This window comes from Streptomyces sp. G7(2002) (assembly GCF_028870195.1).
In the GTDB taxonomy this organism is placed as follows: domain Bacteria; phylum Actinomycetota; class Actinomycetes; order Streptomycetales; family Streptomycetaceae; genus Streptomyces; species Streptomyces nigrescens.
The window spans coordinates 5,609,010-5,721,921 of record NZ_CP102609.1 but is presented as its reverse complement, the minus strand read 5'-3'; the positions used below and the strand labels follow the sequence as shown (position 1 = coordinate 5,721,921).

The following is a 112,912-nucleotide window of genomic DNA, read 5'->3' as shown; positions in this document are numbered from 1 at the left end:
GTCCAGGACGTGGGCTTCCCGACGGCGTTTGACGCTTCCCGTCAATTGAGTGGCGACCGGAGCCGGTCCCTCAGTAGGGTGCGACAGTCGCTCGCGCCACTTACACACGCATCTCTTCCGCGTCCCGTCGCCCACCCTTACGGCGCCCGGGGCGCGGCCGCACCGCCCGCCTCCCTGACTGCCCGCCTCCCTGCCACGCACCGCCTGACCATTCGACGGGGGAAATGTCATGTCCGCATCCACATCCGGGCCCACCAGGCGGGCCGGTCTCCGGCAAGCCGTCGTGGAGAGCGTCTCCGGCCTCCCCCGGCAGTTCTGGTGGCTGTGGACCAGCACCCTGATCAACCGGCTGGGCGCCTTCGTCGCGACCTTCCTCGCCCTCTATCTGACCGTCGAGCGTGGCTATTCGGCCTCGTACGCGGGCCTGGTGGCCGCGCTCTACGGCCTGGGCGGAGTGATCTCGTCCGTGGGCGCCGGGGTCATGGCCGACCGTCTCGGCCGCCGGCCCACGATGCTGATCGCGCAACTGTCGACGGCGGCGTCCGTGGCGCTGCTCGGCTTCATGACGGACCCGGTCGCCATCGCGGCGGTGGCGGGCCTGGTCGGCCTGGCGACCAACGCCTCCCGCCCCGCCGTCCAGGCGATGATGGCGGACATCGTCGCCCCCGAGGACCGCGTCCGCGCCTTCTCCCTCAACTACTGGGCGATCAACCTCGGCTTCGCCATCTCCTCCACCGCCGCCGGACTCATCGCCGAGCACGGCTACTTGACCCTCTTCCTGGGCGAGGCCGCGCTCGTCCTGGCCTGTGCGCTGGTCGTCTTCTGGAAGCTCCCGGAATCACGCCCCACCCCGGGCACACCGGGCGGGCCGGACGACGCCGACGGCGGCGGCCCGGCCCCCGCACCGGTCTCCATGCTGACCGTCCTGCGCGACGGCCGGTTCATGACCGTCGTCGGCCTCAACCTGCTGCTCGCCCTGCTCTTCCAGCAGGCCTATGTCTCGATGCCCGTGTCGATGGGTCAGGACGGCTTCTCCAGCACCGACTTCGGCATGGTCATCGCGGTCAACGGCGTCCTCGTCGTGCTGTTGCAGATCCCGGTGACGCGCTTCATCGAACAGCGCAGCCCGGCCATGCTCCTCATCGGCTCCGCCCTGCTCGCCGGCTACGGCTTCGGGCTGACCGCGCTGGCCGGCTCGGTCGCCATGTACGCGGTCGCCGTCACCGTCTGGACCCTCGGCGAGATCATCAACTCCCCCACCCAGATGGGCCTGGTGGTGCGCCTGTCCCCGCTGCACGGCCGCGGCCGCTACCAGGGCATGTACTCCCTGTCGTGGTCCGTCGCCTCCCTGACGGCCCCTCTGCTGGGCGGTCTGGTGATCGACCACTACGGCGCCGATGCCCTGTGGGCGGGCTGCGCGGCTATCGGCACGCTGGCCGCGCTGGGATATGGGCTCCTGCTCCGGGGTCTGCCGGCGCAGACGGGCGCGGGGGCTGGGGCGGTGGCCGGGAGTCAGGCGGTCACGGCAGCGGGGCAGTCGGCCACGGCACCGGTGCAGTCGGCCACGGCCAAGGGGCAAGCGGCCTCGGCCACGGCCGCGCAGGAGCCGTCGGAGCCGGTGGCGTGACGGGGCAGTCGAGGCGCCCGGGCCCTGGTGTGGTCGCGGAATTCGCTCCGCTCCCCCGCCCGGCCCGGCCCTGACCGCACCGCCGGCCCTGACCGCACCGCCGGCCCGCCCACCGTACGGCTGGACCTCGCCCGTCGTACGGCTAGACGGAAGGCCGCTGGGTCAGATGCGCGAAGGCGTCGAGGTTGCGGGTGGACTCACCGCGGGACACCCGCCAGGCGTACTCCTTGCGGATCGCCGTGGCGAAGCCCATCTCCAGCAGGGTGTTGAAGCTGCCGTCGGCGTTCTCCAGGACCGTGCCGAGGATGCGGTCGAGTTCGTCGGGGGTGACGGCGGCCAGCGGGAGCTTGCCCACGAGGTAGATGTCGCCGAGCTTGTCGATCGCGTAACTGACGCCGTAGAGGCGGGTGTTGCGTTCGAGGAGCCAGCGGTGCACGGCCTCGTGGTTCTCGTCGGGGTGGCGGACGACGAAGGCGTTGATGGAGAGGGAGTGCCTGCCGACGATGAGCGAGCAGGTCGTGGAGAGCTTGCGGGTGCCGGGGAGCTTGATGACGTAGGTGCCGTCGGAGGGGGTTTCCCATTCGAGGCCGGCGTCCTTCAGCGTCTGCTCGATCACGGTCTGCGCGGTCGCACCGGCGGCCACGGCCGTCCCGGCCCTCCCCTTGCCCGTCTCGCTCACACCGTGCTCCTCGCCCGTGTCACCCATGGAGCGATCGTAGGTGACGGCGGTGCTCCTGCATGGCGTCGGTGTAGACGTCGCCGGTCGCCGCGGCGGCGGTGTCCCAGCCGAAGGACTGGGCGTGGCGGGCGGCGTCGGTGCCCATCCGGGCGGGCAGGGCCGGGTCCGCGACGAAGCGGGCGAGGGCACGGGCGTAGTCGGCCGGGTCATGGCCGGCGACGAGGAAACCGCTGACGCCGTCGCGCACCGCCACCGGCAGACCGCCGACCGCGGCCGCGATGACAGGCGTGCCACAGGCTTGGGCCTCGATGGCGACCAGACCGAAGGATTCGCTGTACGAGGGCATGACCAGCACGGATGCGGCGCGGTACCAGTCGGCGAGCTGTTCCTGGCCGACCGGCGGGCGGAACTGCACCAGATCCGCGATACCGAGCCGGGCGGCCAGCTTCTGCAGGCCCTCGGGCTTGGCCAGCCCGCTGCCGCTGGGCCCGCCGACCACGGGCACCACCAGACGGGAGCGCAGCGAGGGGTCCTCGGCCAGCAGCGCGGCGGCCGCACGCAGCAGGATGTCGGGGGCCTTCAGCGGCTGTATGCGGCCGGCGAAGAGCGGAATGACCGCGTCCTGCGGCAGGCCGAGGCGGGCGCGGGCGGCGGCCCGGCTCTCGGCGACCTCACCGCCGGTGGGCCGGAAGCGGTCGAGGTTGACGCCGGGGTGCACGACGGCGACCTTGCCGCGCTCGGCCTCGTAATGCCGTACGAGCTCGTCCGCCTCCTCGGCGGTGTTGGCTATCAGCCGGTCCGCGGCCCGGACGATCTGGGTCTCGCCGATCACCCGGGCGGCCGGCTCGGGGGTGTCACCTACGGCCAGCGCGGCATTCTTGACCTTCGCCATGGTGTGCATGGCGTGCACCAGCGGGACGCCCCAGCGCTCGCCGGCCAGCCAGCCGACATGGCCGGAGAGCCAGTAGTGGGAGTGCACCAGGTCGTAGTAGCCGGGGCGGTGGCCGGCCCAGGCCTGCATCACGCCATGGGTGAAGGCACACAGCTGGGCGGGCAGCTCCTCCTTCGCCAGGCCCTCGTACGGACCGGCGTCCACATGCCGTACGAGAACGCCGGGGGCGAGCTCGACGGCGGGCGGGAGGGTGCCGGTGGTGGCGCGGGTGAAGATCTCCACCTCGATGTTGATCGAGGCGAGCTTCTTGGCCAGCTCGACGATGTAGACGTTCATGCCGCCGGCGTCGCCGGTGCCGGGCTGGTGCAGCGGGGAGGTGTGGACGCTGAGCATCGCCACCCGGCGCGGGCGGCGCGCGCTGCCGGGCAGCCGCAGCCGGGCCTGGCCCGGGAACTGGCCATGGGAACGACTGCGGAGCCGGGACACGTATTGGCTCACGTCGAACTACCTCCTAGGCGGGGCGGGCGGCGCGCCTCCGAACCCGTCCAACAACGGACCCCGGCGATCCATTTCCGTCCGGCACGCGCTCCGCGTACTTTGCCAAAGCGTGACCAAGCGGGGTCCGGCGGGACCTCTGGGGCGGCGTACCCGCGGCCACCCCATACTCTCGATGGCATGGCCCGCCGCCCCTCCGCCCTTGCCGCCGCCCCGGCCACCGCACCGTCCCGACCCGTCGGAAACGCCACCCGCGGGACCACCAACCCCAACCGGCTGCGCCGTATGGACCGCTGGATCGCCGCGGAACACGGCGCCGTGCTGCGCCGCGCCGCCGACCCCGTCGCGGTCGACCTCGGCTACGGCGCCGCGCCCTGGACCGCGGTGGAACTGCTGGGCCGGCTGCGTACGGTCCGGCCGGACGCCCGGGTCGTCGGCATCGAGATCGACCCGGCGCGGGTCGCGGCCGCGCGGGCCTATGAGCAGCCGGGGCTGGACTTCGTCCACGGCGGCTTCGAGGTGCCGCTGCCGGGTCAGCGGACGCGGGCGCCCATCCTCATCCGGGCCGCGAATGTGCTGCGGCAATACGACGAGGACGAGGTGGCCGCCGTGTGGCGGCGGCTGTGCGCCCGGCTGGCGCCCGGCGGGCTGCTGGTCGAGGGCACCTGCGACGAGATCGGGCGGCGGCACGTCTGGGTGGCGCTGGGCCCCGAGGGGCCGCGCACGGTCACCTTCGCCGCCCGCCTCAGCGCCCTCCACACGCCCTCCGACCTGGCAGAACGCCTCCCGAAGGCGCTGATCCACCGCAATGTGCCGGGCGAACCGGTGCATGCCTTCCTCCGGGACTTCGACCGCGCCTGGGCCACCGCCGCCCCGCTGGGCGCGCTGGGCGCCCGCCAGCGCTGGCGGGCCGCCGTGGCGGCGCTCGCCACCGACTGGCCGCTGACCGGCGACCCGCGGCGCCGCCGCCAGGGAGAGGTCACCGTGCGGTGGGAGGCACTGGCCCCCAGGAGCTGAGCGCGCCGTCGTGGGACTTCACGGACACGCCCTACGCGTCAGCCACGCCCTACGCGTCGGCCACGCCCTACGCGTCGGCCACGGCTTACGCGGTCCGCACCGGGTCCGTCGCCTTACGCGGTCAGCACCGGGCCGTCGCCTTACGCGGTCAGCACCGGGTCCGTCAGCGCCCCCAGCTCCCGGATGCGCCGCTCCGTCTCCGAGCCGCGCGGGGCCGTGTACGTCACCAGCGCCTGATCCGGGTCGGTGCTCAGCCGGAAGCTCTCGAAGGTCACATCGAGCTCGCCCACGCGCGGATGCAGGATCCGCTTGGTGCCGCGCAGACACTCGTGCACCGACTGCGTCTCCCAGATCCGCCGGAAGTCCGGGCTGTGGGCGAGGAGTTCATTGACCACCTCGCAGATCCGCGGGTCGTCGGGGTGCCGGCCGCTGTCGGCGCGCAGATTGCCGACCACCTCCTCGGCCTTCGCCTCCCAGTCCGGGTGCAGGGCGCGCGCCGCCGGGTCGAGGAAGACCAGCAGTGCGGTGTTGCGCCGGTCCGGGGCGAGCGCCTCCAGGTCGAAGGCGATCCGGGCGCCCAGCGTGTTCCAGGCCAGGATGTCCAGTCCGCGGCCGACCACCATGGCCGGGACGGTGGCCCCCATCGCGTCCAGGACCTGCCGGATCTCGGGGCGTACGGTCCGTCCGGGCGCGGCACCGGCGGCGCAGTCCGCTCCCGGGCGCCGGGGCACGGCGATATTGCGCAGATACGTCACCTCGCCGCCGGACAGCCGCAGCGCCCGCGCGATGGCGTCCAGGACGGAGTCGGAGATGGCGGGCGCCCGGCCCTGCTCGATCCGGGTGTAGTAGTCGACGCTGATGCCGGCGAGCTGGGCGACCTCCTCGCGCCGCAGTCCGCGCACCCGGCGCCGGTTCACCCCGCCGGGCAGGCCGAGGTCGGCCGGGTCGAGCGCCGCGCGGCGCGCCTTGAGGAACGAGCTGATCTCGATTTCCGCGTACAGCATCGGTCCAGTATGCGACGCACGGCCGGTTGGGTGGTTCCCGCCGGCCCAGGATGCGACGGGCCTGGTCCGCTCCCCGTACGGACAGCAAGGTGGTGCCCGGACGCCTCCGGGGCGCCCCGGAGTCCGCTCCGGCACGCCCCCGGGGACGCCGTGCGGGACGACCCCGAGACCTCGACACCTCGCAGAAGGAGCACCTCATGCAGCGCAGAATCCTCGGCGGTACCGGCATCTCGGTCAGCGAGTACGCGCTCGGCGCGATGATGCTCGGCGCCTGGGGCAACACCGATCATGACGACTGCGTACGGATCGTGCACCGCGCGCTGGACGCCGGTATCAACTTCGTGGACACCGCGGACGTGTACGCCGCGGGCGAGTCCGAGGAGATCGTCGGCAAGGCTCTCAAGGGACGCCGCGAGGACGTCGTACTGGCCACGAAGGCCGTCAGCTCCATGGGCCCGGACGCCAACCACAGTGGCAGTTCACGGCGTTGGATCGTGCGGGCGGTGGAGGACAGCCTGCGCCGTCTGGGCACCGACTACATCGACCTCTACCAGATGCACCGCCCCGACCCGACGACCGATATCGACGAGACGCTCTCCGCCCTCTCCGACCTGGTACGCGCCGGAAAGGTGCGGGCGATCGGCTCCTCGACCTTCCCCGCCGAGCAGATCGTCGAGGCGCAGTGGACCGCCGAGCGCCGCGGTCACCTCCGCTTCCGCACCGAACAGCCGCCGTACTCGATGCTGGCGCGCGGGGTGGAGAACGCGGTGCTGCCGACCGCCCAGCGCTACGGCATGGGCGTGCTGACCTGGGGCCCGCTCAGCGCCGGCTGGCTGTCCGGCCGCGATCTCTCGGCCAGTTCACGGGCCGGCCTGGAGACCCAGAAGTTCGACCTCTCGATCCCCGAGAACGCCCGGAAGGCCGAGGCGGTCCGCGCCCTGTCCAAGGTCGCCGCGGAGGCCGGCCTGCCCCTGCCCCACCTGGCGACCGCCTTCGTCCGCTCCCACCCCGCCGTGACGTCCGTGATCATCGGCCCGCGCACCCTCGACCAGCTCGACAGCATGCTGGACGGCTCCGAGGTCACCCTCGGCGCGGACATCCTGGACCGCATCGACACCATCGTGCCCCCGGGCACCGACCTCAACCGGGCCGACGCCTACTACCTGCCGCCGGCGATCACGGATGCTTCGTTGCGGAGGCGGTGACCTGCTCCCGGAGGGTAGTGCGCCAATGAGAGTGATTTCTGTGATGTGGAGTTGTACCGCGGCAAATGCCGGGGCCTACGCGGCCTTGAGCCGCGCCACCTCCTGTGCCCGTTCGGACAGTTGGCGCACGGCGGGAAGCTGACGATACGGGCGCAGTCCGTCCCGCAGGGTGGCGAAGTGCTCGTCGCCGCGGGCTCCGGAGGTTCCGGTGTAGTCGTCCAGGAAGCGGTCCCATGCCTCGCACGACTCCTCCACATGGCGCATGGCAAGGAGGCGCCTGGCCAGAAGTCCGTTGGTGTGCAGGCGTCCTTGGCGCTCCGCCGACGGCCGGAAGCGGTTCGAACGGCGTAGCGCCCGGACCGACTCCGAGCGGTCGCCCAGTTCCCACAGCACGTGCGCGACGTGGAACTCGTAGGCGGCACGGTCGTAGCCGCCGATGTGGTCGTTACGGCCATCCGCCTGCGACAGGGCCTCTTCGGTCTCCCGTAGCCGGGTGAATGCCTGGCGGCGGTCCTGCACCATCGCGGCGCCGTGCGCCTGTTGCCCCCGGAGGAACGCGGTCAGGCGAGGGCCCGCGACGGGTGCGGCTTCGGCGGCGGAGTCGGCCAGTTCGAGGGATTTCGCGCCGTGGCCGAGGTGGGAGGCCTGCAACGCCATGCCTCGCAGGGTGCGGCAGTAGGTGAGGTGGTCCTCGGCGGCGCCGGCGAGCTTGAGTGCCTTGACGTAGTACCGCTGTCCGATGCGGTGTTCCCGTTCGTACATGGCCATCCAGCCCGTGAGGTAGACCAGATCGGCGGCGGCCGACCGCATCGCTTTCCGGGCTTCCTCCGTGCCGTCGGCCTTCAGGTAGGGGCCGACGGTGTTGACGAGGAAGGCGGCGGCCATCGGCCGGGCGTGCGCTCCGCCGAGATCATCGAGGATGTCCGCGATGTTCTCCGTCATCTTCCGGACGGTCTCGATGTCGCCCATGCCGATCCGCACCGTACGGCCGGCGGGCGTCGCTTCGGCCCTCCCGGCGACGGCATCGAAGCCCGGTACGACCAGCGCTGCCGAGTACAGTCCGGCGCCGAGTACCGCGCGCCGGGAGGGGTCCATGTCGGCCCTGCCCAAATCCATCACTCCCGCCGCGATGTCCGCCGGTTCGTCCGGGTCGGTGCCGGCACCGAGTCCGGCGTCGACCGGGCTCACGGGGCGCTTCAGAAGTCGTGAGAGCGCCTCGGCGACCGCGTCGCGCGCCTCCTTCTTCGGCACGGAGCCCTTCAGCCAGTGGGACACCGACGATTTGTCGTAGTGCAGCGTCACCCCGAGTTCTGCGGCCGCCCGGTTCACTGCCCGCGCGAGCTGCGCGTTTCCGATTCCGCCCTCCCGCATGAGGCCGGCGAGCGCGAGGTTCGGCGTTCTTGATCGTGGTGCCATCTCGTGGACCCCCGAGCGTTCAACCAGTTCAACCGTCTCTCCACTCTGCTCCCTTACCCAGTGCGCGGTAAGGGAGTTGAGTGAATACCAGCCGTCGGGAGGTTTCCTCCGCCGGCTGCTTGACGGCCCCGTTCGCACCCGCCCCCGGGCAGGGGCGACGGGGTTCCCACTCGACCCCATCGAGGAGACACACCGTGAGCTCACACGTCACCATCGATCAGCGGGACCTCAGCTACGACGCCCGCGCACAGCAGGCTGCGCTGCCGGTGACCATCCACTACCGCGACGGCGGGACGGAACCCTCCGTCCTCGTCATGACCCCGGGGCAGATGGAGCTGTACGCGATCCAGTTGGAGCGGGCGATTGCCCTGCGGAAGACCGCGCAGGAGGCGACATACCGGTGAATGCCCGGCCCGGCACGGCGCCCGGTGGCCTCACGCCAAATGCAACGCCGCCAGCAACGCATCCACCAGAGGCCGGTCGCGTTCCTGGGTGAGGCGGTGGCGGGCCTCCGTGGGGGAGAGCCATTCCAGGCGGTCGACCTCGGTGTTGGGGGTGAAGGCGCCGGCCAAGGCTTCGGCGGCCCAGTAACGGACGGTCTTGGGGCGGCCGTTGGCGTTGTAGTAGGAGGTGGGCAGGGGGGCGCCGGGGCGGCAGTCCATGCCGGTTTCCTCCGCGACCTCGCGCACCGCTCCGGCCAGCGCGTCCTCGCCGCGCTTCAGCTTGCCTTTGGGGTGCGACCAGTCGTCGTACTTCGGGCGGTGGACGAGGGCGATCTCCAGCCCGTCCTCGGTCGTGGCGCGGCGCCACAGAACGCAGCCCGCGGCCCGTACCGGCCTCTGCGGGGACGTCACCTCGGCACCCCTTTCCGTGTGGTCATGGGGCCACTCTCCCAGCCCGGCCGCGCCCCGTCCGCGCGTTCATGTCCCTCCGCCTCCTCAGCCCTTGCGGTCCGGTGTCCGCGGCAGCCAGACGCGGCCGAAGGCGAAGCGGGCCGCCTCCACCTCGTGCCGCTGGTCGGCGTGCAGCACGCCCAGGGCGTAGGCGGTGGCCGGGGCGATGCGGGGGGTGCGGGCCGCCGCGGCGGCGGCTGCGGCGGCCTCGGCGGCGTCCCGGTGCCACTCCAGTGCCCGGCCGGCCTCCGCGAGCAGGAGGTCGCCGGCCTCCGGCGCGATCAGCTCCCGGGCGTAGCGGCTGAGCCGCACCAGCATCCGGACCTGGTGCCAGGGCGCGTCCTGGCGCTGGTCGGCGGCGAGCGCCGCGGCGTTGTACGGGTAGCCCGCGCGGGACAGCGGCAGCGCGGCGACCGCCTCCGTGAGCCGCCGGTGCGCCTGCTCGACGAGCGGCGGGAGCGCCTCGTCGGCCGGGAGCTCGGCGGCCGTACGGGCCAGCGGCGCCTCGGAGGCGAGCACCGCCACGGAGTCGGCGACGGCGTGGAAGCGGGAGGAGCCCAGGGCCTGCAGGGCGGCGGAGTGGGCGCGGGTGCGGGCGAGGGTGAGCTGGCGGTCCAGCAGCGCCCCGGCGCGCGCCGCACCGGCCGACAGGGCGCCGTCGGGGTCCGGGTCGGTGGAGGGAGCGGAGGAAGCGGAGGGGGTGGCCGGGCCGGTGGACGAGCCCGTGGTCGTACGGTCCCCCCGTTTGCCCCGCTCCCCCCGGCCCGTCCGGTCCCCGCGGTCGCCGCGTTCGGGTCCGCGGCCGGTCAGTCGCTGCAGGGCCGCCATCAGCCGTTCGCGGCGGGCCGCGCAGGCCTGTTCGCGGGCCAGGGTGCCGGACAGCCAGCCCAGCTCGGAGCGGAGCTGGTCGGCCCAGGCCTCCTCGGTCAGTGGCCGGAAGGTGTGCAGGGTGGCGCTGATCCGGCGGGCGGCGCGGCGCAGCTGCCGGGCGGCCTCACCGGCGCCCTCGGCGTCCGAACCGCTCTCCCGGTGCAGCCGCAGACTGCGCAGGAAGTCCGCGGACTGCTGGTGCAGATAGTCGGCGAGCACCTCGTCGGCCATATGGGAGGCGAGGTCGGCCCCGATGTCGGGGGCGGCGCCGCGGTCGGTGCCGTCGTCGCCGCTGCGGGAGGCCGTCATCGGTGCGTACGGGGCGTCGTCCGGCCCGTACATGCCGTCGTTCCCCCCGTACGGCCCGTCCACCACCGCGGAACGGGCTCCGGGCGCCCCGCCGGGCTCGTATCCGATTCCGGTGCGACCCGCCGGCCCTCCGGTCGGCTGGTCATGTCGCTGGGCCACGCCGGCGCCTCCGGGCGTCAATGAGCATTTCCTGTACGTTGCGCAGCGGCGCGCCGTCCGCGTCCACCGCGTGCCGGGTCCAGTCGCCGTCCGGGCCGAGGTGCCAGGACGAGGTGGAATCCGACATCCCCCGCTCCAGCAGCCGGTTGAGGGAGGCGCGGTGCGCCGGGTCGGCGACCCGCACCAGTGCCTCGATCCGGCGGTCCAGATTCCGGTGCATCATGTCGGCGCTGCCCAGCCACACCTCGGGCTCCCCGCCGTTGCCGAAGATGAACACCCGGGAGTGTTCGAGGAAGCGGCCGAGGATGCTGCGGACCCGGATGGTCTCGCTCAGGCCCGTGACGCCCGGCCGGAGCGCGCAGATGCCGCGGACCCAGACGTCGACCGGCACACCGGCCTGGGAGGCGCGGTAGAGCGCGTCGACGACGGCCTCGTCGACCATCGAGTTGACCTTCATACGGACGTAGGCGGGCCGGCCAGCGCGCTGGTTCGCGATCTCCTTGTCGATCCGCTGGATCAGGCCGTCCCGCAGGGACTTGGGGGCGACCAGGAGACGGCGGTAGGTCTCGCGGCGCGAGTAGCCGGAGAGCCGGTTGAAGAGGTCGGAGAGGTCGGCGCCGACCTGGGGGTCGGCGGTCAGCAGCCCGAGGTCCTCGTACAGCCGCGCCGTCTTGGGGTGGTAGTTGCCGGTCCCCACATGGGAGTAGCGGCGCAGCATCTCGCCTTCCTGGCGGACGACGAGCGAGAGCTTGCAGTGCGTCTTGAGCCCGACCAGGCCGTAGACGACATGGCAGCCGGCCTCCTCCAGCTTCCGCGCCCATTTGATGTTGGCCTGCTCGTCGAAGCGGGCCTTGATCTCGACGAGGACGAGGACCTGCTTGCCGGATTCCGCGGCGTCTATCAGGGCGTCCACGATCGGCGAGTCACCGGAGGTGCGGTAGAGCGTCTGCTTGATCGCGAGCACGTCCGGGTCGGCGGCGGCCTGCTCCAGGAACGCCTGGACGGAGGTGGAGAAGGAGTCGTAGGGGTGGTGGAGGAGGACATCCCGGGAGCGCAGGGCGGCGAAGATGTCGGGAGCGGAGGCGGACTCCACCTCGGCGAGGTCGCGGTGGGTGCCGGCGACGAACTTCGGGTACTTCAGCTCGGGCCGGTCCAGGGCGCCGATCCCGAAGAGGCCGGTCAGGTCCAGCGGGCCGGGCAGCGGGTAGACCTCGGCGTCGGAGATCTTCAGTTCCTGGACGAGCAGGTCGAGCACGGCGGGGTCGATGGACTCCTCGACCTCCAGGCGGACCGGCGGTCCGAAGCGCCGCCGCATCAGCTCCTTCTCCAGTGCCTGGAGGAGGTTCTCCGCGTCGTCCTCCTCGACCTCCAGGTCTTCGTTGCGGGTCACCCGGAACATGTGGTGCGCGCGCACCTCCATGCCCGGGAACAGCTCCTCCAGGTGGGCGGCGATGACGTCCTCGATGGGGACGTAGCGCTGCGGGGAGGCCTCCAGGAAGCGGGAGAGCAGCGGCGGCACCTTGACCCGCGCGAAGTGGTCATGGCCGCTGACCGGGTTGCGTACGACGACGGCCAGATTCAGCGAAAGGCCGGAGATGTACGGGAAGGGGTGCGCGGGGTCCACGGCCAGGGGCGTGAGCACCGGGAAGATCTGCTGGCGGAAGAGGGTGAACAGGCGGGCCTGCTCCTTCTCGGTCAGCTCGGGCCAGCGGATCAGATGAATGCCCTGGTCAGCGAGCTCGGGGGCGATGTCCTGCTGGAAGCAGGCGGCATGCCGGGCCATGAGCTCGCGCGAGCGCGTCCAGATGAGGTCCAGCACCTCACGGGGCTGCAGCCCGGACGCGGAGCGGGTGGCGACGCCGGTGGCTATCCGTCGCTTCAGTCCCGCGACCCGGACCATGAAGAACTCGTCCAGGTTGCTGGCGAAAATCGCCAGGAAGTTCGCCCGTTCGAGGAGGGGCGTGGCCGGGTCCTCGGCCAGTTCCAGCACCCGCTCGTTGAAGGCCAGCCAGCTCCGCTCGCGGTCCAGGAACCGGCCACTGGGCAGCTCCTCGCCGTCCGCGCCCACCACGCCCTCGTCCTCGTACGCATCGGGATCGGCGTCCAGGTCGGGCTCCAGGCCGGGCACCGTGCCCCGGACCGCCTGCGGGCGGTGCGCGGCGATGGAGCCCACGGAAGGCTGGGCCGAGGGGGCCGGGGCCTGCGGGGGCTTCGTGGTGGGCATCTCGGGCTGGATCTGTGCCTGAGCGCTGGGCTGCTGGTTCATGGCCTTATTCTTCCGCGTTCCGGGGCATCCAGGCGCGTCAGGAGGTGGCGGCGCGAGACGGAGCCTCGGGTTCGGGACGTTCGGCACAGCGGGCTGCATTCAGCGATGCTCGCAAGCGACTTTGAATCGCCGGTAACGCGGATATGGCGGACAGGCAAGCGGGGTGCTACTCCCAGGGGTTTTCGGGTCGGCCGGGGCCGGTCACCACGCCGGGGCGGCGGGGCTCGGAGGCCGGGGCCGGAGGCCGATCGGCGGGCCGCGTCCCAGGTACTTCCCCCTGGGCTGCCTTTGTAACACGTCCGGTGAGCCGGGAGAAATGCGCCGGATTTCTTGATCAAGGCGTGGTGGACGGTGAGCTTGTGGAATGCGGGCGGGGGGTGGCGGGGAATGCGAACGGGGGACGGCAGGGAATGCGGTCGGGGGATCTTGGGGGAATGCGGCCAGGGACGTCCGGGTTCTGCATTCCCCGGCATTCCGGCGGGGGGGGCCGGCGGGGGGCGAGCTGACGGGGAATACCTGGGGTGCCGTGGTTGGGGTGCCGTGGCCGGTGCTGCCGGCGTCGCGCCGTGCTGCGCCCTCCCGGGTCTGCCGGGGGGCGGCGGTCGGTGGTCGGCGGGCAGCGGTCGGCGGTCGGTGCCTCTCCCGGGAGCGGACCCCGGCGGCGCCGCTGCCGTTTCCCCTTCCAGGAGCGGCCCCCGGCGCCACCGCCGATTCCCCTCCCGGCCTTTCCGTGGCGGAGCCGGAATTCCCGGGGAGCGGAATGACCATGACCACGGCTAAGGGGGGCGGGAGGGGAAATCACGGAATGGGCCGGGAAGGGCAGGCGGCCGCCGGGATATAGGGCGGAGTTTCAGCCGTGCCGGCGGCGCATCACCCGGAAAGCGAGCACGGTCAGTACCGCCGTCAGTGCGAGGACGATTCCGCTCTCGATCCATGCCAGCGGCCAGTGGTGCGATGCCGGGTGGTGGTCCATGTACTGGCCCACCACATCGTGGCTGCGCAGACAGGACTCCTGGTCGCCGGCGGAGTCACAGACCTCCATGGGCAGATGGTCGCCGGAGCGGGTGTAGTACCCCTGCCCCACGAGCCAGGCGTTGTCCGGCAGCTGGGCCGACTCCTTGGGCCCGAACTCGGTGCTCCCGGACGGCATCAGATACGGCCTGAGCTGCTTGAGCGCCACCTGGAGCAGGACCATCGCGCCCAGCGTCACGCCCATCGTCAGCACCGTACGGCGCAGCAGCAGACCGGCCAGCACCCCGACCGCCAGGGCCAGCAGGGAGTAGGCGACCGGCACCGGGCCGAGCGCGGCGAAGTCGAGGGTGGAGTACCAGTAGGAGCCGGAGACCTCGTCGCCGACGACCTGCCAGAGCCAGGCGAACACCGCCGAGAGCGCCGTGGTGACGGCCAGCACCACCAGCGCGGGCAGTGCGGTCTTCGCCGCCAGCCAGCGCAGCGGGCCGACCGACTGGGTCAGTACGAGCTTGTGGGTGCCGGCCTCCAGCTCGCGGGCGATCAGCGGTGCGCCGAGGAACAGGCCGATCAGTACGGGCAGCAACAGCAGCCCCGCCTCGGCGAGTTGCAGGGCCGGTCCGTAGGTGTTGCGGAATTCGACGACCGCATCCTGGGTGCCGTCGCAGCGCGCGACGAGCGAGATCATCGAGCAGCCGTCGATGTGATGGGCGTCGATGAACGCGGCCGCCCGGCCGCGCAGCACCGCGCACCAGACCGCACCGCCGGCCGCGGCGGCGAGCAGCAGGCCGAAGAACAGCCGGTGCTGCCGCCGGACCAGCCAGACGAGACCGCCCAGCGGGCCGTGGACGCCCGGCTCCCGGGCCCCGCCCGGGTCGCCCGCGGTGGGGCCGGTCCCGTTCGCCCCGAGGTGTGCTGTGGTGCTCATGCCGCCGCTCCCTTGCCGCTGTATTGGATGTGCCGTGTGCGTGGTGCGCTGTCCGGCGGGCTCTTCCAGGCGCCCCGCAGGCCTGCCGGGCCGGGCGGCCCGTTGCGCGGCATACCGGGGATGCCGGGCTTGTTGCCGGGCCGGCGGCGCAACGGCGCCGAGGCCACTTCCGCGCTCGGCGCGATCAGGTCGGGTGCGTCGGGCGCGCGCAGATAGGCGAGCAGAAGCTCCTCCAGGGACGGCTCCGCGACCTCCCAGGGCCCGGCGGCGACCGGGCCCTTCCGCCGTACGACCGCGGTGAAGTGACGCCCCGACAGCTGCGCCTCGACGACCGGATGCGCGGCGATCTCGGGCGGCAGCGCCCCGCCCCGTCGCTGCCCCATCACCAGGGCGTGCGCCCCGATGACGTCATCGACCTCACCCGCGAGCCGCACCCGGCCGCCGCCCAGCACCAGCAGATAGTCACAGACCCCGTCGAGCTCGGCGAGCAGGTCCGACGACAGCACGACGGTGGTGCCGTGCTCGGCGGCCTGGGCCAGCAGCAGTGCGGTCATCCGGTGCCGTACGAGCGGGTCGAGGCCGGCCAGCGGCTCGTCGAGCAGCAGGAGTTCGGGGCTCCTGGCGAAGACGAGGGCGAGCGCGAGGCGGGTGCGCTGCCCGCCGGAGAGGGTGCCGACCCGGGCGTCGAGGGAGAGGTGGCCGTCCCGGACGATCCGCTCGGCGCACCGCCCGTTCCAGCGGCCGGGGTTGAGCTCACGGCCCAGCCGCAGGGTCTCGGCGACCGTCAGCCGGGGGTAGAGCGGCTTGTCCTGGGTGAGGTGGGCGACCCGGGCGCGCGCCGAGGCGCCTGCCGGGGCCTCGCCCCAGACCCGTACGGCTCCTTCGCGGGGGCGGATCAGCCCGGAGGCGAGCGAGAGCAGGGTGCTCTTGCCCGCGCCGTTGGGCCCGACCAGCGCGCAGATACGGCCGGCCGGAAGCCGGAAGGTGCAGTCGCGCAGCGCCCAGCGGCGGCGGTACCGCTTGCCGAGGCCCACCGCCTCGATGGCGGTACGCCCCGAGGCCCGGCCGGTCACCTGGTCCTTGGTCATCGGCCGCATCCCACCCCCCGAGTCATTCCACTAATTAAGTAGTGAAAGGGTGGGGGAAATGGGCTGCACCTGTCAACCTCCGCTGCCTACGCTGCGCGGGTGGCCACCTCTTCCGCACCCACGAACCCACCATTGCCGTACACCCCCGCCTATCCGATACGCACCGAACGCCTGGATCTGCGCCCGGTCACCGACGACGACTTCGCGGCGATCCACGCCTACCAGCACCTCCCCGAGGTCTGCCGCTACCTCTACTGGGGCCCGCACGACGAGGCCGCATCCCGGGCCTCCGTCGCCGACAAGGCCACGCGTACGACGCTGCGCGCGTCCGGCGACTTCCTCCAGCTCGCCGTCGTCGTCCGTGAGACAGGCACCCTGGTCGGCGATGTCACCTTCGTCTGGAACAGCCGCGAGCACCGCCAGGGCGGCATCGGCTATGTCTTCCACCCCGCCCACACCGGCCACGGCTACGCCACCGAGGCGAGCCGGGCACTGCTGAAGCTGGGCTTCGAGGAGCTGCAACTCCACCGCATTCAGGCCGAGTTGGACGGGCGCAACACCGCCTCGGCCCGGCTGCTCGAACGGCTGGGGATGCGCCGGGAGGGCCATCTGCGGGAGAACGAGTTCCTCGACGGGGAGTGGAGCGACGAGGTCATCTACGCGATGCTGGCGCGCGAGTGGCGGGACCGGCGGGAGGAGCGGCGGTCGGGCCGGCAGGAGGACCGGCAGGAGTAGGGCGCGGCCGCGGGAGCCGGCCCGGCCACAGGAGCAGGTCGGACCGCAGGGGCAGGGCCAGCCGCCGGGGCAAAGCCGAAGGGGCGGACCCTCAAAAGGTCCGCCCCGCCGTATGCTCAGCCGCCGCCCGGCCTCAGGCCCCCGAGCGGCAACTCAGAGCCGCAGATCTCAGGCCTCAGGCCTCAGGTCCCAGATCTCAGGTCTCCGAGCGGTACATCAGATCCGTCTCGTGCGTCGCGAACCCCATCCGCTCGTACACGGTCACCGCCGCCTTGTTGTCCGCGTCCACGTACAGCATCGCCGTCGGCAGCCCCTGCCCGGCCAGGTGGCGCAGCCCGAGCGAGGTCAGCGCCTTGCCCAGACCGCCGCCCTGGGCGCCCGGCCGCACCCCGAGCACATAGACCTCCCCGAGGCCCTCGTCGGCGTGCACCTTGGTCCAGTGGAAGCCGACCAGCCGCCCTTCCTTCTCCGCCAGGAAGAAGCCCTTGGGGTCGAACCACGCCTCGGCCTTGCGGTCGTCCAGATCGCGCTGGATCAGCGAACCCTGCTCCGGGTGGTGCGCGAACGCCTCCGCATTCACCTCCAGCCAGGCCGCGTCATCGGTGCCCGGCTGGAAGGTCCGTACGGACACCCCCTCCGGGAGCACCGGCTCCGGCAGCTCCAGATCCGTCAGCGAGCGCCGCATCTGCCGCAGCTCCCGGAACATCGTCAGCCCCAGGGTCTGGGCGAGGTGCCGGGCGGCCGGATGCCCGCCGTGCGCCCAGACGCGCAGCCGGCGCCCGGACTGCTCCAGCAGCTCGCCGCCCAGCGCCCGGCCGTGGCCGCGGCCCCGGTGTCCCGGGTGGACCACCAGTTCGGCGGCCGGCGCCTCCACCGGGTCGGTGTCCTCCAGCTGCCCGTACGCGACCAGCTCCTCGCCCTCGTCGCCGCGCGCGTACACCAGCACATGGCGCACGCCCTCGCGTTCGCCCCCGCGCAGCTGCAGCCGCCCCTGCTCGGACACGGCGGGCTGCCCGTCCGTACGTGCGGCCCGCTCGATCAGTTCGAGGACGGCCGCGCCCGCTTCCGGCGCCAGCTCGTCGACCACCTGGATCCTGCGCCCGGCCCGGCCCATCTCCTGTGCAGCGTCATTCATGTGTGAAGCGTACGACTCCCCCGGGCCCCCGGAGGGGTACCACCCGCACTCCGTCCCCTCCCCCGCAACCAGCTCGTCACCCTTACACCTCTGTTGCGCTACGCGCGTGGACCATAAGCTGCCGTCCGCTCAGGTACATCCAGGAGGGGAACCCATGCCAGCGACACCGCAACGGCGCCGCACCGTACGCAGATTGACGATCGGCGCCGCCGTACTGGCCGCCGCAGGACTTGCCGCCGGCGCCCTGCCGGCCGGCGCCGACACCGGCCACGCCGCCCGGACCGGCCGCACCGTCGATGTCCAGCTGCTCTCCTTCAACGACTTCCACGGCAATCTGGAACCGCCGCAGGGCTCCTCCGGCACGGTCGAGGAGGTCCAGCCGGACGGCAGCAAGAAGAGCGTGCCGGCGGGCGGTGCCGAGTACCTCGCGCAGTCGCTGCGCACGGCCCGTAAGGGACACCCCTACTCGGTGACCGCCGCGGCCGGTGACCTGGTCGGCGCCAGCCCCCTGCTCTCCGGTCTGTTCCACGACGAGCCGACCGTCGAGGCGATGAACAAGCTGGGCCTCGACGTCACCTCGGTCGGCAACCATGAATTCGACGAGGGCCGGAAGGAACTGACACGCCTTCAGAAGGGCGGCTGTCACCCGAAGGACGGCTGCTACGAGGACGGCAAGAAGTTCCGGGGCGCCGGCTTCCCCTACCTCACCGCGAACGTCACCGACGACAAGACCGGCAAGCCGCTGCTCAAGCCGTACACCGTCTGGAAGCACAAGGGCGTCAAGATCGGCTTCATCGGGGTGACGCTGGAGGGGACCCCGGACATCGTCAATGCCGAGGGCATCAAGGGCCTGAAGTTCCATGACGAGGTCGAGACGATCAACAAGTACGCCAAGGTGCTCAACCGGCAGGGCGTGAAGTCGGTCGTGGCCCTCATCCACGAGGGCGGGCTGCCCGCCTCCACCTCGTACAACTACAACTGCGACAGCCCCGGCCCCGGCGACGGCATCTCCGGGCCGATCACCGAGATCGCCAAGCACGTCACACCCCGGGTCGACGCGCTGGTCACCGGCCACACCCACCAGGCCTACGCCTGCACCATCCCGGACCCGTCCGGCAAGCCGCGCACCATCACCTCCGCCGCGTCGTACGGCAAGCTCTACACCGACACCACGCTCACCTACGACCGCCGCACCCACGACATCGTGCGGACCGCCGTCAAGGCGCCCGGCGCGGCCAACCACGTCGTCGACCGGACCCAGCCCAAGGCCGCGGACATGACGTCGCTGATCACCCGCTGGAACAAGCTGGCCGCGCCGGTCGCGGGCCGCCCCGTCGGCCACATCTCCGCCGATATCGCGGGCCGCGGCGCCAACGCCCCCGAGTCACCGCTCGGCGACGTCATCTCCGACGCCCAGCTGGAGGCCACCAAGGCCGACGGCAAGGGCGGCGCCCAGCTCGCGCTGATGAACCCGGGCGGGGTGCGTTCCGACCTCGCCTTCAAGGCGTCCGGCTCGGAGGGCGACGGTGTGGTCACCTACGGCGAGGCGTTCACCGTCCAGCCGTTCACCAACATGATGAACGTCGTCGACCTCACCGGCGCCCAGCTGCTGACCGCCCTCCAGCAGCAGGTCAGCGGCCCCAACGCGGCCTCCCCGAAGATCCTCCAGGTCTCCCAGGGCCTGACCTACACCCTGGACATGACCAAGTCGGGCGCCGACCGCATCGTCAAGGACTCGGTGAAGCTGAACGGCGCGGCCCTCGACCCGGCCAAGACCTACCGCGTCGCGATGAACGAGTTCCTGGCCGGCGGCGGCGACGGCTTCCCCGCCTTCAAGGACGGCAAGAACAAGTACGTCGGCCCCTCCGACCTGGACGCCTTCACCGCCTACCTGACCGCCCACTCCTCAGCGGACAAGCCCCTGACGCCGCCGAAGGCTGATCGGATCACGGTGGTGAAGTAGTACGCGGCAGCCGGTCGGCGCTCCACAACACCCGCGGGCGCCGACCCGGCCCGCCGTCCCCCTCGAACACCGTCCCCGCTCCGGCACCAGCCGGAGCGGGGACGTTTGCGTCGGCGGGGCGTGCACACGGCGTGGAGCTGGTCCTCTTCCAGAAGGGGCGGCAAGCGACTGGTCCTCGACCGCCGTGGTGCCGAGGTCTGCCGAGGTCTGCCAAGAGCTGCGCGAGGGTCGCTGATCCCGGCCCGCCCTCACTCCGTCCCGAACCACGTCTCCGCGAGGGACTCCAGGGTGGGCTCGGGTGGGGCGGGGAGTTCGCGGAGGTAGCGGGGCAGGTTGCTGTAGAGGTGCAGGAGGGTGTGGGTGAGGAGTTCGGTGGGGGTGAAGGTCTCGCCGTAGGCGCGGAAGATGCGCGAGAGGAGGCGGGGGTCGCCGCGGGAGACGAAGAGGCCGACGGCGACGAAGTCGTAGGCGCGCTGCCCGATCATCGCGGGTTCGAAGTCGAGGAGTCCGGTCAGCCGCCAGTCGTCGTGCTCGTCGACGGTCAGATGCTGGCGCATGAACTCGGTGTGGAGGAGGACGCCGGGCCCGGCGGCGGAGGGGGTTGCCGAGGCGAGGAAGGCGGGGATCTGTTCCAGCCAGGGTTCGGGGAGGCCGCGGTCGCGCTGCCGGGCGACCGCCGTGGTGCGCTGCCGGTCGAGGAAGGCGCCCCAGTCGCCGGGGCCGAGGAACCCGGTGAGCGGTGACGGGTCCAGGGCGTGCAGGGCGGCCAGGGTCTCACCGGCTTCGGTGGCGATCCGGTCCTGGTCGGCGCGGGGGACGCGGGGCCAGGTGACGGCCAGGTCGGTGCCGCGCAGCCGGGACATCAGGACGTAGCGCCAGCCGTTCTCGTATTCGCCGGCGTCGTGGACGTACGGGGTGGGGAGGGGCAGTTGCCCCTGGAGATGGGTGAGGACCCGGGCCTCGGTCACCCCGTCGTCAGCAGCGGCGGCGGGGAAGAGCTTGAGGACAAAGCGCTGCCCGACGGCGTAGACGGGCTGGGAGCCCGCCGGATAGCGGGTGAGGGGATCGGGGCGGATGCCGAGCCGGGTGCAGAGGGCGGCGGCGCCCGGCCGCATCACCGCTTCGTCGGGGACGATCGCGTCCCACTCGTCGTCCGTGTCCACGCGAGGCAGCATGCGCGGACGGTATGGCGGCGGGCGAGACGGCGGCAAAGGGTTTTCGGCGGGGCCCCGGAAGCCATCGGGGTTGCCCTTAGGGGGAGTTGGGGATCCGCCGTGCGGGGGAAGGGGCCGCGCCCGCAGGAGGACGCCGCCGCGCCGGGCCCTTCGTAGCGTGCTGGGCATGGCTTCTGTGCGTGGTTCTGGGCGGGGCACGGTCGCGGTGCGGACGCTGTGGCGGCGGGCGCTGTGGCGGCGGACGGCGTTCTGGGCGTATGCGGGGTTCGGCTGGCTGGTGGTGTCGTTCGGCTGGCATCTGTGGATGGGGATCGACTACCGGGCGGCGATGGGTGGCGGGGACCGCGTCCCCGTGTGGGGGTTCCTCGTCTATGACGGGCTGATCACCGCGATGTCGGCGATCGGTGCGGTTCTCGCGCTCGCGGTCGTCCGGCCGTGGGGCCGCCGGCTGCCGCCGTGGACGGTGCGGCTGCCGCTCTGGTTCGGGGCGGTGCTGCTGCTCGTACGGGGTGTGCCGGGCCTGGTCGAGAACCTCACCACGGCCACCGGGCTCACCCCGTACGGGCTGCTGGGGATGGCGGAGCGGCCGGCCGACCTGGCGTCCGGGGAGTTCTGGACGGGCATGGTGATCAATACGTACTTCTTCGTGGGCGCGGTGGTGATGCTGCCGCTGGCCGTGCTGCACGGCAAGGGCCTGCGGGCCGCCGGGGGCACCGGCGGCCCGTCCGGTCAGGAGAAGTCGGCGGCGTGATCCCGCGCCCACTGGGCGAACGTCCGGGCCGGCCGTCCGGTGATCCGCTCGACGGCGTCCGAGACGGGGAAGGCCGGTGCCTCGACCGTTCGGCCGAACATCCGGACCAGCTCCAGCGCGGCCTCCTTGGGGAAGTGCGGCCCGGCCATCGCCTCGGCCGCCGCCTCCTCGGAGATCTGCTCGACCCGGGTCTCCTTTCCGGTCGCCCGCCCGATCTCGGCGACCTGCTGTGCCACGGTCAGCTCGGCCGGGCCGGTGACGGGATACGCCTGGCCGAGGTGTGCACCGGTGCGGTCCAGCAGGGCGGCGGCCGCGACATCCGCGAGGTCGGCCTCGTGGACGGGGACGCCCCGGGCGTCCGGGTGCGCGTCGCGGACCACACCGGTCGCGCGGATCGAGGGGGCCCAGGCCAGCGCGTTGGTGGCGTAGTTGCCGCCGCGGATGAAGGTCCACTCCAGGCCGGAGCCCCGCACCGCGCGCTCCAGACCGGCGTGCAGCCGGGCGATGTGGTGGGTGTCGTCGGCGGGGGTATCGGTCACCGCCATCGAGGAGTTGAGGACGATCCGGCGGACACCGGCCCGCACGGCGGCACCGGTCAGCGCCACCGCCGCCCGGTCGCCGCCGGCCGCGAGATTGAGGAACAGCGCGTCGGCACCGGTCAGCAGCGGTGTGAGGTCGCTCGTGTCGGCGAGGTCGGCGCGGACGGTGTCGGTCTCGGCGGGCAGCCCGGCGCGCGCCGGATCGCGGGTCAGGGCGCGTACCGCGGCGCCGTCCGCGAGGAGCCGGGCGACAAGTGCGCGGCCGATATTGCCGGTTGCGCCGGTCACAACGATCATGGGAGCAGCTTTCTGCGGTTTCATGGGATGACGACCGTCTTCCGTTTGTTGGGTGAATGCACTGAATGCGAGGAAGGAAACGAATAAGCCGGACAATGGCGCGGAGAGTCCAGGTATGGATCAATGGACGCGGACAGGTCGCGCACTGTTGCATGGGTCACCAAGAGAGGTGACGGTAGTTCAAGTCGCCCCAGATGTACGGCAATTTTTTGCCAAGACCTCGGGGACAACCTTCATGTATCCGACTTACTTCCGGTACGACTTGCGTTCAAGGGACCCGCTCGTGGTGAGATGAGCGGATGCGAACCCCCACACGCATATCTTCACCGTCGCCCACGCCTGCCGCGCAGCACCCCCATCTCCTTGCGCCGGGCGCCCAGGACGACTCCACCGGCGACACCAGAAAGCTCGACACCGTTAATCCGTACGCCGACCTGGCAGCCCTCGCGGACCCCGAGCCGGAGCCGGAACCCGGCCCGGAATTCGGCTCGTTCGACGCCGACGGCACTCCCCTGCGCCGCACCTACCTCAACGAGCGCGACGACAGCGACGACCCGCTGGGCCTCGGGCTGCGCTCGGACGACGAGTCGGACGCGGCCTGGAAGCCGCCGAACCACCGTCGTAAGAACCGCCGCAAGAAGCGTGGCCTCAGCCGCTTCGCCGCGATGTCGATCACCGTGAAACTGCTGGTGGCGGTACTGGTCGGCACGTCATTCCTGACGCTCTTCGACCGGTTCGCGGTGCTGTACGCGCAGAACGCGGCCGCGAAAAAGGTGAAGGACGCCCTGCATCTGAACGCCACTCCCGAGGTCGACATCAAGGGATTCCCGTTCCTCACCCAGGTCATGGACAAGCGCGTTGACCAGGTGAAAGTCACGATTCCCGACCTGGCCGCCGACCGCGTTTCGCTGGCGAAATTCGAGGCCACCGCGAACGACGTACGCATCGACGGCGATCTGCCCACCTCCATCAAGGGCGCCACGATCGGCACCATGAACGGCAGTGTGCTGCTCGCCTTCGACGACATGAACCGCGAGCTGGGTGCCTCGCAGGTGAAGTTCAGCGAAAGGGGACCGAACGCGGTCCGCGCGGTCGGTCAGCTGCCGATTGCCGGCCATGAACTGCGCGTTCGGGCCGAGGCGCGCATTCAGCGGGCCGGTGACCGCGGTATCTCCACCGACATCAGCCGGATGCAGCTGGACATCGGCGATATCGCCGTCTACCGCCCCGGCACCGGCAAGGAGGAGGGCCTGCGGCTGACCCGCAAGACCGCCGCCGAGCTCAGCCGGCAGGCCGCCAAGGTCAAGTCGATGCTGAGCGTCCCGGCGATCGCCGACCGCATCGGCATCCCCAAGCCGTACATCCAGGAGGCGCTGAACAACGAGCAGAAGCTGCACGAGCTGACCGGGTCGCCGCGCTTCGTCCAGAAGCTGATGAAGGTCAACCTGGTCGATGTGGTGGCCGACCACCCGTGGCTGCTGCAGAAGGTCGGCATCGACCCGAAGATCCTCGGCGCGCTGACCGGGCTCACCAAGCCGCAGCTCGCGGACCAGCTCTCGCTGTCCTTCCAGCTTCCCAAGACGCCCGGGAACATCCGGCTGCGCAACATCTCCGTCGAGGAGGACGGCATCCGCGCCGACATCACGGGGTCGGAACTGCCGGTCGGGGGACCGAAGAAGTAACGGGCGCGCCCGCAGGGGGTGCGGTGCGGACGCCGTTTGGGGACGCGTCCGCTACCGCGGCTCCTGGGGCCTCGGCGGATCCGGCATCCCGGGCGGGGGTGTCGCGGCGCCCGGGAGCGTCAGCACCGCCTCGGTGCCGCCGAGGTCCGCGGACCGCAGCCGTACCGCGCCGCCCGCCTGCTCCGCCGTACGCGCCACGATCGACAGCCCCAGACCGCTGCCCGGCAGACTGCGGGCGGACGGCGAGCGCCAGAACCGCTCGAAGACATGCGGCAGTTCGTCCTGCGGAATGCCGGGGCCGTGATCGCGTACGGTCAGCTCGCCGCCGGCCAGCCGCACCTCGACGGTCCCGCCGGCCGGGCTGAACTTCACCGCGTTGTCCAGGAGATTCACCACCGCCCGCTCCAGCGAGGCCGGCTCGGCCCGTACGAACCAAGGGTCGAGGGCCGCCGCGATGGTCAGCGACGGGCCGCGCAGCCGGGCCCGCTCCAGCGCCGCGCCGACGATCTCGTGCAGCGCCACCACCGCGACGGCGCTCTGCCCCGGCTCCGTCGGCCGCGACAGTTCCTGCAGATCGCCGATCAGCGCCGCCAGTTCCCCCATCTGCGCCTTCACCGAGGCCAGCAGCGCCTCCTTGTCGGCGGGCGGGATCGGCCGGCCGGACCGCTCGCTGCGCACCAGCAGATCGATATTGGTACGCAGTGAGGTCAGCGGCGTACGCAGCTCATGGCCCGCGTCCGCGATCAGCTGCTGCTGCAGATCGCGGGAGGCGGCCAGCGCCGCGGTCATGGCGTTGAAGGAGCGGGAGAGCCGGGCGATCTCGTCCTCGCCCTCGGCCGGGATGCGGATGGTCAGGTCCTCGGTACGGGCGACCTGTTCGACCGCGTCGGTCAGCCGGTCCACCGGTTTGAGGCCGGAGCGCGCGATGACCAGACCGGCGGTGCCCGCGCCGACGACGCCCAGCCCCGCGACGGCCGCCAGCAGCAGCGCAAGGCGGTTCAGCGCGGTGTCGACCTCGGTCAGCGGGCGCGAGATGGACACTGCGAACTGCACGCCCTGGACACCGATGTGCTTGGTCAGCACCCGGACGTCCGCACCGTCGGTGGTGACGGCGTCATGCAGGGTGTCCCGCGCCACGCCCTGCGCCACCGCGACATCCGCACGCTGCACCTGCACCGGCTTGGAGTTGGGCCCGATGCAGCGCGAGCCGTCGACCTGGACGATCTGGACGTTGTAGTAGGAGGGCGGGGCGTTCTTGCTCTCGGTCGGGTCGGTGGGCTGGCAGTTGGCGTAGGTCCGCTGGAGATAGTCGGTGGAGACGATGACGTTCTGCAGCGAGCTGTCCACCTCGCCGCGCAGCTGGGCCCGGGTGAGCAGCCAGCAGGCCAGCGCGGAGACCGCCACCGCCACCGCCACCGCGGCCGCCGTGAGCAGGGTCAGCCGTGAGCGCAGCGGCAGCCGCGCGATCCATCCGCCGAGTCGGCTCTGCGCGGCGCCCGCCGCCGTGTCCGGCGTCGTGGTCGCCGTGGTCATTCCGCCCCGCCGTCCGTCCGCAGGACGTAGCCGACCCCCCGCACGGTGTGCACCAGCCGCGGTTCGCCGCCCGCTTCCGTCTTGCGGCGCAGATACATCACGTACACATCGAGGGAGTTGGAGGTGGGCTCGAAGTCGAAGCCCCATACGGCCTTCAGGATCTGCTCGCGGGTGAGCACCTGCCGCGGATGGGCGAGGAACATCTCCAGCAGCGTGAATTCGGTACGGGTCAGCTCGACCTGCCTGCTGCCCCGGGTCACCTCACGGGTCGCCAAATCCATCCGCAGGTCGGCGAAGCTCAGCACCTCGCCCTCCACGGGCGGGGCACCGGCCGCCGCCGCGTACGAGCTGCGGCGCAGCAGGGCGCGGATCCGGGCGAGCAGCTCGTCCAGCTCGAAGGGCTTGACGAGATAGTCGTCGGCGCCGGCGTCCAGCCCCGTGACCCGGTCGCCGACCGTGTCCCGCGCGGTCAGCATCAGGATCGGCACGGTCACCCCGCTCGCCCGCAGCCTGCGGGCGGCGGTCAGCCCGTCCATACGGGGCATCAGGACATCGAGCACGATCAGTTCCGGGTCGTAGACCGCGACCTTCTCGACCGCGTCCAGACCGTCCACCGCCTGCTCGGTCACATACCCCTCGAAGACCAGCGAGCGCTGCAGGGCCTCACGGACCGCGGGCTCATCGTCGACGATCAGGATGCGGGCGGGATGGTCACCGTGCTCGGCGGGGCTCATGTGCGTGGTTACCTCGGACCTCGGATGGCTGCGAAGGGTTGCACTTCACCCTTGCACGAACACGGGGAATCTGAGAGGGATGACGCCAAGCCTCTCGTGCGGCGGGCGGGGCCGGTCAGACACCGCTGTTGCCGCCGCCGCGCAGCGCGTCGAGGTCGTCCTTGACGGTGTTGATCGGGATGGCGAAGCCGAGGCCGACACTGCCCGCGCTGCTGCTCGATTCCGAACTCGGCGAGTACATCGCGGAGTTGATGCCGATGATCTGCCCCTGCATATTGATCAGGGCGCCACCGGAGTTGCCGGGGTTGAGCGAGGCGTCGGTCTGTATGGCCTTGTACGAGGTCTTCGACGAGCCGGTGTCGCCGTTGTACTGGTTGCCGCCGAACTCGAACGGCCAGCCCCCGCGGCCGCCCGGACCGCCCTGCTGCCCCTGCCCCTCCTCCTTGGGGACGGTGACATCCCGGTCGAGGGCGGAGACGATTCCGCTGGTCACGGACCCGGTGAGGCCCTCGGGCGAGCCGATCGCCACCACCTGGTCGCCGACCGTGATCTTGCTGGAGTCGCCGAGCGAGGCCGCGGTGAGGTTCTTGGCGCCGCGCACCTTGACCAGCGCCAGGTCCTTGCCGGGGTCGGTGCCGACGACCTCGGCCGTCTTCCGGCTGCCGTCGTGGAAGGTGACGGTGACGGTGTCCGCACCGGCGAGCACATGGTTGTTGGTGACGATCTCGCCGTCGCTGTTGACGACCACACCGGAGCCGGTGGACTCCCCCTTGGCGCTCTGTGCCCTGATCTCCACGATCGCCGGGCTGACCGCCTTGGCCACTCCCGAGACGCCGCTGCCGCTGGTCTTGCCCGCGTTGACGAGCGGGGTGGAGGAGCTGTTCTGCGCCGACGGCTGGGTGGCACCGGCGATCAGCGCCGCGCTGCCGCCCCCGATGAGACCGGAGGCGAGCGCGACCGCCGCGATCAGCGCGACCGGCCGCCGGGCCCGGCGCGGCCGCTCGGGTGCGTACGGGGGCGGCGGCGGGACCGCCTGCTCACTGAAGCCTGCGCCCGGGGTCCCCCCGTACGCCTCGTGGCCGTAGCCCTGGCCGTGGCCCTGGCCGTGGTCGTCGCCGTACGCGTACGGCCGGTCCTGTGGCATCTCATCGCCGCTTCGGCGGTAGCTCTGGGTCATGAAGATGACTCTGCGACCGCTCCATGAGAGCTGCCTGAGAACGCCCTGAGAGACCCGACAGAAGTGGGTATGCCCGACATAAAGCCACCGGGCCGGCGGCGCGCCTCCTCAGCCGCCGCAGCCGCAGGAGCGCCGCACCACCAGCCGCGACGGGAACTGCCGCAGCCGCTCCCGCCGGGAGCCGACCACCCGCAGCCCGTCGTCCAGCACCAGATCCACCGCCGCCCGCGCCATCGCCTCGCGGTCCGAGGCGACCGTGGTCAGCGGCGGATCGGTCAGCGCGGCTTCCTTCACATCGTCGAAGCCCGCGACCGCCAGCTCCCCGGGCACATCGATCCGCAGCTCGCGGGCGGCCCGCAGCACACCGATCGCCTGGTCGTCCGTCGCGCACATGATGGCCGGCGGCCGCTCCGGGCCGGCCAGCAGCTTCAGCGCGACCTGGTAGGCGTCATAGCGGTTGTACGGGGACTGGAAGTAGTAGCCCTCCGGCGACCGCCCGGACTCCAGCATGGCCCGCCGCCAGCCCTCGACATGGTCGGTGACCGGGTCGCCGGACTTCGGGGTCTCCTCCGTACCGCCGAGGAAGGCCACATACGGATGGCCGTGCTCCAGCAGATGCCGGGTCGCCAGCTGCGCGCCCCACACGTCGTCCGTCATCACCGCGACATCGTCGATGGCATCCGGCCGCCGGTGCAGCAGCACCACCCGGGCGTCCCACGCATCGATCTCCGCGGCGGCGTGCTCACTGGGCCCTTGACTGATCAGAATCAGCCCGGAGACCCGCATCCCGAGGAAGGCACGCAGATAGTGCACCTCGCGCTCGTCGAGGTAGTTGGCGTTGCCGACCAGCACCATCTTTCCGCGCTCGGCGGCGGCCTGTTCGACGGCGTGCGCCATCTCCGCGAAGAACGGCTGCCGGGTGTCCGGCACGATCAGGCCTATGAGATCGGTACGGCGGGACGCCATCGCCTGCGCGACGCGGTCCGGCCGGTAGCCGAGCTCCTTGATGGCGGCGAGCACCCGCTCGCGCGTGGCCGGGGCAACCGGCCTTGGTCCGTTGTTGATGACGTAGCTGACAACGGCGGTGGACGTACCCGCCAGTCTTGCCACATCATCCCGCGTCACCTTGGCCACGCGCGGCAGTCTACGCGGGTGGTGCTACCGGCGGGCAGGTCGTGGGGCCGGGGAGTCCGCGCCCGCGGCGACGGCCTTCCCGGAGCCGTCACCGTCCCCGGGCGCACGGTCCGCGGCGGGCGCGGACTTCGCCGCCTTCGCCGCGTCCTCCTTGGCCTTGGCCTCCGCCGCCCGCTCCACCTTCTCCGGCGTCACGAAGCGGTAGCCGACGTTACGGACCGTGCCGATCAGCGACTCGTGCTCGGGGCCGAGCTTGGCGCGCAGCCGCCGGACGTGGACGTCGACCGTCCGCGTACCGCCGAAGTAGTCATAGCCCCACACCTCCTGCAGGAGCTGGGCACGGGTGAAGACCCGGCCGGGGTGCTGCGCCAGATACTTCAGCAGCTCGAACTCCTTGAAGGTCAGGTCCAGGACCCGCCCCTTCAGCTTCGCGCTGTAGGTCGCCTCGTCCACCGAGAGATCACCGTTACGGATCTCCATCGGGCTGTCGTCGGTCGTGATCTGCTGGCGGCCCATCGCCAGCCGCAGCCGCGCCTCGACCTCGGCGGGCCCCGCGGTGTCCAGCAGGACGTCATCGACGCCCCAGTCCGCGGTGACGGCGGCGAGCCCGCCCTCCGTCACCACCAGCACCAGCGGGCAGCCGGGCCCGGTGGACCGCAGCAGCTGGCACAGGGACCGCACATGCGGCAGGTCACGACGGCCGTCGATCAGTATGACGTCGGCCCCTGGCGTGTCGATCAGGGCCGGGCCCTCGGCGGGGGCCACCCGCACGCTGTGCAGCAGCAGGCCGAGCGCCGGGAGCACCTCCGTCGACGGCTGGAGTGCGTTGGTCAGCAGCAGGAGCGAACTCACTTCCGACCACCTACCCGGTTCCCGGAGCGCTGTGCCCTCTGTTGCGTGCGGTCCTGCCTGCTTCGCTCGCCCATGACGTCTGGTTCCTCCTCGGTCCCTGCGACGGGGCTCCCGGCCCTGGCCGGGGGAGTCTGCGGCACTGCTTCGTACGGTCCTCACAGCCGCGCGCGTGGCTGCGCGAGCACGTGGCTGAAAGCACGAAAGGACCCGGGGGCTACGCTGCCCGGATCCTTCTTGCCCAGCAGAATAGCCCACCTGGCGTCCGGAGCGGGGGCCACTTTTGAAGCTTTTTGTGTTCTGCCGATCACTTCGTGTGGTCGCCGGTGGTCGCAGTTGACCGCCGCCGGGCGACGGACCGGGGGTGTGTGGCACCCCCGGGAGGCCCCATTTGAAGCGGCGGGGGTCGCTTTGGCCGGGGGCCGGCCGAGGCCTCGCGGGTGGGTTCGCCGGCGCGGCGGAGGGCGCTCATTTTTTCGTGGGCGGTGTCCCACGATGTGGACGACTTCCCACGTTTTTGGCTTTCGCGCCGTGGTTGTTGCTCGCCGTTGCGCCTGCGGCGGGCCGGGTCCGCTGCGCGGGGCTGTCGGGGTGCGGTGACGGACCTCCGGGGGAGGGGTGTGGGACTGCTTCGCTTTACGTCCCACACCCCTCCCCCTCCGGCCCGTCCCCTCCCGTTGGTGGGTGGGAAAAACGGCTGGTGGGGGTGCCCGCCAGTGGTCCCCTGCTCCACGCGAAGCAGGAGCGAAACCGCTGTCTACGGACGCCCGCCCCCACCCACCGCCACTACTCCCCCAACGGGAGGGGACGGGCCGGAGGGGCCTGGTGTGTGGACGTAAAGCGAAGCAGTCCACACACCAGGCCCCGGAGGCCCGTCACCGCACCCGACACCCACCCGCCCGCCGCAGGCGCAACGGCGAGGCACTCGCAAGCATCACCCGCGCCCACGCCCCGCGCAGCGGACCCGCAACGGGGCCAAGCCCCCACGGCGGGAAAGCCGAAAACGTGGGAGGGGGATCAGCCCGTCTCCGAGACGGGCTCCGCGAACTGCGCGGCATAGAGCCGCGCATACGCCCCGTTGGCGGCCAACAGCGCATCGTGGGGCCCCTGTTCCACGATCGCACCGTTTTCCATGACGAGGATGACGTCCGCGTCGCGAATCGTGGAGAGGCGGTGGGCGATGACGAAGCTGGTGCGGCCGGTACGAAGCTGGGCCATCGCGTGCTGGATGAGCACCTCGGTGCGGGTGTCGACCGAGCTGGTGGCCTCGTCCAGGACCAAGATCGCCGGCTCGGCGAGAAACGCGCGGGCGATGGTGATCAGCTGCTTCTCGCCGACGGAGACATTGCTGCCCTCGTCGTCGAGCACCGTGTCGTAGCCGTCCGGCAGGGTCCGCACGAAGCGGTCGACGTGGGTGGCCCTGGCGGCTGCCACGATCTTGTCCATCGGGGTGCCCGCGGGGGCTCCGTAGGCGATGTTCTCGGCGATCGTGCCGCCGAAGAGCCAGGTGTCCTGGAGGACCATGCCGATGTGCGCGCGCAGCTCCTCGCGTGACATGGCGGCGATATCGACGCCGTCGAGGGTGATCCGGCCGCCGCTCACCTCGTAGAAGCGCATCAGGAGGTTGACGAGCGTGGTCTTGCCGGCGCCGGTCGGGCCGACGATCGCCACCGTCTGGCCGGGGTGGACGGCCAGCGAGAGGTCCTCGATGAGCGGCTTGTCCGGTGCGTAGCGGAAGGAGACGTCCTCGAACTCGACCCGGCCCTCGATGCGTTCGGGGCGGGCCGGCTGCGCGGGGTCGGGGTCCTGCTCCGTGGCGTCGAGGAGTTCGAAGACCCGCTCGGCGGAGGCGACACCGGACTGGACGAGGTTGGCCATCGAGGCGACCTGGGTGAGCGGCTGGCTGAACTGCCGGGAGTACTGGATGAAGGCCTGGACGTCGCCGATGGACAGGGCCCCGGAGGCGACGCGGAGGCCGCCGACCACCGCCACCAGGACGTAGTTGAGGTTGCCGATGAACATCATCGCGGGCTGGATGATCCCGGAGATGAACTGGGCCTTGAAGCCGGCGGCGTAGAGGGCCTCGTTCTGTTCGCGGAACAGTTCGGCGGACTCCCGCTGGCGGCCGAAGACCTTCACCAGGCTGTGGCCGGTGTACATCTCCTCGATGTGCGCGTTGAGCTTGCCGGTGGTCTTCCACTGCTGGACGAACTGCGGCTGGGCGCGCTTGCCGACCTTGGTGGCGACGACGACCGAGACCGGGACCGTGATCAGGGCGACCAGGGCCAGCAGCGGGGAGATCCAGAACATCATGGCGAGCACGCCGACGATGGTCAGCAGCGAGGCGACGATCTGGCTGAGGGTCTGCTGGAGCGTCTGCTGGATGTTGTCGATGTCGTTGGTGGCCCGGGAGAGGACCTCGCCGCGCTGCTGCTTGTCGAAGTAGCTCAGCGGCAGCCGGGCCAGCTTCTCCTCGACCTGTTCGCGCATCCGGAAGACGGCCCGCTGGACCACCCGGGTGGCGATCCTGGCCTGGACGAAGCCGAACAGTGAGGCGGCCGCATAGATCAGGGTGACCCAGAGCAGCACCTGGCCGACGGCGCCGAAGTCGATGCCGTGGCCGGGGACGACCGGCATCGTGCCGATCATGTCGGCGAGCCCGTCCTGGCCGTGGGCACGGAGCTGTTCGGCGGCCTGGGCCCTGGTGAGCCCGTCGGGCAGCTGCCGGCCGATGATGCCGGACATGATCAGGTCGGTGGCGTGGCCGAGGACCTTGGGGCCGACGACCGTCAGTGCCACGCTCAGCGCGCCCAGCGCCAGGGCGAGGCTCATGATGCCGCGCTCCGGCCGCATCTGGGCCAGCAGCCGTTTGCCGGAGCCCTTGAAGTCCATCGACTTCTCGGTGGGCTGGCCGCCCATCATCCGGCCGGGCCCGACCGCCGGGGCCGGGCCTCGTCGGGAGGCCATCGGAGGGGTCTCCTCGGTGGCCGCCGGGGCCTCTGCCCGGGCCGCCGCCCCCTTGTCCGCGGTGGTCACGCCGCCTCCTGCTCGGTGAGCTGGGAGAGCACGATCTCCCGGTAGGTCTCGTTGCCGGCCATCAGCTCGGCGTGGGTGCCGGTGCCGACGACCCGGCCCTCGTCCAGGACGACGATCCGGTCGGCGCCGCGGATCGTGGAGACCCGCTGGGCGACGATCACGACCGTGGCCCGGTCGGTCTCGCGGGCGAGGGCGGCGCGCAGTGCGGCGTCCGTCGCGTAGTCCAGGGCGGAGAAGGAGTCGTCGAAGAGGTAGATCTCGGGGCGCCGCACCAGGGCGCGGGCGATGGCCAGCCGCTGGCGCTGGCCGCCGGAGACATTGCCGCCGCCCTGTGCGATGGGGGCCTCCAGGCCGCCTTCCATCCGCTCGACGAAGTCCCTCGCCTGGGCGGTCTCCAGGGCGTGCCACAGCTCGTCGTCGGTGGCGTCCGGATTGCCGTAGCGGAGGTTGGTGGCGACGGTGCCGGAGAAGAGATAGGGCTTCTGCGGGACCAGGCCGATGGCCTTGGCCAGCGTCTCCTGGTCGAGGGTGCGGACGTCCTCGCCGTCCACCAGGACCGTGCCGCCGGTCGCGTCGAAGAGGCGGGGGACGAGCCCGAGGAGGGTGGACTTGCCGCTGCCGGTCGAGCCGATGACGGCGGTGGTCTCACCGGGGCGGGCGGTCAGCGAGATGTCCTTGAGGACGGGCTGCTCGGCGCCCGGGAAGCGGAACTCGACGCCGCGCAGCTCCAGTTCGCCGTGGCGGCGGAGCTCGGTGACGGGGTGCTCGGGCGGGGTGACGCTGGAGTCGGTCGCCAGCACCTCCTGGATGCGCTCGGCGCAGACCTCGGCGCGCGGCAGCATCATCACCATGAACGTCGCCATCATGATCGACATCAGGATGTACATGAGGTAGCTGAGGAACGCGGTCAGCGCGCCGATCTCCATGGAGCCGCTGTCGATGCGCAGTCCGCCGAACCAGACGACGGCCACGCTGGAGACGTTCACGATCAGCATGACCAGCGGGAACATCATCGACATCAGCCGGCCGGCGCGCAGCGACGCGTCGTACAGATCGGTGTTGGCCCCGGCGAACCGCTCGCGCTCGTGCCGGTCGCGGACGAAGGCGCGGATGACACGGATACCGGTGATCTGCTCGCGGAGCACGCGGTTGACGGTGTCGATGCGCTCCTGCATCCCGCGGAACAGCGGACGCATCCGGCGCACGATCAGTGAGACGAGTATCCCGAGGACCGGGACGATGACCAGGAGCAGGCCGGACAGCGGCACATCCTGATTGAGCGCCATGATGACGCCGCCGACGCACATGATCGGCGCCGAGACCATCATCGTGAACGTCATCAGCACCAGCATCTGGACCTGCTGGACGTCATTGGTGGTCCGGGTGATCAGCGACGGCGCGCCGAAGGCGCCCACCTCCCGGGCGGAGAAGGACTGCACCCGGTCGAAGACCGCGGCGCGGATGTCCCGGCCGAGCGCCATGGCGGTACGGGCGCCGAAGTAGACGGCACCGGTCGCGCAGACGATCTGCAGCAGGGTGACGGCGACCATGTAGCCGCCGACACGGAGGATGTAGCCCGTGTCCCCCTTCACGACACCGTTGTCAATGATGTCGGCGTTGAGGGTGGGCAGGTAGAGAGTGGCCAGGGTCTGGATGAGCTGGAGCAGAACGATCAGGGATATCGAGCGCCTGTGGGGCCGCAGATGCGCCCGCGCTAGTCGGACCAACACACCGCGAGCCTAGGCGAACACTTGCCCTCGGCAATCGAATTTCCGTGTTCCGCCCGCGTCCGCTCCCTGAGCCTTTGCCAGAACTTGCCCGGAACCTGACCGGCCGCCGCGTACGCCATCATGGAGGCGGCAACGACGGGGCATCCGCCACCACGGAAGCCCCCCGACCGACACGACGAAGAGGCCGCCGTGACAACAACTGGCACCGTGCGCTACTGGGCCGCGGCCAAGGCCGCCGCCGGCACGGCAGAAGAGCCGTATGCGGCGGCGACGCTCGCCGAGGCGCTCGACGCGGCACGCGCGGCGCACACCGCGAACCCCGAGTTCGCGCGCGTCCTGCTGCGCTGCTCATTCCTGGTGGACGGCGATCCGGTCGGCACCCGCGACCACGCGTCGGTGCCGCTGGCCGAGGGCGGCACCGTCGAGGTCCTGCCGCCGTTCGCGGGAGGGTGAGCACACGACCATGAGCGACCACCAGCCGCAGCACCGCCCTTCCTACGAGCCGCACGACCCGTATGCGCCGCAGGATCCGTACGCCCAGCCGGACCCGTACGCCCAGCAGGGCGCGTACGGCAGGCCGGACCCGTACGCCCAGCAGGCGCCGCCGTCCGCGGCGCAGGCGCCGTACGACCCCCAGGCGCCGTACCGCCCGCAGCAGGCCTATGACCCGTACCGGCAGCAGCAGGCCCCCGCTCCGGTGCAGCAGCCGGCGCCCGGCCCGTACGGGCGCGGCCGGCACGCGCAGGACCAGTACGGGTACGACGCGTACGGACAGCAGCCCCAGCAGCCCCAGCACGGACAGCCGCCCCAGCACGCCCGGCAGCCACAGCAGCCGCAGCAGCCGCAGGACGGCTACCGCGCCCCGCACGCGGAGCCCGCGCCGCTGCCCACGCAGCACCAGACCGCCTCGCCGGCCGAGGAGCCGTACGCCCGCCGGCACCCCCAGCAGGCCCAGCAGGCCCGGCCGGCGCCCGCCGCGCCCGCACCCGCCGCGGTGGTCTCCAGCGCCCCGCTCGCGGCCAACCAGCGCGCCCGCGCCGAGGGCCGCTCACCGATCATCCCGCCCGGTATCCAGCCGGCCGCGCTGACCGCCGGGCTCGCCCTGCTGCTGGCGCTGACCGCGCCGCTGGGCCGCCCGGTGCTCGCCGTGCCGGTGGCGCTGCTGCAGGCCGTCACCGCCGCCGGCTGGTTCCGGCTCAACGGCATGTGGCCGGCCCGCCAGGGCATCGCGCTGGCCTTCCTGGCCGGGCTGACCACCGATGTCGCCCTGCTGGCCACCGACCGCGAGAGCGCGCCGCTGGTCGGCATCGGCACGCTCGGCGTGTGGTGTCTGCTCGTCCTCGTCCTCCAGCTGCGCAACCGCAGCAGCGCCGACGAGCGGATGTACGCGCTGACCGCGGGCCTGACCTCGACCGCCCTCGCGGTACTGGCCGCCGGGCAGCTCGCGGCGAGCCCGCACGCGGTGGTGGTCGGCGCCGCCGCGGTCGCGGTGGCCGCCCTGGCCCGTGCGCTGCCGCTGCCCCCCGCCGCCTCCGTCGGCATCTCGCTGGTGGCCGCCGCGGGCGCCGGTATCGCGGCCGGCCAGCTGACCGGCCTCGGGGCGTCCGGTGCGCTGCTGGGACTGGCGGCCGGCGGCTGCGCCCTGATCGGGCTGCGGGTGGCCAGCTACGACTACCCCTCCCGTTTCGTCCACCTGACGGCCGGGGTGGCCCTGCCGCTGGCCCTGGCCGCGCCCGCGGTGTACGTCCTGGGGCGGGCGCTCGGTTAGGCCCGCCGAGGGCCGTGCGCGACAGCGAAACGGAGCGGCGGCCGCCGGTGGCGCACCTTGGTGCCCTCCGGCGGCCGCCGCTCCCGTTTGCCGGAGTACGTCGTCTAGGCTCCCCCGGAGCGCAGGCAGGGGGCCTGCAATGGACGAGTCGGCCGTAATCCGGCCCAGGGTGGGGGAAGTGGTTCGATGCGTGCACTACGTGTGCTGTTGGTCCTCGTGGTCATACTCGGAGGGCTGTTCGTGGCGGCCGACCGGGTGGCGGTGGGTCTCGCCGAGGACAAGGCCGCGGAGAAGATCCGCGCCAGTCAGGGGCTCGACAAGACCCCGACCGTCGCCATCAAGGGTTTCCCGTTCCTGACCCAGGTCGCGGGCCGCAGCCTCCAGGAGGTGGACGCCGACCTCGGGGGCATCGAGGCCCGCGCCGAGGGGCGCTCACTGCGCATCGACCGGCTGTCGGCGCACTTCTTCGAGGTCGGGCTGACCAGCGACTACACCTCCATCGAGAGCGCCGCCACGGCCACCGGCAACGCCCGGATCACCTACGCCGACCTGACGAAGGCGGCGGGCGGCGGCGTCAAGATCAGCTACGGCGGGGAGAAGAACGGCCGCAGCCAGGTCAAGATCTCGCCGAATGTCCCGCTCCCCGTCTCGCTGAACGTGACCGGCTCCCTCACCATCGTGAACGGCACCACCGTCCGGCTGCGGGCCGACGGGCTCCCCGCGATGTGCAAGGCCCTCCCGGGCTGTGAGACGAAGGTGCGCGCCCAGACCGACCACGACTGGAAGCTGGCCCAGCTGCCCGGCAACCTGAAGCTGGACAAGGTCGTGACGATGCACGAAGGCATCTCGATCTCCGCCTCCGGCAAGGACGTCAAGCTTCCCGGCTGACCGGACTCCCACGGCGGACCGCCCCACCGGTCCGCCGGCTGATCCGGACACCGTCCAATTCCTGAGACACCCCGGTCCGTACGCCAGACCCCCCACGGGCGTACGGACCCCCGGAGCCCGCGCGGGACCGCGCCGCGCGCCCCCTCATCCCGCATTGCGGACAATCGCGTCTCATCATTCGACACGCCGGTGACACACGCCGCTCCGCGTCCCTACGATCGGGGCCATGCAGAGCTCATTGAGCGGTCTCCGTCCGCGGGGACGGGCGGTACTGACGAAGCGGCGGGCAGTAGACCTGTGCCGCGTCGCCGCCATGCTCTGTCGCCCTGTCTGACGGGCCTTCCGCACCCTCCCCCAAGCCCGGGGGTGCCCCGGCCCGGCCGGCCCCTCGGCCGTTCCCGTATGTCCCCGCACAGCGCCACGCCGGCTCCCGTACCCCCGACACGGGCCGTCCGGAAGTCCACGGCGCGCACCCGGCATACCCGCGTGCAACTCTGCCACTGCCCCCGCAACTGCCCCGGAGGAGAAGAATCATGAGCCGTAGCGACGTCCTCGTAGACGCCGACTGGGTCGAGGCCCACCTCGACGACCCGAAGGTGGTTCTCGTCGAGGTTGACGAGGACACCTCGGCCTACGACAAGAACCACATCAAGAACGCCGTCCGGATCGACTGGAAGCAGGACCTCCAGGACCCGGTCCGCCGCGACTTCGTCGACCAGGCGGGCTTCGAGAAGCTGCTCTCGGCCAAGGGCATCGCCAACGACGACACGGTCGTCCTCTACGGCGGCAACAACAACTGGTTCGCCTCCTACGCCTACTGGTACTTCAAGCTCTACGGCCACGACGGCGTCAAGCTGCTCGACGGCGGCCGCAAGAAGTGGGAGCTGGACTCCCGCGACCTGGTCGACGGCTCCGAGGTTCCCCAGCGCCCGGCCACCGACTACAAGGCCAAGGCGCAGAACACCGCCATCCGCGCCTTCCGTGACGACGTCGTCGCCGCGATCGACAACCTCAACCTGGTCGATGTGCGCTCCCCCGACGAGTTCAGCGGCAAGCTGCTCGCCCCGGCGCACCTCCCGCAGGAGCAGTCGCAGCGCCCCGGCCACGTGCCCAGCGCCCGCAACATCCCGTGGTCGAAGAACGCCAACGACGACGGCACCTTCAAGTCGGACGACGAGCTCAAGGCCCTCTACGAGGGTGAGTCCGTCGACCTCGCCAAGGACACCATCGCCTACTGCCGTATCGGTGAGCGCTCCGCGCTGACCTGGTTCGTCCTGCACGAGCTGCTCGGCCAGACCAACGTCAAGAACTACGACGGCTCCTGGACCGAGTACGGCTCGCTGGTCGGTGTGCCGATCGAGCTCGGCGCCGCCAAGTAAGCAAGCACGCTTCTCCCCCGAACCCCTCAAGGAAGTACCCCCATGTGTGGAGCACAGGCAGGCGGCCCCGACGCCTCGACCATCAAGCCCGGTGAGACCACGATCCAGGGCAGCGTGACCCGCGACGGCGAGCCCGTCACCGGTTACGTCCGACTCCTGGACAGCACCGGCGAGTTCACCGCCGAGGTCCCCACCTCGGCGACCGGACAGTTCCGCTTCTACGCGGCCGAGGGCACCTGGACGCTGCGTGCGCTCGTCCCGGGCGGCACCGCGGACCGCACCGTCGTCGCCCAGAAGGGCGGCCTGGCGGAGGTTGCCATCGCCGTCTGACGGCAGCAGGAGTGGCGTCGGCTCCCCGGGGCAGCCCGGATTCCGACGCCACCCTCCCTACGGCCGGAGGGCCGCACCCCAGGGGTTTGGACGCCTTGGCTGGGGGTGCGGCCCTCCGTGCCGTGCACGGCCGGTACCGGGCCTTCTCCCCGGCTTCTGTCCTGCCCGGCACGGACTTACCGTGGAGATATGGACGCGCACCGCCGGTCGCCCGTAGAGCGCCGTCACCGCAGGTACTTCGTCCTGATGGGCGTGTGCCTGGTGCTGTTCGTCCTGGCCTGGGGTGTGGTGCGGCTGTGGTCGGTCCCGGTCGCGGTGGGCATGTGCGTGGTCGCCATGGTCATCCCGCCGGTCGCGGCCGTGATCGGCAACCGGCGCGAGCCCGGCGAGCGCTGGTGGGACGAGTCCGGCGACCCCGAGTCCGACCGCTGGTGGCGCGAACTGGACGACCGGGGCGACGACAAACACCCGCAGTAGGCCCGGGCGTGTCCCCGGGCCCTGCCGCGCGGTCGGGACGGGCCGGCCCGGGACGTTCAGCCCCGGACGGGCCGCCCGGGACGGGCAGCTCCCGTGGGAGCGCTCAGTACACCAGCGCCTGGACGTCGTCCGGCATGATCTCGCTGACGAACACCTGGGCACCGGCGATCCCGGCGCCCTCGATCAGGTCCTTCTGCTCGATGTCCCGCCGGGCCGCGCACTGGGTGCAGACCGTGATCGCCCCGCCGCCCGCGCGGATCCCGTCGATCAGCTCCGGCAGCGGCGCCGAGTGCGGCAGCTCGAAATCCGCCGCCCGCCCCGGCAGCGCGAACCACACGGACTCCCCGGTCAGCCACAGGGACACCTCGACGCCGCTGGCCACCGCCACCGCCGCCACCGTGAACGCCTGCGAGCACCGCTCGGGCGCATCCGCACCCGCCGTCACCTTGATCACGAGCTTCTTCGCCATGAGGCAAGAGTAGGCGCGGCGGACCTCACAGCGCCGCTGTCACCGCCGCCGACTAGACTCGCAGGCGGTCCGTTACACCCTCACTCCGTTCAAGGAGCGCGCTCGTGCTTGAGGCATTCTTCACCACCCTGCTGGTTCTGGTCGGCATCGGCGTCATCGCGTTCGCCGGTCTGACCTGGAAGAAGCTTTACCAGGGCCAGCGCTGAGCCCGTCTCCCACCACCCGTCGCAGGAGCGCCGCCCGCGCCCCTGTCGATCCCCCTCTCTATAGATCGCCTGAGCTCTCATGATCGAGATCCCGTCCGACCTGAACCCGGCCCTGGTGCCGCTCGCCTTCCTCCTCGGCAACTGGGAGGGCGCCGGCGTCGCCGAATTCCCGGGCACCGAGAAGTGCAACTTCGGGCAGGAGGTCACCTTCAGCCACGACGGCCGTGACTTCCTCGAGTACACCTCCCACAGCTGGGTGCTCGACGCCGAAGGCAAGAAGGTCCGCCCGCTGGAGTCCGAGAGCGGCTTCTGGCGCATCGACGCGGACCGCAAGGTCGAGATCGTGATGTGCCGCGACCAGGGCGTGGTGGAGGTCTGGTACGGCGAGCTGGCCGACCAGAAGCCGCAGATCGACCTGGCCACCGACGCCATCGCGCGCACCGCCGCCTCCGGCCCGTACAGCGGCGGCAAGCGGCTCTACGGCTATGTCAACAGCGACCTGATGTGGGTCGGCGAGAAGTCCACCCCGGACGTGCCGCTGCGCCCGTACATGTCCGCGCATCTGAAGAAGGTCGCCGACCTCAAGGAGTGGGCGGAGAGCCTGCCCGACGACATGCCGGACGGCGTCTCCTTCTTCCGGCCGGACGGCACGCCCTACAACCCCTGAGCCACCCCGGGGAGAGTCCCGCTCTCCCCGCCAGCGCCCCGCGGGGGAAGCCGGTCGAAGTCCGGCGCTGACCCGCAACGGTAGGCGGAAGGTCTCCTTCCGCAAGCCCGATTGCCCGCGGTGCGCGCAGCTTCCCGTACAACTCGCCGTGGACTGCGAGGGGACGCCGCCCGGCCCTCGCGGCCCCGGGCCGCCCCTTGGTACGTAGGGACGCGGCCCGACCCCGAGGCGGCCGACCGACCGTGGCGACCACCAGCGCGCATCCGACGACGGACGGGACCGGCGCGCCACCGGCCGCCCGGCGGCTACCCGTCATACCCCTGCTCGCCGTGCTCACGGCCGTCCTGCTCGGCTCCCTGCTGTGCGGCGTAGGGCTCGGCGCCGCCGGTCTGAGCTGGGCCGAGGTGCTGCGGTATCTGGGCGCCGGGCTGACCGGCGGCACGATCTCCTCCGACGAGGCCGCCGCCTACACCATCGTGTGGGAGCTGCGCTTCCCGCGCGCCGTTCTGGCTGCCGTCGTCGGCGCCGGGCTCGCCGCCCTCGGTGTGGCCGTCCAGGCCCTGGTCCGCAACGCGCTCGCCGACCCCTTCGTGCTCGGTATCTCCTCCGGGGCCGCCGTCGGCGCCAACGCCGTCCTGCTCTTCGGGGCGCTCGGCGCACTCGGCGTCTGGGCGCTGTCGGCGGCGGCCTTCGTCTCCGCGCTGGTCGCCATGGCCCTGGTGTACGCCGCCGCACGCACCGCCCACGGGCTCACCCCGCTGCGTCTGGTGCTGACCGGCACCGCGATGTACTACGGCTTCTCCGCCCTCACCACCCTCATGGTGTTCACCGCCGACCGCGGCGAGGCGGCCCGCTCGGCGATGATGTGGCTGCTCGGGAGCCTGAGCGGGGCCGGCTGGGGCTCGGTGCCGATCGCCGCGGCCGCGGTGGCCGGCGCGCTCGCCCATCTGCTGCTCTCCGCGGGCCGGCTCAATGCGCTGGCCATGGGCGACGAGACCGCCACCGCCCTCGGGGTGCAGGTGAACCGGCTGCGCCGCGAGCTGTTCGTCGTCGCGGCCGCCGGCACCGGAGCGGTGGTCGCGGTCAGCGGCGCGATCGGCTTCGTCGGGCTGATGGTGCCGCATGTGGCCCGGATGCTGGTCGGCGCCGACCACCGCCGGGTACTGGCCGTCGCGCCGCTGCTCGGCGCGGTGCTGCTGGTGTGGGTGGATCTGCTCTCCCGGGTGCTGCTGGCGCCTGTCGAACTGCCGGTCGGCGTGCTCACCGCCGTCATCGGCGTGCCCTGCTTCGTCGTGCTGATGCGGCGGCGCGGCTACACCTTCGGAGGCGGCGCCTGATGCGGATCGACGTCACGGACCTGTCCGTGGAGGTGGCCGGGAACCGCCTGGTCCACGACATCACCCTGCGGGCCGGCAGCGGCCGGGTGGTCGGCCTGGTCGGCCCCAACGGCAGCGGAAAATCGACCCTGTTGCGCTGTGTCTACCGCGCGCTGCGCCCGGCCGCCGGGACCGTACGGCTGGACGACGCGGATCTGCACGCCATGGACGCGCGCACGGGCGCCCGGCTGCTGGCCGCGCTGCCCCAGGAGGCGAGCACGGAGTTCGACTTCACCGTGACCGAGGTCGTCGCGATGGGGCGGCTGCCGCACCAGCGCGGCTCGGGCCGGGCGAGCGCGGCGGACCGCGAGCGCTGCACACGGGCGCTGGCCCGGGTCGGCGCCGGCCATCTGGCCGGACGCGGCTTCCTCAGCCTGTCCGGCGGCGAGAAACAGCGGGTGCTCATCGCCCGCGCGCTGGCCCAGGACCCGCGGGTGCTGGTCCTCGACGAGCCGACCAACCACCTGGACATCGCCCAGCAGTTGGCGGTGCTGGCGCTGGTGCGGGACAGCGGGCTGACGGTGCTGACCGCGCTGCACGACCTCAATCTGGCCGCCCTGCACTGCGACGAGCTGTATGTCATCGACCGCGGCCGGATCGTCGCCGCGGGCCCGCCCTACGACGTGCTCACCCCGGAGCTGCTCGCCGAGGTCTTCGGCGTCCGCGCCCACCGCGTACGGCATCCCGAATCGGGCGCCGTCCAGCTGCTGTTCGACCGCCTCCCCGCCCCCGCCGCCGACTCCTGAGGACCACCATGCGCCGCCCCACCGCCCCGCTCACCGCCCTCGCCCTCGCGCTCGCCCTGACCGGCTGCGGCGCGAAGATCTCCGACGACGACAGCGGCGCCGCGCACGACCGGCGCCCCGCCAAGGCCTCCGGCCACTACCCCGTCACCGTGGAGAACTGCGGCGTGCGCACCACCTACGACAAGCCGCCCGCCCGTGTGGTCACCAACGACGTCGGCATCACCGAGATCATGTTCGCGCTCGGCCTGGAGCACCGGATGGCCGGCTATGTCATGCCCGACGACAAGGGCGACCTCGACGGCGTCCCCTGGAAGGCCGCGTACGACAAGGTCCCCTGGCTCGGCAAGAAGACGCTCACCAAGGAGATCGCCCTCGACGCCCGCGCCGACCTGGTCTTCGCTGGCTGGAACTACGGCTTCGGCGAGGACAACGGCCTCACCCCCGCCGCCCTGAAGAAGCTCGGCATCGGCAGCCATGTGCTGACCGAGTCCTGCCGCAACGGCAGGGACGGCGCCCGCGGGGTGATGCCGCCCCTGGAGGCGCTCTACACCGACCTGACGACGCTCGGGAAGATCTTCAACGTCGAGGACCGCGCCGCCGCCCTGGTGAAGAAGTACAAGAAGCAGGTGGCCGACGCCGCCGCCAAGGCCCCCGCACCCGCCGACCGGCCCTCCGTCTTCCTCTACGACGACGGCCGCGACAAGCCCTTCACCTCGGGCAAGTACGCCGGACCGCACGACATCATCACCAAGGCCGGCGGCGACCACGTCATGAAGGACCTCAAGGACTCCTGGACGACCGTCGGCTGGGAGACCGTCGTCGCCCGCGACCCCGACGTCATCGTCATCAACAACTACGGCGACACCTCCGCCGCCCAGAAGAAGGCGTTCCTGATGTCGTACGGGCCGCTCGCCGGCGTCTCGGCCGTCAAGCACCACCGGATCTACGTCATGGACTACGCCGACCTCGTCGAGAGCCCCCGCAACCCCGCCGCCGTCAGTGACCTGGCCCGCTATCTGCGCGGTGTACGGGCGGCCGGCTGACCGGGCGACGTACGGACACCCGCGGCCCGCCCTTCTACACTGGCCGTGTGGTGACCACCGACTGGCAGAGCGACCTCCGCAGGCGCGGATACCGCCTGACCCCGCAGCGTCAGCTCGTGCTGGAGGCTGTGGACAGACTGGAGCATGCCACCCCGGACGACATTCTCACCGAGGTGCGCAAGACGGCGGGCGGGGTGAACATCTCCACGGTCTACCGCACCCTGGAGCTCCTCGAAGAGCTGGGCCTGGTCAGCCACGCCCACCTCGGACACGGCGCCCCGACCTACCACCTCGCCGACCGCCACCACCACATGCACCTGGTCTGCCGGGACTGCACGGAGGTCATCGAGGCGGATCTGTCGGTGGCCGAGCCCTTCACGGCGATGCTGCGCGAACAGTTCGGCTTCGAGACGGACATGAAGCACTTCGCGATCTTCGGGTGCTGTGCGGCCTGCCGCGCCAAGGCCGCCGAGGGCGACGGCTGAGGCAGTCGCCCCCGAGTCGTAGGCTGGCCCCATGCCGCGACCTTCACCCGCCAGCCCCCTGCTGTCGCTGCCCGGCGCCGTCCCGGCCGAGGCCCCCGACGAAGGCGTCGCCGCGCACTACGGCGACCTCTTCCGGGAACAGCGCGCCCTCGCCGACGGCTCCGGCTTCGTCGACCTCTCCCACCGTGGCGTGGTCACCGTCACCGGCCCCGAACGGCTGAGCTGGCTGCATCTGCTGCTCACCCAGCACGTCAGCGACCTCCCGCCCGGCCATGCCACCGAGGCGCTGGTCCTGTCCGCGCACGGCCACATCGAGCATGCGGTCTCCCTCGTCGACGACGGCGAGACGACCTGGATGCACACCGAACCCGGCAACCAGGAGGCGCTGATCGCCTACCTGGAGAGCATGAAGTTCTTCTACCGGGTCGAGGTCGCCGACCGCACCGACGAGATCGCCCTCGTCCATCTACCGGCCGGCTCCATCGCCGAGGTGCCCGGAAACGCCGTCGTACGCGAGACCGCACACGGCCGCGATCTGTTCCTGCCGCGCGCCGACCTGGAGTCCTTCGCCGCGGACCACGGCCCGGCGGCCGGCGTCCTGGCGCTGGAGGCCCTGCGCGTCGAGGCCCACCGCCCCCGTCTGGGCCTGGAGACCGACCACCGCACCATCCCGCACGAGCTGGGCTGGATCGGCAGCGCCGTCCACCTCGAGAAGGGCTGCTACCGCGGCCAGGAGACCGTCGCCCGGGTCCACAACCTGGGCAAACCGCCGCGCCGGCTGGTCTTTCTGCACCTGGACGGCAGCGAGGTCCATCTGCCCCCGCACGGCACCCCCGTCCGCCTCGCCTCGGAGGGCGAGGAGGGCAGGCAGCTCGGCTTCATCACCACCTCGGCCCGCCACCACGAGCTCGGCCCGATCGCGCTCGCCCTGGTCAAGCGGAACGTGCCGGTCGACGCGCCCCTGATGGCGGGCACCACGGCCGCGGCCCAGGAGGTCGTCGTCGAGCCGTAACGGCCGGTCCCGGTGGGGCCGACCCGGCGCGGGCCACCGGGGCGGGCTTGCGGCCACCCCGGCGCAAACCACCGGGGTGGGCTACACCTCCACCATCACCGTGAACGGCCCGTCGTTCGTCAGCGACACCTTCATGGACGCACCGAAGCGGCCGGTCTCCACATGGGCGCCCAGCGCCCGCAGCTGCGCGACGACCTCGTCGACCAGCGGCTCGGCGACCGGCCCCGGTGCGGCGGCGTTCCAGGTGGGGCGGCGGCCCTTGCGGGCGTCACCGTAGAGAGTGAACTGGCTGATCACCAGCAGCGGTGCCGAGGTGTCCGAGCAGGACTTCTCGCCCTGCAGAATCCGCACCGACCACAGCTTGCGGGCGAGCTGCGCCGCCTTCTCCTTCGTGTCCTCGTGCGTGACCCCCACCAGCACGCACAGCCCCTCACCGACGATCTCCCCGACCGTCTCGCCCGCCACCTCGACGCGGGCACCGTCAACCCTTTGCACCACAGCTCGCATACCCGCCATCATGCCGGGCGGCCCACCGCCTTCGGACAGCCGTGCCCCCACGGGGGCCGTTCGGGTGCCATGGCCCTGCAGAAGGACCGCCCAGAGTGGCACGATGCGTGCACGTGGTGCGTTTCATGGACAACATGCCCAGGACGCGGCACCGGACGAGGGGACGGAACGATTCATGAGCACTCTCGGCGCCGGACAGACACCCGGTCCCGTACCAACCGCCCGTACGACACCGACCGGACGGACGACATCGACCACCCCCACGACGGACCCCGCCCATCCGGCGCCCGCCACCCCACCACCCCCCACCGCCCTGACGACGACCACAGCGACGGCTCGCGTCGAGCCCCCCGGCACCGAGGACGGCCCCATGCTCCAGGCAGGCCAGGCGCAGCACCCCCGCCCCCCGCAGCAGCGCGACCGCTGCCTGCCGGCCACCACGCCCGATCTGTCCGGCCTGGGGCTGCCCGAGCTACGGGTCGTACGGCGTGACTCCCAGCAGGAAGAGGCCGATCTCAGCTATCTGCGGCGGCTGTTGCAGGGCCGGATCGATATCCTGCGGGCCGAGATCGCCCGCCGGACCGCCCAGCACTCACCGCTGCTGGACCGGCTCCCGGAGATCCTGACGGACCTGCCGTCGCGGCACCGCTCCTCCGCCCGGCATGTGACGCTCGGTACGCCGCACAGCGAGGAGTACCGCAGGCTCGCCGAGGACATGCTCGGCGAGGTGGAGCTGTCCGACCTCACCGCGCGTACGGACCAGGAGCTGCACGACGCGATGGGCCGGCTGATCCGCTACGAACAGCAGGTGTCCCGGCGCCGTCAGTCCCTGCAGCGCACCACCGACGATTGCAGCGCCGAAATTGCCCGCAGGTACCGTGAAGGCGAAGCGCAAGTAGACGACCTGCTGTCCTGACCGGGCCACAAGCCTCAGGGGGGCGCAGGCCACTCCCGGAAGGCCGACGATGACCTCGCCCACCCCCATATCCGAGCCGACCTCGGAATCCACCACGTCCCCGGATTCCCCGGCGGCCGCGCTTTCCCCCGCTTCCTCCGCTTCCTCCGCTTCACCCGCTTCCTCCGCCGTCTCCCCCGTCCTCGCCGAGGTCGTCCGCTCCGGCTTCGTCGAGGGCCGGCACCGCGGTTCCCTCGTGGTGCTCGCCGCCGACGGCAGCGTGGAGTGGGCGCTGGGCGATGTCACCGCCCCCGTCTTCCCCCGCTCCACGAACAAGCCGATGCAGGCCGCGGCGGTGCTGCGGGCGGGTCTGGACCTCTCCGGCGAGCGGCTGGCGCTGGCCGCCGCGAGCCACTCCGGCGAGCCGTTCCACCTCGACCTCGTACGGACCATGCTGGCCGAGCACGGTCTGACCGCCGACCACCTCCAGACGCCCGCCGACCTGCCGCTGGACCCCGAGGAGGCGGAGGCCTACCTCGCCTCCGGCCAGGTCCGCGACCGCCTCACCATGAACTGCTCGGGCAAGCACACCGCGATGCTGGCCGCCGCCGCGCTCAACGGCTGGCCGCTCGCCACGTACCTCGACGAGGCCCATCCGCTGCAGCAGCTGGTGGCCGAGGGGGTTCGCACCGCAAGCGGCGAGGACGTCGCCCATGTCGGCACGGACGGCTGCGGGGCGCCTCTGCTGTCGCTGTCGCTGACCGGGCTGGCCCGCGCCTTCCGGCACTTCGTCATGGCCGATCCCGGCACCCCTGAGCGACGGGTCGCGGATGCGATGCGCGCCCACCCGGAGTACGTCGCCGGAACCCGCCGCCCCGACACGTGGCTGATGCAGGCCCTCCCCGGCACCCTCTCCAAGATGGGCGCCGAGGCCGTCCAGGCCCTGGCCCTCCCCGACGGCCGCGCCCTGGCCTTCAAGATCGACGACGGCGCCACGCGCACCCTCGGCCCCGTCCTCGCCCGCACCCTCCGCCTCATGGGCCTCGACGTCCCCGTCCTCACCCGCCTTGAGGACGCTCCTCTCCTTGGCGGCGGCACGCGGGTGGGGGGAATCCGCGCGGCGTTCTGAGCCGTGGGGGCTTTGCGGTTGCGTTGTTCGTCTGCGGGGGTGTTGTGGCTGGTCGCGCCGTTCCCCGCGCCCCTTCGTGGCGCGGCCGATCCGTCGCCTGACTTCTGCGGGTTGGTGGGGGCTGGGGGTTTGCGGGGTGCGTGGTTGCCGCGGGGGTCGGAGGGGACGCACCGGTACCCGTCCTCGGCGCGGGCGACGCGGCTACGTGGGATTGATTGCCCCGGCGTTCGCTCCAGTCCTGCGGGCGGGCACCGGTACATCCCCTCCAACCGTCCAGCGTCGCCGACTGTCGGCCGGTGACACCGTCCGTTACGGCCCTCACCTCGGCCGCGTCCCATCTGCGGGTGGCTCGACCAGGTCCCTGCCAAGGGGTGCCGCGCATGGTCGTGACGGTGATTGGTACGGCGGGTCAGCCGCGTACGTACGGCGGTCGGAGGGGATGTCCGGTGAGCCGCCCGCAGGACCCGGAGCGAACAACGGGGTGAAGAACCTCCGGGACCCGCGTCGCCCGCGCCGAGGACGGGTTACCGGGCGTCCCCTCCGACCCCACCACCCACAACCCGTAGGCGAACCGGCGCCAGCCCACGGCAAACCCGCACCAAACCCAGCCCACACGGCAACCCCGCGCCCGCTGCCGCAGCGGCCATGGCCTGCATAAAGTGGCGATGACACAGTGCACGCACGTATCACCCACCACCAGCAGGAGGCCGGCGACCATGAGCGACGCGAATTCCGAGCCGCAGGGGCCCGAGGCGATCGAGCACGCGCACGACCCCGAGGTGCTGCAGCTCGCGGCCAAGGTGTTCGACCTGGCACGGCACGGCGACACCGACACCGTCGCCGCATACGTGGACGCGGGCGTACCCGCCAACCTGACGAACGACAAGGGCGACTCGCTCGTGATGCTGGCGGCGTACCACGGCCACCCCGCCACCGTGGAGGCCCTGTTGCAGCGCGGCGCCGACGCCGACCGCCCCAACGACCGCGGCCAGACCCCGCTCGCCGGCGCGGTCTTCAAGGCCGAGGACGAGGTCGTCAAGGTCCTGATCGCACACGGCGCGGACCCGGCGGCAGGCACCCCGTCGGCGATCGACACGGCCCGAATGTTCGAGAAGGCGGAGCTGCTGAAGCTGTTCGGGGCGGAGTGACCCGGCAGGCGGCCCGGTAGGCGGGGCCCGGCAGACGGCCCAGGTGGCGGCGCACGGGCGCGCCACTCTGCCCGCTTGACCTCAAGCTCGGTTGAGGTCCTAGCGTCCAGTCCCGACGGCACCCCGCCGCTCACCGGCTCACGCCGCACGCCACGAAGGGCCCCGCATGTCCGAGCACCCGTACCGCCTCGCAGTGATCATCGGCAGCACCCGGGAGGGCCGGTTCGCGCCCGTCATCGCGAACTGGTTCACCCGGCACACCGAGAGCCACCCGCACATCGACGTGGACGTCATCGACCTGGACGCCGTCCGCCCGTACGAACTCCGTTACGGCAGTGAGGAGTACGAGGCCTTCGCCAAGCGCGTCGACGAGGCGGACGCCTTCGTCGTGATCACCCCGGAGTACAACCACTCCTTCCCGGCCCCGCTCAAGCACGCCATCGACCTGCTGCACCCCCAGTGGCAGGCCAAGCCGGTCGGCTTCGTGTCGTACGGCGGGATCTCCGGCGGCCTCCGCGCCGTCGAGCAACTGCGCCTGGTGTTCGCCGAGTTGCACGCCACCACGGTGCGCGAAACGGTGAGTTTCCCGCTCGCCGGCAACCTCTTCGACGACACCGGCCACCTGCACGACCCGGCCCCGGCCGCCCAGGCCGCCGACACCCTGCTCCATCAGCTCACCTGGTGGGCGGTAACCCTTCGCGAGGCCCGCGCGACCCGCCCGTACGCCGGCTAGGACCCGCGCGCCCGTTACTTCTCGTCCTCCGGCCCGATCGCACGGTCGACGAGCGCCGAGATCAGCCCCTCGGTCTCCTCGTCCGGCACCACCCCGGGCAGCGTGAGCTGCTCCAGCATCAGCCCCGTCATGGCGAGGTAGATCAACACCACGGCGGTACGGTCACCCGGCAGCCCGTTCTCCAGGTGGAAGCGGATGTCGTCGTCGAGGGTCGCCCGGATGGCCCGGGTCAGCTCCGCCCGCAGCTCGGGCCGCCGGGTCGCCTCCAGGCGCAGCTCCAGCATCGCCAGGTAGCCGGTGCGGTTCTCGGCCACCCGACGATTGATCCACCCCATCAGCTCGACGACCAGTGCCCGGCTCGGCGGCGCGGCCATCACCGCGGTGACCTCGTCCGGGTCCGGCGCGATGCGCTGATGGATCTGCGCGGTGACCTGGGCCAGCAGATCGTCCCTGCTGGCGAAGTAGTTGGAGGCGGTGCCGTGGGGCACGCCCGCGGCCGTATCGACGGCCCGGAACGTCAGCCCGCGCGCACCGTCCCGCGCCAGCACCTCGATCGCGGCATCCACCAGCGCAGCCCGCCGCTCAGGGTTACGCACCATGTCGTCCACCTCGCTCCATATCGCCCGTCCCCTCCGGGCCCGGCCCCTCCCGGACTCCCGGAAAACTCTTCTCCGAAAACCACTAGCAACCACTACAGTCAAAGTACTACAACTGGAGTTGTTGCGCTGCGGACCGGCCGCCGCCAACGGAGAGGATCACCATGCGCTTCGCCAAAATCGGCACCGCCCTGCTCACCGACGACGTCGCCGCCAGCACCCGCTTCTACGCCGACCACTTCGGCTTCCGCCCGCTGGCGGAGCTGGACTGGTACGCCAGCCTCCAGCACCCCCAACACCCCGAATACACCCTGGATTTCGTCCAGCGCGGCCATGAGGCCATGCCCGCCGGCTTCCGCACCCAGGAGACCGGCGGCGTACTCCTCGGCTTCCTCGTGACGGACGCCGCGGCCGAGGAGGCCGCCCTGCGCGCCAAGGGCGTCTCCATCGCCGAACCCCTGCGGGACGAGCCGTGGGGCCAGCGCCGCTTCAACGTATGGGGCCCCGAGGGCACCCTGATCGAGGTACTGCAGAACATCGACCCCGACCCGGAGTGGATGGCCGCCCAGGGCCTGTGAGCGCCCCTCGCGCCGAACTCCCTTGCCCGCCGGGCCGGTACGCGTCCGATACTTGGCCCGGCAAGGACCACACCAGGGGGAACGTCATGAGCGCACGCAAGGGCCCGTACGAATGCGGACTGGACGCCGCGGTGGACGTCATCGGCGGCAAATGGAAGGTGCTGCTGCTGTGGGCGCTGGCCGAGCGCCCACAGCGGTTCGGTGAACTACGGCGGGAGTTGCCGAGGATCAGCGAAAAGGTGCTGACCCAGCAGCTGCGCGAACTGGAGGCCGACGGCATCGTGCACCGCGAGAACTTTCCCCAGGTGCCACCGAAGGTCGAATACTCACTCACCGACTTCGGCCTCTCACTGAACGAGGCACTGGCCCCCCTCGGCGCCTGGGGCCGCGCCCATATGGCCCACCTGGAGGCCACCTACCCCCAGCGCCATCCGGCAGAGGCCTGAGCCCCGGCATCCGCTGCCGCCGGGGCCTCCACGGCACTCAGAAACGTCCGGCCCCGGCCCCCGGCCCCGGGCCGCATCCGTGACACTCAGACACTCCCGCGCCCTCCCCAACTCCGGTACTCGCACGGCGCTCAGGCGCTTCCCACACCCCCGGGACTCCCCGCGCCCCCCGCACTCCCGGTGCTCTCCGTGCCCGCGGCGCCTGCTGCACCTTCGGCGGCTCCGACGGCTCCGACAGCTCCGGGAGATTCCGCCTCGCGTTGCGCACGGGCGGCCGCCAGCGCCCGCTCAAACCCGTGCTGAGTGGCGTCGCACCACTGCAGGAGATCCGTGAGCAACTCCCGCAGATTCCCACTCGGGCTCCGCCGCCAGCCCTCTTCGGACAGCCCGTACAGCCGCAGCGCCTCCTCCGCCCGCGCCACCCTCTCCCCGCTCCCCACCGCCGCCATACCGCCCCACCTCACCAGTCGCCCGAAGTCGTCCATCGTCGTTGCCCGTTGCCCATTGCCCGCGGCTCGTAGCTCGTAGCTCGTAGCTCGTAGCTCGTAGCTCGTAGCTCGTAGCATCCGATGCAAGCGCATCGGGACGGTCCCGGGCAACCGAATTCACCTTCCGCCAGGACCCCCACCGCGCCGCCCCCAGGAGCCCGCCGCGCCCGCCGGGCTCGCCGGGCCCGCCCCGCTCAGCTCTCGGGAGGTCGTTCCTGCAACGCCCAGCCATTGCCGTCCGGGTCGCTGAAGTAGACGAACGAGTTCCATGCCCCGTCAGGACCGTCGACCATCGCGCCGTTCTCGACATGCTGCACGGGGCCGGCCGGCACCCCCCGTTCGACCAGTTGCGCACGGGCCGCGGCGATGTCGGGGACCACCAATTGCAGCCCCTGCAGCGAGCCTGGCTGCACCTCCGTGACGCCGCTGCCTGCGCCGATGACGATCGAGCAGCCCGATCCCGGTGGCGTCAGCTGCACGATGCGCGCCTCGTCGCCGAGGCTCATGTCGTGATCGACGACAAAGCCCATCTGCTCGCTGTAGAAGCGCTTCGCCCGTTCCACATCGGTGACCGGAACCGGCACCAGTTCGAGCTTCCAGTCCATGGCTCGCCGTCCTTCCGTACGGGCGACGGCCCAAGAACTGCGGCCGTCGGAACCGGCCCTCTCGCGCTGCAAGCAGTCTAAGGAGCGGGGCGCGCCTACGCGCATCCATTGACGGAGTGAGTACTCACTCCGTACCGTCGGGTCATGACACCACCACCGTCCCGTCGACGCGCGCCCGGTATGAGCGTCGAGGAGCGTCGCGCCATGATCGTGGCCGCCGCGCTGCCGCTCGTGGCGGAGTACGGCGCGGCCGTCACCACCAGCCAGATCGCCCGCGCCGCCGGCATCGGGGAGGCCACGATCTTCCGGGCCTTCAAGGACAAGGACGAGGTACTGGACGCCTGTGTCGCCGAGGCGGTCGGCACCGACCATGTGCTGCGCGAACTCGCCTCGATCTCCCTGGACGAGCCGCTCGCCGACCGGCTGGCCGAGGCCGCCGAGGCGCTGCGTGCCCATATGGAACGCATGGGCACCGTCGTCGAGGCCCTCCACGCCTCGGGGCGCCGTCGGGGCCGCGGGCCCGGCACCGGCACCGGCACCCGGGACGGTGAGGATCCGCCGCCGGACGGCCGGGCGCAGTCCGTCACCGCCCTGCGCAACGCCGTCATCGAGCTGATCGAACCCGACCGGACCGCCTTCCGCCTGAGCCCCGAGAAGGTCGCCGCCGCCTTTCTGGGCCTGCTCTTCACCCGGCTGCAGACACCGGCGCCGGACGCCGGTGCGCCGCTCACCCCCGAGGAACTCATCGCCGTACTGCTGCACGGAACCCTCAACACCCCCGGGAGCGCCTGATGGCCGTGACCCTCAACCACACCATCGTCCCGGCCGCCGATCACCGCGCGGCCGCCCACTTCTTCGCCTCGGTCATGGGCCTGCCGGAACTCCCGCCGGCCGGCCGACGGGGACACTTCCTCCCGGTCCGGGTGAACGAGACGCTCACCCTCGACTTCATGACCGCGCCGGACGCCGAAGGCCATCACCTCGCCTTCGACGTCGACCCCGAGACGTTCGACGGAATCCTCGCCCGCCTCCGGGCCGCCGGCATCCCCTACGGCAGCGACCCCACCGAACCGGACAACGGCCGGACCGACCATCCCCTGTGCGCCCGTGGCCTGTTCTTCCGCGACGACTCCCACAACCTCTACGAGGTCATGTCGCCGCAGTGACCGAACCGTCGGGCCGCCAGTCCTCCCCCGTCCCCCTTTCTCCCCCTCAGCCCCCAGGCCCGTCAGCCGTCAGCCGTCAGCCGTCAGCCGTCAGCCGTCAGCCGTCAGCCGTCAGCCGTCAGCCGTCAGCCGTCGACGAACGTCATGCTGACCTCGTCGTAGCGCGTTCCGGCTATTCGGCCTGCCGGGGCGGCGGCGTCGATGGCGGTGAGTTCCTCGGCGGTCAGCTCGATGGTGAGGGCGCCGAGGTTCTCCTCCAGGTACTTCTGGCGGCGGGTGCCGGGGATCGGCACGACATCGGCCCCGCGGTGCTGGACCCAGGCCAGGGCGAGCTGTCCGGCGCTGACGCCCTTCTCGGCGGCGAGTGCGTCGAGTTTCTCCACGATGGCCAGGTTCTGCTCCAGGTTGCCGTCGGCGAAGCGCGGCTGGCTGCGGCGCACATCGGACTCCGGCAGCCCCTTCACCGAGGTGTAGCGCCCGGTCAGGAATCCGCGCCCTAGCGGCGAGAACGGCACCAGACCGATGCCGAGTTCACGGCACAGCGGCGCGATCTCGTCCTCCAGATCGCGGGTCCACAGCGACCACTCGCTCTGCAGCGCGGCGATCGGATGCACCGCATGCGCCCGGCGGAGGGTCGCCGCACTCGCTTCGGACAGCCCGAGGTGACGCACCTTGCCGGCCGCGACGAGTTCGGCCATCGCACCGACGGTCTCCTCGATCGGCACATCGGGGTCGACGCGGTGCTGGTAGTAGAGGTCGATGTGGTCGACCCCGAGCCGGCGCAGCGAGGCGTCGCAGGCCTCGCGTACGTAGGCGGCGTCGCCGCGGATCATGGTCGGCTCACCGAGCCGGTTGGCGAATCCGAACTTCGTCGCCAGCACCACCTCGTCCCGCCGGCCGGCGATCGCCCGGCCGATCAGCTCCTCGTTGTGTCCCGCTCCGTAGAAGTCGGAGGTGTCCAGGAGGCTGACGCCGAGGTCGAGCGCGTGGTGGATGGTCGCGACGGACTGTGCGTCGTCCGACTCCCCATAGCCGTGGCTCATGCCCATGCAGCCGAGCCCCTGCGCGGAGACCACCAGCTCACCGAGGTGACGCGTCGGGATGTTCGTCGTGGTCATGCTGCTGCTTCCTCCTGGACGTACGGCGGACGGTCGGGGATCTCGGCACCCATCCCAGAGACCTGATCACTGAGGCCTGATCGCTGAGGCCTGATCACTGGACCCTGCCCCCTGAGACCAGGGCTCCGAGACCAGAGCCCTGAGACCGGGGCCCATGTGTCGGGCCTGTTCCGGAATCCCGTCCCGGACGGTATGAGTTGGAGTGCGCTCAAAGTCAACTGGACTGCGCCCAGGCGCCGGTTGCGCCCGCCCAGAGCCGAGCTTGCCTGCCTGCTTTCCTGCCCAGCGCCCTCACCGCCCGTCAGCGGTCCTGCCCACCCCTCCCCCGTGGCCTCCGTCAGCCTCCGTCGGCTCCGTCGCCCGCTATTGCCCGGAGCGCCTGGCAGTGCGCGGCGAAGGCGGCGCGGCCGCCGGACGTCAGGGCGAGCCAGGTCCGCGGGCGCTTGCCGACGTACCCCTTGGTGACGGCGACATAGCCGGCCTTCTCCAGAGTGGCGACCTGCCGCGACAGGACCGAGTCGCTCACCTCGACGGTGTCGCGGACGAAGGCGAACTCGGCCTTCTCGGCGGCCGCCAGGGTCGCCACGATGGAGAAGCGGACCGGGGCGTGGATCACCTCGTCGAGTTCGTGACGTGGATGTGCCCCGTGACGCGTTTCGGTCACCGTCGCGCCTCCAAATAGCCGCCTATCAGGCCGGGAAGGGCCACCACCACTGCGCCGGGTACCCACCACGACGCGGCACCCTGATGCCAGAGGGTGCCGGGGATCAGTACCGCGAGAAAGAGCAGCGCCCACACCGTGATCAAGCCGGCGTGCCGCCGCCCGAACCCGCGCCGGGCAACACGCTGCCGGGCCGCGTAGACCGACAGTGCCACGATGGTGGCCACCCAGATGCCGGTGCCGATCGCCACCCCATACGGCGGGGCCAAGAGCCCGACGGACAGCACCATGACCGCGGCCGCGCAGCCGTAGATCACTTGATACCGGACATACCACTTCGTGCCGTTCCGCACTGTCGAGCCCAGCTCCTTGGCCCGGGCCAGTGCGGCCGCCGCGTCCCGTGAGGCGTACTCAGCCATGCGATTCCCCCTGTGTGTTGCTCTTCCGCTGCCGCTGTTTCCTTTTGGCGCTGTTTCCTTTTGGCGCTCTGATTTCCGTCTGGGGCCTCGGAGTCGGCACTCCGAACCCCCGGCTCGCGTGCTCGACCGTCGCACGTCGCACGTCGCACGTCGCACTCCGGAAGTTCCGAACCGCCCCCGACTTCCTGCATCCAGCGTGACAAGTACTTTCCAATCTGACAAGTACTTTCCGGCCAAGGAGAGTTACGCCGTGAGACCGCGGTCCGGTGAGCCCGGGAAGCGGAGGGCGGCAGTCGCGGCGCAGCGGCCGCGCCATGTCCGTCTGTGCGTCGAGGCCCAGGTCAGGTACTGTGGCGCTCCCAGCAGTGAACGGACCGAGGAGGTGAGACCGATTCCCCGCCAGACCAGGCAGGTGCTCCCGGTTCACGTCCGTGCGGTCCACCCGATGCAGGTGACCGTCCGGCACAGGTGACCCGGGAAGCGCACTCGGCGCCCCGAAAGGCTCACATGTCGTCATCTCCGATGCCGTCCACCTCGTCACCGCTCCCCTCGCCCCTCGCGGCCTCCCGCTCCACCCCGCACTCCCGCTCCACCGTCATCGCCGAACTGCGCGCCGCCGGCTGTGTCTTCGCCGAGGACGAGGCGGAGCTGCTCCTTTCCACCGCGCGCACGCCGGACGAACTCGCCGCCATGGTGGAGCGGCGCGTCATCGGCCTGCCCCTGGAACAGGTCGTGGGCTGGGCGGAGTTCTACGGGCTGCGGGTCACCGTCGATCCCGGCGTCTTCGTCCCGCGCCGCCGCACCGAGTTCCTCGTGGGCCAGGCCGTCGGCCTCGGCCTCCGGGCTGCCGAACGCACCGGGCGGCCCCCGGTCGTCGTCGATCTGTGCTGCGGTTCCGGCGCGGTGGGCGCCGTACTGGCCGATGCCCTGGGCCGGGTCGAGCTGTACGCGGCGGACATCGAGCCCGCCGCGGTGCGCTGCGCCCGCCGCAACGTCGTTCCCGCCGGGGGTGAGGTCTACGAGGGCGACCTCTTCGACGCGCTGCCCACCGGGCTCCGCGGCCGTATCGATGTCCTGGTGGCCAACGTTCCCTACGTACCGACCGAAGAGGTCGGGCTGCTGCCGCCCGAGGCCCGTGAGTACGAGCCGCTGGTGGCGCTCGACGGCGGGGCGGACGGGCTCGACGTCCTGCGACGGGTGACCGCGGCCGCGCCCCAGTGGCTGGCGCCAGGAGGCCATCTGCTGGTCGAGACGAGCGAACGGCAGGCCCGGCAGGCGGTCGAGGCCTTCACCCGCAACGGATTGCTCCCCACGGTGACCGACTCCGAGGAGCTCTACGCCACGGTCATCATCGGGACCCGGCCCGCGGAGGGGAACGCGATAGCGGGCCGTCGCAACAAGCAGGAGGCAGCGGGAACCTCGTGACGAGCGGGAGGGCGGCGGGCGGGGGGGGCGGGGGCGCGGAAGTGTCGCACGCCCGTCGCGGCCCGCCGCCCGCCGCCTGCGGCCCACCCGGAAAAATGCGCTGGGATCCGGCCCGGCGGCGCTCTACCGTGACGGCATGCCGTCGATGAGCTATGCCCGCTACTGTGCCGAAATCGTCGCTCAGACCGACCTGCTGAGGTCCCGCATCGAGGGCGCCGATCTGGCGACGCCCGTACCCACCTGCCCCGACTGGAACCTCGGCCAGCTGCTGTGGCATCTGGGCGGGGCACATCGCTGGGCGGAGACGATCGTACGGACCCGGGCGGCGGAGCCCGTCTCCGACGAGCTGGTCAACGATGTCTCCGGCGCCACGGGGAAGGACCTCGCCGCGGTCGACGCCTGGCTCGCCGAGGGCGCCGGACAACTGGCGGACACACTGCGGGCGGCGGGCCCCGAAGCCCAGGTGTGGACCGTGGCTCCCGGTGGGACCCCGGAGTTCTGGGCCCGCCGTATGGTGCACGAGACGGTCGTCCACCGCGCCGACGCGGACTTCGCGATCGCCGCGGCCTCCCCCGCTCCACACACCACCACCCCCGGCCCGGCTCCCGCCCCCGGCGTTCCGGCCTTCACCGTCGCCCAAGAGGTCGCCATCGACGCCCTCGACGAGTGGATGGGCTTCGCCTCCCTGCCGCTGGTCTTCGAGGCCAAGCCGGAGCTGCGCGATCTGATGTCCGAGGGCCGCACCCTCCACTTCCACGCCACCGACACCACCCCGGAGACGGCCGCGGACTGGCTGATCGGCCTCGACGGCGACACCCTCACCTGGAGCCGCACCCACGCCCCGGCCACCGTCGCCGTACGCGCCCCCTTGGCCGAACTCCTGCTGCTCGTCTACGGCCGCCGCGCCACCCATGAGGCCAGGACGACCAGCAGCGGCAACAACAGCGCCAGCGGTAGCGGCAACGACGGCAGCAACAGCATCGAGATCGTCGGAGACCTGCCGCTGCTCGACGCCTGGCTCGACGGCGTCAGCTTCTGGCTCAAGGAGTGAGGACGGTGGCCACCACGGCGCCGGAGCAGGCGACATCGTCGACCCACGCATCGTCAACCCACGTGAGGACAACACCCCGTGCAGCGCCATGAGTACACCGGTCCCGTGGCGCTGCGCGCCATGCAGAGTCTGGCCGGGCGCCTCTTTCCGGACACCGGCTACCGGCACATCGGAGACCTCGCCTGGGCCTGGTGTCTCGCCCTCGACCGGGACAGCGAGAACCCGACGGCCGTCTGGACGGACGGGGACGGGGACGCGCCCGCTGCCGGGTCCCCCACCGCCCACCGGCCCCTGGCCTGGGCATGGCTGGAGCTGCCGGGCAGCCTGCAGTTCCAGGTCGACCCGGCGCACCCGGAGCTGGCCGACGAGGTGCTCGCCTGGGCGGCCGGGCGTACCGCGGGCGGCGCGCTGAGCGCGGAGGTCGCGGAGACCGAGCCGCATCTGCGGGCCGCGCTGGAGCGGCACGGCCTCACCCGTACGGACGGCGGGCCGTTCATGGTCGGTCTCGGCCGGTCGCTCGCGGATCTGCCGGACGCGCCACCGCTGCCGGACGGCTACCGGATCCGCGCGCAGCAGACCCGTGCGGAGGTGGCCGGCCGGGCGGCGGCCCACCGCGCCGCGTTCGGCTCGACGCGGGTGACCACCGAGCGCCATGCGCGGATGCGGCAAATCTGGCCGTACCGGGCCGAGTTCGACCTCGTCGTGGCGTCTCCTGCCGGTGACGTCGCCGCCTACTGCCAGGGCTGGTACGACGCGGCCCTCGGCACCGGCGTGTTCGAGCCGGTCGGCACCCACCCCGAGCACCGCCGGCGCGGTCTGGCGCGTGCCGTCTGCCTCGCGGTGCTGCGGGCGTTCGCCGCGGCCGGCGGCCGGCGCGCCGTCGTCCAATGCCGGGGCGACGCCGAGTACCCCGTTCCCAAACGGCTCTACGATTCCCTGGGCTTCACCCCGTACACGCGGACACACACCTACGCCTGACCTGCATATCTACGTCTGACCTGCACACCTACGTCTGACCGGGGGCTGCAGGCCTACCTCCGACCCTCTACCGCAGCCCCGGGACCACGGGCCTACGTCCGCCCCCGGGACCACGGACGTGCGCGCTGAGGGCGTGACGATACCCGCCCCGGGCAGCCGAAAGGCAGGGAGTACGGCGCCCGCCCGACGGCTGAAACTCGACCTCCCCATCGGCCTCCCCTTCAGCCTCCCCACCCCCCTCCCCACCCGACCAGAGCACTATTGCTAGCGCTTGCTTGCAATAGTTAGCACGGCGAGGCACCATCGGGGTATGGCATCACTCAACGTCGGCAATCTCGGCGAGTTCCTGCGGGAGCAGCGGCGCACCGCGCAGCTGAGTCTGCGGCAGCTCGCAGATGCCGCCGGGGTGTCCAACCCGTACCTCAGCCAGATCGAGCGCGGTCTGCGCAAGCCGAGCGCGGAGATTCTGCAGCAGCTCGCCAAGGCGCTGCGGATATCCGCGGAGACCCTGTACGTCCAGGCCGGGATCCTGGACGAGCGGCACGGTCTGGACGGGGTCGAGGTGCAGACCGCGATACTCACCGACCCGGCGCTGAACGAGCGGCAGAAGCAGGTCCTGCTGCAGATCTACGAGTCCTTCCGCAAGGAGAACGGGCTCGGGAACGGCGGCAAGGACGCCGCTGCGAGCGGACATGAGGACGGGCGCGGCACGGACTCCCTCGAGACAGAGGCCGACGGCGGCCCGCACGCCACCTGAGCAACCGATTTCGTTTCCAGGAGGAACAACGTCATGGCCATCAACACCGATGACCTCCGCAAGGCCCTGACCGACGCGACCCCGCTGTACGCCCTGGCCGGCACCGTCGACCTGGCTGCCGAGAAGCTCGGCGAGGTCCCGCAGTTCGTCGAGAAGATCCGGGTCGAGGCGCCCAAGCGCTTCGAGTCCGTTCGCAGCACCGACCCCAAGGACGTCCAGGCCCTGGTGAGCAAGCAGGCCAAGGACGCCAAGGAGAAGCTGACCGAGCTGCTGGGCTCGCTCGACGGTGACATCAAGAAGGTCCGGGACCAGGCGCAGGAGCTGGCGCTGCAGGGCGTGGGCCGGGCCGCCGAGGCCGTCGTCCGGACCCGCGAGGGCTACGAGGAGCTCGCCGAGCGCGGCCGGGGCGCCGTGGCGACCTGGCGCGGCGAGGCCGCCGACCAGGTCGAGGACCTCGCTGTGGCGATCGAGCCGGAGCCGGCGCACAAGCCCGCGCAGAAGCCCGCGAACAAGAGCGGCGCGAAGAACCAGGCCGCCAACGGGATCAAGGCCGAGACCAAGGCCACCCCGTCGACGCAGCCCAAGCCGGCCGCCCCGAAGAAGCCCGTCGCGCAGCGCAAGCCGGCACCGGCGCCCGCGAAGAAGAGCACCCCGCCGTCCGCCAAGTGACCGCGGAGCGCACGAGGTGAGGGGACTGTGAGCCCGCTCACCCGGCGCCGGGGGCGCCGATTCACCGCACGGGCCGGGCACACTTCGGGTGCCCGGCCCGTTGTGCGGGTACGGTGGGGCCGCATGGGCGGCCGTCGGCCGCAGCAGTGGACCGAGACGACACGAATGGCGAACGGGCGGTGTAGGGCGTGCTGATTTACGGGTTCCAGAGCATTCTGAGCTGGGTGCAGCTCGCCCTGGGCGTCTATGCCGCGGTGATGCTGATCGATGCGGCCGTGCGCCGTGAGGACGCCTATCGCGCCGCGAGCAAGCAGACCAAGGGCATGTGGCTGATCTTCCTCGCCCTGGCCACGGCGCTGCTGTTCATTCTGCCGATCATGTCGTTCCTGCCGGTCATCGGCGTGATCGCGGTGATCGTCTACACGGTCGACGTCCGGCCCGCGCTCCGGGAGGTCTCCGGCGGTGGCCGCGGCCCGCGCCGTGGGGGCTCCAGCTCGGACGGGCCGTACGGGCCCTACAACGGCGGGCGCTGAGCCACGCCGGGCCCCGGGGCTCCCGCGGGAGCCCCGGCTCAATTACCGCCGGTCCAGCAGCAGTACGGCCACGTCGTCCGTCAGCTCGCCGCCGTTCAGATCGCGGACCTCCCTGACCGACGCGTCCAGCAGCTCCTCACCGCTGAGACCGGCCGCCATCTGCCGGCTGACCAGCTCGGTCATGCCTTCCTGGCCGAGGCGCTGGTTGCCCTTGCCGATCCGGCCCTCGATCAGACCGTCGGTGTACATCATCAGGCTCCAGGAGCCGCCCAGCTCGACCTGCCGGCGCGGCCAGCGGGCGTGCGGCAGCAGACCGAGCGCAGGGCCGCCGAATTCGTACGGCAGCAGCTGCGGGTGCTCGCCGGCCCGGGCCAGCAGCGGTGCGGGGTGGCCGGCCAGGCACAGACCGGCGCGGCGGCCGTCCGCGGAGATGTCGACGGTGCACAGCGTCGCGAAGATCTCGTCGTCCGCGCGCTCGTGCTCCAGCACCTTCTGGAGGGTGGCGAGCAGCTCGTCGCCGCAGAGTCCGGCGAAGGTCAGCGCGCGCCAGGCGATCCGCAGCTCGACGCCGAGGGCGGCCTCGTCGGGGCCGTGGCCGCAGACGTCGCCGATCATCGCGTGGACGGTGCCGTCCGGGGTGCGGACGGTGTCGTAGAAGTCGCCGCCGAGCAGCGCGCGGCTGCGGCCGGGGCGGTAGCAGGCGGCGAACCGGAGGTCGGAGCCGTCCAGCAGGGGCGTGGGCAGCAGGCCGCGCTCCAGGCGGGCGTTCTCCTGGGCGAGCATCCGCGACTCGGTCAGCTGGCGCTGGGCGAGGTCGGCGCGTTTGCGCTCGACGGCGTAGCGGACCGCGCGGCTGAGGACCGCACCGTCCAGCTCGTCGCGGAAGAGGTAGTCCTGGGCACCGACGCGGACGGCGTCGGCGGCGCGCTCGGCGTCCGTCTCGTAGGTGAGGACGAGGACGGCGTGCGAGGTCGCCATGCGCAGGACGTCACGCAGGATGCCCAGCTCGTCGCCGGGGGCACCGGCGTCGCCGCTGTCACGGTCGGCGGTGCGCTCCGCCGGGGGCAGGTCGAGCAGGATGCAGTGCACATCGTCGGTGAGCAGCCGCTCGGCCTCGGTGAGGTTGCGGGCGGTGCGCAGGCGCACCTTGCGGCCCGCCCAGTCCCACATCTCGGGGACATGGCTGTTGGGGTCCTCGCCGATGAGGAGCAGGGTCAGGCCCTGGTGCAGGGGTCCATGCTCGGCCGAAAGTCGCTGCTCGGCCGACAGGGGCTGTCCGGGCTCCGGAAAGCCCTGCGGCGCCGGGGCGCTCGTGCCCTGGGCCGTGGCGTCCCCCGCGCCCGGCGCGTCGGCGACCCGCGCGGTGTCCGCGCAGGCGTCGTCCGCCGGTCCTGCCTGATGCGGCAGCACGACCGTCCGCTGGTGCGGTACGGGTACGGGCATTGGTCTGCTTCCTTCCCTCCCCCCGAGGGGTGCGATGGGCACCGACGGCGCACCACCGTGCCCGGCTCCACATCGCTCGTCGGTCAAAGGAGTGAGGCGCACACCGGGCACTGACAGGCGACCATAGCGTCAGTACGGAGAGGTATGGAATGCCCGGCGGCAATCGGCCATCGTCATATGCCGCACCCGATAAGCCATTTGACCTGGGGAGGGCGGAATGCGGAATGACGAACATCACCCCGCATGAGTGCATTCAGCTACGCCACGACAACCCTCAGATAGCAAACAATCCGGTCATTATTCATCCGTGTGATGCGCGCCATCACCGCCGGCCGCACCGTCGGGGCGGACGACACCGAGGATCGGCATGGAGCCGGCGCCGGTGATCGTCACCTGCCGGCCGGGCCGCGGCGCATGCACCATTGCGCCGTCACCGAGATACATCCCGACATGACTGGCATCCGAGAAATAAATGATCAGATCGCCCGGCCGCATATCCCTGAGGCCGACGCGGGGCAGCTGCCGCCACTGCTCCTGTGAGGTCCGCGGAATCGTCCGGCCACCGGCCTGCCAGGCCCGCAGGGTCAGCCCGGAGCAGTCGAAGGTGTCCGGACCCTCGGCGCCCCACACGTAATCCTTGCCGAGCTGTGCGGTGGCGAAGGAAATCGCCTTCTTGCCGGCCGCCGACGCTTTGTTGCTGATGTCATTCAGGACACCGGAGTCGAGCCACTTCTGCTGCTGCTTGAAGGCCTGCTCGTCCTCCAGCTTCTTCAGCCGGTCCTTTTCCTTGGTGGCCAGCCGGGATTCCAGCTTCTTCGCCTCGTCGATCTTTTTCTTGATGTCCCGCTGGGCGCTTTCCTTCTTCTTGCGGTTCGCCTCCAGCTGCTCCCAGCGGTCCGTCGCGGAGTCCGAATAGCTCTCCAAGTCACCCTTGAGCCGGGCCAGTTGACGGATCACACGCTTGGCGGCGAACTCCCCCTTACGGGCCAGAGTGGCATTGTCGAGAAAGCCTTCCGGGTCGGCGTCGAGCATCAGCTTCGCCTCGGAGGGCAGCCCCCCGCCGCGGTACTGGGCGCTGGCCAGCGAGCCCGCCTGCCGCTTGAGGGCGGCCAGCTTGCGCTGGGTGCTGTCGATGCTGCGCGCCAGCCTGACGATCTCCTTCTGCTGGAGCTCGACCTGTTCCTCGGCGGCGTTGTAGGCGTCGGTGGCCTGCTCGGCCTTGCGGTAGAGGGCGTCGATCTTCTTGCGTACATCGTCGAGGCGGCGGGCGTCGGCGTCCGCGGCGGCCGCGGAGCCCCCGGCCCGCCGTGCGTCCGCGGCCGGGTTCTTCGGGTCGTCGGCGTAGGCGGCCGTCGCCGTGCTGCCGAGCAGCCCCATCACGCACAGGACGACGGCGGTGCACGCCACCAGCCGACCGCCCCTTACACCCCTTATCCCCCGCATGCCTCGTACGCCCTGAACGTCCTGCCGTGCCCCCTGGCTCCCCACCAGCCACCTCCGGTCGTTCCGCACCGATTCGCGTCTTCCCAGGCGCGGATGCTGCCATACCGACTGGTAATTCAACAGGGTGACGGGCCGTTTCGCACGGGTAGGCGAGCACTTCTCCCCCCGCACCCAGCCGATGGCCGAGGTTCACCCTGCGTTCACTCTCCTCCATCGGCCGCTTCACCTGATCTACCTAATTTCAGCCGTACCGAGTGCGCGTCATGCCCTCAGAGCAAGCGCGACACGGCTAGCTGGCATCGCAGACCGCGACAGCCAATGCCCCGCTCACCATCTCGCACGCCGACGAAGCGGCGCGCCCCAGGAAGGAACTCTCGACAGTGAAGCTTCAGCGCAAGAACCGGGTTCGCGCCCTCGCCGTTGGCGCTCTCGCCGTCTCCGGTGCCCTGGCCCTGTCCGCGTGCGGCTCCGACGACACCACCGGAGCCGGTGGCGGTGGCGCCGCCAAGCCGTCGAACATCAAGTGCGACGGCAAGGGCAAGCTGCTCGCGTCCGGCTCGTCGGCACAGAAGAACGCCATGGACGTCTGGGTGCAGAACTACTCGGGCGCCTGCAAGGACACCGAGATCAACTACCAGCCGACGGGCTCCGGCGCCGGCGTCACCACCTTCCTGCAGGGCCAGACCGCCTTCGCCGGCTCCGACTCGGCCCTCAAGCCCGACGAGGTCACCAAGTCGAAGCAGGTCTGCCGGGGCGGCCAGGCCGTCGACCTGCCGATGGTCGGCGGCCCGATCGCGGTCGGCTACAACGTCCCCGGTGTCGACAACCTGGTGCTGGACGCCAAGACCCTGTCGAAGATCTTCAACTCGGAGATCAAGAAGTGGAACGACCCGGCGATCAAGCAGCTGAACCCGGGCGCGAAGCTCCCGGACCTCAAGATCCAGCCGTTCCACCGCTCCGATGACTCGGGCACCACCGACAACTTCACCAAGTACCTCAAGGCCGCCGGTGGCTGGAAGCACGAGCCGGCGAAGAAGTGGGAAGGCGAGGGCGGCCAGGCGGCCTCCGGCTCGGCCGGCGTCTCCTCGCAGGTCAAGCAGACCAGCGGTGCGATCTCCTACTTCGAGCTGTCGTACGCCACGGCGAGCAAGATCCCGACGGCCAAGCTGAACACCGGCGCCAAGGAGCCGGTCGAGGCCACCGTCGACAACGCCTCCAACGCCATCTCCGAGGCCAAGCAGGTCGGCAAGGGCGATGACCTGGCCCTGGATCTCAACTACAAGACCAAGGCCGAGGGCGCCTACCCGATCACCCTGGTGACGTACGAGATCGCCTGCAACAAGGGCAACAAGGCCGAGACGCTGCCCGCCACCAAGTCCTTCCTGACCTACATCGCCAGCAAGGACGGCCAGAGCGCCCTCAAGGAACTCGGCTACGCCCCGCTGCCCACCGAGATCGCCGACAAGGTCCGCGCGACCGTCGCCAAGATCTCCTGACCTACCGGGCGGCGGCCCGTGAACCGCCGTACGGTCCAAAAAAAAGGGGGCCCCTTCACCAGGGCCCCCTTCGGGCCGCCGCCCGTCCGGTGCACCGCCGCGCCAGGAGCCCTCACCCGGCTCCGCAGACCGGAGAACCCATGAATACACCCTCCTCCACGACCGACACCCCGCCTCCGCCACACCACGACGGCCCCTCCGCCATATCCGGCAAGGCGGTCCGCCCCGGTGACCGGATCTTCCTCGGGCTCTCCCGGGGCTCCGGTATCGCCCTGCTGGTGATCATGGCCGCCATCGCGGTCTTCCTCACCTACCGCTCCGTGCTCGCCATCTCCGGCGACAAGGCCAACTTCTTCACCACGCTGGACTGGAACGCCACCGGCCTGGAGCCGAAGTTCGGCATCGCGGTCCTCGCCTTCGGCACCGTCGTCAGCTCCGTCGTCGCGATGGTCATCGCGGTACCGGTCGCGGTCGGCATCGCGCTGTTCATCTCGCACTACGCCCCGCGCCGGCTGTCCTCGACGCTCGGCTACGTCATCGACCTGCTCGCCGCGGTGCCCAGCATCATCTACGGCCTGTGGGGCGCGCTCTTCCTCGTCCCGCATCTGACCGGCCTCTACACCTGGCTGGACGACTACCTCGGCTGGACCGGCATCTTCGAATACGGCGGCGGGGCGGCCCGTTCGCTGTTCACCGTCGGCATCCTGCTCGCGATCATGATCCTGCCGATCGTGACCAGCGTCAGCCGCGAGGTGTTCCTCCAGGTCCCGAAGATGCACGAGGAAGCCGCGCTGGCCCTCGGCGCCACCCGTTGGGAAGTCATCCGGATGTCGGTGCTCCCCTTCGGCCGCTCCGGGATCATCAGCGCCTCCATGCTGGGCCTGGGCCGTGCGCTCGGCGAGACGATGGCCGTCGCCACGGTCCTCTCGCCCAGCTTCCTCATCAACACCAGCCTGCTGGACCCGGGCGGCGGCACGTTCGCCCAGAACATCGCCAGCAAGTTCAGCGAGGCCGATCAGTTCGGCCAGGACGCCCTGATCGCCTCCGGTCTCGTCCTCTTCGTGATCACGCTGCTCGTCAACGGCGCGGCCCGCCTGATCATCGCCCGTCGCAAGGAGTACTCGGGAGCCGCCGCATGAGTATCACCACCGACCGCCCCGCGGTCTCCAACGGCGGCAACCCGCTTCCGGTCTCCCTCAAGCAGGCCCGGCTGCCGCGCTGGTCCCCGCCGGTCATCGCGCTGGCCGCGGCCGGCGCCGGCTGCGGCGTCGGCCTGGGCGCCGGCCTGGACAGCACGGTCCAGTGGGGCCTGATCGCCGCCCTGCTGTTCATCCTCGGCTCCTTCGCGCTCGCCGCGGCCGTCGAGGGCGCCCGGCAGGCCAAGGACCGGCTGGCCACCAGCCTCGTCTGGACGGCCTTCCTGATCGCCGTCGTCCCGCTGGCCTCCCTCCTGTGGGAGACCGTCAGCCGCGGCACCAAGGTCCTGGACGTCTACTTCCTGCAGCACTCGATGGGCACCACCCCGGACGCGCTGCCCGGCGGCGGTATCTACCACGCGATCATCGGCACCCTGGAGCAGGTCGGCCTGGCCACCCTGATCGCCGCGCCGATCGGTCTGCTCACCGCGATCTACCTCGTCGAATACGGACGCGGCCGGCTCGCCCGGGCCGTCACCTTCTTCGTCGACGTGATGACCGGTATCCCGTCGATCGTGGCCGGCCTGTTCATCCTCTCCGTGTGGATCCTGATCCTCGGCTTCGGCCCGTCCGGCTTCGCCGGCGCGATGGCGCTGGCGATCCTGATGATGCCGGTCGTGGTCCGCTCCACCGAGGAGATGCTCAAGCTCGTCCCGAACGAGCTGCGCGAGGCCTCGCTGGCCCTGGGCGTGCCCAAGTGGCGCACCATCCTCAAGGTCGTCCTGCCCACGTCGATCGGCGGCATCACCACCGGCGTGATGCTCTCCATCGCGCGCATCACCGGGGAGACCGCGCCCGTGCTCCTCCTGGTGTGGGGCGCGAAGACGATCAACAACAACCCCTTCGAAGATGCCCAGCAGTCACTTCCGCTCTACGTTTTCCAACAGTGGCAGCAGGGCTCCGAGGCCTCGTACGACCGCGCCTGGGCCGCGGCACTTGTCCTCATCGCCTTCGTCATGATCCTCAACCTGGTGGCCCGCGGCATCGCCCGCTGGAAGGCCCCCAAGTCCGGCCGCTGACCAGCCGCGCCCCATTCGATGTGCGGCTCCGCCGCGTGAGAAAGAAGCAGTGATTTCCATGGCCAAGCGAATCGACGTCAGCGGCCTCTCCGCGTACTACGGCAGCCACAAGGCCATCGACGACATCTCGATGACCGTCGAGCCGCGCTCCGTCACGGCCTTCATCGGCCCGTCCGGCTGCGGCAAGTCGACGTTCCTGCGCACCCTGAACCGTATGCACGAGGTCACCCCCGGCGGCCGCGTCGAGGGCAAGGTGATGCTGGACGACGAGAACCTCTACGGCTCCGGGGTCGACCCGGTCGCCGTCCGCCGCACCGTCGGCATGGTCTTCCAGCGCCCCAACCCGTTCCCCACGATGTCGATCTTCGACAATGTCGCGGCCGGTCTGCGGCTGAACGGCTCGTACAAGAAGAGCGAGCTCAAGGACGTCGTCGAGAGGTCCCTCAAGGGCGCCAACCTCTGGAACGAGGTCAAGGACCGGCTGAACAAGCCCGGCTCGGGCCTGTCCGGCGGCCAGCAGCAGCGGCTGTGCATCGCCCGCGCCATCGCGGTCGAACCGCAGGTCCTGCTGATGGACGAGCCCTGCTCGGCGCTCGACCCGATCTCCACCCTCGCCATCGAGGACCTGATCGGCGACCTCAAGGAGCGCTTCACGATCGTCATCGTGACGCACAACATGCAGCAGGCGGCGCGCGTGTCGGACCGTACGGCGTTCTTCAACCTCGCCGCCGTCGGCCAGCCCGGCAAGCTGATCGAGATCGACGAGACCGAGCGGATCTTCTCCAACCCGTCGGTGCAGGCCACGGAGGACTACATCTCCGGCCGCTTCGGCTGAGCGGCGAGCGCGGCCCGGCCGCTCCGGCCGGGCCGCCCCCACCCACGTCCTGCGGTGCTGCATGGCGGTGCCACCGCAAGACGAAGGGCCCGCCCCCACTTCCCGGGGGGCGGGCCCATTTGCTGTGTCCGGAGGTGCGGTGCCGGCCGTTGGTCGGGCCGGCGGGCCGGTGCTCCGTGGCCCGGCCGGTGGCCGCGGCCGGCAGCGGTCCGTCAGCCGAACGCCAGCTCCACGACCCAGTACGAGAACGCCGCGACCAGCGCCGCGGCCGGCATCGTGATGAACCAGCCCATCACGATGTTCTTGGCGACGCCCCAGCGCACCGCGCGGGTGCCCTTGGTCGAGCCCACGCCCATGATCGCGGAGGTGATGACATGGGTGGTGGAGATCGGCGCGTGGAACATGAACGACGCGGTGTACATGACCGAGGCGGCCGTGGTCTCCGCGGCGAAGCCCTGCGGCGGGTCCAGTTCGATGATCCGGCGGCCCAGGGTGCGCATGATGCGCCAGCCGCCCGCGTACGTACCGAGCGAGAGCGTGATCGCACAGGCCAGCTTGACCCAGAGCGGGATGGCCGCGTTCTGGTCCTCGACATCGGCGATGACCAGGGCCATCACCACGATGCCCATGGTCTTCTGGGCGTCCTGCAGACCGTGGCCGAGCGCCATGCCCGCGGCGGACACCGTCTGGGCTATGCGGAACCCGCGCTTGGCCTTGTGCGGGTTGGACTTACGGAACATCCAGAGGATGAGGACCATCACCAGGTAGCCGAGCACCAGGCCGATGACGGGCGAGATGAACATCGGCAGGACGACCTTCTCGACCACCCCGGACCAGATCACGGTGGTGCCACCGGCGAGGGCCGCACCGACCATGCCGCCGAAGAGGGCGTGCGAGGACGACGACGGCAGGCCGAAGTACCAGGTGACGAGGTTCCAGACCACCGCACCGAGCAGCGCGGCGAAGAGGATGCCCATCCCCTTGCTGCCGTGGGGAGTCGAGATCAGCCCCTCGCTGACCGTCTTGGCGACCCCGCTGCCCAGGAAGGCACCGGCGAGGTTCATCACCGCGGCCATCGCCAGCGCCGCCCGCGGGGTCAGCGCCCGCGTCGACACCGAGGTCGCGATGGCGTTCGCGGAGTCGTGGAAGCCGTTGGTGTAGGTGAAACCGAGCGCGACCGCAATGGTCACGACGAGCGCGAAGGTGTCCATGAGAGGCGCTCAGGACTCCTTGACCGCGATGGTCTCGACGGTGTTGGCGACATGCTCGAAGGCGTCCGCCGCCTCTTCCAGGATGTCCACGATCTGCTTGAGCTTGAGGACCTCGATGGCGTCGTACTTGCCGTTGAAGAGGTGCGCCAGCAGCTTGCGGTGGATCTGGTCGGCCTGGTTCTCCAGGCGGTTGACCTCGATCCAGTACTCGGTGAGGTTGGTCATGGTCCGCAGATGCGGCATCGCCTCGGCGGTCAGCTCGGCCGCCCGCGCCAGCACCTCGATCTGCTGGTCGACGCCCTTGGGCAGCTCCTCGACCTTGTAGAGGACGACCAGGTCGACCGCCTCTTCCATGAAGTCCATGATGTCGTCGAGCGACGAGGCGAGGTTGTAGATGTCCTCGCGGTCGAACGGCGTGATGAACGAGGAGTTCAGCTGGTGAAAGATCGCGTGGGTCGCGTCATCACCCGCGTGCTCCGCCGCCCGCATGCGTTCGGCGATCTCTGCCCGGGCTGAGGCGTCCGCCCCGAGCAGTTCCATCAGGAGCTTGGAGCCCGTGACGATGTTGTCCGCGGAGGCGGCGAACATGTCGTAGAAGCTCGTCTCCCTGGGGGTCAGACGAAAGCGCACGTGAAATCCTCGGGGTGCATCGGATTCGGTCGAGTTGATGCTAGGCGCATCATCCAGCCACTGCTAACCGGCATTCCTTCAGTGTCGCCCATCGTGCAGCATGCTCTGCACGGGGTACCACAGGTGCCCGCAAAGTTCGGTACCATATACCCACCAGGGGTATATAGATCGCCTAGATACCACGGGAGACGGCCATGACGACCACGGACGCCGACACCAACGGCAGCACCGCAGCCGCCGCGGCCTGCCACCCCCCGCAGCCGGCCCCCGACCCCCGAAGCGACGTTCAAACCGTGACCGATAACGCAGAGACTTCGCCGGCAGCCGGTGTGCACGGCTACGCAAAGCAGAAAGACGCACACATCAAGCGACTGCGGCGGATCGAGGGCCAGATCCGCGGACTGCAGCGGATGCTCGAAGAGGATGTCTACTGCATCGACATACTCACCCAGGTCTCGGCGAGCACCAAAGGCCTGCAGTCCTTCGGCCTCCAGCTCCTGGAGGAGCATCTGCGGCACTGCGTCGCCGACGCGGCCGTCAAGGGCCCCGAGGCCATCGACGCCAAGGTGCAGGAGGCCACCAAGGCCATCGAGCGGATGCTGCGCACCTGAGCCGGCCGCCCGTGACTAGCCGGGGCAGCGTCCGGCGGTTCCGCGCCGGGGCGGCACCCCGTCCGCGCGGTCGCCGTCCTCCCCGTCGACCTCCAGCACCTCGTCGATACGGTCCGGGCTGAGCCGATCCTCGCTCGCGGCCGCGGCCGCGATCATCAACTCACCGGTCAGGTCGATCTCGACGAGGGCTACGTGGTCCTGGACCGTCGTAGGGCGGTGTCCGGCCACGTACAACACCTCCTCCTTCGAGCGCCTTCCCACGCCTGGGGTGGTTACCGCAAGCCTAGGGACGGGCGCAGGCTCCGCGCATGGCACGGATGGACCATTTCCGCCATCCGGCACACGCCGCCGTCACATGCCCTGCCCGCGGCGTCCGGCCTCATGCCGTGGGTGAAGCGATCTTCCCCGCGTAGATGTCACGTTCGTCCGGCAGCCGCACCGCGACCTTCGTCCCGAAACCGGACAGTTCCGTCGTGGAGGTCACCGAAGCCCCTTTCGGCGCACCGTTGGCGAAGCGGAACCACTGGCGCACTTTGCGCAGCCGGCCGGCCTCGTCCAGATACGCGTCGAACGGCACCTCGTCGGTGGTGAATCCGTCCTCCGCGGCGATCAGCGCGGGTCTTGAGCGCGGCGACGCCGCCGCGGCGGCCGCCCCGATGTCCGTCGTCCCGCGGTAGTGCCGCACCCGGACACCGTCCAGCCACTCCTCGCCCTGATACGTCACCGCCCGTGCGCCGCGCAGCAGTTCGGCGGCGGCCAGCGGATCGGTCGCACCACCGGTGACCAGATTCCCGTCGGCCAGCGAGGCGGTGGCCACCCGCACCCATTTGTCGGCGGGCACCCCGGCCCCGCGGTTCTTCATGTACAGCGCACCGGGCGCGAGGATCTCCGTGATCGGCTGATGACCGCCGCTGGGCCTGCCCGCCGGGTCGGGGAGCACGACCCGCAGCCGCCCGGTGCTGGTGGCGAAGTCGTAGCCGCCGGTGCCGCGGATCGCGACGCGGGTGCCGCCGCTCGCGGTCTCCATGGACGTGCGGACCGTGGCGGAGCCGGCCCGCACCAGGGCGTCGGCGCTGCTCCGGACCTCCGCGGCGGCGGGGGCGGCCCGGCCGGACGGCTCCTGGTCGTCGGCCGCGGCGCCTTCCTGGGAACAGCCCGAGGTCAGCAGCCCGACCGCCAGACCCGTCCCGCACGCCATGGCCACGGCGACCGTGCCACCGCCTCGCCTGTCCTGCACCACCATCGCGTACGAGCCCCCTCGGCCGCTGTCTTCGGGAACGGCCTGGGCCGGCCGGTCCGCTCGGGAGGGTCGGACGTTCCGCCGGCGCCGCATCTGACGTTCCGTCGACCGTTCCGTTCAACGACCGTCAAGGGGGCTCGTCACGCAAGGCCACCTGGGGCGCGTAGCGTGACGGCGTGCCCCACCGAGCTCCCCATGCGACCTCCACCACCGAACGCGGCGCCTTCTGCACGGCCCGCTGCACCTGCGGCTGGCGGGGGCCGGCCCGTCGCGCCCGCTCACAGGCACGTACGGACGCGGAGCGCCATCTGGCCGACACCGAGGCCGGATCCGAGGCCGGCGAGGACGGAACCGGGCGCCCCCTGGAATGAGCGAGTCCGTTCCGGGAACCCCACACGCCCCTGCCGCATCTGCCTAGTCAGGGAAGCAACGGCGCCGCGCAGGTAACGGACTTCAGGGACAGCACCGGACAGCGCGGAGCATTACCGGGCAGAGCGGCATGTGAGGGCAGCGCGTCGCCGCACCCGTCCGGTGCGAATTCCCCGCACGCGCCCCGTGACGACCGGCCGGGCCATCGGCAGGCGGGGCAGGACCGTACGACATCGAGGGGGATTCATCCCAGTGAAGCGGCGCACACTCCTGCAGGCCGGCGGCGGACTGGCGGCGACCTCGGTCGCCTTGGCCACCGGCTGCGACAACAAGACCGGCACGGCGGGCGCGGCGTCCTCCGGTGCCGCCACGGAGGCCGCCGCCGGTACCGGTGCGGCACAGACGAATGCGGCCGCCGCCGGGGGCGCCGCCAAGGGCCGGGCCTCAGGGTCCGCCTGGACCGCGCTGGGCAAGAGCCTGGACGGGAAGCTGGTGCGCGCCTCCGACGCCGCCTACGCGACCGCCCGGCGCCTCTACAACACCCGCTACGACACGCTGAAGCCGTCGGCCATCGCCTATGTGAAGCATCCGGCGGACATCGCCGAATGCCTCTCTTTCGCCCGGCGGTACGACACCCCGATCGCCATCCGCAGCGGCGGCCACTCCTACGCGGGCTGGTCCAGCGGCAACAACAAGCTCATCATCGACGTCTCCGCCCTCTCCAAGGTCGGCGCGCCGTCCGGCGGCGCCACCCGCATCGGCGCCGGCGCCAAGCTCATCGACGTCTACGAGGGCCTCGGGGCGCACGGCGTGACCATACCCGGGGGCTCCTGCCCCACCGTCGGCATATCCGGCCTCACCCTCGGCGGCGGCCATGGTGTGGCCTCCCGCGCCTACGGACTGACCTGCGACAGCCTCGTCGGCGCCACGCTGGTCACGGCGGACGGCAAGACCGTCGACTGCGACCGCAAGCAGCACGCCGACCTCTTCTGGGCGCTGCGCGGCGCCGGCAACGGCAACTTCGGCGTGGTCACCGAGCTCCGCTTCCGTACGCATCCGGCGCCGCGCGCGGTGATGGCGTACCTGACCTGGCCGTGGGCCAAGGCGGCGAAGGTCGTGGCCTCCTGGCAGAAGTGGGGGCCGGTGCAGGACGACGAGATATGGTCCGCGTGCCACCTCGACGCGCGCCCCGGCAACACCCCGTCCGTCTCCGTCGCCGCCTTCTCCCTGGGCGGCTACCGCGAGCTGCAGAACGCCCTCGACAAGCTCGCCGACCAGCCGGGCGGCCCCGGCCCCGCCAAGAGCGTCCATCTGACGCCGACCGGCTACCTGGACGCGATGGAGTCCTATGCGGGCTGCTCGACCAAGTCCACCGCGCAGTGCCATATGCCGGGTTCGCTGCCCGGCCAGACCGGCGCCGGCCAGCTGGGGCGCGAGACCTACGCCGCCCGCTCGCACTTCTTCGACCGCTCGCTGTCCGCGGCCGGCATCCGCACGCTGATGGACCAGATCGAGGCGGGCGGCCGCAAGGGCGTCAGCGGGAATGTGGCGCTGACGGCTCTGGGCGGCGCGGTCAACCGTGTCGGGCGCACCGACACCGCCTTCGTCCACCGCGGCTCGAAGTTCCTCGCCCAGTACCTGACGTCCTGGCCGGCGAACGGCTCGCCCGGCACGCGCACAGCGTGGCTGAATTCCTTCCATGACGCGATGCGCCGGCACTCCTCGGGCGCCGCCTACCAGAACTACACCGACCCGGGCCTGACCAACTGGAAGTCCGCCTACTACGGCGCCGCCGCCACCCGGCTCGCCGAGGTCAAGCGGACCTATGACCCGCAGCGGCTGTTCAGCACCTTCCCCCAGGCGCTCTGAGACCGCCCCGGTACACCGGCGGACACACGGACGGCCCGACCCCCGCGAGGGGCCGGGCCGTCCGCATCCGCCAGGTCGTCAATCCCGGGGGCGGGCCGGCCGGTTCACCCGAACCGGCCGGCCGCGCCCTCAGGCCGCCAGATCCTTGTCCCGCTCCTTCTGCCCGCGCCGCATCGCCGATCCCGTGGCCACCACCCGGCTGCCGTCGGCGTCCTGGCCCGCGGCGGCCTCGACGCCCGGCGCGCACACCAGCCACGAAAGCTTCGACCGGCTGATCGCCGTCGTCAGCGGCACCAGCAGCGCCTGCGCGAGGGGCGCCAGCAGCAGCGCGACGGCGGTGCCCAGGGCGAAGCCGCCGATCACGTCGGTCGGGTAGTGCACGCCCATGTAGACGCGGCAGAAGCCCTCGGCGAGCGCCAGCAGAATCCCGATCAGACCGAACTTCCGGTGGGCGATGAACAGGCCGACACCGACCGCCATGGTGAGCGTCGCGTGGTCGCTCACGAACGAGAAGTCGCTCTTGCCGGGGATCAGCACTTCGAGTCCGGCGTGGTCCTTGAACGGCCGTGGCCGCTCCACGAACGAGCGGATCGGGATATTGGCCAGCAGGGCGATGCCCGCGGCCAGCGGCGCCCAGACCAGGCCCGCGACGGCGGCCGCCGCGCCCGGCCTGCGGCGCGCAGACCACCAGGCGATCAGACACAGCACGGCGAGGCCGGCGATGAGGCCGTACTCACCGATGTACTCCATGGCCTTGTTGACCCACTGGGGGGCGTCCTTCGCGAGGCCGTTGATGCCGTCGAGCACGTCGACGTCGGGGTTCGGCCCCTCGAATGCGAGTCCAGCCATCTGCAGCGGCCCCTTATCTTTCGCGCGCGCGAGCGCCTTCGTGTGCTGCCTGCCCCCGTGGTCGTCGAGCGTGTGCCGTGCCAAGCGCTGCTACGTCCCCACGCCAAGGAAACGCGATGCCCACCCCTGGCGTTCCACTCTCCACCGGATGATCACCAGGACGTTATCGAAGCTTGACTCATCACCGCAGTTCAGGGCCCTATGTTCACGCAGCGTTCGTGCCGGGCAGCGCTTTTGCGCCATCCGACGTGACGCGGGTCGCACCGATGTAGTCCGGCGTATCGATCTTGTCGAACCGGATCCTGGCCCCGGTGTACGGCGCGTTGATCATGTACCCGCCACCCACATAGATTCCCACGTGGTGGATCGAGCGCGGGTCCTTCAGGTTGTAGGCGAAGAACACCAGATCGCCCGGGAGCAGCTCGTCCCGCTTCGGATGCGGCCCGGCGTTCCACTGGTCGTTCGCCACCCGGGGAAGCTCGATGCCCACCGAGTGGTACGCGGCCTGGGACAGCCCGGAACAGTCGAACCGGCCGCCCTGCGCCGCGGTCCCCGTGCCGCCCCACAGATAGCGCGTACCGAGCTTCTGCTGCGCGAAGTAGATCGCGCCCGCGGCCTGCCGCGACGGCTCCACCCGCTTCGACGGCGCCTCGAAGCTCTTCGCCAGAGTCGTGATCGTCTTCACATAGTTCTGTGTCTCGCGGTACGGCGGCACCCCGTTGTACTGGATGACGCGATAGGCCCCGGCGTTGTACGCGGCGAGCATGTTGTGCGTGGCGTTGCCCGGGGCGCGCTTCACATAGCTCGCCAGCTCGCAGTCGTACGAGGCCGCCGACGGAATGGCGTCCTCCGGGTCCCACACGTCCTTCTTGCCGTCACCGTTCCCGTCGACGCCATGGGTCTGCCAGGTCCCCGGGATGAACTGCGCCATGCCCTGTGCGGCCGCCGGGCTCTGTGCCCTGGGGTTCCAGCCGCTCTCCTGGTAGAGCTGCGCCGCCAGCAGCGCGGGACTTATGGCCGGGCAGAGCGCCCCCCACTTCTGCACCAGCTGCTGATACTCGGCCGGTACCGCGCCCTTCGCCAGCCCGAGCGCCCGCCCGCCGGCCCCGGCCAGCCCGGCAGCCGCCATATACGTACCGATCACAAGCAGCCCGAGCAGACAGAGCACCAGCCCCGCCCCGAGCCCACCGGCCACCCAGAATTTCCGCACCCCCCAACCCTCCCCCATTCAGCCCCGGTTCACTGCCTTTTTCCGGCCGCTCCCCGCGCGCCGCGCCGCTCCGGGTGCCGCACGACGGCGCATGACGCGGCGCACGGGGCGCTCCGGGAGGGGTGTGACGCGTCTCATGGCGACGCCTTGTACGCCGCCGGACGGGCTACGGGAGCCCGGCGCGCCGGACCGGCCACCACCGCTTCCGATGATCATTGCTCAGGGTTATCCCCCGTGATACACACGGTGAGACCATTCGCTTCAATGGAGGGCGTGCGCCCACAGGCACACCCCACCCGCACGGGATCCTTCAAAGAAAGCCGCCAAGTCGACAGCTGACGGCCCATTTGTCAGCGAAGATAGAGACTGGCCTGTGCCACGCCGGCACGGGGACACAACTACCCATCAAGGGGCGGTGAGTTCACACATGTTCATTGCGGCCGAAAAAGGCGACATCACCACCATCATCGGCGGAATCGCCCCGGACTGGGGGCCGTTCGGGAGCCTGGGCAACGAGGCCCGCGTGATGATCGAAGTGGTCATGGCGGTGGCGATCCTGCTGTGCCTGGGCATCGCGATCTGGGGCGCCGCCAAACAGCGCATCGGCGCCACCGCGCTGCGCGACACCTTCAGCGCCGAACAGGGCAAGGGCCTGATCGTGGCCGGCCTGACCGGCGTCTTCATCATCGGCTCCCTGGGGACGCTGTTCACCATCGTCTACGGCATGGCGGTCTAGGGCGTGTCCTTCTAGGCCGCACCTGCCCCTGCCGCCGCCCGTACGGCGCCCCCGGCCGGCACCCGTCCGTCCCCGCGTCGCCCCCGTGCGCCCCCGCCCACCATCTCTCCGCCGTCCCGTGCCCCCACTCGCTCCCACCGGCCCCACCTCCCCTGCCGAGGCCACATGCTGACGCCCGCTCACGCCGGCCCGACGGAACCGCAGCGCGCCCTCATCACCCCCGCCACCAGCGGACCGATTGGGCCGGGCGCTGCGCGGGGACAGGTGGACCCGGGGGCGAGAAGGCGCAAGAAGGCGACCGGCGACCGCGGAGCAGGCGATGCGTACAAATAACCCAGAGTCCCCCATTCGCCTCTGTCGTACCGCATCTGAGGACCCGTCACGGTGAGATGTACTCGTACCGCTGCACCCGAGCCGCCGCCCGCGCGGCTACGGTCATATGAGGGCGGCACAACAACGGCACGCACGGCGACGGCGGCAGAGGGGGCACAGGCGCGATGAGTCTCAGTGACGACGGCGGCTACGGCGGCGACGGCCACCGCGGTCCGGAGACGGGCCAGACCCGGACCAGACTTCCCGACAACGACGGTGACATCTACGGCTCGGGACGGCGGTCCCGGACCGGCCTGTCCAGCCGGAACCTCGTCACGATCGTCGGCGTGATCGTCCTGCTGCTCGCGGCCATCGCCTTCGCCAACCGCGGCGGAAGCGGCAACAGCGAAACCGCCTCGAACGACTCCCCCAAGGACCCCGCCCGCACCCAGCCCACCGCCCCCACCGGCACCAAGGCCGTCAGCGGCAAGACCGGGGGCATCGCGTCGGGCTTCGCCAAGACGGAGCAGGGGGCGCAGTCGGCGGCGGCGAATTATGCGGTGGCGCTGGGGTCCTCGGACATGTTCCACCAGGACCAGCGGCACAAGATCGTTGACACCATCATGGCGCCTTCAGCCGTCGCCTCGCTCCAGAAGAAGCTCGACGAAGCCTACTCACCGGACTTCTTCAAGGCCGTCGGGCTGAAGGCTGACGGAAGCGCGCCGACCGGGATGACCTTTGTCTCGCGCACCGTCCCGGTCGGCACCAAGGTCAAGGACTTCGCGAAGGCCCAGGCGACCGTCGAGGTGTGGTGCACCGGCCTCCTCGGACTGGCCGGCGAGGGATCCGTCAAACCTGTCACCACGAGTTGGTTCACCCTCACGATGAAGCTCGCCTGGACCGGCAACGACTGGAAGACGCTGACACGCTCTCAGAAGGACGGCCCCGCACCGGTCAGCGGGGACGTCCCCGCCTCCGGAGCCAAGGACATCGCGGGAGCGGTCCAAGGGTATGGAGGTTTCACGTATGCCCGGTAAGCCCATGCACCGCCGCGCGGCCTCGGTCGTCACCGTGCTGGCAGGCGTACAGACCTTCATGTTCCTGCTGGCGACACGCGTCATGGCCGCGCCGGCCCCCGACCCGGGTCCGGCCTCGGAACGCTGCAAACTCCTCAGCGGCCCCGCCCTGCAGCTCTGCAAGCAGCGCAATGAGTCCGGCAGCGACTCACCCCCCACCAACCCCCTCGACAACAACCCCCTCGACCCCCTCGAATCCCTCGCCAAAGGCTGCGCCAAAGCCGCCGCCTGGATCGTCACGAAGCTGTCGGACGCGGTGAAGGCGACCTCGCAGGTGGACTTCACCAATGCCGCGTTCCTGCGGCAGTACGCCGTAGTCTTCGCCGCCTCCACCGTGCTCACGCTCGTCCTGTGGCTGCTCGCCGTCGCCAAGCGCGCGGTGCGCGGGGTGCGGCTGACGGAGGCGATCGGTGAGGCGGTCGGGTTCCTCTGGCTGACCGTGCTCGCCTCCGCCTTCACCCCGCTGATCCTGTACACGATCGTCTCGGCGACCGACGGGGTCACCGAGATCATCGCGAAGGGGACGGGGGCACAGACCGACACCTTCTTCGGGGCCTTCTCCCAGGCGCTCACGAAGGGCACGGACATCGGCGGCGGCCCGATCATGCTGATCGTGGTGTCGCTGGTCTCCGTGCTCGCCGCCGGTGTGCTGTGGCTGGAGCTGGTGATCCGGGCCGCGCTGCTGTACGTCGGGGCGCTGCTCGGCACGGTCGTCTACGCCGGGCTGGTCGACAAGAACATGTGGGGGCATGTGCGCCGCTGGGCGGGCATCATGATCGCGGTGATCCTGGTGAAGCCGGTCATCGTGATCGTGCTCGGCGTCGCCGGTGCGCTGTCCCACGACAAGGGCCCGAACGCCTTCTCCGCGGTCGTCTCCGGCCTCTCGATCATCGTCCTCGCCATCTTCGCCAGCGCGGTGATCTACCGCTTCGTCCCCGGCTTCGGCGACGAGATGGTCTCGGCCCGTACGAACAAGGGCCGGGCCACCGACGGCAGCCAGGCCGCCGCGATGATCTCCTCGCCCGCCGCACTGGTCTCCCAGGGCATCAAGACCCACAGCTCCCGCAGCTCCGGCGGCGACGGCGGGCAGGCACAGGGCGGCCAGTCCCGGCCGGCCGACGCGGTGGCCGGCGGTGTCGCCGCACACAGCTCCCGCGGCGGCCGCTCCTCGGCGCCCGCCACCCCCGCTCCCCGTACGAACCCCCACCCGGGCAGCGGCTCCCGCTCCGGCAAGACCTCAGGAGGTGAGGGGCGTTGAGCACGCAGTCCCACCCGATCGCCCCACGCCGCACCTACCTCATCGGCCGCGCCCGGCCCAACGCGATCGTCGGCAAGAACCGCGAGACCGGTGAGATCGCGCTGATCATCGCGGGCGCGTTCCTCGGCATGATGTGCGGGCTGCTGGTGCCCATGCTGCCGCTGCGGATCGCGTCCCTGACCGGCTTCCCGATGCTGGGGCTCGCCGTCGTCTACGTGCCGTACAAGGGCCGGACGTTCTACAAGTGGTTCGAGATCCGGCGCAGCTTCCGCCGGACGACCCGCCGCGGCGCCACCTACCGCTCCGGCGCCGCCGAGGCGGGCGTCCGGCTGGACGGCCGGGAGGTCGAGATCGGCCCGCCGCCCGGCATCGGCCGGATCAACTGGCTGTCCGCGCCGTTCGGGCCGGACGAGATCGCGGTGCTGCTGCACGCCGACCGCAAGACGGTGACGGCGGCCATCGAGATCGAGGGGCCGGGCGTCGGCCTGCGGGACAGCGAGGACCAGGAGGCGCTGGTCGACCGTTTCGGGACGCTGCTCAAGCATGTCGCCAACGGGGACGGCTTCGTGACCCGGCTGCAGATGCTGGCCCGGACGCTGCCCGCCGACCCGGACGCCCATGCCAAGGACGTCGCCCAGCGCGGCGACAAGAACTCCCCCGACTGGCTGCAGGAGTCCTACGACCAGCTCCAGTCGATGGTCTCCACCTCCTCCGAGCAGCACCGTGCCTACCTCGTCGCCTGTATGCACTACACCCGCGAGCTGGCCGCCGAGGCACAGACCATGGCCCGCGCCGCGCGGATGCACCAGGGCGGGCTGCTGCGCAAGAAGCTGGACCGGGACGCCGGGCTCGCGGTGGTCATGGCCCGTGAGCTCACCGATATCTGCGCCCGGCTCGCCGAGGCCGACATCCGGGTGCGCCAGCCGCTGGGCCAGGCCCGGCTCGCCTCCCTGGTGCACTCCATGTACGACCCGGACCACCCCATCGACCACATCCAGGCGATGAGCAAGCGCAACGCCTGGCCGGCCGAGCTGGATGCGATGGAGCCGACGTACCTCCAGGCCAAGACGCGTGAGTCGACGACCCGCGCGCCGTGGTGCCATGCCACCGCCTGGGTCAAGGAGTGGCCGCTGACCCCGGTGGGCGTCAACTTCCTCGCGCCCCTCCTGGTGCACACCCCCGATGTGATCCGTACGGTCGCGGTCTGCATGGACCTGGAGCCCACCGAGATCGCCATCGAGCGGATGCTGACGGAGAAGACGAACGACGATGCCGAGGCCAGCCGCGCGGCGAAGATGAACCGGGTGGTGGACCCGCGGGATGTCGCCCACCACGGCCGCGTCGACCAGCGGGGTGAGGACCTGGCCTCCGGTGCCGCCGGCGTCAACCTCGTCGGCTACCTCACGGTGTCCTCCCGCTCGCCCGAGGCGCTGGCGCGCGACAAGCGCACCATCCGCGCCTCGGCCGGCAAGTCCTACCTCAAGCTGGAGTGGTGCGACCGCGAGCACCACCGGGCGTTCGTCAACACCCTGCCGTTCGCGACCGGGATCCGCCGCTAAGCCGCTGGGAGGCGCGTACGTCATGGCCATGATCGATCCGATCGGAGCGCTCACCGAGGCGTTCACCAGCTTCCTGTTCGGGAAGGTGGAGACGACCCGGCTGCCCGTACGCACCTCCACCGGCCAGGCCCAGGCGGTCTACCTGCCCACCGCGGCCCCCGGTCTCGGCGACTCCGGCGTGATCATCGGCCGTGAGGTCTACAGCGGCAAGGGATACATCTACGACCCGTTCCAGCTCTACGGACAGCAGCTGCCCGCCCCGCACTGGCTGGTCCTCGGCGAGTCCGGCAACGGCAAGTCGGCGCTGGAGAAGACCTACGTCCTGCGGCAGTTGAGGTTCCGGGACCGTCAGGTCGTGGTGCTGGACGCCCAGGGTGAGGACGGCGTCGGCGAGTGGAACCTCATCGCCCAGGAGCTGGGGATAACTCCCATCCGCCTGGACCCGACCGCCGCCCTCAACGGCGGGATCCGCCTCAACCCCCTCGACCCGTCGATCACCACCACCGGCCAGCTGGCCCTGCTGCGGACGATCATCGAGGTCGCGATGGGCCACGGCCTGGACGAACGCTCCGGCTTCGCCCTCAAGGTCGCGCACGCCTATGTGACCGAGACCATCACCCACCGGCAGCCCGTCCTGACCGACATCGTCGAGCAGCTGCGGCACCCGGAGGCGGAGTCCGCGGAGGCGATGAATGTCGACATAGACGACGTCCGGGCCTGGGGTCTGGACGTGGCGCTGGTGCTCGACCGGCTCGTCGACGGCGACCTGCGCGGCATGTTCGACGGCCCGACGACGGCGGGCATCGACCTCGACGCCCCGCTGATCGTCTTCGACCTGTCGCACATCGACCGCAACTCCATCGCGATGCCGATCCTGATGGCGATCGTCGGTGTCTGGCTGGAGCACACCTGGATCCGCCCCGACCGCAGGAAGCGCATCTTCCTGGTGGAAGAGGCCTGGCACATCATCAACTCCCCGTTCGTGGCGCAGCTCTTCCAGCGGCTGCTGAAGTTCGGCCGACGGCTCGGCCTGTCGTTCGTGGCCGTCGTGCACCACCTCAGCGACGTGGTCGACGGCGCCGCCGCACGGGAGGCCGCGGCGATCCTCAAGATGGCGTCGACCCGCACCATCTACGCCCAGAAAGCCGACGAGGCACGCGCCACCGGCCGGGTGCTCGGCCTGCCCCGGTGGGCCGTCGAGATCATCCCGACCCTCACCCCCGGCATCGCGGTCTGGGACGTCAACGGCAATGTCCAGGTCGTCAAACACCTCATCACCGAGGCCGAACGCCCGCTGGTCTTCACCGACCGGGCGATGACCGAGGCGTCCGCGATGAGCGAGGCTTCCGCGATGCCGACGGACGAGGCGCGCGCCGTCCAGGCGGCGGCGGACGCCGAGGCCGAGGCACGCGCCGAGGCCATGGCGATGGAGCGGCAGTGGAGAGACGAGTCGAGCGAGACGGTGGCGTGACCCGCGGATACGACGACGAACGAGGCGCCGGCCGGAGCCGGGGGCGCGGCGTCCCCGACTCCCTGCTGGTCGGACTGCTCGCCTTCCTGCTGGGCCTGACCGTGCTGGTGTGGACGGCGACCGGACTGGCCGGCCTGTTCGCCCACGGCGCCTGGCCCGCGGGCGTCACCTACTCCGGTACGCCAATGGCGCTGCGTCATCTGGTCTCCGCACCGCACGACATGGCCGCCGCCTGGCCCGGCACCCCCAAGGGCCAGCTCTCCGGTTACGGCCTCTTCTGGGGCATCCTCATCGGCGAGCTGATGGTGCTGCTGGTCCTGGTGATCTTCACGCTGGGGACGGTCACCCGCTACCGCGCCGTACGGGCGGCCCGCCGCGCGAAGGCCAAGGAGGCCCGGGAGACCCGTCTGGCGGACCAGGAGGAACGGGAGGCGGAACGGGCGGCGCGCCAGGCCCGGGAAGCGCGAGAGGCCCGGGAGGCGGTCCGGAGGACCGTCCCCGCCGCCCAGGAGCCCGCCGCCCAGGAGCCCGCCGCCCCCACCGAGGACGCCCCGGCCACACCCGCCACCCCGGTCGCCCCCGCCCCGCCGCCCCTCGACACCGTGGCCGCCGGCCCCGTCCCGGAGCAGCGCACCGCTCCCCCGCTCACACCCGCCACCGACGCCGCCACCGAACCCGCCCTCCCCCGCGTCCAGTTCACCACCGACCGCACCGCCGCCCTCGCGGCATCCGTCGCCACCGCGGCCGCCGCTCCGGGCCCGCTGATCGTCGCCACGACGGACCCCGGCGTCTGGGCCGAGACCAAGGACGCCCGCGCCAAACTCGGCCCGCTGCTGACCTACGACCCGACGCACCGCCTCGACACCCCGGCCCGGCTGCGCTGGTCCCCGACCTCCGGCTGTACGGACCTCGCCACCGCCACCGACCGCGCCGCCGCCCTGCTGGCCCCGGTACGCCCGGCCGCCGCCCTGGACTCGGCGGTCGCGGACGCCGCCCAGACCCTGCTGCGCTGCTGGCTGCACGCCGCCGCGGTGGACGGCCGCCCGTTCCGCCAGCTGCACCGCTGGGCGCACGCCACCGGCGCCGCCCAGGAACCCGTACGCATCCTGCGCACCAGCCCCAAGGCCTCGGCCGGCCAGGCCGGCGAGCTGGAGTCGGTGCTCACGGCACATCCCGAACGCCGGGAAGCCGCCCAGGCGTTGATCGGCCGGGCGCTGACCGCCCTCTCCTCCATCCACATCCGGGATGCCTGCACCCCGCTTCGAGCAGATTCGGTCCTCCTCGAATCATTTCTCGATGAAGGGGGAACGCTTTACCTGGTAGGCGAGCCCATCGAGGATCCGCGTACCGACCCGGGTGCGATGCCCCTGCTCACCGCACTCCTCTCAAGCGTGGTCGAGCACGGCCGCCGCATGGCCGAACGGTCATCTGACGGTCGGCTCGACCCACCACTCACCCTCGTCCTGGACGACATCGCGGCCCTCGCCCCGCTGCCCGCCCTCCCCGGCCTCCTCGAAACGGGCCGTGCCCGCGGCCTGCTGACCCTGGCGACCATGCGCTCCCAGGAACAGGCCCGCGCCCGCTGGCCCCACCACTCCCTACGGGTCTGACCCCTGGCGGCCGGGCGTTCCCACGGCACCCGAGGGTGCGGAGGAGCGACCGCCACCGGGGCGATCCGCAGCCGGAACGATCCACCCCTGGGACGATCCGCAGCCTGACGCCCTCCGGGATGGGTACGACACACCCTCCCGGCCCAGCGCCCCGCCCGCCCCGCGCCGCCCTCAGTCCCGCAGCAACTGCACGGCGCACCGCACCAATTGCTCATCCATGGCAGCCGACCGGCACCCGGCGATCCCCGACCGCAGCAGCGCCGCCCCCTCCACCAGCGCCACAAAGGTCTCCGCCCGCGCCCGGCACAGCTCGGCCGGCCAGTCCGGCCGCCCGTACCGCACGAACGCCTCCACCTGCGCGACGTACTTCCGGTAGAACTCCCGGACCACCGCGGCAATCTCCGCATCGCGCGCCGCCAGCGCCCAGACCTCGACATAGAGCCGCACCAGCTGCGGATCCTCCTGCTCGGCGAGGACCACCGCCACCACCTCGTCCGCGTCGGCAGCCCCCGCCGGACCCTCCAGGGCCGACGGGTCATCACGCACCGTCCGCAGCCCGGTCGTCGCCGCCAGCCGCTCCAGCGAACGGTCCAGCGCCCGCTCCAGCACCGCCTTGATCAGCTCGGCCCGGGTCGGGAAGTAGTGCTGCAGATGCCCGACCCGCACCCCGGCCTCCCCGGCGATGGCCCGCAGCGAGGCATCCGCCCCGTTGGCCACCAGCACGGTCTCCGCCGCGTCCAGCAGACTCGTCCGCCGCACACTCCCCTGCCGCGTGAGCGCCGCCCCCTTCCCGGCACCCGGCCCCTTCTTCTTCTCTTCCTCCGTCATGCCACCTCCACCTTCACGCCCGCCTTCTCCAGAGCGGCGAGGACGTCCTGCGGCGCCGGCGTCATCTCCGGAAAGGCCACACCACGCGGCACCGGGGCACCGTCCTCGCCCAGCACCCTACGAAGCCCCAACAGCCCGCCGACCGCCGTCAGATGCGCCTGCCCGGCCGGATCACTCACCGTCGCCGTACGCCGCTCCCCACTCCGCCCCCGCACATCGATCCGCACCAGCGCGCTCCCGCCCTCACCCGGCGCATACAGCATCGACCGCCGCACCGATGTGAACCGGTCCCCGCGCCCCCACCGGAAGAATCCGGTCCGCCTGACCGCCAACAGCGCGGACGTCGACGCGTTGGCGCTGAACCCGATCCGTGTGACGGCCGTGTCGACCCCCAGCACCAGCGGCAGCGTGAATTGCTCCGGCGTATCGATCCGCGCCACCTTGGTCCGATGCCCGCCGATCACCACCTGACCCGCACCACTGAGCGGCATGACCATCCGCCGCCGCCCGCCCTCGGTCACCTCGTAATCGAGACCGAGCCGGTCCATGAACTCCACCGAGTCGGCGCCCGCCCGGTCCTTGAGGTCGTACCGGATGGCGATCTCCACGCCCGAGGCACCACCCAGCTCAGCCGCCAGCGCCGCCGCCACCAGCCCCGTCACCCCGCCCATCCAGCTGGACGACAACAGCACCGGAGCCCTCGGCGGCGCCACGGCCGCGACTGCGGTGGCCCGCTGCACCCGCGCCGTCCACCGCGTGAGGTCCACGTACGGGACACCACCCCGGATCGCCGCCAACAGCACCCGGTCATCGGGGTCGTTCACCGTGCTGATCACGGCCCGCACCTTCGCCGAGAAGGGCTCCGGATCACCCAGATCCCAGCGCCGCACCTCCGCACCGACTTCCTCGGCGAGCGCCCGCCCGCGCTCCGGAGTCCGCCCGGTGAGCAACAAGGGCCAGCCGGCGCCCGCAAGCCGGCTCAACTCCCCACCGACGGTCCCATAGCCGCCCACCACCAGCACCGGCCCTGTCACATCTAACTGGATGTCATCGTTCACACCGAGAAATCTAGGTCACGTGACCTAGAAGCACAACGGCCCCAGACCCCACAACGCAAAAATGCCTCGTTCCCCGAGTCGAAACTCGGGGAACGAGGCATTATCAAAATTTGTTCGGCGGCGTCCTACTCTCCCACAGGGTCCCCCCTGCAGTACCATCGGCGCTGAAAGGCTTAGCTTCCGGGTTCGGAATGTAACCGGGCGTTTCCCTAACGCAATGACCACCGAAACACTATGAAGTTAACCAACCCGGCAAAAACACAGGTCGTTACTTCAGAACCTACACAGTGGACGCGAGCAACTGAGGACAAGCCCTCGGCCTATTAGTACCAGTCAACTCCACCCGTTACCGGGCTTCCATATCTGGCCTATCAACCCAGTCGTCTACTGGGAGCCTTAACCCCTCAAAGGGGGTGGGAGTCCTCATCTCGAAGCAGGCTTCCCGCTTAGATGCTTTCAGCGGTTATCCTTTCCGAACGTAGCCAACCAGCCATGCCCTTGGCAGGACAACTGGCACACCAGAGGTTCGTCCGTCCCGGTCCTCTCGTACTAGGGACAGCCCTTCTCAAGACTCCTACGCGCACAGCGGATAGGGACCGAACTGTCTCACGACGTTCTAAACCCAGCTCGCGTACCGCTTTAATGGGCGAACAGCCCAACCCTTGGGACCGACTCCAGCCCCAGGATGCGACGAGCCGACATCGAGGTGCCAAACCATCCCGTCGATATGGACTCTTGGGGAAGATCAGCCTGTTATCCCCGGGGTACCTTTTATCCGTTGAGCGACGGCGCTTCCACAAGCCACCGCCGGATCACTAGTCCCTACTTTCGTACCTGCTCGACCCGTCAGTCTCACAGTCAAGCTCCCTTGTGCACTTACACTCAACACCTGATTGCCAACCAGGCTGAGGGAACCTTTGGGCGCCTCCGTTACTCTTTAGGAGGCAACCGCCCCAGTTAAACTACCCACCAGACACTGTCCCTGATCCGGATCACGGACCCAGGTTAGACATCCAGCACGACCAGAGTGGTATTTCAACAATGACTCCACAACCACTGGCGTGGCCGCTTCAAAGTCTCCCACCTATCCTACACAAGCCGAACCGAACACCAATATCAAGCTATAGTAAAGGTCCCGGGGTCTTTCCGTCCTGCTGCGCGAAACGAGCATCTTTACTCGTAATGCAATTTCACCGGGCCTATGGTTGAGACAGTCGAGAAGTCGTTACGCCATTCGTGCAGGTCGGAACTTACCCGACAAGGAATTTCGCTACCTTAGGATGGTTATAGTTACCACCGCCGTTTACTGGCGCTTAAGTTCTCAGCTTCGCCAACCCGAAAGTTGACTAACCGGTCCCCTTAACGTTCCAGCACCGGGCAGGCGTCAGTCCGTATACATCGCCTTACGGCTTCGCACGGACCTGTGTTTTTAGTAAACAGTCGCTTCTCGCTGGTCTCTGCGGCCACCACCAGCTCAGAGTGCAAGACTCATCACCAGCAATGGCCCCCCTTCTCCCGAAGTTACGGGGGCATTTTGCCGAGTTCCTTAACCATAGTTCACCCGAACGCCTCGGTATTCTCTACCTGACCACCTGAGTCGGTTTAGGGTACGGGCCGCCATGAAACTCGCTAGAGGCTTTTCTCGACAGCATAGGATCATCCACTTCACCACAATCGGCTCGGCATCAGGTCTCACCCTCAAGTCATCCGGATTTGCCTAGATGACGGGCTACACCCTTACCCCGGGACAACCACCGCCCGGGCTGGACTACCTTCCTGCGTCACCCCATCGCTTACCTACTACCACCTTGGATCGGCGGCTCCACCACGTCCCTTTGTCCGAAGACTCCAGGCCGGCTTCACGGCCTTAGCATTAATGGATTCGATATTGGGCGTTTCAAAGCGGGTACCGGAATATCAACCGGTTGTCCATCGACTACGCCTGTCGGCCTCGCCTTAGGTCCCGACTTACCCTGGGCAGATCAGCTTGACCCAGGAACCCTTAGTCAATCGGCGCACACGTTTCCCACGTGTGTATCGCTACTCATGCCTGCATTCTCACTCGTGAACCGTCCACAACTCGTTTCCACGGCTGCTTCACCCGGCACACGACGCTCCCCTACCCATCACAGCCTCCGTTAGGAGTATTACTGCAATGACACGACTTCGGCGGTGTGCTTGAGCCCCGCTACATTGTCGGCGCGGAATCACTTGACCAGTGAGCTATTACGCACTCTTTCAAGGATGGCTGCTTCTAAGCCAACCTCCTGGTTGTCTCTGCGACTCCACATCCTTTCCCACTTAGCACACGCTTAGGGGCCTTAGTCGATGCTCTGGGCTGTTTCCCTCTCGACCATGGAGCTTATCCCCCACAGTCTCACTGCCGCGCTCTCACTTACCGGCATTCGGAGTTTGGCTAAGGTCAGTAACCCGGTAGGGCCCATCGCCTATCCAGTGCTCTACCTCCGGCAAGAAACACACGACGCTGCACCTAAATGCATTTCGGGGAGAACCAGCTATCACGGAGTTTGATTGGCCTTTCACCCCTAACCACAGGTCATCCCCCAGGTTTTCAACCCTGGTGGGTTCGGTCCTCCACGAAGTCTTACCTCCGCTTCAACCTGCCCATGGCTAGATCACTCCGCTTCGGGTCTTGGGCACGCTACTCAACGCCCTATTCGGACTCGCTTTCGCTACGGCTTCCCCACACGGGTTAACCTCGCAACATACCGCAAACTCGCAGGCTCATTCTTCAAAAGGCACGCAGTCACGACGCAGAGACAAGTCTCTGCGCGACGCTCCCACGGCTTGTAGGCACACGGTTTCAGGTACTATTTCACTCCGCTCCCGCGGTACTTTTCACCATTCCCTCACGGTACTATCCGCTATCGGTCACCAGGGAATATTTAGGCTTAACGGGTGGTCCCGCCAGATTCACACGGGATTTCTCGGGCCCCGTGCTACTTGGGTGGTTCTCAAGCAAGCCGTTGATGTTTCAGCTACGGGGGTCTTACCCTCTACGCCGGACCTTTCGCATGTCCTTCGCCTACACCAACGGTTTCTGACTTGCCTCACAGCCGGCAGACTGCAAAAGAGAACTCCCACAACCCCAACCACGCAACCCCTGCCGGGTATCACACGTGACTGGTTTGGCCTCATCCGGTTTCGCTCGCCACTACTCCCGGAATCACGGTTGTTTTCTCTTCCTGCGGGTACTGAGATGTTTCACTTCCCCGCGTTCCCTCCACACTGCCTATGTGTTCAGCAGCGGGTGACAGCCCATGACGACTGCCGGGTTTCCCCATTCGGACACCCCCGGATCAAAGCTCGGTTGACAGCTCCCCGGGGCCTATCGTGGCCTCCCACGTCCTTCATCGGTTCCTGGTGCCAAGGCATCCACCGTGCGCCCTTAAAAACTTGGCCACAGATGCTCGCGTCCACTGTGCAGTTCTCAAGCAACGACCAGCCACCCACCACCCCAACCCGAAGGCTGAGTTCACTGGGGCCGGCATCGCGAAGGTCCAGACTCACAGTCCGTACCCTCAGATACCCAACAGCGCGCCCGGCCCACTCCATCAATCCCCACGTTCCACGCCGAAGCAGTACTAGTGACAACCAATCAAGTGCGCCGAATAGTCAACGTTCCACCCATGAGCTAACCACCGTCGAACATTTGCCGACGTAGTGGCTCTGGATCTCTTGCGAGATCTAGATGCTCCTTAGAAAGGAGGTGATCCAGCCGCACCTTCCGGTACGGCTACCTTGTTACGACTTCGTCCCAATCGCCAGTCCCACCTTCGACGATTCCCTCCCACAAGGGGTTGGGCCACCGGCTTCGGGTGTTACCGACTTTCGTGACGTGACGGGCGGTGTGTACAAGGCCCGGGAACGTATTCACCGCAGCAATGCTGATCTGCGATTACTAGCAACTCCGACTTCATGGGGTCGAGTTGCAGACCCCAATCCGAACTGAGACCGGCTTTTTGAGATTCGCTCCACCTCGCGGTATCGCAGCTCATTGTACCGGCCATTGTAGCACGTGTGCAGCCCAAGACATAAGGGGCATGATGACTTGACGTCGTCCCCACCTTCCTCCGAGTTGACCCCGGCAGTCTCCTGTGAGTCCCCATCACCCCGAAGGGCATGCTGGCAACACAGAACAAGGGTTGCGCTCGTTGCGGGACTTAACCCAACATCTCACGACACGAGCTGACGACAGCCATGCACCACCTGTACACCGACCACAAGGGGGACCCTGTCTCCAGGGTTTTCCGGTGTATGTCAAGCCTTGGTAAGGTTCTTCGCGTTGCGTCGAATTAAGCCACATGCTCCGCTGCTTGTGCGGGCCCCCGTCAATTCCTTTGAGTTTTAGCCTTGCGGCCGTACTCCCCAGGCGGGGAACTTAATGCGTTAGCTGCGGCACGGACGACGTGGAATGTCGCCCACACCTAGTTCCCAACGTTTACGGCGTGGACTACCAGGGTATCTAATCCTGTTCGCTCCCCACGCTTTCGCTCCTCAGCGTCAGTATCGGCCCAGAGATCCGCCTTCGCCACCGGTGTTCCTCCTGATATCTGCGCATTTCACCGCTACACCAGGAATTCCGATCTCCCCTACCGAACTCTAGCCTGCCCGTATCGAATGCAGACCCGGGGTTAAGCCCCGGGCTTTCACATCCGACGTGACAAGCCGCCTACGAGCTCTTTACGCCCAATAATTCCGGACAACGCTTGCGCCCTACGTATTACCGCGGCTGCTGGCACGTAGTTAGCCGGCGCTTCTTCTGCAGGTACCGTCACTTTCGCTTCTTCCCTGCTGAAAGAGGTTTACAACCCGAAGGCCGTCATCCCTCACGCGGCGTCGCTGCATCAGGCTTTCGCCCATTGTGCAATATTCCCCACTGCTGCCTCCCGTAGGAGTCTGGGCCGTGTCTCAGTCCCAGTGTGGCCGGTCGCCCTCTCAGGCCGGCTACCCGTCGTCGCCTTGGTAGGCCATCACCCCACCAACAAGCTGATAGGCCGCGGGCTCATCCTTCACCGCCGGAGCTTTCCACCACCAGACCATGCGGTCGGTAGTCGTATCCGGTATTAGACCCCGTTTCCAGGGCTTGTCCCAGAGTGAAGGGCAGATTGCCCACGTGTTACTCACCCGTTCGCCACTAATCCCCTCCCGAAGGAGGTTCATCGTTCGACTTGCATGTGTTAAGCACGCCGCCAGCGTTCGTCCTGAGCCAGGATCAAACTCTCCGTGAATGTTTACCCGTAATCGGGTCAACACACACGAGAGCGGAACGAGTGGGCGGAATAAGCCCTCTCGTTCACAGCGTCCTCGCTGTGTGTGCCACCCCGACCGCATGGGCCGTGGTGGGCTTTTCAAAGGAACCTCATCCTCCGGAGTGTTTCCGGTGGACGGGGTATCAACATATCTGGCGTTGACTTTTGGCACGCTGTTGAGTTCTCAAGGAACGGACGCTTCCTTTGTGCCTGTTTCACCAGGCTCTCCGGGCGCTTCCCTTCGGTCTTGCGTTTCCGACTCTATCAGATCCTTGCGGGCCCGATTTTCGCCGGTGCGTTTCCGCCTTTCGGCTTCTTCGCGTTTCCAACCGTACCAGATCCGTTTCCGTCTCTGGCCCCCTGTTGGAGCGGGGTTGGCCGCTTCGCTTTCGCTTTTCGACCTTTCCGACTCTATCAGATCCGTTTCGTTCCGTTGCCGGTCCGAATTCGTTTCCGAATCCCCGTCGAAGGGGGTTCTGCCGGGGTGCGGCTATTCAAGCTGCCGCGCCTTTCGGCGTGATCACTACTTTAGCGGGATTCCTCGTTGACGCATAATCACGTCGCGGTCCGAATTCCGGCATGCCGAAATTGTTCCCGATGAGGGGCCGTGCAGTAGTGGTGTGCCGCGAAGCGGCGGGATGGCTGCCCGGCGCCTGTCGGCCCCGCGGCAACTCGGAGGACACTACACGAGGGGGTGGGGTTGTTCAAACCCGTGCCTGGCATGGGTCATCGGGGTACTTTGGGGGACATGACTACGCATGCGCTCGTACAGCAGTGGTGGCCCGCCTGACGGCGGCCGCCCAGCAGCGCATGCAGGACCACGGCCGCCGCTTCGGCGGCCGTTTGCGTATCTCCCTCTCGTAGCCGGCCGGTGAGGTCGGCGGTCTCGACGCGCACTCCATGGAGGAGTGCAGGAGAGAAGGACGGACGAGATGGCGATGACGGCGGGCGCGGGGACGCGGATTTTCAGCGGGGTGCAGCCGACGGGGCATCTGACGCTGGGGAACTACCTCGGGGCGGTGCGGCGGTGGGCCGAGGTGGACCAGCACCGGGCGGAGGCGCTGTTCTGTGTGGTGGATCTGCATGCGCTGACCGTGGAGCACGATCCGGCGCGGTTGCGGCGGGTCAGTCGGCAGGCGGCGACGCTGTTGCTGGCCGCGGGGCTGGATCCGGAGCTCTGCACGGTGTTTGTGCAGAGTCACGTGGAGGAGCATCTGCGGCTGTCGTATCTGATGGAGTGCACGGCCTCCGACGGGGAGATGCGGCGCATGATCCAGTACAAGGAGAAGGCCGCGCGTGAGCAGGCGCGCGGGGGGAGTGTGCGGCTGTCGCTGCTGACGTATCCGGCGCTGATGGCGGCGGACATCCTGGCGTACGGGACACATGAGGTGCCGGTCGGGGAGGACCAGGCGCAGCATGTGGAGCTGACGCGGGATCTGGCGGTGCGGTTCAACCAGCGGTATGGGGCGACGTTCGTGGTGCCGAAGGCAACGCATCCTGTGGTGGCGGCGCGGGTGAGGGATCTGCAGGAGCCGACGTCGAAGATGGGGAAGTCGCATGCCCGGACGGCGGGGGTCGTCTATTTGCTGGATGAGCCGGAAGTGGTGCGGAAGAAAGTGCTGCGGGCGGTGACGGATGCGGGGCGGGATGTCGCCTATGAGCCGGAGCAGCGGCCGGGGGTGGCGAATCTGCTGAATGTGCTGGCGGCGTGTACGGGGGGCGATCCGCGGCGGCTGGCCGAGGAGTACGACTCGTACGGCGCGCTGAAGAAGGATGTGGCGGAGGCCGTGGTGGAGATGTTGCGGCCGGTGCGGGAGCGGCATGCGGAGCTGGCCGCCGATCCGTCGTCTGTGGATGCGGTGCTGCGGCGGGGTGCGGAGCGGGCGCGTTCCCTGGCCAGGCCGCGGGTGGATGCGGCGTTCGAGGCGGTGGGGCTGCTGCCCGCGGGGTGAGGTGCCGGTGGTCCGGTCCGGGGGCGTGGCGGTCGGCGCGCCCCCGGGGCCGGTCCTCGGTCAGCCGTTGCCGGAGGCCAGTTCGCGGCTGCGGTCGCGGGCGGCCTCCAGGGCGGCGATGAGGGCGGCGCGTACGCCGTGGTTCTCGAGTTCGCGGATGGCGTTGATGGTGGTGCCGGCCGGGGAGGTGACGTTCTCGCGGAGCTTGACGGGGTGTTCGCCGCTGTCGCGGAGCATCACGGCGGCGCCGATGGCGGCCTGGACGATGAGGTCGTGGGCCTTGTCGCGGGGCAGGCCGAGGAGGATGCCGGCGTCGGTCATGGCCTCGACGAGGAAGTAGAAGTAGGCCGGGCCGGAGCCGGAGAGCGCGGTGCAGGCGTCCTGCTGGGACTCCGGGACGCGGAGGGTCTTGCCGACGCCGGAGAAGATCTCCTCGGCGCGGGTGAGGTGTGTGCCGTTGGCGTGGCTGCCGGCGGAGATGACGGACATCGCCTCGTCGACGAGGGCGGGGGTGTTCGTCATGACCCGGACGACGGGGGTGCCGGCGGCCAGGCGCTCCTCGAAGTACGAGGTGGGGATGCCGGCGGCGCCGCTGATGACCAGGCGGTCGGCGGGGACGTGCGGGGCCAGCTCCCGCAGGAGGGTGCCCATGTCCTGGGGCTTGACGGTGAGGATGAGGGTGTCGGCGGACTTGGCGGCCTCGGCGTTGCTGACCGCTTCGACGCCGTAGCGCTCATGGAGCTGTGCGGCGCGTTCCGGGCGGCGGGCGGTGACCAGGAGGTCGGAGGGTGCCCAGCCGCCTCGGATCATTCCGCTGAGCAGGGCTTCGCCGATTTTTCCGGTGCCGAGTACTGCGACCTTCTGGGTCATCGTGCGGGTTCACCTTTCCGCTGCGCTGGGCTTTTCCCGGCCATCCTCGCACCGTGGGGGTTCCGCTTCGGGTTCGGCTGCCCCGCCGTGGGCGGCGTACGGCGTCACTTCGTACGGCGGCGGAGGGTGGCGGCGCCGAGGGCGAGGACGAGGAGGGCGCAGGCGGTGACGATGACCGTGTCGCGGACGAAGTCGCCGGTGATGTCGGGGTGTGCGAGGACCTCGTTCATTCCGTCGACGGCGTAGGACATCGGGAGGGCGGCGGAGAGTGCCTCCAGGGCCGGCTGCATGGTGTCGCGCGGGGTGAACAGGCCGCAGAGCAGCAGTTGGGGCATCAGGACGGCGGGCATGAACTGGACGGCCTGGAATTCGGAGGCGGCGAAGGCCGAGACGAACAGGCCGAGGGCGGTGCCGAGGAGGGCGTCGAGGACGGCCACCAGGAGGAGCAGCCAGGGGGAGCCGGTGACGTCGAGGCCGAGGAGCCAGAGGGACAGGCCGGTGGCGAGGGCGGACTGCACGATGGCGAGCAGGCCGAAGGCGAGGGCATAGCCGCTGATCAGTTCGGCCTTGCCGAGGGGCATGGCGAGCAGGCGTTCCAGGGTGCCCGAGGTGCGTTCGCGGAGGGTGGCGATGGAGGTCACCAGGAACATCGTGATCATCGGGAAGATGCCGAGGAGGGAGGCGCCGATGCTGTCGAACGTCTCCGGGCGGGCGTCGAAGACATAGCGGAGCAGGGCGATCATCACGCACGGGACGACGAGCATCAGCGCGATGGTGCGGGGGTCGTGGCGCAGCTGGCGCAGGACCCGGGCGGCGGTGGCCAGGGTGCGGGACGGGGAGAAGGGCGCGGGGGTGGGGTGCGGTGCGCCCTCGGTCTCCGGTGCGCCCACGGCCTGTGGTGCGCCTTCGGTCTCTGGTGCGCCCTCGTTGTGCGGGGCGCCGTCGGTGTGCGGTGTGGTGGTCATCGCGCCGGCTCCTGGGGAGTGGTGGGGCGCGCCGGTTCCGGTGGCCGGGTGGCCGCCGCCGCGGCCTCGTCGACCAGATGGAGGAAGGCGGCCTCGACGGTGTCGGAGCCGGTGCGGTCACGGAGAGCGTCGGGGGTGTCGCCACCGAACTCCGTCGTCGAGGTGCCCCCGGCGAGCAGGCGGCCCTCGCGCAGCAGGAGCAGCCGGTGGCAGCGCTCGGCCTCGTCCATGACGTGTGAGGAGACGAGGAGGGTGGTGCCGCGGTCGGCGGCGAGGGTGTGGAAGAGGTGCCACAGGTCGCGGCGGAGGACGGGGTCCAGACCGACGGTGGGCTCGTCGAGGACGAGGAGTTGCGGGGCGCCGAGCAGGGCGACCGCGAGGGAGACCCGGCTGCGCTGGCCGCCGGAGAGATTGCCGGCGAGGGCGCCGGCGTGGCGGGTGAGGTCGACGTCCTCGATGGCACGGGTGACGCTCTCGCGGCGGCGGCCGCGGGCGGACCGGCCGGGGTGCAGGACGGCGGCGAAGTAGTCGAGGTTCTGGCGGACGGTGAGGTCGTCGTATACGGACGGGTCCTGGGTGACATAGCCGATGCGGGCGCGCAGCCGGGGGTCGCCCGCGGGGTGGCCGAGGACGTCGAGGGTGCCGGTGACCTTGGCCTGGGTGCCGGCGATGGCGCGCATGAGGGTGGATTTGCCGCAGCCGGAGGGGCCGAGCAGACCGGTGACCCGGCCGCGGGGCACGTCGAAGGCGAGGGCGTCGAGGACGGTGCGGCCGCCCCGGACGACGGTGAGACCGCGGGCGTGGACAGCGGGGTCACGGCCACAATTCATCATGCGATGAATAATCCTCCCGGCGGCGCGGGGACGTCAAGGCCGATGACGAGGCGGGTGGCCGGAAGGAAGCGCACGGGCGGGCGGTTGGGCCATTGGGGTGGTGATCCGGCCAGGCGTGGTGCAGAAGGGGCGCATGGTGGGGATCTACGCGCACCGGCGGGCGCCGTAGTGAAAAGATCCGGCCGTTCTTGGTCGATAACTCCGCGTTTACAGGGTGGTTACAAACCGACTTGCGGTCCTGCGCGCCCGCTTGGACACAATGGGATGACCTGTCCAGCCGCGCCGGAAGGGGCGACGATGGCGAAGATCCGGGTTCGCGGCCTCGGCCGGCTCCTGTTGATCGTCATGGCCGTCCTGCTGGCCTTGCCCATGGGCGCGGATGGTGTGTACGGAGAGCGCGCGACGGCCGCCCCGGCCTCGACCGGCGCCGGCCGTACCGGTTCCCCGGGCACCGCGCCCTGGGCGTCGGACCCCGCCGAGAATGAGGAATCCGGCAGCGACCGCTGCCCACCGCGCCGCGACGGGCGGTCCACGGCCTCGGTGTCCGCGCCGACGCCACCGTTCACCACCGTCTCGACCACCGCACCGGTACGGACCGAGGGCGGGCCGCGCCTGACCGCCCCGCTGACCGGCCGGCGTGCCGTACCCGTGTCGAGATCCGGTGAACTGCCGGTCCAGCACCTCGTCTTCCGCTGCTGAGCGCTCAGAGCTGCCCCCAAGGGCCTCCCCCGGCCCGCGCATCCGACGGATCCAGCCGTCATTTCCCCATGGCGCGCACCGCGCGGCAGTGCGTGGCAGCCGGCGATCGCAGACACCAGTGCAGACGATCGCCGGCCGGCTGCCCGTACCGCCCCGCGTCCGCTCGTGCGTATCCGTGCGTACTTGTGCGCCACCGCATCTCGCACTCGCTGGAGGCATCCCCATGCGTAGGTTCCGTATTGCCCGACAACATCTGTCCCGGCCCTCCATACCGTCACGGGAAACGCTGTCGGTCTGGCGCGCCGATTTCACCTCCTCGCTGGTCGTCTTTCTCGTCGCCGTCCCGTTGTGTGTCGGGGTGGCCGTCGCCTCCGGGGTTCCGGCCGAACTCGGGCTGGTCACCGGAATCGTCGGCGGGTTGCTCACCGGGTTACTTCCCGGCAGCAGTCTGCAGGTCAGCGGTCCGGCCGCCGGGCTGACCGTGCTCGTCTACGAGGCCGTGCAGGAGTACGGGCTCGGCACGCTGGGTGCGCTGGTGCTGATCGCCGGGGCGCTGCAGCTGGTCATGGGGGCGCTCCGGCTGGGGCGCTGGTTCCGGGCCATCTCCGTGGCGGTCGTCCAGGGGATGCTCGCGGGCATCGGGCTGGTTCTGATCGCCGGGCAGTTGTACGCCCTGGTGGACGCCCGTCCGCCGGGCAACGGGCCGGCGAATCTGGGCGGGCTGCCGGACCTCGCGATGGACACCATCGGATCCGACACGGCGCTGGCGGCACTGGCCGTCGGCGCGGGAACCATCGCGCTGCTGGTGCTGTGGCCGAAGTGGCAGCGGGCGGCGCGGGTGCTGCCGGCGCCGCTGGTGGCGGTGGCCCTGGCGACGGTCGCGGTGTTCGTGCTCGACATGCCGGTGGCCCGGGTCGAAGTGGCGGGCCTGCTGGAAGTGATTCAGCCGCCGGGCGGCGCGGACTTCGCGCGGCTGACGGAGGCGGGGGCGGTGGCCGGTGCGCTGGGCACGGTGCTGGCGTTCACCCTGATCGCGTCGGCGGAGTCGCTGTTCAGCGCGGCCGCGGTGGACCGGCTGCACGACGGGCCGAAGACCGATTACGACAAGGAGCTGATGGCGCAGGGCGCCGGCAACACGGTCTGCGGGCTGCTCGGCGCGCTGCCGATGACCGCGGTGATCGTCCGCAGCGCCGCGAATGTGCACGCCGGGGCGCGGACGAAGGCCTCGCGGGTGCTGCACGGGGTGTGGCTGCTGGTCTTCGCGGCGGCGTTCCCGGCGGCGCTGGGCGTGGTGCCGCTCGCGGCGCTGGCGGGCGTACTGGTGCATGCGGGCGTCAAGTTGCTCCCAGTGAAGCAGTGGCGTCCGCTGTGGCGGGAGCACCGGGGTGAGGCCGTGGTGCTCGCCGCGACGGCGGTGGCGATCGTGGCCACCAACATGTTCGAGGGGGTACTGCTCGGGCTGCTGATGGCGGTCGCCAAGTCGGCGTGGGAGACCTCGCACGTCCACCTGGAGATCGTGGGGCTGGACGAGCCCGCGGGCCACGGTGAACCGGCCGTTCTGGGGCCCCGTCGCCCCATCCGCGTACGGGCCCTCGGCAATGCCACCTTCCTCCGGCTGCCCAAGCTGCTCGACCAGTTGGAGGCGTTGCCCAAGGACCGTGAGGTCCAGCTGGACCTGACCGGGCTGCGGCATCTCGACCATGCCTGCGCGGCCGCGCTCGGGGCCTGGGAGGAGCAGCGCCGCGGCCCCGGCGGGACCGCCCGGCAGGAAGCCCCGTCCGTCGCCCCGTAGGACACCTGTGTGAAAAGGGCCGGTGTGGGGACGGAAATGACCGTAAGGTCGGGACGCTGATGTCCGCGGACCCCGGGAGTGCTGTGAACCGCCGGCCTATTCGCAGTTGCGGTGCGACCGCCGCCCTCTCCGTCGCCCTGCTGCTCTCCTCGTGCACCAGCAGTGGTGCACGAGGGGTGGCGGGCAGCGGCGGAGTGGGCGATCCGCTGTTCCCGGCGCTCGGCAACGGCGGCTACCAGGTGCGCCATTACGGGCTCGACCTCGACTACGACATCAAGAGGCGGCATCTGGACGCGACCGCCGAGATCACCGCCGAGGCCACGGCGGATCTGCGGTCCTTCCAGCTCGACCTGCAGGGGCTGCGGGTGACGGACGTCCAGGTCGACGGCGAGGACGCGGAGTTCTCCCGTAAGGGACACAAGGTGATCGTGCGGCCGGAGGAGTCACTCAGGAAGGGCGCGGAGTTCCGTACCCGCGTCGACTACGAGGGCACACCGCAGGAGTTGAAGGACCCGGACAAGTCGACCGAGGGCTGGGTCAAGACCCGCGACGGGGCGTTCGTCGTCGGTCAGCCGGCCGGTTCCATGACCTGGTTCCCCGGCAACAACCACCCCCGGGACAAGGCCACCTACGACTTCACCCTCACCGTGCCGAAGGGCTACACCGCCGTCGCCAACGGGGAGTTGAGGTCGGAGCGGACCGCCAAGGGACGCACCACCTTCCGGTGGCACAACGGCCGGCCGATGGCCAGCTATCTCGCGACGGCCACCATCGGCAGGTTCGAGGTCCACACCTCCCGTACGCCCGAGGGGCTGCCGCTGTATGTGGCGGTGGACCCGGCGGAGGCCAAGGCCAGCAAGGGGCCGCTGGAGAAGCTGCCCGAGATCGTGAAGTGGGAGAGCAAGCTCTTCGGGCCCTACCCCTTCTCCTCCGCGGGCGCGATCGTCGACGACACCCCGAAACGGATCGACTGGCTCGCCCTGGAGTCCCAGACCAAGCCGGTCTACGCGGGGGCGCCGGACACCGCCACCGTCGTGCACGAGATGGCCCACCAGTGGTTCGGTGACTCGGTGACGCCGAAGACCTGGGCGGACACCTGGCTCAACGAGAGCTTCGCGACCTACGCCGAGTGGCTGTGGGAGGAGCGCGAGGGCGGCAAGACCCCGCAGGAGCAGTTCGACGCGCTCTACGACGACACCAAGGACCCGAAGCGCTGGGCCTTCCCGCCGGGCAAACCGGGCAAGGCGAAGAACGTGACCGGCACCCCCGTCTACGAGCGGGGCGCGATGCTCCTCCAGGAGCTGCGCAACGCCGTCGGCGACAAGGCCTTCTTCACGATCCTGCGCGAATGGCCCACCGAGTACCGCTACCGCAACGCCGATGCGCAGGACTTCATCGACTTCTGCCAGGAGCACACGGACGAGGACCTGGAGCCGCTGTTCAAGAAGTGGCTGTACGAGAAGGGGAAGCCGGAGCGGGAGGACTGAGGGGGCGGTGAGCGGGCCGGGGCCGGTTACGCGGGCCGGCCCCTGGACGTCCGTACTACCGTCCCGCCTAGCCGATCCCCGGGATCAGCGGGATGACGCCCGGGCGGCGGGCCGCGAGACGCAGGACGCGGACGGCGTTGCGGACCACCTGTTCCTTGACCCGGGCGGCCGGGCGGCCCGTCAGTACCCGTTCGCGCGGGCTGTCGTCGGCCCGTACCGACTGGATCAGGGCGTCGTGCCGGCCCAGGCTCACGCACTGCACGAAGAAGCCGTACGACAGCGGCCGGGGCGCGGCGCCGCGCAGCTCGGCGGCGATCGCGCCGGCGACGTGCGAGCCCGTGGGCAGCGCGGTGGCGCAGGCCATCCGCAGGGCGCCGGCGCGGGGCGTACGGGCCGCGGCCGCATCGCCCGCGGCATAGATGTCGGGGTGGCTGACCGAGCGGAGCATCGCGTCGACCCGGAGCCTGCCGGTGACCGGGTCGGTGACCAGACCCGCGTCGTGGGCGAGACCACCGGTGGCCCTCAGGGACCCGGCCCACAGCACGGCGTCGGCATCGACACCGTCCGCGTCGGCGATCTGGTGCCCCTCCTCGACGCGGACGCCCAGCCGGTCGAGGACGGTACGGACATGGGCCCGGCCGCGGACCGACAGCCCGCCGCCGATCTCGCCGCCGGTGAGCAGCCGGACCTGCCATGCGGGGTGGGACTCGGCGATCTCGGTGGCCATCTCGATGCCGGTCAGCCCGCCGCCGACCACGGTCAGCGCACCCGGGCCGTCCAGCAGCCGCTTGTGGAGGGCGGCGGCGCTCTCAGCGGTGAAGGCCCTCTCTCCGATGCCGCGCGGGTCGGTGTGGCTGCCCAGCGCGTAGACGAGCCGGTCGTAGAGGAGGGTACGGCCGCTGTCGGTGTGCACGGCGCGGGCGTCCGGGTCGAGGGAGGTGGCGCGGGCGGCAAGATGCTCGATGCCGGTGCCGTGCAGCATCCGGGCCCGGGAGTGGCTCACCTCGGGGCGGCCGGCGGCCAGTTCGTGCAGGCGGACGCGCTCGGTGAACCGGTCGCCGGGGTCGACCAGGGTCACCTGCGCGTACGGGGCGAGCCGGAGTGCGGCCATCGTCCCCGCGTAGCCGCCGCCGAGGACCACGACCCGCCCCCGTGCCGTGCGCCCTCGGGTGCCCCCTCGCTTCGCCACGCTCGTCATGCTGCCTCCTGTGGTCGGTCCGGGGCGCCGCGGTGGGTGGGCGGCGCCGTGAGGGGGACGATGTGGGGTGGTGGAGTGTGACATCGGGGTTGGCGGTGGGGGTGGTCGGTGGGGGTGGTCGGTGGCCCGTCGGCGGGACCCCGGGGCTGCGGGCGGTCGGCGACCGGTTGGCGACTGATTGGCGACCGGCCGGATCACAGCCGGTCGAGGTCCAGGTGGGCGAGCTTGTCGGGGTTGGTGACGGCGTCCACCTCCGTGATCTGCCCGGCGTGGACGGTGAAGGCGAACACCCCGGACTGCTCGCCCGCCGGGTCGACGAAGACCAGCCCGGTGGCGCCGTTGACCTCCGCCAACGCCACCCGCAGCCCCTCCCGTTGGGCGCCACGCGTGACCAGGCCCTGCACGAAGCGGGCCACCTTCTCGCGGCCCAGCACCGGCCGGCGTGCGGCGGACACCTTGCCGCCGCCGTCCGAACGCCAGATGACCTCGGGGTCGAGGACGGACAGCAGCGCCTCGAAATCGCCCCCCATGACGGCCGAGAGGAAGGCCTCGACGGTGCGGCGGTGCTCGGCCCGGTCGACGGTGCGGCGCGGCGCCTCGGCCCGTACGCGCTTGCGGGCGCGGGAGGCCAACTGCCGTACGGAATCCGGGGTGCGGCCGACCGCCTCGGCGATCTCCGGGAAGGGGACCGAGAAGACGTCATGGAGGATGAAGGCGGTGCGTTCGGCCGGGGTGAGCCGTTCCAATACGGTCAGCAGCGCCATCCCGACCGATTCGTCGAGGGTGACCCGGTCCTCGGGGCCGCCCGGGCCCTCGGGGACCGCGCCGCCCAGGGGCAGCGGACCGCCGGTGCCGTGGAGCAGCGGCTCCGGCAGCCAGGGCCCGACGTAGGTCTCACGGCGGGCGCGGGCCGAGCCGAGCAGGTCGTAGCAGATGCGGCTGACGACGGTGGTGAGGTAGCCGCGCGGGCTGGCCACGGTCTGCTCGCCCGGTAGCGCCTGCCAGCGCAGCCAGGCCTCTTGGACGGCGTCATCGGCGTCGGTGACCGTGCCCATGATCCGGTAGGCGATGGCCCACAGCCGTCCGCGCTGCTCCTCGAACTGCGCGAGCCGGTCCCCGGCCGGGCCGTCCGCCACTCGTCCGGGCACACCCGCACCCGTCCCCGTCTCCGTCCCCGCCTTCTGCTCCTGCTCCGTCATCGTCCGCTCCCCTGCTGTCCGTTCCCGTCGGCGCGGCCGTCACCGCACGTACGGCTTCCCGCGTCGGCCCTGCACCCCTTAGGACGGGGCGGGTGGCCGGAGTGTGACAGTCAGGTTGAGCGCGTAGGCCTCCTCGACGATGCCGTCCGGGAAGACGTCGTGCAGGGCGGCCCGCTCGGCGGCGAGGACGGGGGCGGCGGCAGCCGGGCCGATGGCGGAGAAGTACGAGCGGCTGCCCAGCATCGCGAGGTGGGTGTCGAGGGGGACGCGCCGGGTCCAGTGCAGGACCCGGGAGACGGGGCGCAGGCCGAGTCCGAGGCCGCGGATCAGGTCAGCGGCCTCCGGCGCAACGCTGTGGCTGTGGTAGTCCGGCAGGCGGCGGGCGATCCTGGCCTCCTGTGCGGCGGCCCAATTGACGTCCGGGTCGGGGATGTTCCACCACAGGGCGAGCGTCCCGCCGGGACGCAGCACCCTCAGCGCCTCCGGGACGGAGCGGGCCGGGTCGGTCCAGTGCCAGGCCTGTGCGTAGCCGACGAGGTCGAAGCCCGCGTCGTCACGGAACGGCAGCGCGTCGCCGAGGGCGCGGACGAGGGGAATGGCGGGGTGGGCGGTGCGCAGCTCGGTGGCCATGGCGGCGCCCGGCTCCACGGCGGTGACCCGCGCACCGCGCTCGGCCAGCAGCTTGGTCGCGATACCGGTGCCTGCCCCGACGTCCAGCACCCGCGCCCCCGCCAGCGGTTGCCCGGCCAACTCCTCGATCGCGTCGAAGAGCGCCGGTGGGTAGCCGGGCCGGGCGGCGGCGTACTGGGCGGCCACCGCGTCGAAGGCTCGCGCGAGGGTGGCGTGGCGTGGTGGCGTCGCCGACTGCAACGGCTGTGGTGCCAGGGGGAGTTGCTCCTGCTCGGATGGCTGCGGCATACGAGCCATCCTGCCTGGCGGCGAGGGGAGGGTGGGCGGTTTTGCGGGTTGGGGGTGGGGGGTGCCGCGTGGGCCTGGGCTGGTTGAGGCGGTGCGGGTTTGCCGTGGGCTGGCGCCGGTTCGCCTACGGGTTGTGGGTGGGGGGCCGGAGGGGACGCCCGGTAACCCGTCCTCGGCGCGGGCGACGCGGGTCCCAGAGGTTCTTCACCCCGTTGTTCGCTCCGGGTCCTGCGGGCGGCTCACCGGACATCCCCTCCGACCGCCGTACGTGCGCGGCTGACCCGCCATACCGATCACCGTCACGACCAATCCGCGGCACCCCTTGGCAGGACCTGGCCATTCCACCCGCAGATTGGGCGCGGCCGAGGTGAGGGCCGTAACGGACGGTGTCACCGGCCGGCAGTCGGCGACGCTGGACGGTTGGAGGGGATGTACCGGTGCCCGCCCGCAGGACTGGAGCGAACGCCGGGGTACTCAATCGCACGTAGCCGCGTCGCCCGCGCCGAGGACGGGTACCGGTGCGTCCCCTCCGACCCCCGCGGCAACCACACACCCCGCAAAACACCAGCCCCCACCAGCCCGCAGAAGTCAGGCAACGGATCGGCCGCGCCACGCAGGGGCGCGGGGAACTGCGCGACCAGCCACAACCGCACCCGCAGACAAACAACGCCCCCGCAAAGCCCCGCCTCAGCGCCGCCTCTTCGGCCTGGGCTTTCTCGCGGCGGGGTTGCCGGTGCGGTTGCTGCGGCGGCGCTCATGGCGTTCGCGGGCCGCCGCGTACTCGGTGCGGCATAGCTTCTCCCCGGGTGCCTCGATAAGGCTTCGGCAGAAGTAGGCGAGCAGCGAACCGATGAAGCCGATGAACATCAAGCTCTGCGCGGACTTGTCGGCCGCACTCTCGGCGGCCGGGTCACGGCGGCGGACGAAGCCGTCCCAGGTGCGACGGAAGGCCAGGGCACTGCAGATGGCGAAACCGGCGACGACGAGGACGCCGACGAACGGGCCGACGTCGGCGATCTCCAGGCCCTGGAACGCGAAGCGCAGCACGGCCGCACCGGCCGCGGCCAGCGCGAGCGAGCCCACCGCGACGCCGGCCCGGCGCAGACCGTAGCCGCCGTCGTGGTGGAGCCAGGTGGTGCCGAAGAACCGGATGGCCTCCGGCTCGGGACCGCCGGACGCGGTGCCGCCGGGCTCCGGGCTCGCCGAGGGCCGCTGCTCATCGCTCATGGCACCGATTATCCCCGGCGGGCCCGGTCACCCGGCGACCTGTGGTCCCGGGGTGCCCCGCGCCTGGCCGTCGTCCACGGCCCCGCGGCGCGCTCCGTGCCTCAGCTCGTGCAGCGCTGCGCGACCATGCCGCTGCTGCCGGTGCGGACGTAGGTGTCGGAGATGTACTGGCCGGGCGCGATGTTGTCCCAGATGTCCGAGGTGCCGTACGGGCCGCTGACCTTCTCGCCGTACTGCTGGCAGCGGATCTGGATGGTCGCGCCCTCGGCGAGCTGCCGAACGACCGGGTAGTCGGTGCCGGGTCCCTTGCGGACCTTGACGCGGTAGCCGGGCGCGACGGGATAGGTGAGACCGCCCGCCGCGGCGGCGAGCGTCTGGCCGTCGGCCGCTTCCACGGCGCCCTGATGGTCCTGTGTGGTCATTTCGCGTTCCCCCGTTGATGATGACAGTGATGGTGATGGTGCCCGAGGGGCCGCTCGTGCCGCCGCTCGGTGCGGTCCTGCAACGCGCACGCTAGCAAGCCTCGTTCAACTCGTACGTACCATCGACTAGGCTCCGCGCGTCGCACTTGCGACCGAATGGCACGGGTAATGACACGGGGGTGGAACCATGCCATCGCTGCGCGATTCCGGCATCGGCCCGGAAGCGGAGCATCCGGAATACGCCGGCCAATACCGCCTGGAGGCGCGGCTCGGCTCCGGCGGCATGGGCGTGGTCCATCTGGCGCGCTCGTCCTCCGGGCTGCTGCTCGCGGTCAAGGTCATCCATGCCGAATTCGCCCAGGACCCGGAGTTCCGCGGGCGGTTCCGGCAGGAGGTGGCGGCCGCGCGGCGGGTCAGCGGGGCCTTCACGGCGCCCGTCGTGGATGCCGATCCGGATGCCGAACGCCCCTGGATGGCGACCCTCCACATTCCCGGCCCGACGCTCTCCGATCATGTGAAGCGGAATGGCCCGCTGGCGGTCGACGAGGTGCGGCGGCTGGCGTCGGGGCTCGCCGAGGCGCTGCGGGACATCCATCGCGCCGGTGTGGTGCACCGCGATCTGAAGCCCGGAAATGTGCTGCTGGCCACAGATGGGCCGAAAGTCATCGACTTCGGCATCTCGCGGCCCTCCGACAGTGAAATGCGCACCGAGACCGGCAAGTTGATCGGTACGCCGCCCTTCATGGCACCCGAACAGTTCCAGCGGCCGCGTGAGGTGGGGCCGGCGGCGGATGTCTTCGCACTGGGTTCGGTGCTGGTGCATGCCGCCACCGGACGCGGCCCGTTCGACTCGGAGAGCCCGTATCTCGTCGCGTATCAGGTGGTGCACGACGAGGCCGATCTGGCGGGTGTGCCTCCGGAGTTGGTGCCGCTCGTCGAGAGCTGTCTGGCGAAGGATCCGGCGGACCGGCCGACACCGGACGCTCTGATGGAGCTGCTGCGGACGGACACACCCGCGGACGTACCGATCGGAGGCCTGCTGCCGGGCGGTGCCGTGGCAGGCGGTGCCCTGCCGGGCGGTGTCGTGCCTGGCGGTGTCGTGCCTGGCGGTGTCGTGCCTGGCGGTGTCGTGGCGGGTGACGCGGTGCCTTACGGCGCGGCCGCGGGCGAGGCGGTGACGGGTGAGGCGCTCCCCCACGGCGAAGTAGGGGGCACTTCGGCGCCCGGCCGCGTGGTGCCGCCGGCGCGGATACCGGAGCAGCGGCAGCCAGTACAGCGCCGCCCGGAGCAGCCGCAGCCGGTACGGGCCGAGGCCACCCCGTCGCGCACCGAGACCACGCACGTCCGCGCCCCCGCGCCCGTCGACCATCCCGACGGCCTCGGACTCCCCGGACTCCCCGACGATTCCGCCCGCCCCGAGCCCCCGGGACTCCCCACCGCCCCCGCCGACTCCGCCACCCCCCACCACCCTGCCCGCTCCCGCTCCGGCTCTCGCCTCCGTGCCCGCCGCTGGCCTCTCTGGGCCGCCGTCGCCCTCGTCGTCACCGGAGCCGGCACGTACGCGGGCGTCCAGGCGCTGTCCCCGGGCGGCACCGGCCAGGACCCTGCCCTGCAGACCCACCCGTCGCGCAACGGCCGCGCCGACTTCCACCCGTGGCGCACCACCCTCGTCGAGCGTCCCAAGGGCTACGACGCCGAACTGGCGCACTGCACCACCGGTTCCGGCGCCGTCTTCTGCGGTCAGCCCGGCGTACTGGCCGCCCGGCTCGACCCGGACTCCGGCCGGGTGGCATGGCGGAGCAAGGACCGCACCGCCACCGGCAAGAACGCGGCGAAGAAGGCCGTGTCCCGCACGGCACCGGTGCTCTCCGGCGGACTGCTGTACGTCTTCTCCAACGACGGCAGCCGGCTGCTGGCCCTCGACCCGTCGGCGGACGGCGAGGGCGCCACCCGCTGGAGCAAGGACGTCTCCGGGTACGAGGGCGGCGCCAAGGTCGTCGGCAACCGCATCCTGCTGGCCGCGGCGGACGGCACGGTCACCGCGCTGGACAGCACCACCCACCGGCAGCGCTGGCAGAAGCGGTTCCCGGGGCACCAGCTGCCGCTCTTCTCGTCGTTCGGCGACGCGCACACCGCCTACGCGGCCGAGGGCACCCCCGACGGGAAGGCCACCCAGGTCACCGCCATCGACCCGGCCGACGGCAAGGTCCACTGGTCTCGGCGACTGCCCGGGACGCTCGCCGTGGCCGGTTCCGGTGCGTCCGGGGCGCTCTATCTGACCGTCACCGACCCGACGCTCTCGTACCGCACCACCGCCGTCGTCCGCTACGACCCGGCCACCGGGCACAGCCGGCGCCTCAAACTGACCGCGCCGCTGGACGGTGCGTCCGCCGTGGTGCAGGGCGAGTCGGTGTATCTGCTGGCCGAGGGCGGCTCCCTGCAGGCCGTCGGCCGGCATAAGTGGGACACCGAGACCTCGGTCAGCCGGGGCTCGGCGCCGGTGGTGAGCGACGGCCGGCTGTACTTCACCGCGGCGGACGGCCGGCTCCTCGCGGTCGACGCCACATCGGGTGAACTGCTGGGACAGACCCCGCCGCGGATGTCCGGCCGCCACAACGGCTTCGTGGAGACGCTCCCGGCCCCGCGTACGGACGGCCCGGGCGGCCGGATCTATGCGGCGGCCCCGGACGGAACCGTCTTCGCGGCGGCGACGAAGGACCCGGCGGGCTGGTGACGGGAGGGCCCGCCGTCCTGGTGGCAACGGCAGGCGCAGGGCTCGCGCCGGACTCCGGGGACGGCAGCGGCCTCGGACACGGGGATGCCCTTGTCGCAGGCAGGATGCCTGCCGACATGGCACGCCGGAGAGACGTACGGGGCGCGCCCGCTCACCGGGCCGCCTGCTTGAGCACCGCGATGAGCTTGCGCGTCGTCTCCACGTTGCAGCGCCCCAACTCGACCAGGACACGCGGCGGTTCGTAGCCGTACGTCACCGGGTCGACCATCAGTGACGGCAGCACGATCCCGGTGCGCCGCAACACGGCGGCCAGCTCCTCACACACCGCTTCGGCCTCGGCCATCCCGTCCGCCGCCGCCCGTCGTTCCCTCGTCATGAGTGCCCGCTCCCGTCTGCCGTTTCCCTGCGTGAAACCCCGGAGCGCCACTACTGTGCGTGTTCCGGCCTTCACGAGAATGGCCCGGAAAAAGGGCGCGAATACCCCTTGCAGGTGGTATTTCGCCCGCACGCACCGTTAGTTCCACACCTTCCACGGAGGAGGTCGCCATGCCACCGAGGCGAGCGGTCACCGGTCGCAGCCAGGAGCCCCGCAAACGCTTCGTGGAAGAGCTGCGATTACTGCGCGCCCAGAAGGGCGACAGCCTCCGGCAGCTCGGTGACGTACTGGGGTGGGACTGGTCGCTGTTCGGCAAGATGGAGAAGGGCGAGACCCTCGGCGGCCCGGAGGTCGCACAGGCCTTGGACCAGCATTACGGGACGCCGGGGCTGCTACTGACGTTGTGGGAGTTGGCGGCGGGCGACCCTACGCAGTTCAAGGAGCGGTACCGCCGCTATATGACCTTGGAAGCGGAAGCGTTGAGCTTGTGGCACTACGCGGTGAGCGTCCTGCCCGGCACGCTTCAGACGGAGGGATACGCACACGAAGTACTCAAGGTGGGCGGCACGAAGGGCGAAGAGCTGACGCGGCAGGTCGAAGCTCGCGCAGGACGCTGCAAGTTGCTCACGGGTGAAGACGCGCCACCTTTCCGCACCATCCTGTCCGAGGCTGTGTTGCGCACGCCGCTGGACGATGCCGAGGAATGGCGAAAGCAGCTTGAGCACCTGGCGGAAGCGGCCGAGCGCCCGAACCTCACGCTTCAGGTGCTTCCTCATGGCTCCGGGCCGCATGGCTTGGTCAGCACCGATGTGATGTTCCTGCGGCTGCCGGACGGCCGCGCGGTCGCCTATACGGAGAACGCGCACCGTGGCGAACTCATCGAGGAAACAAGTTCTGTTGAGCATCTGCAACGCGCGTACGATGCGATGCGTGACCTGGCGTTGAGCCCGGCCGAATCGCGGAAGTTCGTCATGCGGATGTTGGAGGAAGTGCCGTGCGAGCCATCGACCTGAGCAACATCACCTGGCGCAAGAGCACGTACAGCAACCCGGACGGCGGCCAGTGCATCGAGGTCTCCGACGACCTCCTCACCGCCGCCACCTGGCGCAAGAGCAGCTACAGCAACCCGGACGGCGGCGCCTGCATCGAGGTGGCCGACAACTTCCCCGCCCTCGTCCCCGTACGCGACAGCAAGAACCCCCAAGGCCCCACCCTCACCTTCGAGGCCTCCGCCTGGGCAACCTTCGTCACCGCCGTGAAGAACAGCGAACTCCACGGCGCCTGACGCCTCGCGCCCCTAAGGGACCGGCCCCCGTCGCTCGCCCGCAACGGGGGCCGTCCTCTGTTACGTGCTCATCACATGGCCATTGATTAACGTTCACATAAGTCCCTGAACGTTGCCCTTAAGTGCGCCTTATCCGTGCATTCCGGCCATCGGGCCGGTTCCCGCCCGCCCCTGCCTGCGGAGACACGTACATGAAGCTCAACTTGCACCGTCTGTGGGTCTTCGAGCAGGTCGTGGAGTGCGGGGGGTTCTCCGCCGCGGCGCGGAAGCTCTATATGAGCCAGCCCTCGGTCTCCCAGCATGTGCACAAGCTGGAAGTCTCCTTGCGTACCACCCTCATCGACCGGTCCGGTCCGCGCCTGCGACTGACGGCTCAGGGCGCCGTGCTCCTCCAGTACGCCCAGCGGTTCTCGTCCCTCGCGCAGGAGACGGCGGCGGCCATCGACCAGCTATCGGGTGCCCCTTCGGGGCGCCTCGTAGTGGGCAGCACGGCCACCTACAGCAGCTATCTGCTCCTGCCGATGTTCGGCCGGTTCGCCGAGCTCTTTCCTGGTGTCGAGCGGCAGCTGAGGACCGGCAATACGACGGAGATCACCCGGCAGTTGACGGATGGAGAGGTGCGTCTGGCCGTTCTGCCCGGTGACCGGGCGGGAGTGTCACCGCATTACCGTGTGGAGCCGCTCCTGGAAGAACAGCTACTCCTTGTCGCACACCCGGGGCATCCGCTGGCCGGACACGCGGTGAGTCCGGCCGACCTCGCGCAGCAGCGCTTTCTGTTCCGGGAAGAGGGCTCCGCGACGCGCCGGGCCCAGGATGACGCCCTGGCCCTCTGGGGGCTGCCGCCCTCGCGGTGTCCTGGGGTCACGGGGAACGAGACGCTCAAGCAGGCGGCGGCCGCCGGTCTCGGTATCGCGGTGATGCCGCAGCGCTGCGTGACCCCGGAGCTGCGGGACGGGCATCTGGCGTTGCTCAGGCCCGACCCGGGGCTGCCCGCCTGCACCATCGTGCTGGCCACCGCCCGCGAGACCTCGCTCTCGCCGGCCGAGCAGGAATTCGCTTCGCTGCTCCGCACCAAGGGTGATGCATAAGTGATCGACTATGGCCGCCATACCCTGAAACGGGGTGTTTTCACAGCCGAAGTCCGTTGATGATTCGACCGTCGGCGCAAGGTGGGTCGACGGTCGAATCATCAAGGAACGAACAGGACACGGTGCTGATTGTGAACACTCTCAGATCGAGGGTTCTACGGGTGCGATTCCTGCTGATCGCATTCGCTGCGATGGCATTCACGGCCGGAATGATGTCGCCGCTGGGGGCAGTTCAGGCGCGAGCGGCGGACGGCGAGTGCACGACGGAGCTGGAGTGCCTGGTCGCCTACAGCAAGCTGGAGGCCCCCAACTGGCGGGTGCTGGACATCGGGCGCGGCTGGGGTGGTGACGGTATGGCAGCCCTCGGGAGCGCCTATGTCTACCCCAAGAACGGCAACGGCAGCGACAATCAGAGGTTCCAGTTCCGGAATACCGGCGACGGCAGCTTCCAGATGGTCGTCCGTGACAGCAAGAAGTGCGTATCGAGGGACAGCCCGATTCAGCTGCGCGAGGTGGACTGCGCCAACAACGAGGACCAGAAGTGGTATCTCCAGCCGTCACCGTCCGGCGGGTTCATGATCCGCTCGGTGAAGGATGACATGTGCCTGAATGCCAGGGGCGGGCACTCCGGACAGAATTTCGTCTACCACTCGAACCAGGTGACCACCAACACCTGCGCCCAGGGTGACCAGGCCTCCTTCTTCAGCATCCAGGACATGTCGCTCCCGGAGGAGTCGGGCCACAACACTCAGGCCATGCGGACACTCGCGGCCGAGTACGCGATGACCAAGTGCGACAAGGACAAGTCCTACTGCAAGTGGGAGACCACGCAGCAGGGCGAGGCCGTCCCCGGGAACCCGATATGCCGCGGCAATCCCGTAAAGAACTCGGGGACGGAGCCCGCGACGACCAAGTTCGTCCAGTCGGAGACCAGCATCAACTCCGAAACCGTCGGAGGGTTCATCCAGAATTCCATCGAGTCGGGCGTGGAGCTGTCGCTCGGGAAGTCGGACGTGGCCTCGCTCAAGATCTCGCAGAAGTTCAGCCGGACCTGGCAGAGCAACTATGCCCGCACCACAGGTGAGCAGAAGACCTGGTCGCAGGAGGTGACACCCACTATTCCCGCCGGCCAGTGGGCATGGCTGGAAGAGCGGCCGATGACCCGGAAACTGACCGGGAAGTTCGTCTTCGGCATGAATGACTGGGCGCAGTGGGAGTTCAGCGGCGACAGCAACAACCCGATGGTCGCCAACATCGTTCTCGGTGGCGACGGAAGCAAGAACAACTCGCTGTGGGAGATCAAGACCGGTACGACCCCGCCGGCGAGCTGCTGACAGCCACCTCGTAGCTCCCTTCAAGGGCTGTAGCCGAAAAAGCAAAGCAATGCGAAGCAAAGTGCCGGCGGTCGCATCCCGCGACCGCCGGCACCGTGCTGTGGACTGCTGTGTGCGCCCCGGCTCAGCCCAGCTTGCTCACATCGCGCACCGCGCCCTTGTCGGCGCTGGTGGCCATGGCCGCGTACGCGCGCAGGGCCTGGGAGACCTTGCGCTCGCGGCTCTTGGGGGCGTAGACGCCGCCGAGGGCCTCGCGGCGGGCCGCCAACTCCTCGTCGCTGACGAGGAGTTCGATGCCGCGGTTCGGGATGTCGATGCGGATGCGGTCGCCGTCCTCGACGAGGGCGATGGTGCCGCCGGCCGCCGCCTCGGGGGAGGCGTGGCCGATGGACAGGCCGGACGTGCCGCCGGAGAAGCGGCCGTCGGTGACCAGTGCGCAGGTCTTGCCCAGGCCGCGGCCCTTGAGGAAGGACGTCGGGTAGAGCATCTCCTGCATGCCGGGGCCGCCCTTGGGGCCCTCGTAGCGGATGACGACGACGTCGCCCTCCTTGACCTGCTTCTTCAGGATCTTGTCGACGGCCTCCTCCTGCGACTCGCAGACCACGGCGGGGCCCTCGAAGGTCCAGATGGACTCGTCGACGCCGGCGGTCTTCACGACACAGCCGTCCTCGGCGATGTTGCCCTTGAGGACCGCCAGGCCGCCGTCGACGGAGTAGGCGTGCGCCATGTCGCGGATGCAGCCGCCGGCCGCGTCCACATCGAGGGAGTCCCAGCGCTCGGACTGCGAGAAGGCGGTCGCGGAGCGCTTGCAGCCGGGGGCCGCGTGCCACAGCTCGACGGCCTCGTCGGAGGGGGAGCCGCCGCGCACGTCCCAGGTCTTGAGCCAGTCCTCGATC

Annotated in this window: 103 protein-coding genes and 3 rRNA genes (1 of these 106 running past the window's edge); 57 read left to right on the top strand and 49 right to left on the bottom strand. The window is 70.5% G+C overall.

What is annotated here, in order from left to right:
- Window positions 1-229 precede the first annotated feature (229 nt).
- Window positions 230-1,627 carry an MDR family MFS transporter gene (locus NUT86_RS24315; protein WP_274737517.1) on the top strand — a complete coding sequence of 466 codons (1,398 nt, stop codon included), beginning with the start codon at window positions 230-232 and terminating at the stop codon, window positions 1,625-1,627.
- Between the two features lie 142 nt (window positions 1,628-1,769).
- On the opposite strand, the gene NUT86_RS24310 is transcribed toward NUT86_RS24315, so the two are convergent.
- Window positions 1,770-2,333 carry a YbjN domain-containing protein gene (locus NUT86_RS24310; protein ID WP_202466922.1) on the bottom strand — a complete coding sequence of 188 codons (564 nt, stop codon included), beginning with the start codon at window positions 2,331-2,333 and terminating at the stop codon, window positions 1,770-1,772.
- Window positions 2,326-3,696 (bottom strand): D-inositol-3-phosphate glycosyltransferase, encoded by a 1,371-nt coding sequence (mshA, locus tag NUT86_RS24305; protein ID WP_026169653.1) that lies wholly within the window; start codon window positions 3,694-3,696, stop codon window positions 2,326-2,328. Before mshA ends, NUT86_RS24310 begins: the two co-directional genes overlap by 8 nt.
- A 177-nt stretch (window positions 3,697-3,873) precedes the next feature.
- On the opposite strand from mshA, the gene NUT86_RS24300 reads away from it, so the two are divergent.
- Window positions 3,874-4,710, top strand: a complete 837-nt coding sequence (locus NUT86_RS24300) for a class I SAM-dependent methyltransferase (protein ID WP_274737516.1) — start codon at window positions 3,874-3,876, stop codon at window positions 4,708-4,710.
- A gap of 140 nt (window positions 4,711-4,850) precedes the next feature.
- Here the strand turns inward: NUT86_RS24300 and NUT86_RS24295 are convergent, their stop codons facing one another.
- Window positions 4,851-5,714, bottom strand: coding sequence for a helix-turn-helix transcriptional regulator (locus NUT86_RS24295; protein ID WP_159486813.1), 864 nt, complete (start codon window positions 5,712-5,714; stop codon window positions 4,851-4,853).
- 197 nt (window positions 5,715-5,911) lie between these two features.
- Here NUT86_RS24295 and NUT86_RS24290 point away from each other — a divergent pair, with 197 nt between their 5' ends.
- Entirely contained in the window at window positions 5,912-6,919 is a 1,008-nt protein-coding gene (locus NUT86_RS24290) for an aldo/keto reductase (protein ID WP_274737515.1), read from the top strand.
- Window positions 6,920-6,994: 75 nt separating this feature from the next.
- On the opposite strand, the gene NUT86_RS24285 is transcribed toward NUT86_RS24290, so the two are convergent.
- Window positions 6,995-8,335 (bottom strand): hypothetical protein, encoded by a 1,341-nt coding sequence (locus tag NUT86_RS24285; RefSeq protein ID WP_159486815.1) that lies wholly within the window; start codon window positions 8,333-8,335, stop codon window positions 6,995-6,997.
- A 194-nt stretch (window positions 8,336-8,529) separates the two neighbouring features.
- Between NUT86_RS24285 and NUT86_RS24280 the strand changes: the two genes are divergently transcribed.
- Entirely contained in the window at window positions 8,530-8,739 is a 210-nt protein-coding gene (locus NUT86_RS24280) for a hypothetical protein (protein WP_159486816.1), read from the top strand.
- A 30-nt stretch (window positions 8,740-8,769) separates the two neighbouring features.
- On the opposite strand, the gene NUT86_RS24275 is transcribed toward NUT86_RS24280, so the two are convergent.
- The 5 genes from NUT86_RS24275 to NUT86_RS24255 form a co-directional block, all read right to left on the bottom strand.
- A complete protein-coding gene (locus tag NUT86_RS24275) occupies window positions 8,770-9,189 on the bottom strand; it encodes an NUDIX hydrolase (protein ID WP_148591049.1) in 420 nt (139 codons plus the stop codon).
- A gap of 84 nt (window positions 9,190-9,273) precedes the next feature.
- Window positions 9,274-10,587: a CHAD domain-containing protein gene (locus NUT86_RS24270; RefSeq protein ID WP_274737514.1), complete on the bottom strand. Its 1,314-nt coding sequence runs from the start codon at window positions 10,585-10,587 to the stop codon at window positions 9,274-9,276.
- Window positions 10,550-12,832, bottom strand: a complete 2,283-nt coding sequence (locus NUT86_RS24265; protein ID WP_148591045.1) for an RNA degradosome polyphosphate kinase — start codon at window positions 12,830-12,832, stop codon at window positions 10,550-10,552. Before NUT86_RS24265 ends, NUT86_RS24270 begins: the two co-directional genes overlap by 38 nt.
- 850 nt (window positions 12,833-13,682) lie before the next feature.
- Entirely contained in the window at window positions 13,683-14,729 is a 1,047-nt protein-coding gene (locus NUT86_RS24260; protein WP_274737513.1) for an ABC transporter permease, read from the bottom strand.
- Window positions 14,726-15,817, bottom strand: coding sequence for an ATP-binding cassette domain-containing protein (locus NUT86_RS24255; protein WP_446750782.1), 1,092 nt, complete (start codon window positions 15,815-15,817; stop codon window positions 14,726-14,728). The genes NUT86_RS24260 and NUT86_RS24255 overlap by 4 nt, the downstream gene beginning before the upstream one ends.
- Before the next feature lie 99 nt (window positions 15,818-15,916).
- Between NUT86_RS24255 and NUT86_RS24250 the strand changes: the two genes are divergently transcribed.
- Window positions 15,917-16,552 carry a GNAT family N-acetyltransferase gene (locus NUT86_RS24250; protein WP_274737511.1) on the top strand — a complete coding sequence of 212 codons (636 nt, stop codon included), beginning with the start codon at window positions 15,917-15,919 and terminating at the stop codon, window positions 16,550-16,552.
- 196 nt (window positions 16,553-16,748) lie between these two features.
- Here NUT86_RS24250 and mshD read toward each other — a convergent pair whose 3' ends face one another.
- Window positions 16,749-17,687: a mycothiol synthase gene (mshD, locus tag NUT86_RS24245; RefSeq protein ID WP_174876348.1), complete on the bottom strand. Its 939-nt coding sequence runs from the start codon at window positions 17,685-17,687 to the stop codon at window positions 16,749-16,751.
- A gap of 154 nt (window positions 17,688-17,841) precedes the next feature.
- Between mshD and NUT86_RS24240 the strand changes: the two genes are divergently transcribed.
- Window positions 17,842-19,650 (top strand): bifunctional metallophosphatase/5'-nucleotidase, encoded by a 1,809-nt coding sequence (locus tag NUT86_RS24240; protein WP_274737510.1) that lies wholly within the window; start codon window positions 17,842-17,844, stop codon window positions 19,648-19,650.
- Window positions 19,651-19,898: 248 nt separating this feature from the next.
- Here NUT86_RS24240 and NUT86_RS24235 read toward each other — a convergent pair whose 3' ends face one another.
- Window positions 19,899-20,825, bottom strand: a complete 927-nt coding sequence (locus NUT86_RS24235; RefSeq protein ID WP_274737509.1) for an aminoglycoside phosphotransferase family protein — start codon at window positions 20,823-20,825, stop codon at window positions 19,899-19,901.
- 166 nt (window positions 20,826-20,991) lie between these two features.
- Here NUT86_RS24235 and NUT86_RS24230 point away from each other — a divergent pair, with 166 nt between their 5' ends.
- The gene (locus NUT86_RS24230) at window positions 20,992-21,576 is read left to right on the top strand and encodes a hypothetical protein (RefSeq protein ID WP_274737508.1); all 585 of its coding nucleotides are present in this window, start codon (window positions 20,992-20,994) and stop codon (window positions 21,574-21,576) included.
- Here the strand turns inward: NUT86_RS24230 and NUT86_RS24225 are convergent.
- Complete coding sequence (locus tag NUT86_RS24225) at window positions 21,555-22,412, bottom strand: SDR family oxidoreductase (RefSeq protein ID WP_159486824.1); 858 nt, start codon at window positions 22,410-22,412, stop codon at window positions 21,555-21,557. The genes NUT86_RS24230 and NUT86_RS24225 overlap by 22 nt on opposite strands.
- Before the next feature lie 299 nt (window positions 22,413-22,711).
- On the opposite strand from NUT86_RS24225, the gene NUT86_RS24220 reads away from it, so the two are divergent.
- Window positions 22,712-24,094, top strand: coding sequence for an LmeA family phospholipid-binding protein (locus NUT86_RS24220; RefSeq protein WP_159486825.1), 1,383 nt, complete (start codon window positions 22,712-22,714; stop codon window positions 24,092-24,094).
- A 51-nt stretch (window positions 24,095-24,145) separates the two neighbouring features.
- Here the strand turns inward: NUT86_RS24220 and NUT86_RS24215 are convergent, their stop codons facing one another.
- The 7 genes from NUT86_RS24215 to NUT86_RS24185 form a co-directional block, all read right to left on the bottom strand.
- Window positions 24,146-25,627: a HAMP domain-containing sensor histidine kinase gene (locus NUT86_RS24215; protein WP_274737507.1), complete on the bottom strand. Its 1,482-nt coding sequence runs from the start codon at window positions 25,625-25,627 to the stop codon at window positions 24,146-24,148.
- The gene (locus NUT86_RS24210; protein WP_018089802.1) at window positions 25,624-26,361 is read right to left on the bottom strand and encodes a response regulator transcription factor; all 738 of its coding nucleotides are present in this window, start codon (window positions 26,359-26,361) and stop codon (window positions 25,624-25,626) included. The genes NUT86_RS24215 and NUT86_RS24210 overlap by 4 nt, the downstream gene beginning before the upstream one ends.
- A gap of 115 nt (window positions 26,362-26,476) precedes the next feature.
- The gene (locus NUT86_RS24205; RefSeq protein WP_274737506.1) at window positions 26,477-27,538 is read right to left on the bottom strand and encodes a S1C family serine protease; all 1,062 of its coding nucleotides are present in this window, start codon (window positions 27,536-27,538) and stop codon (window positions 26,477-26,479) included.
- A gap of 108 nt (window positions 27,539-27,646) precedes the next feature.
- Complete coding sequence (locus tag NUT86_RS24200; RefSeq protein WP_026169660.1) at window positions 27,647-28,672, bottom strand: LacI family DNA-binding transcriptional regulator; 1,026 nt, start codon at window positions 28,670-28,672, stop codon at window positions 27,647-27,649.
- 24 nt (window positions 28,673-28,696) lie between these two features.
- Complete coding sequence (locus NUT86_RS24195; protein WP_018089805.1) at window positions 28,697-29,524, bottom strand: response regulator transcription factor; 828 nt, start codon at window positions 29,522-29,524, stop codon at window positions 28,697-28,699.
- Window positions 29,525-30,538: 1,014 nt separating this feature from the next.
- Complete coding sequence (locus NUT86_RS24190; RefSeq protein ID WP_446750781.1) at window positions 30,539-32,557, bottom strand: ABC transporter ATP-binding protein; 2,019 nt, start codon at window positions 32,555-32,557, stop codon at window positions 30,539-30,541.
- Window positions 32,554-34,287, bottom strand: a complete 1,734-nt coding sequence (locus tag NUT86_RS24185) for an ABC transporter ATP-binding protein (protein WP_159486831.1) — start codon at window positions 34,285-34,287, stop codon at window positions 32,554-32,556. The genes NUT86_RS24190 and NUT86_RS24185 overlap by 4 nt, the downstream gene beginning before the upstream one ends.
- 207 nt (window positions 34,288-34,494) lie before the next feature.
- On the opposite strand from NUT86_RS24185, the gene NUT86_RS24180 reads away from it, so the two are divergent.
- From NUT86_RS24180 to NUT86_RS24155, 7 genes are all read left to right on the top strand, one after another.
- Complete coding sequence (locus NUT86_RS24180) at window positions 34,495-34,740, top strand: MoaD/ThiS family protein (RefSeq protein ID WP_018089808.1); 246 nt, start codon at window positions 34,495-34,497, stop codon at window positions 34,738-34,740.
- Window positions 34,741-34,750: 10 nt separating this feature from the next.
- Window positions 34,751-36,055: a hypothetical protein gene (locus NUT86_RS24175; protein WP_159486834.1), complete on the top strand. Its 1,305-nt coding sequence runs from the start codon at window positions 34,751-34,753 to the stop codon at window positions 36,053-36,055.
- A gap of 186 nt (window positions 36,056-36,241) precedes the next feature.
- Window positions 36,242-36,943 carry an LmeA family phospholipid-binding protein gene (locus NUT86_RS24170; protein ID WP_026169642.1) on the top strand — a complete coding sequence of 234 codons (702 nt, stop codon included), beginning with the start codon at window positions 36,242-36,244 and terminating at the stop codon, window positions 36,941-36,943.
- Between the two features lie 226 nt (window positions 36,944-37,169).
- A complete protein-coding gene (locus tag NUT86_RS40685; RefSeq protein ID WP_350252853.1) occupies window positions 37,170-37,277 on the top strand; it encodes a putative leader peptide in 108 nt (35 codons plus the stop codon).
- 199 nt (window positions 37,278-37,476) lie between these two features.
- The gene (locus tag NUT86_RS24165) at window positions 37,477-38,322 is read left to right on the top strand and encodes a sulfurtransferase (RefSeq protein ID WP_018089704.1); all 846 of its coding nucleotides are present in this window, start codon (window positions 37,477-37,479) and stop codon (window positions 38,320-38,322) included.
- A gap of 42 nt (window positions 38,323-38,364) precedes the next feature.
- Window positions 38,365-38,652: a DUF1416 domain-containing protein gene (locus NUT86_RS24160; protein ID WP_006603933.1), complete on the top strand. Its 288-nt coding sequence runs from the start codon at window positions 38,365-38,367 to the stop codon at window positions 38,650-38,652.
- 189 nt (window positions 38,653-38,841) lie between these two features.
- The gene (locus NUT86_RS24155; RefSeq protein WP_078518611.1) at window positions 38,842-39,129 is read left to right on the top strand and encodes a DUF3099 domain-containing protein; all 288 of its coding nucleotides are present in this window, start codon (window positions 38,842-38,844) and stop codon (window positions 39,127-39,129) included.
- Window positions 39,130-39,232: 103 nt separating this feature from the next.
- Here NUT86_RS24155 and NUT86_RS24150 read toward each other — a convergent pair whose 3' ends face one another.
- Complete coding sequence (locus NUT86_RS24150; protein ID WP_018089706.1) at window positions 39,233-39,598, bottom strand: DsrE family protein; 366 nt, start codon at window positions 39,596-39,598, stop codon at window positions 39,233-39,235.
- Window positions 39,599-39,883: 285 nt separating this feature from the next.
- Between NUT86_RS24150 and NUT86_RS24145 the strand changes: the two genes are divergently transcribed.
- The 6 genes from NUT86_RS24145 to ygfZ all read left to right on the top strand — a co-directional run bounded on the left by NUT86_RS24145 (window position 39,884) and on the right by ygfZ (window position 45,133).
- Window positions 39,884-40,471, top strand: coding sequence for an FABP family protein (locus tag NUT86_RS24145; RefSeq protein ID WP_018089708.1), 588 nt, complete (start codon window positions 39,884-39,886; stop codon window positions 40,469-40,471).
- A 242-nt stretch (window positions 40,472-40,713) separates the two neighbouring features.
- Window positions 40,714-41,808 carry a FecCD family ABC transporter permease gene (locus NUT86_RS24140; RefSeq protein ID WP_167540526.1) on the top strand — a complete coding sequence of 365 codons (1,095 nt, stop codon included), beginning with the start codon at window positions 40,714-40,716 and terminating at the stop codon, window positions 41,806-41,808.
- Entirely contained in the window at window positions 41,808-42,593 is a 786-nt protein-coding gene (locus tag NUT86_RS24135) for an ABC transporter ATP-binding protein (protein WP_159486836.1), read from the top strand. Before NUT86_RS24140 ends, NUT86_RS24135 begins: the two co-directional genes overlap by 1 nt.
- A gap of 8 nt (window positions 42,594-42,601) precedes the next feature.
- Window positions 42,602-43,636, top strand: coding sequence for an ABC transporter substrate-binding protein (locus tag NUT86_RS24130; protein WP_274737505.1), 1,035 nt, complete (start codon window positions 42,602-42,604; stop codon window positions 43,634-43,636).
- A gap of 47 nt (window positions 43,637-43,683) precedes the next feature.
- Window positions 43,684-44,121: a Fur family transcriptional regulator gene (locus NUT86_RS24125; RefSeq protein ID WP_159486840.1), complete on the top strand. Its 438-nt coding sequence runs from the start codon at window positions 43,684-43,686 to the stop codon at window positions 44,119-44,121.
- Window positions 44,122-44,152: 31 nt separating this feature from the next.
- The gene (ygfZ, locus tag NUT86_RS24120) at window positions 44,153-45,133 is read left to right on the top strand and encodes a CAF17-like 4Fe-4S cluster assembly/insertion protein YgfZ (RefSeq protein ID WP_159486841.1); all 981 of its coding nucleotides are present in this window, start codon (window positions 44,153-44,155) and stop codon (window positions 45,131-45,133) included.
- Window positions 45,134-45,214: 81 nt separating this feature from the next.
- Here ygfZ and dtd read toward each other — a convergent pair whose 3' ends face one another.
- Window positions 45,215-45,640: a D-aminoacyl-tRNA deacylase gene (gene dtd, locus NUT86_RS24115; RefSeq protein WP_026169644.1), complete on the bottom strand. Its 426-nt coding sequence runs from the start codon at window positions 45,638-45,640 to the stop codon at window positions 45,215-45,217.
- 370 nt (window positions 45,641-46,010) lie between these two features.
- On the opposite strand from dtd, the gene NUT86_RS24110 reads away from it, so the two are divergent.
- The 4 genes from NUT86_RS24110 (at window position 46,011) to NUT86_RS24095 (ending at window position 49,545) form a co-directional block, all read left to right on the top strand.
- A complete protein-coding gene (locus tag NUT86_RS24110; protein ID WP_018089715.1) occupies window positions 46,011-46,556 on the top strand; it encodes an RsiG family protein in 546 nt (181 codons plus the stop codon).
- Window positions 46,557-46,605: 49 nt separating this feature from the next.
- Entirely contained in the window at window positions 46,606-47,664 is a 1,059-nt protein-coding gene (locus NUT86_RS24105; RefSeq protein WP_159486843.1) for an asparaginase, read from the top strand.
- Between the two features lie 716 nt (window positions 47,665-48,380).
- On the top strand, window positions 48,381-48,812 hold the full coding sequence (locus NUT86_RS24100; protein WP_018093424.1) for an ankyrin repeat domain-containing protein: 432 nt from the start codon (window positions 48,381-48,383) through the stop codon (window positions 48,810-48,812).
- Between the two features lie 166 nt (window positions 48,813-48,978).
- Window positions 48,979-49,545, top strand: coding sequence for an NADPH-dependent FMN reductase (locus NUT86_RS24095; RefSeq protein ID WP_093644504.1), 567 nt, complete (start codon window positions 48,979-48,981; stop codon window positions 49,543-49,545).
- A gap of 14 nt (window positions 49,546-49,559) precedes the next feature.
- On the opposite strand, the gene NUT86_RS24090 is transcribed toward NUT86_RS24095, so the two are convergent.
- Complete coding sequence (locus NUT86_RS24090; RefSeq protein WP_093644558.1) at window positions 49,560-50,144, bottom strand: TetR/AcrR family transcriptional regulator; 585 nt, start codon at window positions 50,142-50,144, stop codon at window positions 49,560-49,562.
- Between the two features lie 161 nt (window positions 50,145-50,305).
- On the opposite strand from NUT86_RS24090, the gene NUT86_RS24085 reads away from it, so the two are divergent.
- Both NUT86_RS24085 and NUT86_RS24080 read left to right on the top strand, forming a co-directional pair.
- Window positions 50,306-50,719 (top strand): VOC family protein, encoded by a 414-nt coding sequence (locus NUT86_RS24085; RefSeq protein ID WP_018093421.1) that lies wholly within the window; start codon window positions 50,306-50,308, stop codon window positions 50,717-50,719.
- An 86-nt stretch (window positions 50,720-50,805) separates the two neighbouring features.
- A complete protein-coding gene (locus tag NUT86_RS24080; RefSeq protein WP_266450369.1) occupies window positions 50,806-51,165 on the top strand; it encodes a winged helix-turn-helix transcriptional regulator in 360 nt (119 codons plus the stop codon).
- A gap of 682 nt (window positions 51,166-51,847) precedes the next feature.
- Here the strand turns inward: NUT86_RS24080 and NUT86_RS24075 are convergent.
- Window positions 51,848-52,258, bottom strand: a complete 411-nt coding sequence (locus NUT86_RS24075; RefSeq protein ID WP_148593426.1) for a VOC family protein — start codon at window positions 52,256-52,258, stop codon at window positions 51,848-51,850.
- Between the two features lie 204 nt (window positions 52,259-52,462).
- Between NUT86_RS24075 and NUT86_RS24070 the strand changes: the two genes are divergently transcribed.
- Both NUT86_RS24070 and NUT86_RS24065 read left to right on the top strand, forming a co-directional pair.
- Complete coding sequence (locus NUT86_RS24070) at window positions 52,463-53,050, top strand: TetR/AcrR family transcriptional regulator (RefSeq protein WP_274740603.1); 588 nt, start codon at window positions 52,463-52,465, stop codon at window positions 53,048-53,050.
- A complete protein-coding gene (locus NUT86_RS24065; protein WP_266450365.1) occupies window positions 53,050-53,424 on the top strand; it encodes a VOC family protein in 375 nt (124 codons plus the stop codon). Before NUT86_RS24070 ends, NUT86_RS24065 begins: the two co-directional genes overlap by 1 nt.
- A gap of 125 nt (window positions 53,425-53,549) precedes the next feature.
- Here NUT86_RS24065 and NUT86_RS24060 read toward each other — a convergent pair whose 3' ends face one another.
- The 3 genes from NUT86_RS24060 to NUT86_RS24050 all read right to left on the bottom strand — a co-directional run bounded on the left by NUT86_RS24060 (window position 53,550) and on the right by NUT86_RS24050 (window position 55,622).
- Window positions 53,550-54,542 (bottom strand): aldo/keto reductase, encoded by a 993-nt coding sequence (locus tag NUT86_RS24060; RefSeq protein ID WP_159486851.1) that lies wholly within the window; start codon window positions 54,540-54,542, stop codon window positions 53,550-53,552.
- 337 nt (window positions 54,543-54,879) lie between these two features.
- A complete protein-coding gene (locus NUT86_RS24055; protein WP_018093415.1) occupies window positions 54,880-55,206 on the bottom strand; it encodes a winged helix-turn-helix domain-containing protein in 327 nt (108 codons plus the stop codon).
- Complete coding sequence (locus NUT86_RS24050) at window positions 55,203-55,622, bottom strand: hypothetical protein (protein WP_093644520.1); 420 nt, start codon at window positions 55,620-55,622, stop codon at window positions 55,203-55,205. Before NUT86_RS24050 ends, NUT86_RS24055 begins: the two co-directional genes overlap by 4 nt.
- A gap of 522 nt (window positions 55,623-56,144) precedes the next feature.
- On the opposite strand from NUT86_RS24050, the gene NUT86_RS24045 reads away from it, so the two are divergent.
- The 6 genes from NUT86_RS24045 to NUT86_RS24020 all read left to right on the top strand — a co-directional run bounded on the left by NUT86_RS24045 (window position 56,145) and on the right by NUT86_RS24020 (window position 61,035).
- Window positions 56,145-57,047: a putative protein N(5)-glutamine methyltransferase gene (locus NUT86_RS24045; protein ID WP_274737504.1), complete on the top strand. Its 903-nt coding sequence runs from the start codon at window positions 56,145-56,147 to the stop codon at window positions 57,045-57,047.
- A gap of 136 nt (window positions 57,048-57,183) precedes the next feature.
- Window positions 57,184-58,098 carry a maleylpyruvate isomerase N-terminal domain-containing protein gene (locus NUT86_RS24040; RefSeq protein WP_342456255.1) on the top strand — a complete coding sequence of 305 codons (915 nt, stop codon included), beginning with the start codon at window positions 57,184-57,186 and terminating at the stop codon, window positions 58,096-58,098.
- Between the two features lie 78 nt (window positions 58,099-58,176).
- Complete coding sequence (locus NUT86_RS24035) at window positions 58,177-59,076, top strand: GNAT family N-acetyltransferase (protein ID WP_274737503.1); 900 nt, start codon at window positions 58,177-58,179, stop codon at window positions 59,074-59,076.
- A gap of 310 nt (window positions 59,077-59,386) precedes the next feature.
- Window positions 59,387-59,833 (top strand): helix-turn-helix domain-containing protein, encoded by a 447-nt coding sequence (locus NUT86_RS24030; RefSeq protein ID WP_018093409.1) that lies wholly within the window; start codon window positions 59,387-59,389, stop codon window positions 59,831-59,833.
- Window positions 59,834-59,866: 33 nt separating this feature from the next.
- Entirely contained in the window at window positions 59,867-60,502 is a 636-nt protein-coding gene (locus NUT86_RS24025; RefSeq protein ID WP_018093408.1) for a hypothetical protein, read from the top strand.
- A gap of 188 nt (window positions 60,503-60,690) precedes the next feature.
- Window positions 60,691-61,035, top strand: coding sequence for a DUF2516 family protein (locus tag NUT86_RS24020; protein WP_018093407.1), 345 nt, complete (start codon window positions 60,691-60,693; stop codon window positions 61,033-61,035).
- 42 nt (window positions 61,036-61,077) lie between these two features.
- On the opposite strand, the gene NUT86_RS24015 is transcribed toward NUT86_RS24020, so the two are convergent.
- Window positions 61,078-62,478, bottom strand: a complete 1,401-nt coding sequence (locus NUT86_RS24015) for a PP2C family protein-serine/threonine phosphatase (protein WP_274737502.1) — start codon at window positions 62,476-62,478, stop codon at window positions 61,078-61,080.
- 297 nt (window positions 62,479-62,775) lie between these two features.
- Window positions 62,776-63,855: a C40 family peptidase gene (locus NUT86_RS24010; protein ID WP_159489137.1), complete on the bottom strand. Its 1,080-nt coding sequence runs from the start codon at window positions 63,853-63,855 to the stop codon at window positions 62,776-62,778.
- A 446-nt stretch (window positions 63,856-64,301) separates the two neighbouring features.
- On the opposite strand from NUT86_RS24010, the gene pstS reads away from it, so the two are divergent.
- From pstS to pstB, 4 genes are all read left to right on the top strand, one after another.
- Window positions 64,302-65,417: a phosphate ABC transporter substrate-binding protein PstS gene (gene pstS, locus NUT86_RS24005; RefSeq protein ID WP_159486861.1), complete on the top strand. Its 1,116-nt coding sequence runs from the start codon at window positions 64,302-64,304 to the stop codon at window positions 65,415-65,417.
- Window positions 65,418-65,557: 140 nt separating this feature from the next.
- Window positions 65,558-66,556, top strand: coding sequence for a phosphate ABC transporter permease subunit PstC (gene pstC / locus NUT86_RS24000; protein ID WP_018093403.1), 999 nt, complete (start codon window positions 65,558-65,560; stop codon window positions 66,554-66,556).
- Window positions 66,553-67,632 (top strand): phosphate ABC transporter permease PstA, encoded by a 1,080-nt coding sequence (gene pstA / locus NUT86_RS23995; RefSeq protein ID WP_018093402.1) that lies wholly within the window; start codon window positions 66,553-66,555, stop codon window positions 67,630-67,632. Before pstC ends, pstA begins: the two co-directional genes overlap by 4 nt.
- 58 nt (window positions 67,633-67,690) lie before the next feature.
- The gene (pstB, locus tag NUT86_RS23990) at window positions 67,691-68,467 is read left to right on the top strand and encodes a phosphate ABC transporter ATP-binding protein PstB (RefSeq protein ID WP_018093401.1); all 777 of its coding nucleotides are present in this window, start codon (window positions 67,691-67,693) and stop codon (window positions 68,465-68,467) included.
- A gap of 212 nt (window positions 68,468-68,679) precedes the next feature.
- Here pstB and NUT86_RS23985 read toward each other — a convergent pair whose 3' ends face one another.
- Both NUT86_RS23985 and NUT86_RS23980 read right to left on the bottom strand, forming a co-directional pair.
- A complete protein-coding gene (locus NUT86_RS23985; RefSeq protein ID WP_159486865.1) occupies window positions 68,680-69,678 on the bottom strand; it encodes an inorganic phosphate transporter in 999 nt (332 codons plus the stop codon).
- A gap of 9 nt (window positions 69,679-69,687) precedes the next feature.
- Complete coding sequence (locus tag NUT86_RS23980; protein WP_026170326.1) at window positions 69,688-70,308, bottom strand: DUF47 domain-containing protein; 621 nt, start codon at window positions 70,306-70,308, stop codon at window positions 69,688-69,690.
- Window positions 70,309-70,502: 194 nt separating this feature from the next.
- On the opposite strand from NUT86_RS23980, the gene NUT86_RS23975 reads away from it, so the two are divergent.
- On the top strand, window positions 70,503-70,919 hold the full coding sequence (locus NUT86_RS23975) for a metal-sensitive transcriptional regulator (protein WP_093644540.1): 417 nt from the start codon (window positions 70,503-70,505) through the stop codon (window positions 70,917-70,919).
- A gap of 15 nt (window positions 70,920-70,934) precedes the next feature.
- Here NUT86_RS23975 and NUT86_RS23970 read toward each other — a convergent pair whose 3' ends face one another.
- Both NUT86_RS23970 and NUT86_RS23965 read right to left on the bottom strand, forming a co-directional pair.
- Window positions 70,935-71,153: a hypothetical protein gene (locus NUT86_RS23970; protein ID WP_018093397.1), complete on the bottom strand. Its 219-nt coding sequence runs from the start codon at window positions 71,151-71,153 to the stop codon at window positions 70,935-70,937.
- A 145-nt stretch (window positions 71,154-71,298) separates the two neighbouring features.
- Window positions 71,299-72,162, bottom strand: coding sequence for a hypothetical protein (locus NUT86_RS23965; RefSeq protein WP_266450347.1), 864 nt, complete (start codon window positions 72,160-72,162; stop codon window positions 71,299-71,301).
- 173 nt (window positions 72,163-72,335) lie between these two features.
- On the opposite strand from NUT86_RS23965, the gene NUT86_RS23960 reads away from it, so the two are divergent.
- Both NUT86_RS23960 and NUT86_RS23955 read left to right on the top strand, forming a co-directional pair.
- A complete protein-coding gene (locus tag NUT86_RS23960) occupies window positions 72,336-72,530 on the top strand; it encodes a hypothetical protein (protein WP_018093395.1) in 195 nt (64 codons plus the stop codon).
- Between the two features lie 250 nt (window positions 72,531-72,780).
- A complete protein-coding gene (locus NUT86_RS23955; RefSeq protein WP_274737500.1) occupies window positions 72,781-74,397 on the top strand; it encodes an FAD-binding oxidoreductase in 1,617 nt (538 codons plus the stop codon).
- Between the two features lie 129 nt (window positions 74,398-74,526).
- Here the strand turns inward: NUT86_RS23955 and NUT86_RS23950 are convergent, their stop codons facing one another.
- A complete protein-coding gene (locus NUT86_RS23950) occupies window positions 74,527-75,246 on the bottom strand; it encodes a phosphatase PAP2 family protein (RefSeq protein WP_093644564.1) in 720 nt (239 codons plus the stop codon).
- Between the two features lie 205 nt (window positions 75,247-75,451).
- Complete coding sequence (locus NUT86_RS23945; RefSeq protein WP_018093392.1) at window positions 75,452-76,456, bottom strand: C40 family peptidase; 1,005 nt, start codon at window positions 76,454-76,456, stop codon at window positions 75,452-75,454.
- Window positions 76,457-76,883: 427 nt separating this feature from the next.
- On the opposite strand from NUT86_RS23945, the gene NUT86_RS23940 reads away from it, so the two are divergent.
- The 6 genes from NUT86_RS23940 to NUT86_RS23915 all read left to right on the top strand — a co-directional run bounded on the left by NUT86_RS23940 (window position 76,884) and on the right by NUT86_RS23915 (window position 84,478).
- On the top strand, window positions 76,884-77,192 hold the full coding sequence (locus NUT86_RS23940) for a hypothetical protein (RefSeq protein ID WP_006603970.1): 309 nt from the start codon (window positions 76,884-76,886) through the stop codon (window positions 77,190-77,192).
- A gap of 497 nt (window positions 77,193-77,689) precedes the next feature.
- A complete protein-coding gene (locus NUT86_RS23935) occupies window positions 77,690-78,541 on the top strand; it encodes a hypothetical protein (protein ID WP_159486871.1) in 852 nt (283 codons plus the stop codon).
- Window positions 78,531-79,838 carry a hypothetical protein gene (locus tag NUT86_RS23930; RefSeq protein ID WP_018093390.1) on the top strand — a complete coding sequence of 436 codons (1,308 nt, stop codon included), beginning with the start codon at window positions 78,531-78,533 and terminating at the stop codon, window positions 79,836-79,838. Before NUT86_RS23935 ends, NUT86_RS23930 begins: the two co-directional genes overlap by 11 nt.
- Entirely contained in the window at window positions 79,835-81,397 is a 1,563-nt protein-coding gene (locus NUT86_RS23925; RefSeq protein WP_018093389.1) for an SCO6880 family protein, read from the top strand. Before NUT86_RS23930 ends, NUT86_RS23925 begins: the two co-directional genes overlap by 4 nt.
- Before the next feature lie 28 nt (window positions 81,398-81,425).
- Window positions 81,426-82,868 carry an ATP-binding protein gene (locus tag NUT86_RS23920; protein WP_026170323.1) on the top strand — a complete coding sequence of 481 codons (1,443 nt, stop codon included), beginning with the start codon at window positions 81,426-81,428 and terminating at the stop codon, window positions 82,866-82,868.
- Window positions 82,865-84,478, top strand: coding sequence for a type VI secretion protein (locus NUT86_RS23915; protein WP_274740600.1), 1,614 nt, complete (start codon window positions 82,865-82,867; stop codon window positions 84,476-84,478). The genes NUT86_RS23920 and NUT86_RS23915 overlap by 4 nt, the downstream gene beginning before the upstream one ends.
- Before the next feature lie 171 nt (window positions 84,479-84,649).
- On the opposite strand, the gene NUT86_RS23910 is transcribed toward NUT86_RS23915, so the two are convergent.
- From NUT86_RS23910 to NUT86_RS23890, 5 genes are all read right to left on the bottom strand, one after another.
- Entirely contained in the window at window positions 84,650-85,306 is a 657-nt protein-coding gene (locus tag NUT86_RS23910; RefSeq protein WP_274737499.1) for a TetR/AcrR family transcriptional regulator, read from the bottom strand.
- Window positions 85,303-86,364: a saccharopine dehydrogenase gene (locus tag NUT86_RS23905; protein ID WP_274737498.1), complete on the bottom strand. Its 1,062-nt coding sequence runs from the start codon at window positions 86,362-86,364 to the stop codon at window positions 85,303-85,305. Before NUT86_RS23905 ends, NUT86_RS23910 begins: the two co-directional genes overlap by 4 nt.
- A 112-nt stretch (window positions 86,365-86,476) precedes the next feature.
- A 5S ribosomal RNA gene (gene rrf, locus NUT86_RS23900) occupies window positions 86,477-86,593 on the bottom strand.
- Between the two features lie 74 nt (window positions 86,594-86,667).
- A 23S ribosomal RNA gene (locus tag NUT86_RS23895) occupies window positions 86,668-89,787 on the bottom strand.
- Window positions 89,788-90,087: 300 nt separating this feature from the next.
- Window positions 90,088-91,616: ribosomal RNA gene (locus NUT86_RS23890) — 16S ribosomal RNA — on the bottom strand.
- Together the 16S, 23S and 5S rRNA genes form the textbook arrangement of a ribosomal RNA operon.
- A gap of 953 nt (window positions 91,617-92,569) precedes the next feature.
- Between NUT86_RS23890 and trpS the strand changes: the two genes are divergently transcribed.
- Window positions 92,570-93,589 (top strand): tryptophan--tRNA ligase, encoded by a 1,020-nt coding sequence (trpS, locus tag NUT86_RS23885; protein ID WP_026170243.1) that lies wholly within the window; start codon window positions 92,570-92,572, stop codon window positions 93,587-93,589.
- Between the two features lie 60 nt (window positions 93,590-93,649).
- On the opposite strand, the gene proC is transcribed toward trpS, so the two are convergent.
- The 3 genes from proC to NUT86_RS23870 form a co-directional block, all read right to left on the bottom strand.
- Entirely contained in the window at window positions 93,650-94,459 is an 810-nt protein-coding gene (proC, locus tag NUT86_RS23880; RefSeq protein ID WP_018093026.1) for a pyrroline-5-carboxylate reductase, read from the bottom strand.
- Between the two features lie 104 nt (window positions 94,460-94,563).
- The gene (locus tag NUT86_RS23875; RefSeq protein WP_274737497.1) at window positions 94,564-95,424 is read right to left on the bottom strand and encodes an ABC transporter permease; all 861 of its coding nucleotides are present in this window, start codon (window positions 95,422-95,424) and stop codon (window positions 94,564-94,566) included.
- A complete protein-coding gene (locus NUT86_RS23870) occupies window positions 95,421-96,257 on the bottom strand; it encodes an ABC transporter ATP-binding protein (RefSeq protein ID WP_274737496.1) in 837 nt (278 codons plus the stop codon). Before NUT86_RS23870 ends, NUT86_RS23875 begins: the two co-directional genes overlap by 4 nt.
- A 297-nt stretch (window positions 96,258-96,554) precedes the next feature.
- Here NUT86_RS23870 and NUT86_RS23865 point away from each other — a divergent pair, with 297 nt between their 5' ends.
- The 3 genes from NUT86_RS23865 to NUT86_RS23855 all read left to right on the top strand — a co-directional run bounded on the left by NUT86_RS23865 (window position 96,555) and on the right by NUT86_RS23855 (window position 100,235).
- Window positions 96,555-96,956: a hypothetical protein gene (locus NUT86_RS23865; RefSeq protein ID WP_018093023.1), complete on the top strand. Its 402-nt coding sequence runs from the start codon at window positions 96,555-96,557 to the stop codon at window positions 96,954-96,956.
- 223 nt (window positions 96,957-97,179) lie between these two features.
- Entirely contained in the window at window positions 97,180-98,748 is a 1,569-nt protein-coding gene (locus NUT86_RS23860) for a SulP family inorganic anion transporter (RefSeq protein ID WP_018093022.1), read from the top strand.
- 83 nt (window positions 98,749-98,831) lie between these two features.
- On the top strand, window positions 98,832-100,235 hold the full coding sequence (locus tag NUT86_RS23855; RefSeq protein WP_274737495.1) for a M1 family metallopeptidase: 1,404 nt from the start codon (window positions 98,832-98,834) through the stop codon (window positions 100,233-100,235).
- A gap of 67 nt (window positions 100,236-100,302) precedes the next feature.
- On the opposite strand, the gene NUT86_RS23850 is transcribed toward NUT86_RS23855, so the two are convergent.
- The 5 genes from NUT86_RS23850 to NUT86_RS23830 all read right to left on the bottom strand — a co-directional run bounded on the left by NUT86_RS23850 (window position 100,303) and on the right by NUT86_RS23830 (window position 105,199).
- Window positions 100,303-101,433 (bottom strand): NAD(P)/FAD-dependent oxidoreductase, encoded by a 1,131-nt coding sequence (locus NUT86_RS23850; protein ID WP_159486877.1) that lies wholly within the window; start codon window positions 101,431-101,433, stop codon window positions 100,303-100,305.
- A gap of 194 nt (window positions 101,434-101,627) precedes the next feature.
- Window positions 101,628-102,632 (bottom strand): RNA polymerase sigma factor SigJ, encoded by a 1,005-nt coding sequence (gene sigJ / locus NUT86_RS23845; protein WP_229838053.1) that lies wholly within the window; start codon window positions 102,630-102,632, stop codon window positions 101,628-101,630.
- Window positions 102,633-102,710: 78 nt separating this feature from the next.
- Window positions 102,711-103,550 (bottom strand): class I SAM-dependent methyltransferase, encoded by an 840-nt coding sequence (locus NUT86_RS23840; protein WP_274737494.1) that lies wholly within the window; start codon window positions 103,548-103,550, stop codon window positions 102,711-102,713.
- A 687-nt stretch (window positions 103,551-104,237) separates the two neighbouring features.
- Entirely contained in the window at window positions 104,238-104,777 is a 540-nt protein-coding gene (locus NUT86_RS23835) for a hypothetical protein (protein ID WP_274737493.1), read from the bottom strand.
- Between the two features lie 101 nt (window positions 104,778-104,878).
- The gene (locus NUT86_RS23830; RefSeq protein ID WP_266450528.1) at window positions 104,879-105,199 is read right to left on the bottom strand and encodes a peptidase; all 321 of its coding nucleotides are present in this window, start codon (window positions 105,197-105,199) and stop codon (window positions 104,879-104,881) included.
- Between the two features lie 187 nt (window positions 105,200-105,386).
- Between NUT86_RS23830 and NUT86_RS23825 the strand changes: the two genes are divergently transcribed.
- On the top strand, window positions 105,387-107,933 hold the full coding sequence (locus NUT86_RS23825; protein WP_274737492.1) for a serine/threonine-protein kinase: 2,547 nt from the start codon (window positions 105,387-105,389) through the stop codon (window positions 107,931-107,933).
- Between the two features lie 151 nt (window positions 107,934-108,084).
- Here NUT86_RS23825 and NUT86_RS23820 read toward each other — a convergent pair whose 3' ends face one another.
- Window positions 108,085-108,309 carry a hypothetical protein gene (locus NUT86_RS23820; protein WP_239471965.1) on the bottom strand — a complete coding sequence of 75 codons (225 nt, stop codon included), beginning with the start codon at window positions 108,307-108,309 and terminating at the stop codon, window positions 108,085-108,087.
- Between the two features lie 170 nt (window positions 108,310-108,479).
- Between NUT86_RS23820 and NUT86_RS23815 the strand changes: the two genes are divergently transcribed.
- From NUT86_RS23815 to NUT86_RS23800, 4 genes are all read left to right on the top strand, one after another.
- Window positions 108,480-109,322: a helix-turn-helix domain-containing protein gene (locus tag NUT86_RS23815; protein ID WP_159486883.1), complete on the top strand. Its 843-nt coding sequence runs from the start codon at window positions 108,480-108,482 to the stop codon at window positions 109,320-109,322.
- Complete coding sequence (locus NUT86_RS23810) at window positions 109,304-109,594, top strand: DUF397 domain-containing protein (RefSeq protein ID WP_274737491.1); 291 nt, start codon at window positions 109,304-109,306, stop codon at window positions 109,592-109,594. The genes NUT86_RS23815 and NUT86_RS23810 overlap by 19 nt, the downstream gene beginning before the upstream one ends.
- Before the next feature lie 191 nt (window positions 109,595-109,785).
- Window positions 109,786-110,682: a LysR family transcriptional regulator gene (locus tag NUT86_RS23805; protein WP_159486887.1), complete on the top strand. Its 897-nt coding sequence runs from the start codon at window positions 109,786-109,788 to the stop codon at window positions 110,680-110,682.
- A gap of 191 nt (window positions 110,683-110,873) precedes the next feature.
- Window positions 110,874-112,016, top strand: a complete 1,143-nt coding sequence (locus tag NUT86_RS23800; RefSeq protein WP_159486889.1) for an RICIN domain-containing protein — start codon at window positions 110,874-110,876, stop codon at window positions 112,014-112,016.
- A 124-nt stretch (window positions 112,017-112,140) separates the two neighbouring features.
- On the opposite strand, the gene ilvD is transcribed toward NUT86_RS23800, so the two are convergent.
- Window positions 112,141-112,912 carry the 3' end of a dihydroxy-acid dehydratase gene (gene ilvD / locus NUT86_RS23795; protein ID WP_159486891.1) on the bottom strand. Its footprint extends 1,079 nt past the window's final position, so 772 of the gene's 1,851 nt are visible here — the last part of the coding sequence; its start codon lies beyond the right edge, outside the window; its stop codon occupies window positions 112,141-112,143.

What these genes read in the sequence shown, in the direction of transcription:
- NUT86_RS24315 (WP_274737517.1), top strand. Translation starts at nt 230, where the DNA reads ATGTCCGCATCCACATCCGGGCCCACCAGGCGGGCCGGTCTCCGGCAA.
- NUT86_RS24310 (WP_202466922.1), bottom strand. Translation starts at nt 2,333, where the DNA reads ATGGGTGACACGGGCGAGGAGCACGGTGTGAGCGAGACGGGCAAGGGG.
- NUT86_RS24300 (WP_274737516.1), top strand. Translation starts at nt 3,874, where the DNA reads ATGGCCCGCCGCCCCTCCGCCCTTGCCGCCGCCCCGGCCACCGCACCG.
- NUT86_RS24295 (WP_159486813.1), bottom strand. Translation starts at nt 5,714, where the DNA reads ATGCTGTACGCGGAAATCGAGATCAGCTCGTTCCTCAAGGCGCGCCGC.
- NUT86_RS24290 (WP_274737515.1), top strand. Translation starts at nt 5,912, where the DNA reads ATGCAGCGCAGAATCCTCGGCGGTACCGGCATCTCGGTCAGCGAGTAC.
- NUT86_RS24285 (WP_159486815.1), bottom strand. Translation starts at nt 8,335, where the DNA reads ATGGCACCACGATCAAGAACGCCGAACCTCGCGCTCGCCGGCCTCATG.
- NUT86_RS24265 (WP_148591045.1), bottom strand. Translation starts at nt 12,832, where the DNA reads ATGAACCAGCAGCCCAGCGCTCAGGCACAGATCCAGCCCGAGATGCCC.
- NUT86_RS24260 (WP_274737513.1), bottom strand. Translation starts at nt 14,729, where the DNA reads ATGAGCACCACAGCACACCTCGGGGCGAACGGGACCGGCCCCACCGCG.
- NUT86_RS24255 (WP_446750782.1), bottom strand. Translation starts at nt 15,817, where the DNA reads ATGACCAAGGACCAGGTGACCGGCCGGGCCTCGGGGCGTACCGCCATC.
- mshD (WP_174876348.1), bottom strand. Translation starts at nt 17,687, where the DNA reads ATGAATGACGCTGCACAGGAGATGGGCCGGGCCGGGCGCAGGATCCAG.
- NUT86_RS24240 (WP_274737510.1), top strand. Translation starts at nt 17,842, where the DNA reads ATGCCAGCGACACCGCAACGGCGCCGCACCGTACGCAGATTGACGATC.
- NUT86_RS24235 (WP_274737509.1), bottom strand. Translation starts at nt 20,825, where the DNA reads ATGCTGCCTCGCGTGGACACGGACGACGAGTGGGACGCGATCGTCCCC.
- NUT86_RS24230 (WP_274737508.1), top strand. Translation starts at nt 20,992, where the DNA reads ATGGCTTCTGTGCGTGGTTCTGGGCGGGGCACGGTCGCGGTGCGGACG.
- NUT86_RS24225 (WP_159486824.1), bottom strand. Translation starts at nt 22,412, where the DNA reads ATGATCGTTGTGACCGGCGCAACCGGCAATATCGGCCGCGCACTTGTC.
- NUT86_RS24220 (WP_159486825.1), top strand. Translation starts at nt 22,712, where the DNA reads ATGCGAACCCCCACACGCATATCTTCACCGTCGCCCACGCCTGCCGCG.
- NUT86_RS24215 (WP_274737507.1), bottom strand. Translation starts at nt 25,627, where the DNA reads ATGACCACGGCGACCACGACGCCGGACACGGCGGCGGGCGCCGCGCAG.
- NUT86_RS24210 (WP_018089802.1), bottom strand. Translation starts at nt 26,361, where the DNA reads ATGAGCCCCGCCGAGCACGGTGACCATCCCGCCCGCATCCTGATCGTC.
- NUT86_RS24205 (WP_274737506.1), bottom strand. Translation starts at nt 27,538, where the DNA reads ATGACCCAGAGCTACCGCCGAAGCGGCGATGAGATGCCACAGGACCGG.
- NUT86_RS24175 (WP_159486834.1), top strand. Translation starts at nt 34,751, where the DNA reads ATGAGCGACCACCAGCCGCAGCACCGCCCTTCCTACGAGCCGCACGAC.
- NUT86_RS24170 (WP_026169642.1), top strand. Translation starts at nt 36,242, where the DNA reads ATGCGTGCACTACGTGTGCTGTTGGTCCTCGTGGTCATACTCGGAGGG.
- NUT86_RS40685 (WP_350252853.1), top strand. Translation starts at nt 37,170, where the DNA reads ATGCAGAGCTCATTGAGCGGTCTCCGTCCGCGGGGACGGGCGGTACTG.
- NUT86_RS24165 (WP_018089704.1), top strand. Translation starts at nt 37,477, where the DNA reads ATGAGCCGTAGCGACGTCCTCGTAGACGCCGACTGGGTCGAGGCCCAC.
- NUT86_RS24160 (WP_006603933.1), top strand. Translation starts at nt 38,365, where the DNA reads ATGTGTGGAGCACAGGCAGGCGGCCCCGACGCCTCGACCATCAAGCCC.
- NUT86_RS24155 (WP_078518611.1), top strand. Translation starts at nt 38,842, where the DNA reads ATGGACGCGCACCGCCGGTCGCCCGTAGAGCGCCGTCACCGCAGGTAC.
- NUT86_RS24150 (WP_018089706.1), bottom strand. Translation starts at nt 39,598, where the DNA reads ATGGCGAAGAAGCTCGTGATCAAGGTGACGGCGGGTGCGGATGCGCCC.
- NUT86_RS24145 (WP_018089708.1), top strand. Translation starts at nt 39,884, where the DNA reads ATGATCGAGATCCCGTCCGACCTGAACCCGGCCCTGGTGCCGCTCGCC.
- NUT86_RS24135 (WP_159486836.1), top strand. Translation starts at nt 41,808, where the DNA reads ATGCGGATCGACGTCACGGACCTGTCCGTGGAGGTGGCCGGGAACCGC.
- NUT86_RS24130 (WP_274737505.1), top strand. Translation starts at nt 42,602, where the DNA reads ATGCGCCGCCCCACCGCCCCGCTCACCGCCCTCGCCCTCGCGCTCGCC.
- ygfZ (WP_159486841.1), top strand. Translation starts at nt 44,153, where the DNA reads ATGCCGCGACCTTCACCCGCCAGCCCCCTGCTGTCGCTGCCCGGCGCC.
- dtd (WP_026169644.1), bottom strand. Translation starts at nt 45,640, where the DNA reads ATGCGAGCTGTGGTGCAAAGGGTTGACGGTGCCCGCGTCGAGGTGGCG.
- NUT86_RS24110 (WP_018089715.1), top strand. Translation starts at nt 46,011, where the DNA reads ATGCTCCAGGCAGGCCAGGCGCAGCACCCCCGCCCCCCGCAGCAGCGC.
- NUT86_RS24105 (WP_159486843.1), top strand. Translation starts at nt 46,606, where the DNA reads ATGACCTCGCCCACCCCCATATCCGAGCCGACCTCGGAATCCACCACG.
- NUT86_RS24100 (WP_018093424.1), top strand. Translation starts at nt 48,381, where the DNA reads ATGAGCGACGCGAATTCCGAGCCGCAGGGGCCCGAGGCGATCGAGCAC.
- NUT86_RS24095 (WP_093644504.1), top strand. Translation starts at nt 48,979, where the DNA reads ATGTCCGAGCACCCGTACCGCCTCGCAGTGATCATCGGCAGCACCCGG.
- NUT86_RS24090 (WP_093644558.1), bottom strand. Translation starts at nt 50,144, where the DNA reads ATGGTGCGTAACCCTGAGCGGCGGGCTGCGCTGGTGGATGCCGCGATC.
- NUT86_RS24085 (WP_018093421.1), top strand. Translation starts at nt 50,306, where the DNA reads ATGCGCTTCGCCAAAATCGGCACCGCCCTGCTCACCGACGACGTCGCC.
- NUT86_RS24080 (WP_266450369.1), top strand. Translation starts at nt 50,806, where the DNA reads ATGAGCGCACGCAAGGGCCCGTACGAATGCGGACTGGACGCCGCGGTG.
- NUT86_RS24075 (WP_148593426.1), bottom strand. Translation starts at nt 52,258, where the DNA reads ATGGACTGGAAGCTCGAACTGGTGCCGGTTCCGGTCACCGATGTGGAA.
- NUT86_RS24070 (WP_274740603.1), top strand. Translation starts at nt 52,463, where the DNA reads ATGATCGTGGCCGCCGCGCTGCCGCTCGTGGCGGAGTACGGCGCGGCC.
- NUT86_RS24065 (WP_266450365.1), top strand. Translation starts at nt 53,050, where the DNA reads ATGGCCGTGACCCTCAACCACACCATCGTCCCGGCCGCCGATCACCGC.
- NUT86_RS24060 (WP_159486851.1), bottom strand. Translation starts at nt 54,542, where the DNA reads ATGACCACGACGAACATCCCGACGCGTCACCTCGGTGAGCTGGTGGTC.
- NUT86_RS24050 (WP_093644520.1), bottom strand. Translation starts at nt 55,622, where the DNA reads ATGGCTGAGTACGCCTCACGGGACGCGGCGGCCGCACTGGCCCGGGCC.
- NUT86_RS24045 (WP_274737504.1), top strand. Translation starts at nt 56,145, where the DNA reads ATGCCGTCCACCTCGTCACCGCTCCCCTCGCCCCTCGCGGCCTCCCGC.
- NUT86_RS24040 (WP_342456255.1), top strand. Translation starts at nt 57,184, where the DNA reads ATGCCGTCGATGAGCTATGCCCGCTACTGTGCCGAAATCGTCGCTCAG.
- NUT86_RS24030 (WP_018093409.1), top strand. Translation starts at nt 59,387, where the DNA reads ATGGCATCACTCAACGTCGGCAATCTCGGCGAGTTCCTGCGGGAGCAG.
- NUT86_RS24025 (WP_018093408.1), top strand. Translation starts at nt 59,867, where the DNA reads ATGGCCATCAACACCGATGACCTCCGCAAGGCCCTGACCGACGCGACC.
- NUT86_RS24015 (WP_274737502.1), bottom strand. Translation starts at nt 62,478, where the DNA reads ATGCCCGTACCCGTACCGCACCAGCGGACGGTCGTGCTGCCGCATCAG.
- NUT86_RS24010 (WP_159489137.1), bottom strand. Translation starts at nt 63,855, where the DNA reads ATGGGGCTGCTCGGCAGCACGGCGACGGCCGCCTACGCCGACGACCCG.
- pstC (WP_018093403.1), top strand. Translation starts at nt 65,558, where the DNA reads ATGAATACACCCTCCTCCACGACCGACACCCCGCCTCCGCCACACCAC.
- pstA (WP_018093402.1), top strand. Translation starts at nt 66,553, where the DNA reads ATGAGTATCACCACCGACCGCCCCGCGGTCTCCAACGGCGGCAACCCG.
- pstB (WP_018093401.1), top strand. Translation starts at nt 67,691, where the DNA reads ATGGCCAAGCGAATCGACGTCAGCGGCCTCTCCGCGTACTACGGCAGC.
- NUT86_RS23985 (WP_159486865.1), bottom strand. Translation starts at nt 69,678, where the DNA reads ATGGACACCTTCGCGCTCGTCGTGACCATTGCGGTCGCGCTCGGTTTC.
- NUT86_RS23975 (WP_093644540.1), top strand. Translation starts at nt 70,503, where the DNA reads ATGACGACCACGGACGCCGACACCAACGGCAGCACCGCAGCCGCCGCG.
- NUT86_RS23965 (WP_266450347.1), bottom strand. Translation starts at nt 72,162, where the DNA reads ATGGTGGTGCAGGACAGGCGAGGCGGTGGCACGGTCGCCGTGGCCATG.
- NUT86_RS23950 (WP_093644564.1), bottom strand. Translation starts at nt 75,246, where the DNA reads ATGGCTGGACTCGCATTCGAGGGGCCGAACCCCGACGTCGACGTGCTC.
- NUT86_RS23940 (WP_006603970.1), top strand. Translation starts at nt 76,884, where the DNA reads ATGTTCATTGCGGCCGAAAAAGGCGACATCACCACCATCATCGGCGGA.
- NUT86_RS23935 (WP_159486871.1), top strand. Translation starts at nt 77,690, where the DNA reads ATGAGTCTCAGTGACGACGGCGGCTACGGCGGCGACGGCCACCGCGGT.
- NUT86_RS23930 (WP_018093390.1), top strand. Translation starts at nt 78,531, where the DNA reads ATGCCCGGTAAGCCCATGCACCGCCGCGCGGCCTCGGTCGTCACCGTG.
- NUT86_RS23920 (WP_026170323.1), top strand. Translation starts at nt 81,426, where the DNA reads ATGATCGATCCGATCGGAGCGCTCACCGAGGCGTTCACCAGCTTCCTG.
- NUT86_RS23910 (WP_274737499.1), bottom strand. Translation starts at nt 85,306, where the DNA reads ATGACGGAGGAAGAGAAGAAGAAGGGGCCGGGTGCCGGGAAGGGGGCG.
- trpS (WP_026170243.1), top strand. Translation starts at nt 92,570, where the DNA reads ATGGCGATGACGGCGGGCGCGGGGACGCGGATTTTCAGCGGGGTGCAG.
- proC (WP_018093026.1), bottom strand. Translation starts at nt 94,459, where the DNA reads ATGACCCAGAAGGTCGCAGTACTCGGCACCGGAAAAATCGGCGAAGCC.
- NUT86_RS23875 (WP_274737497.1), bottom strand. Translation starts at nt 95,424, where the DNA reads ATGACCACCACACCGCACACCGACGGCGCCCCGCACAACGAGGGCGCA.
- NUT86_RS23870 (WP_274737496.1), bottom strand. Translation starts at nt 96,257, where the DNA reads ATGATGAATTGTGGCCGTGACCCCGCTGTCCACGCCCGCGGTCTCACC.
- NUT86_RS23865 (WP_018093023.1), top strand. Translation starts at nt 96,555, where the DNA reads ATGGCGAAGATCCGGGTTCGCGGCCTCGGCCGGCTCCTGTTGATCGTC.
- NUT86_RS23860 (WP_018093022.1), top strand. Translation starts at nt 97,180, where the DNA reads ATGCGTAGGTTCCGTATTGCCCGACAACATCTGTCCCGGCCCTCCATA.
- NUT86_RS23850 (WP_159486877.1), bottom strand. Translation starts at nt 101,433, where the DNA reads ATGACGAGCGTGGCGAAGCGAGGGGGCACCCGAGGGCGCACGGCACGG.
- sigJ (WP_229838053.1), bottom strand. Translation starts at nt 102,632, where the DNA reads ATGACGGAGCAGGAGCAGAAGGCGGGGACGGAGACGGGGACGGGTGCG.
- NUT86_RS23840 (WP_274737494.1), bottom strand. Translation starts at nt 103,550, where the DNA reads ATGCCGCAGCCATCCGAGCAGGAGCAACTCCCCCTGGCACCACAGCCG.
- NUT86_RS23835 (WP_274737493.1), bottom strand. Translation starts at nt 104,777, where the DNA reads ATGAGCGATGAGCAGCGGCCCTCGGCGAGCCCGGAGCCCGGCGGCACC.
- NUT86_RS23830 (WP_266450528.1), bottom strand. Translation starts at nt 105,199, where the DNA reads ATGACCACACAGGACCATCAGGGCGCCGTGGAAGCGGCCGACGGCCAG.
- NUT86_RS23825 (WP_274737492.1), top strand. Translation starts at nt 105,387, where the DNA reads ATGCCATCGCTGCGCGATTCCGGCATCGGCCCGGAAGCGGAGCATCCG.
- NUT86_RS23820 (WP_239471965.1), bottom strand. Translation starts at nt 108,309, where the DNA reads ATGACGAGGGAACGACGGGCGGCGGCGGACGGGATGGCCGAGGCCGAA.
- NUT86_RS23815 (WP_159486883.1), top strand. Translation starts at nt 108,480, where the DNA reads ATGCCACCGAGGCGAGCGGTCACCGGTCGCAGCCAGGAGCCCCGCAAA.
- NUT86_RS23805 (WP_159486887.1), top strand. Translation starts at nt 109,786, where the DNA reads ATGAAGCTCAACTTGCACCGTCTGTGGGTCTTCGAGCAGGTCGTGGAG.
- NUT86_RS23800 (WP_159486889.1), top strand. Translation starts at nt 110,874, where the DNA reads ATGGCATTCACGGCCGGAATGATGTCGCCGCTGGGGGCAGTTCAGGCG.